The organism is Paenibacillus dendritiformis, assembly GCF_945605565.1.
Lineage (GTDB): Bacteria > Bacillota > Bacilli > Paenibacillales > Paenibacillaceae > Paenibacillus_B > Paenibacillus_B dendritiformis_A.
The window spans coordinates 2926873-3042215 of sequence record NZ_OX216966.1; the positions used below are offsets into that span (position 1 = coordinate 2926873).

Sequence of the window (115343 nt, forward strand, 5' to 3'; positions counted from 1 at the left end):
CAGAGGTGATTGCCCATGCGGTCTCCGATACGATCAAAGTACCCGGCAACGACCCGCTGCCATCAAAAGGCTGCGGAAGCGGAGGATGCAGTGGCGGCTGCAGCAGCTGCTCTTAGCCAGCCTTCATTCGGGGGAAAGCGAGGAGAATTATGTTTCCTGAACGAACGGGATATATTATATGGGTCACCGATGTGAAGGCGGCCCGGAATCTGGACAAATACGGTACGCTTCACTATATTTCACGGAAAATGCACTATGCCGTTCTGTATGTCAACTCGGATCGAGCCGAGGATACGGTGAAGAATATTCGCCGCTTGAATTACGTCAAAAAAATCGAACGCTCGTACCGGAACGAAATCAAGACGGAGTATAGCGGGGATACGCAAGACAAGACCCAATATTTCGGAATGTAAGAGCATGGATACAGACTACACCGACCTATTCCTACTATTGGAATAGGTCTTTTTGTTACGGACGTTCGCTCCACTCCGGACTCCCTTCGGGAGGGTGTCCGTCTGCGACCGAGCTGCTGCCGGCCTGTTGTCAGTCTGCTGCCGGTTGTTGCCGGTCCGTTGCGGCAGGCGTTTATGCGGCAAAGATTGCTCGCCACACTCGTTCGGGAAGTGCTGATTCGCAGAAAAAAAGTGAAAACGGCACAAGAAAAGATTGGAGAATGTGTCTTTTTTGGAACACTTTGTTAATCTTGTGCTAAAACAGGCCTGGAAAGAGCAGTGTGAACTTGAGAACGGGTTCCGCTTCATGTAATATATTGGGTAAATATACATAGACAAAAAGACCTAACGTGGTGGAGAGTGGTACCAGTGAGAGATAAAGTCATGGAACGATGGAGCACGTATGAACCTTTTTATGTCTTGTTAGGGGATAACAAGGTGGCTGATATCGTCATCACCCATCATGCCAGATCCCGCTGGGTAGATCGGATTGCCAAGACAGATGCCGATACCGAATCGATCGCCGCGTTTATGTGGGATTGTCTGAAGCAGGAACGGATCGCTCCTTACTACCGCAACGAGCAGGATGTGTTTCTGATTGACGGAGACTTGGTCGTGGTGGCGGAATTTACTCCTTCCGATCGGGATTTCGATCTGGCGGGAGAGCCGATGATGAAGATGATTGTCGTTACGTTTCTTGGCAAAATGTCGGAGACGATGGAACTGCGGGATTTGAAGACCTACTATTCCTGGCTCCGTCATTCCCGCCGCATGACGCTCGTGAAGAACAGCCGCAAGCGCAAGTAGCGGGGCGCTTCCCGAAGCGCGCCGTATAGGCAGCTCTGTACAACATACGCCAGTGCATAGGAGGCCGTTCCCTGCCGGGGACGGTCATTTTATTGCGGGGAAAAGGTGCGCCGGATCGGGCGGACAGCGCGAATCTGGAAAACGGCTCCCGCCGCGCTGCCGCCCGCCCCGGGGCGAGCATCCCGGACCGCTGCCGCCTGCCTCGGAGCGAGCTTCACGGCAGACTTTCTAATGTTCGCTCCCATTGGAGTATAATGGGGGAGAGAGTCCATGGGAGAGGATGAAGGACGCATGGGGTTGAGTTTCCATCAGCTTCATATTTTCTATACGGTTGCCACACGGGGGAGCTTCTCCGCGGCGGCACAGACGCTGCATATGACCCAGCCCGCAGTGACGATGCAAATTCAGGCGCTTGAGGAATATTTCGGCACAAAGCTGCTGCACCGCTCGACGAAGAAGCTCAATCTGTCCGAGGCAGGGCAGAAGCTGCTGCCCTATGCGAAGCGTTGTCTCGATCTCGTTCGCGAGACCGAAGAGATGATGTCCAACTATACGCTTGATCTGCAGGGCAGATTGAAGCTGGCCGCCAGCCTGACGATTGGCGAATACGCGCTGCCCCATCTGCTGGGGGCGTTCGCGAAGCAGCATCCGCAGCTGGATATCCAGCTTCAGATTATGAACACGTCCCAGATTGTGGCCGGCGTCCGTTCGCAGCATCTGCATCTTGGCCTCGTCGAGGCGCCGGTGACGGAGACGGATATCCATGTCGAAGCGGTGATGGAAGATGAGCTTATGCTCATTACCCCGCGCGATCATCCGCTCATGAATGCGGAGAAGGTTCGGCTGGAGGATGTGATGCAGTATCCGTTCGTGCTGCGCGAGACCGGCTCGGGAACGCGCATCGTGATGGAGGAGGCGCTGCGCGCGTGCGGGGCCGATCCCGCCAAGCTGCGGGTCGTCATGGAGCTGGGCAGCACCGGCGCGGTCAAATCGGCGGTAGAGGCGGGCATCGGCATCACGATGCTCTCGCCGTCCGTCGTCCGTCACGAACAGGCGCTGGGCCTGGTCCATGTGCTCCGCATCGAGTCGCTTCGCATCAAGCGGCAGTTCTATGCGGTGCACGCCCAAGCCGGTCTGCTGTCGCTGCCGGCAACGACCTTTATGACCTATTTGCGTACCCGACAAGAAAAGGAGTGGTTGCCATGACTGATTCACAACATGCTATTCCCGCTTCAGCGCAGGCGGAGGAGCCGCGGCTGGCGGCGATGGAAGGCGCCGGCGGTTCCCCCGTCCGGACCGGGGGAGCGGATCTGCACAGCCATACGGAGGCTTCCGACGGAATGACCCGGCCGGAAGAGAATGTCCGCTTGGCGAAGGAGGCCGGGCTGGAGGCGTTGGCGATTACCGATCACGACACGGTGGCCGGCATTGGCGAGGCGCTCGCCGCCGGCCGGCGCTGGGGCATCGAGATTGTGCCCGGCGTCGAGATCAGCACGGTCGAGGAAGGCATCGATATCCATGTGCTGGGCTATTTCGTGCGGGTGGAGGACGAGCGGTTCCTGCAGCGGTTAAGCGAGCTGCGCGCGGTCCGGGACCGCCGCAACGAGATGCTGATCGCCAAGCTGAACGAGCTGGGCATTCCGTTGACGATGGAGGAGGTCCTGTCTGGCCTACGTCGTCCGCTGTCGCCGGGAGAGACGGTGGGCCGCCCGCATATCGCGGACGCTCTCGTCCGGCGCGGCGCGGTTCGCGACATGCAGGAGGCGTTCGAGCGTTATATCGGCGTCGGCGGGGCGGCGTACGTCAATCCGCCCCGCATCCGGCCTAGCGAGGCGGTGCGCTGGATTAAGGAAGCGGGAGGCGCCGCCGTGCTTGCTCATCCGGGCATCTACGGCAATGACGAGCTGGTCGCACGGCTGCTGGATGAGTCGCCATGGGACGGAATCGAAGTATGGCATTCGGATCATTCGGCCGCAGACGCGGAGCGGTATTTGCAGTTGGCGGAGCGGCACGGCCTGATCGCGACCGCCGGCTCGGACTTCCATGGCGCGCGGCAGGGGAAGGTGTTCCATGGCGCGCTCGGCGGCCGGCGCGTCGGGCTGGAAACCGTCCGGCGCTTGCGGGAGCGAAGCGGGCGGGATTGACCCGCGGCAGATCTCCGTCCTCCCTCTGGAGAGGGGCGCGCGCAGGCTGTCGCGGGGGGCGGCGGCCGCTTCTGTGTGCGCGGGCTGTTCCTGACAGCCTCGTCAAGCCTTAGCCCCGCCTTGGCCCCTGCGCCAAGTATCCGTCACACGTCACGGTCGAAGCCGCTGCGCTCCCGTTTTACGTTTGGGTTTATCTTTGAGTTTACTTTAGAACTTACCTTTCAGCCTTGCGTTCGTGCTTGCGTTTGTTGTTACGCTCAGTGTTGAACCTTCTTCGTTTGTACGTTCTGAGTCGAATTTTCTGAGTTGAACAATCTGAGTTGAACATCTAAGTTGAACAATCTGAGGTGAACGTTCTGAGTTGAACGTTCTGCGGCATGCAATCCTGCAAAAGTGCAGTATTTTTCAAGGGGGACGGCCGATTCGGTGGAAAATCCTGCAAAAGCGGCTAGGCCCCTCATATCTGGGGTCATGCCCACCAAAAAATATGCGTTCTTAGAATTGCTTCCTATTTCGCGTGATTACATGGCCCGATGATATTTTGATCGGTCTTCCAGCGTCATGACCCACTTCGAGAATTGCGATGGTGACATGCTCTTTAGGCTACCATGCATTCTGCGGTTGTTGTAGAAATCCATATAACGATCAAGTGCTTCATAGGCCTCTTCAAATGTCATAAATTCCGTCAGGCTGAACAGATCACGTTCGAGTATGCTATGAAATGACTCAATGTACGCGTTCATATTCGGGCTACGCGGCGGGATCCGTTCATGGACGATCTCCAGACTCTCGCACGTATCACCAAACAGCTTGCTGACAAACTGAGGCCCGTTGTCGGTGCGGATGGTAGGTAAGTCATCGCCGGGATTCAGACGTTCTTGCAGCGCACGGCATAGTGTCTGCACGACGTGCTTGGCCTCACAGACGGAACCCCGGTATTGTCCGACGACGACGCGGTCAAATACGTCGATGATACTGAGCACGAAAAAGAATCGCTGACGCCCAACCACGTACCCATATTTAATGTCAATTTGCCATAGCTGATTCACCCCGGTTACCGTTCGGTTTCTCGGTACTCTGCGAGGATGTTTGCTTGTTTTCTTTCGTTGTTTCTGAAGAATTCCTAACTCCTTGCAAATGCGGTACGCCTTTTTCTTGTTTAGGATCAAGCCACGTTGTCTGCGGAGGCACAGCGCCAAATTCTTGTACCCATACACGTGCTCTTCTCCTTCCAGGAGTTCGAGCATCCATTCTTTAATCTGTTCATCTGCAACTTTCCGGCCCGTGTTCGTAGAGGAAAATCCAGGTACAGGACGCCCTTTTAGGCCGCATGAAGCACGTTCTTCGGTGTTGGATGCCTCTCGTTTCTTCCGGCCATAGTACGTCGATTCGTGAACTTTTAGGATACGCAGAACCTTAGCTGTTGCATGCCCCCGCTTAATAAACGATTCTGCTACTTCAAGTCTTTCAGATAAGCGGGGTTCTTCTTTTTTACGAGTTCTCGCAGGATTTCGATCTCAAGTTCTTTTTCACCCAGGAGCTTTTTTGCCTGTTCGAACTTGGCCTCCACCTCTTGAAGTCGACGGAGTTCTTGCAGATGCTCGTCTGCTGCAGGTATCTCCTCTTGACTAATTTCGTCACGGTGGTCTCTAACCCAAACACGTATAGTCTCCGGATGTACACCGTACATTCGGGCGAGAGTTCCCACCTTAATGCCGGCCAGTGCTTCCTTTACGATTTCCAAGCGTATTTCTTTGCTAAAGTGCTTTCCCATACTTATTACCCCCTCTGATAACAGCTTATAATATTGGGGCCAAGAGCTCCAGTTTAATTAGGGGGCCTAGGAGAAAGTGCAGGAATCTACGCCTTTTGAGCCCTAAATGTGTGGTTGAGCGGGAAAAAGATGCAGTTTTGCAGGAATCGTTCGCCGTGCTTCTGCGGTGTCTTGAAAAGATGTAATTTTGCAGGATTTCGGCCATCGCCGCCGCTTCTTTTCGCCTGACTGCTCCGGAGACGTATATTCCTTACCTGTACTGGAGACGTTCCGAAGATACATATTCCGTCCCTGTACCCGGCACACTCGGGAGACAGACATCCCGCACTTGTACTGGAGCGTTCCGAAGACACATATTCCGTCCCTGTACCCGACACACGCCGGGGACAGACATTCCCGAACTGTCCCGGACATGACCCAAGCATGCTACAGACATTCTCAAGACATGCTCAAGACACCGGACCGAGAAGGCCAGCGTCCGAAAGGGAGCATATTCTACCGAAACGGGAACAGATACGGCAGGAGGAACGGAGACAGGGGTTACGGGAACAGACACGGAAGCAGGAGCGGAGACATGTATGGGAACAAATAAGACGCCTGGAACGAAGGAACCTATCGGTTCCGTTGTCCAGGCGTCTTGCTGCGCTTGCTTGCTCAACCGTTAGTCTTGACGGTGACCGGAAGCAGTCCGACCCGGTCGGCGTCCGGCGTAATGAAGAGCGTCTTCTGCCGCTCGTAGATGACGAATCCCGGCTTCGCCCCGTTCGGCTTGCGGACATGGCGGATGAGCGTATAATCGACGGGGACGAGGCTGGAATGCTTGCCTTGGCTGAAATAGGCCGCCAACTGGGCCGCTTCCTCCAAGGTGGCGTCCCCGAATTGGTCGCTCCGGATGACGACATGGGATCCGGGAATGTCTTTCGTGTGGAGCCATGTGTCGTTCGGCTGGGCCAGCCGGTTGGTGACATACTCATTTTGCAAATTGTTCTTGCCGACGTAGATCGGAATGCCCTCGGAGGAGGTGTAGCAGTATATCGTCGGCCGCCCGTCCTTTTTCTTGCGCTTGCCCTTCCGTTCCCGATCGCGCAAATAGCCTTCCTGGACAAGCTCCTCCCGAATCTCCTGCGCATCCTGCAGATTGGCTCCCGCAAGCTGATGCAGCAGCATGTCGAAGTAGCGGTTCTCTTCCTCGGCCGCGCGCATCTGCTCCTGCACGACGGCGATGCTATTCTTCGCCTTGTTGTACTTCTTGAAATAGCGCTGTGCATTGTCGGATGGCGAGAGCAGCGGGTCGAGCGGGATCGTGATCATGCCTCCATCCTCATCATAGTAATTCGGAAGCTCGACCGAGGCGTCTCCCTTGCGAAGCATATGGAGCGAGGCGAACAGCAGCTCGCCCATCACCCGGTAGCGATCCGCATCCTTCGCTTCCTCCAACGTTGCCTGCAGCTTCTCCAGCTTTTTTGTGTTTTTGTCATGCTCCTGCTGGAGGAAGCGGGACAAGTCGCCCACGCGCTGCTTAATCATGTCCCGTTCGGCCTTATCGCCGTAGAAGGCCTCCATGCAGGCGCTCATCGTCGGATAGGCGGTCCGGGTCCCCTTGATATGCGTAAGCGGCAGCGCCGAGAAGTACGACTTGCCGGCTTCATCCTCTACGAGCGTGGGCTCGTAACGATGGCCTCGCACCTCTTCCATCATGCGGGAGAAGATTTCCCACAGTGCCTTCCCGTCGAGAAGCCTGTCCGCAGCCGCTTCCGCCTTGCCTGCACCGGCGCGGTAGACCATCTCCTCCGCGAGCCGGGGGCTGACCCCGGAGAAGCGGTTAACGAGCCACTTGGCCGCCTGCTTGGCCAGGAGACCCCGGCTCGCCCCGGCTTCGCCCAATGGCGCGGGGGCTTGATCCGCGGCGTGCTCTGCCTCGGCTTCCTCCCACCATCCCAGGAACTGCTCCGAGTCTGTGCCAAGCGGATCGGCCTTATGCTGCTCCGGGGGAGCCGTATAAGCGAAGCCCGGCATGACGATGCGGTAGCTGCTGATGGACGGGGTCACATGGTGGATGCCGTCCACGATGGCGCCGGTCGCCGCATCAAGCAAAATAATATTGCTGTGGCGTCCCGTCAGCTCCACGACGATCGTTTTGATCGCCTCATCCCCCAGCTCGTCCCGTTGGCGGACGCGGAAGTGCAGTATTCGCTCGCTCCCGATCTGCTCCACCCGCTCGATAATGCCGCTCTCGCAATATTTGCGCATCAGCATGCAGAACATGGGCGGCTCCGGCGGATTGGTGAAGCTTTCTTCAGTAAAATGCACCCGCGGGTAAGTTGGGTTGGCGGACAGCAGCAGCTTGCGATTCCGTCCCGCTGCCCGGATATGAAGCACGATGTCATGCTCGGTCGGCTGATAAATTTTATGAATGCGCGCGCCGATGGTCTGCTGCAATTCATGCGCAAGGGCGCGGGTAACGATTCCATCCAATGCCATATTGATTGCTCCTATCTTGCGGGGCCGGGGTCGGCTTCCCGCTCATTTGCCTTATCTCCCTATGATGCCATATTTTTGGACAAAACTTAAGAGTTCCGTGTTCATATTGGGATATTTTCCGACTCGTCCGAATAAATTTACCCTGAAGACCGTTTCTTTGGACGAGTTGGATTGTCCCGCCAAAGAGGGCCATCATACGGGAGGAAAGGGGAACGTACCAATGGATCAATTAAAGTGGCACCAGTCAACGACCGAAGACTTGCTGAAAACGTTGGGGGTCCACGCCGATCAAGGGTTGACTGAGGAAGAAGCGGCGGCGCGAAGGGAACGATACGGAGCCAACGAGCTGTCGGCAGGGCGGCGCGTTTCGCCGATAACGTTATTTTTGAATCAATTCAAAGATTTCATGGTGCTCATTTTGGCGGGGGCGACTCTCGTCTCGGGCATGCTCGGCGAATATTTGGATTCGATTACGATTATCGCGATTATTTTGCTGAACGGCGTGCTTGGATTCATTCAGGAGTTCCGGGCCGAGCGCTCCTTGTCCGCCTTGAAGCAGCTGTCCGCGCCGACGGCCAAAGTGATGCGCTCCGGTACCGTAACCCACATTCCCGCCAAGCAGCTCGTTCCCGGCGATATCGTTCTGCTGGAGAGCGGCGATCGCGTTCCGGCGGATATTCGCTGGGTGGAGACCAATAGCTGCTATGTCGAGGAATCGACTCTGACGGGCGAGTCGGTTCCGGTCAGCAAGCATCATCAACGGATTTCGGAAGCGGAGCTGCCCCTCGGAGACCAGAAAAATATCGGCTTCATGGGAACGATGGTGACGCGGGGGACCGGGAAGGGCGTCGTCATTCGCACGGGAATGGATACCGAGATGGGCAACATCGCTCATCTGATTGAAAATACAGAAACGATGGATACGCCGCTGCAGCATCGCCTGGAACAGCTGGGGAAGATGCTCATCATCGTGGCGCTCGTCCTCACCGTCATGGTCGTCGTCGCGGGCATCATGCACGGCCAGGACGCCCTCGCCATGTTCCTGGCCGGAGTCAGCCTGGCGGTCGCCGCCATACCGGAAGGGCTGCCGGCCATCGTGACGATTGCGCTGTCGCTTGGAGTCCAGCGCATGATCAAGCGCAAAGCGATCGTGCGCAAGCTGCCTTCGGTGGAGACGCTGGGCTGCGCCTCCGTCATTTGCTCCGACAAGACAGGAACGCTGACCCAGAATAAAATGACGGTGACCCGGATGTGGCTTGGCGGACGCCTGCTGGAGGTGAGCGGAGAAGGCTTCGAGCCGAACGGCCAGGTGTGCGAGAAGGGGAAGCCGATCGAGCTCAAGCATGATCAGGAGCTGCGCCGCTTCCTGCAGATTAGCGCGCTCTGTAATAATGCGAGCCTGACGGAAACCTATCCGGAGGAGCTGCGTGCGGCAAAAAAGGAACGCAAGGGAGACAAAGCGGCCGAGCCGGAAGACCTCAAGGCCGTCTGGAACGTTGCAGGCGATCCGACGGAAGGCGCGCTGCTCGTCCTCGCGGCCAAGTTGGGCATGACGCCGAGGGCGCTGCAAGGCATGTATGAACGGACGCAGGAGTACCCGTTCGATTCCGAGCGCAAGCGGATGTCGGTCGTCGTCACGCATCAGGGAGGACGCCATGTTTTGACCAAGGGCGCGCCGGATGTGCTGCTGGATCGCTGCAAATATATGCTGTGGGACGGCAAGGTGGTTCCGTTCACCGGCACGCTGAAGCAGAAGGTGCTGGCGGAGAACGAGGGGATGGCGAAGCAGGCTTTGCGCGTACTCGGCCTGGCGTACCGCGAGCTGAAGCCGCATGAGACGATTCATGATGAAGCGGAAGCCGAGTCGCAGCTCGTGTTCGTCGGGCTGGCCGGCATGATCGATCCGCCGCGCCGCGAAGTCCGCGAAGCGATCAGCCTGTGCCGCCGCGCCGGCATCAAGACCGTGATGATTACCGGAGATCATCAGACGACGGCGGAAGCGATCGCGAATCAGCTTGGCATCATCCCCCGGGGCGGCATGAGCGTGAACGGGGCCCAACTGGCCGGGATGGATGACGAAGCACTGGACAAAGTCGTCGACAACGTCTATGTCTATGCCCGCGTGTCGCCGGAGCATAAGCTGCGCATCGTCAAATCATTGCAGCGTCAAGGACATGTCGTCGCGATGACCGGCGATGGAGTGAACGACGCGCCAGCGATCAAAGCCGCGGATATCGGCATCGCGATGGGCATTGCCGGCACGGATGTGTCCAAGGAAGCTTCTTCGCTTATTCTGAGCGATGACAACTTCGCCACGATCGTCGCCGCCATCGAAGAAGGACGCGGGATCTATGAGAACATCCGCAAGTTCATCCGCTATTTGCTCGCTTCCAATGTAGGCGAGATTCTGGTCATGTTCCTGGCGATGATGATGGGGCTGCCGCTGCCGCTCGTGCCGATTCAGATTCTGTGGGTCAATCTTGTAACCGACGGATTGCCGGCGATGGCGCTCGGCGTCGATCAGCCGGAGAAGGATCTGATGGAGCATCGGCCGCGTTCCGCCAAGGAGAACATCTTCGCCCGACGTCTCGGCTGGAAAATCATCAGCCGCGGCATTCTTATCGGCGTCTGTACGCTGATCGCGTTCTGGCTGACGCTGTCGGTTGATCCCGGCAGCGCCGAGCAACTGACGAAGGCGCAGACGGTCGCCTTCTCCACCTTGGTGCTCGCCCAGCTCATCCACGTCTTCGATTGCCGGAGCTCGCGTTCGATTTTCCATCGCAATCTTTTCCAAAATAAGTATCTGGTGCTCGCGGTGATTTCTTCCTTGATTCTGCTGCTTGGGGTGCTGTATATCGAACCGCTTCAGCCGATATTCAAGACGGTTCCGCTCGGCTTCCGGGATTGGGCGATTACGTTCGTCATGGCCGGGATACCGACCTTCCTGCTCGGCATCGGCTCGGTGATGAGCGGCCAGAAGAAGAAGCCTTCCGGCGGCAGACCCGCTTATCCGAAGCGGCATGCGGCTTAAGCATAGTATTTTTATTCATTTTGCGGTATGATGGGAGGAAATTGACCGGAGGACGCTGCGGCGGCTACCGTGCCGGCATCTGTCCGGCGGCATAAGCTGTGAACTACACCGATGCACTGAAGACGCTCCCGTCGGAGCGTCTTTTATTTCAAGAAGCGCCGTTTCTTGATAAAATGGGGTAGATGACGCAGATATAGACAAATTGGGAGAAGGGTGGAGACGGGATGAAGGACTTGCGTCAAGTGCTGCAAGGGGAAATTATTGTCGGTGACGGGGCCATGGGCACCTATTTATATCAATTGGGTTACCCGGTAGGGATCTCCTATGAATCGCTCAATATCAGCGAGCCGGAACGGATCCGGGACATACACCGCGAATACGTGAGCGCAGGCGCCCGGCTCCTGGAGACGAATACATTTACGGCGAACCGCGAGAAGCTGTCGAAGCATGGGATGGAGAAGCAGGTGAAGGCGATTAACCGCGCCGCGGCCCGGCTGGCGCGCGAGGCGGCGGGAGGCCAAGCCTATGTAGTAGGGGCGTTGGGCTCGATCCGTGCCGGCAAGCGGGAAAATATCGAGACGGATCAGGTCAAACGCGACTATACCGAGCAGCTGTCGGCCTTGCTGGAAGAGGGCGTCGACGGGATCATGTTCGAGACGTTCTATGATATGGAGGAAATGAAGCTGGCGGTTCAGATCGTGCGCGCCTTGGACGACCGGATTCCGATCATCTGCCAATTCGCGGTCGAGGAGTCGCATCGGACGAAGGACGGTCTTCGTCTGCTGGATGCGTTCCGCCTGCTTCGCGAGGAAGGCGCAGATGTCGTCGGCTTGAACTGCCGCATGGGGCCGAACGGCCTGATGCGGGCGATGGAAGATCTCACCGGCCGGCTGGCGCTGCCGATGTCGGCCTTCCCGAACGCCGGTCTGCCGGATTATGTGGACGGAAGGTACAACTTCGTGGCTACGGCCGACTATATGGCAGAGAGCGCCGTTCGCTTTGCCGAATTGGGCGCGCGCATTATCGGAGGCTGCTGCGGCACGACGCCGGAGCATATTCAGGCGATAGCGCAGGCGCTGGCGAACGCTCCGGCTCCGGCTCTCCCGACGCTGGCCGAGGAGGAGGCTCAGGTCCAGGCCGTTCCGCCCCTTGAGATCGGAGAGCGCGGCACGGCGCCGGCGTCCGGGCAGGGGAAGGCGGCAAGCGGGCCGTCGCTTGTCGATACGGTCCGTCAACGCCACACCGTCATCGTGGAGCTGGATCCGCCGCGCGATCTGGATATCGCCAAATTCATGCTGGGCGCCCAGGCGCTGAAGGATGCGGGGGCCGACGCGCTGACGCTGGCGGACAACTCGCTTGCGGTCACTCGAATGAGCAACATGGCGCTCGGGTATTTGGCGCTTGACAAGATCGGCATCCGGCCGCTCATCCATATCGCCTGCCGGGATCGCAACCTTATCGGTACGCAGTCCCATATGATGGGGCTGGATGCGCTCGGGATCGATCATGTGCTCGCGGTCACCGGGGATCCGGCCCGCTTCGGCGATCTGCCCGACTCCAGCTCGGTCTATGATCTGACCTCATTCGAAATTATCCGCATGATCAAGCAGCTGAATGCGGGGCTCGCCTTCTCGGGCAAGGCGCTCAAGCAGCGTGCGAATTTCGTCGTCGGGGCGGCGTTCAATCCGAACGTGAAGCATTTGAACAAGGCGATCGAACGCTTGGAGCGCAAAATCGAGGCCGGCGCGGACTATATCATGACGCAGCCGGTATATGATGCTTCCCTGATCGAACGGATTGCGGAAGGAACGAAGCATTTGAATGTGCCGGTCTTCCTCGGCATCATGCCGCTGGCAAGCGGGCGGAACGCGGAATATCTTCATAATGAAGTGCCGGGCATCCATCTCTCGGACGAGGTGCGGGAACGAATGAAGGGGCTCGAGGGCGAGAGCGGGCGCCGGGAGGGCGTCGCCATCGCCAAGGAGCTGCTGGATGTGGCGATGAAGCATTTCAACGGAATCTACTTCATGACCCCGTTCATGTTCTACGAGATGACCGCCGAACTGACGGAGCATGTGTGGCAAAAAGCGGAACGCCTGACCGACCCCTTGTATCGGCATACGTAATGAATTAAAATAGGATAATGGATGTGGTACCCATGGTATACAGCATGACCGGTTACGGCCAGTCCGTCCGAAGCGTCGGCGGCTACAAGATTACGATTGAAGCGAAGTCCGTTAACCATCGTTATTGCGAGATCATGCTGCGCATGCCGCGTGAATGGACAAGTTGCGAGGAGCCTTTGCGCCGTCTCGTTCAGCAATCCATCAAGCGCGGGCGGGTAGACGTGTTTATTAACAGAGAGCGTGAAGGGGAAGCGAAGACGGCGGTAGCCATCAATGAGCAGACCGTGAAGGCCTATATGGAGGCCGGCCGGCTGCTTCGCGACCAATACGGCGTCTCCGGGGAGATGACCGTCAATGACTGGCTTCGCTTGCCTGATGTATTTACCATCCAGGAGGAGCAACCGCTGTCCGAGGAAGAGCTGCTTCGCGAGCTTGAATCCGGCCTGGCGGAGGCGATGGATGGTTTATGTCAGATGCGGGTCATGGAAGGCAACCACCTCGCCCAGGATATGAAGGAACGACTGAACCGCCTGGAGTCGCTGCATGCGGACATTTCCGCACGGGCTCCGCTCGTCGTTGCCGAGTATCGCGCCAAGCTGCAACAGCGGATAGAGCAACTGCTGGATGCTGAGTCTTCCTTGGACGAATATAAGTTCGGCATGGAGGTAGCTCTGTTTGCAGATCGCTCCAACATCGATGAAGAATTGACGCGGCTACAGAGTCATTTCAACCAGTTCAGACAGCTGCTGGACAGCACGGAACCGATCGGCAGGAAGCTCGATTTTCTCATCCAGGAGATGAACCGGGAAGTGAACACCATCGGTTCCAAGGCGAACCATCTGGAGATTATCAACCATGTCGTAGACATGAAGGCAGAGTTGGAAAAGATTCGCGAACAAGCCGCGAACATGGAATAAATATGGAGCGTTCGAAAGTAGAGGGAGGACCTGTAATGGCCATTAAACTGATTAACATCGGTTTTGGTAACATCGTATCTGCCAACCGTATCATCTCAATCGTGAGCCCGGAATCGGCTCCAATTAAGCGAATCATCCAGGAAGCGCGCGATCGTCACATGCTGATTGACGCGACTTACGGCCGGCGCACCCGCGCGGTCATCATTACGGACAGCGACCATGTCATTTTGTCCGCGGTCCAGCCGGAGACGGTAGCGCATCGCTTATCAACGAAGGATGACGACAACGACGAATAAAATGGAGATGAACATGAAGAAAGGTTTTTTGATTGTGCTATCCGGCCCTTCCGGCGTCGGCAAAGGCACGGTATGCAAATCTTTATTGAAGCGGCTGCCCGACCTGATCTATTCGGTGTCCGCCACAACGCGCCAGCCCCGCCTCGGGGAAGTCGACGGAGTGAACTACTTCTTCAAGTCGCGGGAAGAGTTTCTTGATATGATCGACAACGACAAGCTGCTGGAGCATGCCGAATATGTGGGCAACTACTACGGCACCCCGCGTGACTTCGTTGAGCAGACGCTGAACGAAGGGCAGGACATCATTCTGGAAATCGAAGTGCAGGGCGCGTTGAAGGTGAAGGAGAAGTTCCCGAACGGGATCTTCATCTTCCTGCTGCCTCCGTCGCTGGACGAGCTGGAGGATCGGATTCGCGGCCGCGGCACCGAGAACGATACGGTCATCGATCACCGCATGACGGCGGCGGTCGAGGAAATGGCCATGATGGCGAATTACGATTATGCCGTCGTGAACGATGAGATCGACTTGGCGTGCAAACGTATAGAGAGCATTATTATAGCCGAACATTGTAAAATCAGGCCTAATCGGTAAGACGGCAGTCAGCGGGGCGCACTTTCCATAGAGTACGTGTTCAAAAAGGTCGTTTTTCAGCACCGAGAAGGTTGCAAGAACTCGAAGTAGGAGCAACGGAGTGTAGGCGGGACTACATGAGTAGCGGACTACAAGAGTGAATGCAAGATTCGATGCCGAGTTACTTCCTGAATCACTTCGTGATCAAAAGCGGACTTTTTGAACAACCTCTATAAGTGTGCCTCGTCACGCGCTGCGCAGGATTCGAGGTTGAGTAAGAAGCGGTCCCGGCGGCAAGGGGCATCGGGACAAGCAGGAGAAGGAGTGCGGAACTATGCTATATCCATCCATTGACGAATTGATGAAAAAAGTCGACAGCAAATACTCGCTGGTCGTGGCGGCGGCCCGCCGGGCGCGGCAATTGCGCGACGGGGAGCGGACCGAATTGCAGAATCCCAAATCGTACAAGCAGGTAGGCGTGGCGCTGGAAGAGATCTACGGCGATCATGTTACGGTCGAACAGGGCAACGCGGTGTAACTCCGATCCGGCTGCGGAATCGGTTCATAGACGGTGAGCGGGACAGCCGAACCGGCTGAATGACCGCCGCCCATCAATTGAGCAGGGAAGCAAATAACAACCGTCAGGTTGTTATTTTTTTCAAATGACGAGAATGCTCCCTATCCGGGAGGGCAGGCAGCCGCCGGGATGGAGCGCTTGCGCGCTAGAGGAGCGGAAAGGCGGGGGCGTATGCTGCAAGGAAAATCGATACTGCTCGGCGTCACGGGCGGCATTGCGGCTTACAAGGCTGCAGCGCTGTGCAGCAAGTTGAAGCAGGAGGGGGCCGAGGTGCACGTCATCATGACGGCATCGGCGACTCAGTTTATTTCGGAGCTGACGTTCCAGACATTGTCGCGCCAGCCGGTGTATACAGACACGTTCGATGAGCGGGACGCTTCAGTCGTCTCACACATCGATCTGGCGGATCATGCGGATCTCGTGCTGGTGGCGCCAGCTACGGCGAACGTGATTGGCAAGATGGCACATGGCCTGGCGGATGATATGCTGACGACGACACTGCTCGCCACGACGGCGCCGGTCATGGTCGCTCCGGCCATGAATGTACATATGTACGCCCACCCGGCCGTCTTGCACAATATGGACATATTGCGGTCGCGGGGCGTCCGGTTCATCGAGCCGGAAGAAGGGCTCCTCGCTTGCGGCTATACCGGCAAGGGAAGGTTGGCCGAGCCGGAGCATATCGTTGAATATGTGAAGCGGTGGTTCGCAGAAAGCGGGAGCGGAGAATCCGCATTGCCGCCAGCCGGCGCAGCCGGCCAAGGAAGCGCACGGCCCGGACTGCTTCAAGGCAAGCGGGTGCTGGTCACGGCAGGCGGCACGGTCGAGCGCATCGATCCGGTCCGCTACATTACGAATGATTCATCCGGGAAGATGGGGTTCGCGGTCGCGGAAGCCGCCCGCGACATGGGGGCCTGCGTGACGCTCATCGCCGGGCAGACCCAGGCGGCTCCTCCGGAAGGCGTCGAACTGATCCGCGTCGAGTCGGCGCTGGATATGCGGGATGCCGTCATGGAACGGTACGAGGATACGGACATTGTCGTGAAGACGGCAGCGGTCGCTGACTACCGGCCGGTGCACCGGGCCGCCCAGAAGCTGAAGAAGACGGGCGAGCGGCTCGTTATCGAGCTGGAGCGTAATCCGGATATTTTGCAGGAGCTGGGGGAGAAGAAGAAGAATCAGCTGCTCATTGGGTTCGCCGCCGAGACCGAACAGCTGGAGCAGTATGCGTTGGACAAGCTGGCCCGCAAAAATCTCGATTATATTGTTGCGAACGATGTTTCCCGGACCGAAGCGGGCTTCGGTTCCGATCGCAATGAAGTGCATATATATAGTAAAAATGGACTCGTCGAGCGCATCCCGCTCACGGCCAAGCGCGAGGTAGCACGGCGTCTGCTGCAGATTGCCGCTCAGGCGTCTGCAGCGGGAGATGAACCGCCATCCATGCCTGACGAGGTGCATTCGCTTGAATCATAATGGAGCGGATCGGATGCGGGACGAATGGCAAGCGGGGGCAGTCGAAATTAATTCCGGCTTGGCGATCGCGCGCGTCATCGTCGATGTGTCGGTCAAAGATACGGACCGGCCGTTCGATTACGCCATTCCTCCATCCATGGCGGAATGGATCGAGACGGGCAGCCGGGTCGGGGTCCCGTTCGGCGGGCGGACAGTGCAAGGCTTCGTCATCGGATTATCCGACCGGACGGATGTGCCGCTGTCCCGGCTGAAGCCGATTCAGCAGCTGCTGGATGTCGTACCGCCGCTCCCGGCCGATCTCGTCGAGCTCGGAATGTGGATGAGCGACCGCTATGTATGCACGCTGACAGCCGCTCTGCAAGCGATGATTCCGGGAGCCATCAAGGGCAAGCGGGAAAAGGCGCTCTCGCTGGGCGACGATGCCCGCCTGTTCCTTCAAGGCGCCGACGGCGGGACGGATGAATTGGCGCTGCGCCCGGATCGTCTGCTGGACGACCCGCAGACACGCAGTCTGCTTGCTTATGTGCAGCGCAACGAGCCGCTGCCGGCGCCGAAGCTGCTGCAGGCCTTTCCCCAGGCAGCGCGCCTCATTAAGGAAGCGCTCCAGCAAGGCTGGCTGCAGGAGACGGAGCGGATTAAGGATCGCATCGGAGTCAAGCGGCTGAAGAGGGTGACGCTGACGGTCGATGATGTCGGCGAGGCGGTTACCCGGCTGGGCAGCCGGGCCGGAAGACAGCAGGAAACGCTGCGGCTCCTTGCGGAATATGGCGGCGAACTGCCGCTCAAAAGCTTGAACGCATCCGCGGTCAAGGCGCTTGAGGCAAAAGGCTATGTCGCCATCGACGAGGTCGAAGTGATGCGGGATCCATACGCTCAACGCCGTTTCCGGCCATCGAAGCCGCTGCCGCTGACAGAGGAGCAGCAGCGCGTCTTCGAAGCGATTGCGCACGCGGTGGACGAACAGGAGCATCAGACGTTTCTGCTGCACGGGGTCACCGGGAGCGGCAAGACAGAGGTCTATTTGCAGGCGATTGAACGCTGCCTCGATTCCGGACGCGAAGCGATCGTGCTTGTGCCGGAGATCTCGCTGACTCCGCAGATGGTCGAGCGCTTCAAGGGAAGATTCGGCTCCCGGGTAGCGGTGATGCATAGCCGACTCTCCCAGGGCGAACGTTACGACGAGTGGCGCAAAATTCGCGAAGGCCGCGTGCAGGTGGCGATCGGGGCCCGCTCAGCGGTGTTTGCCCCTTTTCCCCGGATTGGCCTTATTATTATGGATGAAGAGCATGAGTCATCCTACAAGCAGGAAGAGACGCCGAAATATCACGCCCGCGATGTGGCGATTGAACGGGCGCGCCGGCAAGGCGCCGTCGTCGTTCTCGGTTCGGCGACGCCTTCGATGGAGACGTATTACGCCACCCGTCTGAACGGCTATGAACAGCTGCCTGCGGGGCTGGAGGCGCCGCCTTGGAAGCTGGCCCCGCTGGCGATGCCTTCGCGCGTTGGCGGCAGGCCGCTTCCTCCGGTGACGGTCGTCGATATGAGGGAGCAGCTGAAGCTTGGCAACCGTTCCATGTTCAGCGCGCCGCTGGAGGCGGCACTGGAGCAGCGGCTGGAGCGTCAGGAGCAGACCGTGCTGCTGTTGAATCGCAGAGGCTACTCGACGTTCGTCATGTGCCGCAGCTGCGGCTATGTGGCGCAGTGTCCGGAATGCGATATTTCGCTGACGTACCATATGAAGACGGGGCATATGCGCTGCCACTACTGCGGTCACGCGGAGCGGGCGCCGGAAGTATGCCCGTCATGCGAGAGCGAGCATATCCGTTATTTCGGCACGGGCACCCAGCGGGTAGAGGAACAGCTCGCCCGCCGCTTTCCCGGCATTCGCGTCATTCGGATGGACGTGGACACGACCTCGGAGAAAGGTTCGCATGAACGGCTGCTGCAGCAGTTCCGCGAACGGAAGGCCGACGTACTGTTGGGCACGCAAATGGTGGCGAAGGGACTGGACTTCCCGTTTGTCACGCTGGTCGGGGTCATTGCCGCCGATTCGGCGCTGCATATGCCGGACTTCCGCGCGGCGGAGAAGACGTTCCACCTGCTGACGCAGGTTGCCGGCCGGGCCGGACGCCATGATCTGCCGGGCGAAGTCATCGTGCAGACCTATGCGCCGGAGCACTACTCGATCATCCATGCGTCGGGGCATGATTACCGCGGCTTCGCTTCCGAAGAGCTGCGGCACCGACGCAATCTGATGGTGCCGCCCTTCTGCCGCCTGGCGCTGCTATCAATGTCGCATGAACAGCTGCCGCTGCTCGTGCGCGTGGCCGAGAACGCGGCCCAGCGGCTCAAGGAGCTGGCGGAGCGCCAAGGCTGGCTGCTTCCGCTGCATGAGCATGCCGAGGCGATGGAGATTCTCGGACCGGTCGCCTCTCCGATTCCGCGCATCAAGAATCGCTACCGCTTCCAGTGCATTATCAAATGCCGGGGAGACGTGAATCTGTCGGGTCTGCTGGCGGAAGCGATGCGCGAGTTCGACTCGATCGCCAAAGAGCAGGACGTCCGGTTCAGCGTCGATATCGACCCGCAGATGATGATGTAAGCCGGGGGAATCGCATGGATCGGCCCGGAAGACCTGGGCGGCCAATGGTGACAAGGCACTCGGCGAATGGGCGGTTGTGGATGAAGCTGGCGGAGCGTTGGAGCTGCCGTCCGGATCCACCGGCGTGCATGCAGCCGGTCTGAGAGGGCGTTGAACGGTCTTGATAATTTGATAATAGAGGATGCAATCATATAACGCGGGCTGAAGGCTTCTGCTAGAATATACCCGCTGTATCACGACGTTGGATTCAGAACGTGAAGCATGGATTCCGACAGAACGATGTCGATTAAGACGAATAAAGGATGGTGTGCCCTATGGCATTGCGAATTATCGTACATGAACCGGATCCGGTTCTTCATCAGGTAGCTAAGGAGGTCACGAAGCTGACTCCGAATATCCACAAGCTGCTGAATGATATGGCGGACACAATGTACCACGCGGAGGGCGTCGGCCTGGCCGCCCCTCAGATCGGGATTCTGAAGCGAGTGATCGTTGTCGATGTCGGAGACGAGCACGGCTTGATCGAGATGATTAACCCTGTCATTCTCAAGGCGGAAGGGGAACAGCTCGGCCCGGAGGGATGCCTCAGCATTCCGGGACTGAACGGCGATGTGCGCCGTCATCAGCACATAACAGTGCAAGGGCTTGACCGCCACGGCAATACGTTTACGGTGGAAGCGTCGGATTTCCTGGCCCGCGCCTTCCAGCATGAGATCGACCATTTGAACGGGATTCTGTTCACTGAGATTGCGGAGAGCGTGTATGAAGTTCCGCGTGAAGGCAGGAAGGCGGAATGACGAAGATCGTATTTATGGGGACGCCGGATTTTGCTGTCGCTTCCCTCCGCATGCTGATCCAGGAAGGGTATGAGATCGCGGCTGTCGTGACGCAGCCGGATCGTCCCGTCGGCCGTAAGCGGGTGCTGACGCCGACGCCGGTGAAGGCGGAAGCGCTGCAGCATGGATTGACGGTGTGGCAGCCGGAGAAGCTTCGCACCTCGGACACGGTGGACGATATCCGCGCCCTGCAGCCCGATCTGATCGTGACGGCGGCGTACGGTCAGATCTTGCCGAAGGCGGTGCTCGATATTCCCCGGCTGGGCTGCATCAACTTGCATGGCTCGCTGCTGCCGAAGTACCGGGGCGGCGCGCCGATTCAGCGTTCGATTATGAACGGAGAGACGGTGACCGGCGTCACCATTATGTATATGGCGGAAGGTATGGATACCGGCGATATGATCAGCCGGGTCGAAGTACCGATTGGCGAAGACGACAATGCGGGCACGATGTTCGCGAAGCTGAGCGAGGCCGGAGCGGATCTGCTCCGGCGTACGCTGCCGGATATTATTGCCGGCCAGGTTGAAGCGGTGCCGCAGCCTCATGACGAGGCGACCTACGCGCCGAATCTGAAGCGCGAGGATGAGCGAATCGACTGGACGCGCCCCGCGGAGCAGATCGCCAATCAGGTGCGGGGCCTCGTACCGTTTTCCGGCGCCTTCACGACTTGGAACGGCGAAGTATTCAAGGTGTGGGCATGCCGGCCGGAGCCCGCGGCCGCAGGAGAAGCCGCGGCTGCCCCAGGCACCGTCCTGACGGCAGGAACGGACGGCCTTCGCATCCAGACCGGACAAGGCGTCCTCTCCCTGCTTGAAGTGCAGCCTGCAGGCAAGAAGGCCATGCCGGTCTCCGAGTTCCTTCGCGGCGGCAAAATGGAGCAAGGGACGGTGCTGTCGTGAACGGTGGAGAACGACGTCCGCCTCGCCGACGTTTGACAGCGCGTGACGTCGCGTTGGAGGTGCTCGTCCGGGTGGAGAAGGAAGGCTCCTACAGCAATCTGGAATTGAACCGGGCGCTAAAGGAAGCGCAGCTGGAACGGGCGGATGCCGCGCTGGCGACGGAGCTGGTGTATGGCACGATTCAGCGCCTCAATACGATCGACGGCGTGCTCGCGCGGAAGGTGCAGCGCGGCTTGGCGAAGCTGAAGCCCTGGGTCCGCAATCTGCTCCGGATGACCGCGTACCAGCTTCGCTATCTTGACCGCGTGCCCCCGCATGCGGCGGTGAACGAAGCGGTCGCGATCGCGAAGCGGCGCGGGCAGCAGGCGATGGGCGGCTTCGTGAACGGCGTTCTGCGCGCCATCATGCGCGAACCGGAGCTGTGGACCGCTCCGCCGGCCGATGGTCCCGTCAGCCGCATCGCTTGGGAGCACTCGCATCCGGAATGGCTCGTCGCCCGCTGGATCGCGGCCTACGGCGAAGCCGAGACGGCCGCCATGTGCGCGGCGAACAACCGGCCGCCCCATGGCAGCGCGCGGGTGAACCGGCTGCGCAGCACGCGCGAGGCGCTGCTGGCCGAGATGCGCGCGGACGGCTACCGGGCCGAATCGTCCGCGCTCTCCCCTGACGGCATCGTAGCCGCCGGCGCCGGCAACCTGGCGCACAGCGCCTGGTATCGTGACGGCCGCCTATCGGTGCAGGACGAGAGCTCAATGCTCGTCGTCGAGGCGCTGCGGCCGGAACCGGGCATGCGCGTCCTCGACTGCTGCGCCGCCCCAGGCGGCAAATCGACCCATATCGCCGAACGAATGGGCGATATGGGCGAAGTCACAGCGAACGACATCCACGCCCACAAGGTGGCGCTTATCGAGGAGCAAGCCGCCCGGCTCGGCTTGACGTCGATGCGCGTAATGAGCGTCGATGCGGCGGAGCTGGGACAAGCCCTGCCGCAGGCATCGTTCGACGTTGTGCTGCTGGACGCGCCGTGCACCGGCTTCGGCGTCATTCGCCGCAAGCCGGATATTAAGTGGGCGAAGCGCGAGGAGGATGTCGCTGCTATCGCTTCGCTTCAGGAGCGGCTGCTGACGGAAGCGGCGCGGATGGTGCGCCCCGGCGGCCGGCTCGTCTATTCGACCTGCACGGTCGAGCCGGAGGAGAACGGGGACGCCGTCCGCCGCTTCCTGGAAAGAACGCCGGGCTGGACGCTGGATGCATCGTGGACGAGCGCCCTGCCGCAGAACGCGCTGGACGCAGCGCTGCGGAGGAGTCCGGCCGGCATGCTACAGGTGCTGCCGCAGGATGCCGGGTCCGACGGCTTCTTCATTGCCTGTCTGCAGCGCGCGGACGGGCCGGGAGAAGCCGGGCGCTGAACGGAACTAAGGCAATAGAGCGAATATAGCCGCATCGACCATACGGTTGCCCCGTTTGGACGATGCGGCTATTGGCGTTACATTAGCTCATTTTCAGCAGGCAGTGAGCAGTCAGGAGAGATGATGTACATAAGTCCCTTTTGTTCGCTCTCCCATCCAGTCAGAAAAGAAGAAGTATGCAGGTTCCTTTTAAGCAATATCCCAAGCAGTCAGGAAAAAGGAAGTGTGCAGGCTCCTTTTAGGCAATATCCCAAGCAGTCAGGAAAAAGGAAGTGTGCAGGCTCCTTTTAGGCAATATCCCAAGCAGTCAGGAAAAAGGAAGTATGCAGGTTCCTTTTAAGCAATATCCCAAGCAGTCAGGAAAAAGGAAGTATGCAGGTTCCTTTTAGGCAATATCCCAAGCGGTCAGGAAAAAGGAAGTGTGCAGGCTCCTTTTAGGCAATATCCCATGCGGTCAGGAAAAAGGAAGTATGCAAGCTCCTTTTAGGCAGTATCCCAAGCAGTCAGGAAAAAGGAAGTGTGCAAGCTCCTTTTAGGCAATATCCCAAGCGGTCAGGAAAGAGGAAGTGTACAGGCTCCTTTTAGGCAATATCCCAAGCGGTCAGGAAAAAGGGCGCGGCAAGTTGGCAAGTTCCTTTTAGACAGTCTCTTCTAGTATCAAGGATGTACTTGTGTGACGACTTTTTAATCGTGAGGTAGAACCTGAGCAGTCGGGAGAACGAGCAAAAGGGTGATCGAATAGATACCTGAGCGGATGGGAGAATGAGCAAAAGAGCCGCTAAAGAGATACCTGAGAAGCCGGGAGAACGAGCAAAAGGGTGATCGAATAGATACCTGAGCGGATGGGAGAACGAGCAAAAGGGCCGCCGAAGAGATACCTGAGCAGTCGGGAGAACGAGCAAAAGGGTGATCGAATAGATACCTGAGCGGATGGGAGAATGAGCAAAAGAGCCGCCGAATAGATACCTGAGCAGTTCAGGGGTAAAATCTGGTCAGCAAGTTTTATCGACGTTTCAGGGGGGACATGCGCATATATGAGGGCGGGTTGGTTGTATACTCGGATAGGAGGGCTGTTGATGGTTTTGCTGGCTGCGGGATTTTCCGGTTCCCGGGGCTTTGGAAGCAGGGGGCATGCCGGAGGCCGGGCGGAAGGGGCGCTTGCGGAACCGGCAAGCCTAGGACGGAGGATGCGAATTTGGCTTGGCTTTTGGCAAGGGCGCCATTTGTGGTAAAATAGATCGACTGCATGACAAGTGATGAAGCGAAAGGTTGAACTATACATGAAAGCATTTATATACGACTATACGTTCGAGCAGCTTGAGCAATGGCTGAAGGAGCAAGGGGAGCCTGCTTTTCGGGCGGGGCAAATCTTCGATTGGCTCTATGTGAAGCGGGTAACCAGCTTCGAGGAGATGACGAATCTGTCCAAGGGGCTGCGCGGCAAGCTGGATGAGAGCTTCGATTTCGTGAACTTGAAGGTGATTACGCATATGAAGTCCCAGGACGGCACCGTCAAGTTTTTGTTCGGGCTGCATGACGACCATGCGATCGAGACGGTCATCATGAGGCATAGCTACGGGAACAGCATCTGCGTCACGACTCAGGTCGGCTGCCGGGTCGGCTGCACGTTCTGCGCCTCGACGCTGGGCGGGCTGAAGCGCAACCTGACGGCGGGTGAAATCGTCGCTCAGGTCGTCACGGCGCAGAAGATGCTCGACGAGACGAACGAGCGCATCAGCAGCATCGTCATTATGGGGACAGGCGAGCCGTTCGAGAATTATGACGCGACGATGGCGTTTCTGCGGACGATGATTCATGAGAGAGGGTTGAACATCGGGCAGCGCCATATTACCGTGTCGACGAGCGGCATTGTGCCGAGCATTTACCGGTTCACGGACGAGAACACGCAGATTAATCTCGCGATCTCGATCCATGCGCCGAACGACGCGCTGCGCTCGAAGCTGATGCCGGTCAACCGCCGCTATCCGTTCATTGAGGTGATGGAGGCGCTGAAGCATTATCAGGTGAAGACCGGGCGCAGAATTACGTTCGAGTACGCTCTGATCGGGGGCGTGAACGACAAGGTGGAGCATGCGGAGGAGTTGGCGGACGTGCTGAAGCGGATGGAGATGCTGGCCCACGTCAATCTGATTCCGGTTAACTATGTGCCGGAGCGCAACTATATCCGCACTCCGCGCAATGATATTTTCAAGTTCCATCGCACGCTGCTGGATCGGGGCATCAACTCGACCATCCGGCGGGAGCAGGGGCATGACATTGCCGCCGCTTGCGGCCAGCTGCGTGCCAAGCATTTGGAGTCCAATGCGAGGTGAGGAAGAATGAGAGCTGTGCATCGTTCCGATGTTGGACGCGTGCGCGCAGTCAATGAAGATCGGGCCTATGTATCCGAGCTGACGAACGGCTATGATATCGCCGTCGTCGCGGACGGCATGGGCGGACATCAGGCAGGCGATATCGCGAGCCGCCTAGCAGTAGAGACGGTAGTCTCCGAGCTGGCGGCCCTGCCGCGGCAGCTGGAGGAGCAGCAGTTGGCTGGAGCGTTGGAAGACGCGATTTTGCGCGCCAACCATACGATTTTCCATATTGCATCCCAGGATGAAAAGTACCACCACATGGGGACGACCATTGTGGCGGTGCTGTTTCCGTCTGGGCAGACGAGCGGATACATAGGCCATATCGGCGACAGCCGTGCCTATCGAATCGGGCGGCGCGGGATCGTTCAGCTGACGGAGGACCATACGCTGGTCAATGAGTTGGTCAAGAGCGGCCAGATCGGCCCGGAAGAGGCGGAGCGCCATCCGCGGCGCAACGTGCTGGTGCGGGCGCTCGGCACCGATGAGCAGGTAAAGGTGGATATTATCCCGGTGGAGTACGGCGAAGACGATACGCTGCTGCTGTGCAGCGACGGCTTGACCAGCATGGTGGATGAGGACCATATCTGGAGCACGGTCATTGATCCGTCGCTCCCGTTGTCTGCACGGGCAGACCGGCTGCTTAGCCAGGCGCTGGAGGCCGGCGGAGACGACAACGTTACGGTCGTCCTGCTGGAGCATCCTGACGCCGGGAAGGAGGAGTGAGTACGTGATAGGAACAACACTTGCCGGAAGGTATGAGATTACCGCCCGTATCGGCGGGGGCGGCATGGCTCTCGTCTATAAGGCATTGGATAATCTGTTGAACCGTTATGTCGCGGTCAAAGTGCTGCGCCAGCAGTTCGTGCATGACGAGGAGTTTATCCAGCGCTTTCGGCGAGAGGCTCAGTCCGCCGCTTCGCTGAGCCACCCGAACGTGGTCAGCATTTACGATGTTGGCCAAGAGGACGACACGCATTATATTGTGATGGAGTATGTGGAAGGGCATAATCTGAACGAGATTATACAGCAGCGTGCTCCGCTGCAGGTTGAGGAAGCGGTGCGGATCGCGTCCCAAATATGCGATGCGCTCGACCATGCTCATCAGAACCGGATTATTCATCGAGATATTAAGCCTCATAATATACTGATCGGCCGTAACGGCCGGGTAAAAGTAACGGACTTCGGGATCGCGCGGGCCGTCACGTCGTCGACCATTACTCAGACGGGATCGGTCGTCGGCTCGGTGCATTATTTCTCGCCGGAGCATGCGAAAGGAATATCGGCGGGAGAAAAGTCTGATCTGTATTCTCTCGGCATCGTGCTCTACCAGATGCTTACCGGCAGACTGCCGTTTTTGGGCGAAAGCCCGATCAGCGTCGCGCTCAAGCATTTGCAGGAACCGTTCGAGGAACCGCGCAAGGTGAATCCGCATATTCCGCAAAGCGTCGAAAATATTATTTTGAAGTCGATGCGTAAAAATCCGGCAGAGCGGTACCAATCTGCCGCGGAAATGCTGCGCGACCTGGAGACCAGCCTGACTCCCGAGCGGGCGCATGAAGCGAAGGTAATGTTCGCCCAGCGCAAAGTGTACGAGGACCCGGAAGAAACCCGTGTCATGCCCGCCATTCGGGCGCAGGAGCGGGATGACCGCCAGCCTTCGGACACGTATCCCGGATCGGCGCCCGCACCTGCAGCCGCCCCAGTGGCAGCCGGCAGGGAACCGGCCAAGCCGGCGCAGAAGGGATGGGTGAAGCCGACGGTCTGGATCGGGGCAACGCTGTTGTTCCTCGGCATCCTGATTGGCGTCGTCTTTTATGTGAAAAGTCTGCTTGTCGTCAATGATGTCGTCATGCCGAACGTCATCAAAATGACGGAGGCGGCGGCGAAGAGCGCGTTGGCCGAACGGAAAATCGTGGTGGAGGACCCGATTGTGTACGAGCCGAAGGAAGGCTTCGAGAAGGGCGTTGTCTTCGATCAGAGCAAGCCGGAAGGCACGAAAGTGAAGGAAGGGTCGAGCGTCCGGCTGTATGTGAGCGAGGGAAGTCCGTACATTAATTTGGAGGATTATGCCGGCAAGCCTTCGGAGCTGGTTATTCAGCAGTTGATCGAAATCGGCTTCGACAGCTCCCGCATCACGAAGGAGCCGGTATTCGACGATGAAGCCGAGCCGGGAACGGTCGTCGGCACGACGCCGGCTGCCGGGGAGAAGGTCGATCCGCGCAATGCTTCGGTGAAGCTGCTCGTCAGCAAAGGCAAAGAAACGTTCGGCATGCCGAACCTTGTCGGCGCGACGAAGGACGAGGCGATTGCCAAGATTGATGCGAGCGGGCTGAAGCTGGCCAAGGATGGCATTATTGAGGAGGCGAGTTACGAGCAGCCGGCTGGCCGCGTATTCAAGCAGCAGCCGTTCGAGCCGAACGATCCGGTAGCCAAGGGCTCGGAGGTCCGCATCTATGTCAGCTCGGGCTACCCGCCGGAGGCGCTGCGCTATACGTTCCCACTGCCGGTGGCTCCAAAGGAGAACGGCAAGACGAGCACGATCCGTATCGTCTATACGGACGCAACCGGAGAGAATAAAGAATGGGGAACACAGAAAATCACATCAAGCCAAATCTTCAACGTAGAGCTCGTGCTCGCTCCGAACAAAGACGGGGTCGTACTATTGTACCGGGATGGTGAATTCCTGGATACGTACACGGTGAGCTATACCGATGCCAAGCAGGGCACGGTGCAGATACCGCCGGCCATAGACGACCCCTTGGCCAGGCAAGGGCAAGAAGTTGAAGGAGAAATTCAAGGACAGAGCGAAGGAGAAGGGGAAGGACAAGAAGAAGGGGGAGGAATAGACCCGGGCGAGTAATTGTCTGGGAAGCCTTCTTCCGAGATGAGATTGGCCGCCCTTCCATCTGCGTCTGCGGAGACGATGTGACGATGGAGGGGCCCCTATAATTTCGAATTATATGGAGGGAATCAATATGTTCGTGGTAGATAAGCATGCCTAAAGGCCTTATCGTCAAGGCGTTGAGCGGATACTATTACGTGGAGGAAGAGGGAAAGCGCGGCGGAAAGACGGTGCAGTGCCGGGCGCGCGGCATTTTCAAGAAGAAGGGCGTGTCCCCGCTGGTCGGCGACCGCGTCGTCTACTCCTTCACCGAGAACGGAGAGGGCGTGGTGGACGAGATCGGGCCGCGGGAGAGCGAGCTGATCCGGCCGCCAATCGCCAATGTATCGCTGGCTGCGCTCGTGTTCTCGGTGACGGAGCCGGAGCTGAACATGCAGCTGCTAGACAAGTTCCTCGTCCATATCGAGCATGCGGAGGTGGAGGCGGTCATTCTGCTGACGAAGTGGGATCTGCTCGATCGGCTTCCGGAGGAGGAGTCGGCGCGTCTGCGCCGGCGGATGGAGGAGTTGATCGCCTTGTACCGGGGCATCGGATATGAGGTTATCGCCACGAGCGCCAAGGGCGGATTCGGATATCAGGGCGTGGCAGACCGGTTAGCCGATCAGATCAGCGTATTCGCCGGCCAGTCCGGCGTCGGCAAGTCCTCTCTCTTGAACGCGATGCTCCCTGGGGTGTCACTGGAGACGAACCAGATTAGCCAGCGGCTGGGCCGGGGCAAGCATACGACGCGCCACGTTGAGCTGCTGCCGCTCCCGCAGGGCGGATATATTGCCGACACGCCCGGATTCAGCCAGCTTGATTTCCTTGAGCTTGGGGTGGATCAGCTCGGCTGGTGCTTCCGTGAATTCCGAAGCTATGCGGGCGACTGCAAGTTCAGGGGCTGTACTCATATTCACGAACCGGGCTGCCGGGTGAAGGAGGGGGTTCAGGAAGGCTTGATCGCCGATTCACGCTATGAGCATTACCTGTTATTTTTCGACGAAATGAAAGACAAACGACGGAGGTACTGACATGACAGCACAGCAAACGATTCGTATCGCCCCTTCTATCTTATCGGCCGACTTCGCCAAGCTGGGCGAAGAGGTTCGAAATGTGGAGCAGGGAGGCGCCGACTGGATTCATGTAGACGCGATGGACGGCCGCTTCGTGCCGAACCTGACGCTCGGGCCGAACATTGTGCAAGCGCTCCGCCCGCATACGGCGCTGCCGCTGGACGTGCATTTGATGATTGTCGAGCCGGAGAAATATATCGACGCGTTCGCCGCCGCAGGCGCGGATGTCATTACGGTGCATGCGGAAGCCTGCCCTCATCTCCATCGGGTCGTCCATCAGATTAAGGAGGCAGGGGCCCGGGCGGGCGTGGCGCTCAATCCGGGAACGTCCCTGACGGCGATCGAAGAGGTGCTGGCGGATCTTGATCTGGTCCTCATCATGACGGTCAACCCGGGATTTGGCGGACAGAAGTTCATCGCTTCGATGACGGACAAAATTCGCCGGCTTCGCCAACGGCTGGACGAGCTGGGCCGGGCAGAGACTCATATCGAAGTCGATGGCGGGATTACGGCCGAGACGGCGCCATTGGTCGCTGCGGCAGGAGCGGACGTGCTCGTGGCCGGCAGCGCGGTCTACGGAGCGGCCAGCCGGGAAGCGGCTATTCAGTCCATCCGTGAATCCGCGGAGCGAGCGCGGCAATGACAGGAACGGAGGGGCCGGAGAAGGGGAGAGTGCCTATGTGGAGAACGGCGCTGACGCTGGCATCGTACAGCTTTGTTTGCGGCACGCTGGTCGGATTTTACGCTTTTTTGAATTTCCCGTTAAATATCATTTGCTCGCTCGGCGCGCTTCTGCTTGGAATTCGCTTTTTCAAGCGGAATCCGACAAAGGGGATGCGCATCGGCTTGATTCTGTTGTCGATTTTGTTCTATTTTATCTTTGTCTTCATGATGTCTGTATATTTATACATGCAGCAGATGCCGGCACCCGCCGCATAAATGGGCGCGAATGGGGCTTGTCGCCCGTGCATAGATGAATGGCCTGCGGCATATGATGGTTACATGAGCACAGATCTCTCATGTAACCTTTTTTATGTTGCAAGAGACTAGCGGGGTAGGATGAGAATGACGAGGAGGGTGGAAGATGAAGTTTTATACGTTTAAGCTGCCGAAGTTTTTGGGAGGTTTCGTCAAGGCGATTTTAAATACGTTTCAAAAAAGCTGACGTTCCAGGCGGCATTGAAGCTGAGTCGGTATCCATCCATCCGAACCGTGATCGCATGTGCGGGAGCGGGGCAACAGGCAGTAACGGTAATGAGCTCCGGACGGCTGTCCGGCAAGCATGGGGCAGCGGCCCAGCCGCACTTGGATGAGGATGCCCGTTCGGCGGAGGATTGCCGAGGTGCCATCCGCCGTACACCATGCCGGACAAGAACCATCCATAACCAGTCGCCGGCGGTGCCGCGCTGGAACGACAGCGCCGGGGCCGCGATTCCCCCGAGGCAAAGCCAAGCCGTTGAGATACAAGCCTGTCCGAGGTCTGTCGAGACGAAAGATCGCGAATGAATTGGCGATCAAAAAAAGCACCTGATTGCGCTTCAGGTGCTCTTTCTATATGGAGGCCGGGATTAGACGCGAGTCACTTTACCTGCCTTCAATGCACGCGTGCTCACGTATACGCGTTTCGGTTTGCCGTCGACCATAATGCGAACCTTTTGCACGTTTACGCCCCAAGAGCGGCGAGATTTGTTGTTCGCGTGCGATCTGTGATTACCCGAGCCTGGTTTTTTCCCCGTTACATAACATTTGCGAGCCATGCCTTACACCTCCTTATCCCAAAACACCCTTCTTACGTTAAATACCTAAATATGATATCATATTTTAAAATCTGTAGTCAACCGAATCAAAAACTTTGTTTATTTCTCTTTTCTATTATAGTACAATGTTGATTAGTCCATAATACTCAAAAAAAGGAGTGGAGTGAACCATGGCCATCCAACTCGATATGGAATTCGGCAAGGTGAACATTTCGGAAGAAGTCGTGGCGGTGATTGCCGGTTCTGCGGCTATGGAATGTTATGGACTCGTTGGAATGGCATCGCGCAAGCAACTGAAGGACGGTATTGCCGAATTGCTCGGACGAGGCAATTTGTCGCGTGGTGTCGAAGTGCGCCAACAATCCGATAGTCTACATATCGATTTATATATTATTGTGAGTTACGGAACCAAAATCTCCGAGGTGGCGCACAACATCCAAGCCAAGGTGAAGTATGTACTCGAACACGACATCGGTCTCGCAGTGGACCAAGTGAACATCTTTGTACAGGACGTACGCGTACTAAGCTAGGAAGGGGAATATTCGTTGAACAAGCGTTCTTTAAATGGAGCACAATTTGCCAGTATGGTGCTTGGCGGGGCCGATTCGCTCAATCGCCATGCCGAACACGTCAATACGTTGAACGTCTTTCCAGTCCCGGATGGAGATACGGGGACGAACATGAATTTGACGATGACTGCGGGCATTACCGAAATGAAAGCGAAGCCGTCCACGTCTATCGCCAAAACGGCGGAGGTGCTGTCCAAAGGGCTGCTTATGGGCGCCCGGGGGAACTCGGGAGTGATTCTGTCCCAATTGTTCCGGGGATTTAGCCGGGCCGTAGCCGGCCTTGACGAAGTGAACGCATTCCAATTCGCCCACGCGCTGCAAGGCGGCGTGGACACTGCTTATAAAGCTGTGGTCAAGCCCGTGGAAGGCACGATACTGACGGTCGCGAAAGAAGCGGCGAAGCATGCCGTCTATATTGCGCGCCGGACGCCGGACTTGGTCGAGTTCATGCGGGAAGTGACGAACAAGGCCAAGGAAGCGCTGGCCAAGACGCCGGACATGCTGCCTGTGCTGAAGCAAGTCGGGGTCGTCGACTCGGGCGGACAAGGCTTGGTCTATATTTATGAAGGATTTCTGGCTGTGCTGGAAGCAGGGGCGGAAGGAGCTGCCGAAGCGGTCATATCGGTTCCGGTCGAGAAGACGACTGCGGCGCCAATGCCGGCGCAAGCCAAGCTGCACACGGAAGACATCGAGTTTTTATATGATATGGAATTCTTTATCGATCGTACCCGCAATCGCGCTGCAGCTGTGCCATTTCATGAAGATATATTCAGGAAAGCGCTTGCAAAAAATGGGGATTCCATTATCGTTATCGCAGACGACGATATTATCAAAGTCCATGTTCATTCCCGCAAGCCGGGCGAAGTGCTTGATCTGGCGATGCAGTACGGGGAATTGATCCGGATTCATATTTTGAACATGCGCGAGCAGCATCGCGATATTTTGCAAGGGGAGCATGGAGAAGTGTCCGCGATGCCTGAGCTGTTCGCGGAGATGCCGATTGCGAATATCGCCACGGAGAGCGTTCCGGTGGAGCCGCCTGCGGACGAGATTGCTCCTTATGGCTTCATCGCCGTTGCGATGGGACAGGGCATCCACGACATCTTCACCAGTCTCGGGGTGGACATCGTCCTGTCCGGCGGCCAGACGATGAATCCGAGCACGCAGGATTTCATCGATGCTATCGGCAAGATTACGGCGCAGCACATCTTCATCCTGCCGAACAATTCGAATATCGTGATGGCGGCGAAGCAGGCTGCGGAATTCGTGGACCGTGAAGTGACGGTCATCGAGACGAAGACGATCCCGCAAGGCATTGCGGCGGCCTTCGCCTTCCAGGAGGACGAAGACCTGGAGGTGAACCGGACCGCGATGCAGGATGCGGTCAGCCATATTGTGTCTGGACAAGTTACCTACGCCGTGCGCGATACGACGCTGGACGGGCTGGATATTAAGGCGGGCCACTATATGGGCATCGCTAACGGCAAGATTGTCGTGACGACCGAATCGATGAGCGACACGCTGCAGCAATTGCTCGCGAAGATGCTGGAGGACGGCGGCGAGGTCATTACACTGCTTGCCGGCGAAGAGGCGAAGGCGGAAGATACGGAAGCGCTAATCGAATGGCTGAGCGAGCAGTATCCGGACGCGGAAGTGGAAGTCCATGAGGGCGGACAGCCTATTTATGCATATCTTATCTCTGTAGAGTAACGAAGGAGGGATGTGAATGGCATCTATCCGTATCGTCACGGATAGCACAGCGGATATTCCGCAGGAATTACGCGAACGCTACCGCATTGAGATGATTCCGCTCAAGGTGCATTTCGGGAACGATATGTACCAGGATGCGGTCACGATCAATGCAGAGCGGTTCTATCAATTGCTTGTTGAAGCGAAGCGGCTGCCTACAACGTCCCAGCCTTCTCCTATCGAGTTCCTGGAGGTGTTCAAGCGGTTGAATGCCGAGCCGGACACGCAGATCATTTCGATTCATCTGTCGGCCGCATTCAGCGGAACGTATCAATCCGCAGTGCTCGCGAAGAACATGATGGAAGAAGAGGCCGACATTACGATTGTCGATTCGAAGTCGGCATCCTACGGATTCGGGCTCATCGTGGTGGAAGCCGCCAAGATGGCGGAGGCAGGCCGTACGAAAGAAGAAATTTTGGCCATGATTGAACGTTATCAGCGGGAACGCAAGCTTTTTTTCTTGGTTGATACATTGGAATATTTGCAAAAGGGCGGCCGCATCGGCAAAGCAGCAGCTTTATTCGGCACACTGCTCAATATTAAACCGATTCTCTCGATCGATGATGGGGGAGAAGTGTATGCGGTCGAAAAGGTGCGGGGACATAAGAAAGCGGTGGCCCGCATCCTGGAAATGCTGAAGCAGGAATTCGAGGGAAGACCGGTGCATACGGTCATGGGATATACGAGCAATCCGTCGGCAGCGGATGAATTGGCGGCAGCGATTCAGAATACATTGGACGTTCGATCCATGGACTACACGATCGTAGGCTCCGTCATCGGTACCCATGTCGGGACCGGCGTCGCTGCCGTCTTCATGTGGCCTGCGGACGAAGCATCGTCCTGACAGGATACGGACGTTACCGGCCATGATTCCATTGAGTCAATGTCCCGTAACCATGGTCAAAGGCGTGAGCGCGTTGAAACAAACCGAGCTTCACGCCTTTGGCATTTTTACCGTTGCCGATTTGCTCGATTATTTCCCTTTCCGCTATGAAGATTTTCATCTCCGCCGCCTGAGCGAAGTGAAGGATGGCGATAAAGTTACGGTCGAAGGACGCATTATGAGCCAGCCCGTCCTGCAGCGGTACGGCCGCAAGTCCAGGCTGACCTGCCGCGTGCTGGTGGAGGAATGGCTGATTACGGCCACCTGGTTCAACCGCCCGTATCTGCGCGAGCAGTTGGAGCAGGGGCGGGATATTGTGCTGACCGGCAAGTGGGATCAGCGCCGGATGCAGCTGACGGTGTCGACGTCGGAATTCCCCGATAAAGGGACAAGCCGGATTGGCACGCTGCAGCCGGTCTACTCGGTCGGGGGCAAGATTACGCAGGCGTGGATGCGCAAGACGATTGCCCAGGCGCTGCAGCAGTTCGGCGAAGCGATGACAGAGCCGCTTCCGCCGGAGATGCTCCGGCGCTATCGGCTGATACCGCGCAAGCAAGCGGTGCGGGCGATGCATTTGCCGCAGGATGTCGAAGAAGGCAAGCAGGCGCGGCGGCGGCTCGTCTATGAAGAATTGCTGCTGTTCCAGTTGAAGCTGCATGCCTTCCGGGCGCTGACCCGCGAGCGCTCGGACGGTGTCGCATTCATGGTCGACAATGCGACGGTGCGCCAATTCACCCGCAGTCTGCCGTTCGAGCTGACGGACGGGCAGAAGCAGGCGATTACCGACATTTTGCATGATATGCGCCAGCCGTCCTGCATGAACCGGCTGCTGCAGGGCGATGTCGGATCAGGCAAGACGGTCGTTGCCGCGACCGCTTTGTATGCGGCTGTCCGGGCGGGGTACCAGGGGGCGTTGATGGTCCCGACGGAAATATTGGCGGAGCAGCATATGCGTTCGCTGTCGAAGCTGTTCGAGCCGCATGGCATTGAGGTCGGGCTGCTGACCGGCAGTCTGACCGAGCGGAAGCGCCGCGATGTGCTTGCGGCGCTGCAGATGGGCATGATCGACATCCTGGTCGGGACGCATGCGCTGATTCAGGAGGATGTCCAGTACCGGAAGCTCGGTCTCGTCATCACCGACGAGCAGCATCGCTTCGGGGTCAATCAGCGTAGCATTTTGCGCCGGAAGGGCTGGAATCCGGATGTGCTGACGATGACCGCAACCCCGATTCCGCGAACGCTGGCGATTACGGTCTTCGGCGACCTGGACGTGTCGTCGATTCGGGAACGTCCGGCGGGCCGCAAGCCGATCAAGACGTATTGGGTCAAGCACGACATGCTCGATCGGGTGCTGGGCTTCATTCGCCGGGAAGCGGAGGCCGGGCATCAGGCTTATGTCATCTGTCCGTTGATTGAGGAATCGGACAAGCTGGACGTGCAGAACGCCATCGACGTGCATGTGCAGATGCAGCAGGCCTTCCCTGATCTGCCTGTCGGGCTGCTGCACGGACGGATGACGCCGGCCGAGAAGGATGAGGCGATGCGTTCCTTCAGCGCCGGAGAGACGAAGGTGCTCGTCTCGACGACGGTCATCGAGGTCGGCGTGGACGTGCCGAATGCGACGCTCATGATCGTGATGGATGCGGAACGATTCGGGCTGTCGCAGCTTCATCAGCTGCGGGGCCGGGTTGGCCGGGGCGGGCATCAGTCGTATTGCGTGCTGATCGCCGATCCGAAGTCGGAGGTCGGCCAGGAGCGGATGCGCATCATGACCGAGACCGAGGACGGCTTCGAGCTGTCGCAGCGCGATCTGGAGCTGCGCGGTCCGGGGGATTTTTTCGGAACGAAGCAGAGCGGATTGCCGGAGTTCAAGCTGGCGGATATGGCGAATGACTACGCGGTGCTGGAGCAGGCGCGCGATGATGCGGCCGCGCTGATCCGGTCGGAGACGTTCTGGACGTCGCCGGATTATGGCGGTCTGCGGGAGGTGCTGCAGCGCGAGCAGCTGCTCCAGGGCGAGCGGATGGATTAGCCCCGAGTCGTTCGCGGGCGGCCGGCCGGATGGCTTTCCGGCCGGTTGGGCAATTCGGGCGGATAGCAGACAAGCGTTCGGACATATATTGGAACAGAGTGCCATTCGAGCTCGCTCCGATGAGCTCTGGCCAACTTGTGTTCCGGAGGTGTGCCGACGAAGATGAGCTATACGAAATACGGAATCAGCCCGCAGCTCGTTGAACGAATTAAACTGAAGATGAAGCAGCCCGCCATGAAGGAGCGGGTCAAGCAGATTGTGGACGGCGTGACGAAGGCGGATCTTCAGAACCGCCAGACGGTCCGCCGGCTGCTGCGCAAAGTAACGAGTGCGCTGAACGAGTCCATCAGCGCCCAGCAGGAGGAAGCGATCGTGCAGTTCGTGCTGGCGCAGAAGATTGACCCGAACAATACGTTCCATCTCCTGAAGCTGTGGGGGATGTTCCGCTAAGGGAAGAGGCTGTCGCGTCAAGGGGCTGTCCCATAAGTAGTTTGAGCTACTGTGAGACAGCCCCAACCTGCTTCTAACCGCTCGACTTGCCGAAAAAACTGCGAACATACAGTTTTTCATTCTGACGTCTACTCCGTTATCGACATTCCTGCAAAACGGCAGGAATTTCCGCCATGCCTGTGGGTTGAAAGCAAAAATCCGCGAAAAGGATGTACTTTTGCAGGAATATCATCAGATAGGGCTGATATAGCGTAAATTCCTGCACCAATGCAGGATTGGCTGCCTCAACCATCTTCGACCGCTCATCCCGCTGATCTTCCTGCCTCTACCTCCTCTGTTGTCCCGTCTTGCCTGCGTCAATTCAATGCCTATGGGGCAGTCCCTTCTGACATGTCACGCAATAGGAATAGGATGATATAAAACATTATTTCTATAAATCAGTTCTACAGAATATCTTTATTAAATATTACTTTAATAGCCATAGCTTCTCCAGATTAGAAAATGCCCGTGAAACTTGGGAACGCGTGAAAGGATGCAGCTCTATCTCAGCATGACACGCGGATGTAATGCAAGCTCTCCAGGAGAGTATATTTTGTTCTGCTTTACTCCTTCATTTTTAAGCACATCATGGAATTTACCTCAACCTGCTTCATTATGATTTTCTTCGCATACGATGCTTCTGCTCCATTCATCTTCATCAGTTTTCATCACTTCACACATTGTTGTCTACATGGAATAACGATGACATGTGAATACTGTATTTCCCGCCTGATGCTCAGACCATGTCGGCTCTGCTGACGCAAGGAAAAATCGTGAGGGTTCATGCATGCCGTGAGATTTAATAAGCAATTATGGAATACTAACGCTTGTTACGAAATAAACCTACAATACTGATGTGATTAATTCGTAATAAACCGTGTTAGGGGATGAATATGGACAATAAACATTGTTATTATTATGTCATTTCAGAGTTATGCCAATTGCGTAATGTCGCTTTGGAACAAGTGGATATCTTTCATTTGCTCGGTGGGCATACGTTTACGGTAAGCAAGGAAAGGAACGAACCTTTCCCGCTTCTGAATATAAAGGGCAGTGTTATCGATGATGAACATTTCCGCATATGTACCGGATTATCCATAGAAAAAAAGCTCTTTAGCAATCATGAGGAAGCGCTAAACGTTGTTATGAAAAGGATGGGCGAAAATGATCTGCAAACGGTATGCACCAATTGTTTTTTCTTGCCTTATGATGCTGTAAATTACAAAAAAAATATTGGTACCCATTTCATAATTTTAAGATCCTATGATTCAGCAAGTGACCAGTTTACGTTAAGCGACCACAAATATGAGCACGCTGCTTTGAGCAGGGAAGATTTGAAGCTCGCCATGGATAATGTAAAGGAGTATAAAAATTGTTTGCTTGATTTACATTTTGAAGCGGAGTACAGCTTTCAGCAGATTAAAGACTCAATTCGAGAGGTAATCAAGGCAAATGCGGATAGAATTTTATCAACGCTTCAGCATCAATTCAATGTTCTGAAAATGGAAATAGAGAATATAAATTCCTTAGATTCTTTTTACCGCTCTTTTTCATATTTTGAGTTGCTGAAGTCAATTAAAAATCCGAATGGACCGATTATCTCAAAGCATTACTTAGTAAGAAGTCTGCCTGGCAATAAGCCAAATCTGCAAAACATAATTTCCGACTGCATTCAATTATGGGAGAGATTTTCTGTTGATATCTATAAAAATTATACCAATGATTCGCCTCTTCCATTGGATGCTCAACTAGATAATCTGTTGAAACGAGAAATGGATATAAATAAACAACTAGTCGATTTTACATAGAGGATAGACTTTCCGTGCCGGTATTCATTGTTCTTTTTTGTGTGTGTACTAATGAGTTGACTGAAAAGGAGGTGCCGCACAATGAAACAACTTAAAGTGTATAAGCTTGGGGTTATTGATGAAGTAAAACAATAAGTACTTACGAGGGGCATAAATACACTCTTCTTGATAGGCTGAATCCCTAATTGAGGAGGTGCATAACAATGAAGAAGCTGGAAGTGGTAAGAATCGGGACCCTTGGCGCTTCAAAACGCCCTACTTAAGATTTGCTAGCTTAGTTTATAGTTAAAGCGTTAAAACCATTAGTACACACTCTAAACAGAATAATTTATAGATAGGTGGTATTTTGTTGTACACATTGAATCCAAAAATGGCCGTTGAAAATTTCAAAAGCGGAAAGCTATTTACGGATGTTGTGACTCGCGAATCCTTTTTTATGGAGGATGAAATCTATCATATCATCCAACCCGCATCGGAGAGGTATGTTACGATTCATGAGCTCTATAATGAGAGTTACCCGTTTGAAGAATTTGAAGCTTTTATTGAAGAGCTATTGCTTCATGGCATTTTAATTAACGATTCCGCACCTGTTGAGTAATGAGATAGAAAGCTTGCAGTTATTGACGGCTCGTATTTCAACTGATGGAGGATAAACTGTGAAAAAAATAGGCGTTATTGGCGCTGGCGTTATGGGTAAAGGCGTTGCCCAGGCCTTCGCCCAGTCAGGCTATCCGGTCGTACTCATCGATATATGCGAGAATCTATTGTTGACAGCAAGCGAGGAAATATACAACAACGTCAGGTTTCAGGGATTATTCCGAAGAGGTGAAGCCGTGGCAGATCCTGACGCCGTACTGTCGAGAATACGATTATCTACGGATTATGAGTTGCTTGCCGATGTGGATTATGTCGTCGAGAACGTAACGGAAAGATGGGAGACCAAGAAGGAAGTGTATCAAAAGCTGGACCGTATCTGTCCGGATGATGTTGTCATCCTGGTTAATACTTCATGTATCTCGATTACGAAAATCGCAGCATTAACGAAACGGCCATCCCGAATAGCGGGAGCTCATTTTATGAATCCAGTGCCTATGAAGCCGGCGGTTGAGGTCATCCGCGGATATCATACAGCGGACTCGACGATAGAGGAGATTAAGGACCTGCTCTTATCCATTGGTAAAGAAACGATCGTAGTGAATGATTACCCAGGCTTTGTATCCAACCGAATTTCTCATTTATTTATGAATGAAGCGGCCTTTGTCGTTCAGGACCAGGTGGCTTCCCCTCAGGAAGTGGACGAAATTTTCAAGAAATGTTACTCCCATACTATGGGCCCCTTGGAAACGGCTGATTTGATAGGCTTAGATACCGTGGTGCAATCATTGGATGTGCTATATGAAAGTTATCAAGATTCTAAATTTCGCTGCTGCCCCCTGCTGCGGAAAATGGTCGAGGCCGGCTTGTGCGGCAGAAAGTCGGGACAAGGATTTTATACATATGAATAAAGCTCGGTGCAGGCGAATGGCCAAATTGGATGGTAGATAAGAAAGGAGATAGTTATGGAAGCGGCAAAGGTAAAAATCAAGCAATTTCTGAGCAAGTTTTTCAGAAAGCATGAATTACAGGATGATGACGATATCTTTTCATTGGGATTTGTCAACTCTTTGTTTGCGATGCAATTGGTCATGTTCCTCGAAAAAGAATTTCATATCCGGGTTGATAATAAAGATCTGGACATCAACAATTTCAGGTCAATCAATAAAATAGTTGAACTGATTGAGAGAAAAGCCGGGGTTGTTAATAATCTGTAAAGTAGGTATGTATGATGAAAATGGAATTGACGAAGGAACAGCTCAACTGGCAAACGGACTTCAGGGAATTCGTAGATGATGTCGTGACACCCTATTCTGAAAAGAACGACAGAGAAGAGCGCCTTGATCCCGAATTAATCGAGCGATTGAAGGAGAAGGGTTACCTAGGCTCCATGCTGCCGCAGGAGTATGGCGGAATGGGACTGGACTGGGTTACCATTGGCATCCTGAATGAAGAAATTGGGCGCGGATGCTCTTCCTTGCGAAGCTTGCTGACCGTACATGGAATGGTGGCACTGGCTCTTCTTCGCTGGGGAAGTGATGAACAGAGAAGTCAATGGCTGCCGAAAATGGCCGCCGGTGAAATGATCGGCGCTTTTGCGCTCACCGAGCCAGGGGTGGGCAGTGATGCCAAGAATGTGCAGTCGGTGGCGGTTGCATCCGACCATAGTTATGTACTCAATGGACATAAAAAATGGATCACGATGGGACAGATAGCGGATATTTATTTGGTATTTGCGCAGTGCGAAGGCAAGCCAACGGCTTTTCTGGTCGAACGCAACACTCCTGGCTTTACCACAACTCCTATAACCGGCATGTTGGGCGCCAGAGCTTCGATGCTGGCGGAACTGCATCTGGCCGATTGTGTAATCCCGCAGGAAAACCTGGTTGGCAGCGTCGGGACGGGATTATCACATGTGGCCTTGCATTGTCTCGACTACGGCAGATATACGGTAGCCTGTGGATGTGTGGGCTTGGGGCAGGCTTGCTTGGAGCAGTCGGTTCACTATTCAAGAAAAAGAAGGCAATTCGGCAAGGCATTACGGGAGAACCAGCTGATCCAGAAGATGATAACGGAAATGACCGTAAATGTGAAGGCTGCAAGGCTGTTGTGTTATCATTCGGGGTATTTGAAGGATGTCATGGATCCCGATTCGATAATGGAGACATGGACGGCCAAATATTTTGCGTCCAAAATGGTTAATCAGGTCGCTAGCGATGCTGTGCAAATCCATGGAGCGAATGGATGCAGCCGTGATTATCCGGTGGAAAGGTATTTGCGGGATGCCCGAATTAATGAAATTATTGAAGGAACCTCACAGATGCATGAGATGCTGATCGCGCTTCACACGATTAGAAATATATAGCCGTTATTATAGCTGGGTTGGAGGAATTATGTATGAATAATCATATCTCCGCGCAGAAAGAAAAACAAAAAATGAAATGTATTGTATGGGATCTGGACCATACGCTATGGGATGGGATCCTTCTCGAAGACAGCAATGTCACGCTTCGGGATGGAGTTGTTGAGATTATCAAAACGATTGACAGCCGGGGAATATTGCAGTCTGTTGCGAGCAAAAACGAGCATCAATCGGCCATGGACAAACTGGAAGAGTTCGGGCTCCAGGAATATTTCATTCATCCTCAAATCAACTGGAACGCGAAGTCCTCTTCCATCGCGGCGATTGCCAAATCGATTAATATCGGGATAGACACGATCGCATTTATTGACGATCAACCCTTTGAAAGAGAAGAAGTCCAGTTTGTTCATCCTGACGTCCTCTGTATCGATGCCTCAGATTTACCAGTACTCCTGAGTATGCCGGAAATGAATCCGAATTTTATTACGCAAGACTCCCAAAATCGAAGAAAAATGTATTTATGCGATATCAACCGCAATCGTGCCGAGGAAAGCTTCACAGGTACGCATGAAGAGTTCTTGGCGTCGCTGAATATGAAATTCACGATATCCAGGGTAGGTGAAGGGGACTTACAGCGTGCCGAGGAATTAACGGTAAGAACCCACCAGTTGAATACAACCGGTTACACCTATTCCTATGAAGAAATCGATAAGTTAAGAAAATCGGATACCTCCCTGCTGTTAATTTCAGATTTGGAAGATAAATATGGAACCTACGGAAAGATCGGGCTTGCCATTGTCGACCTGGGGCAAGAGGTATGGACAATCAAGCTCCTTCTCATGTCTTGCCGCGTCATGTCGCGCGGCGTCGGGACCGTGATGATCAACCACATTATGAACCTGGCCAAAAAGGCCAATGTGACGCTGCGCGCCGATTTTGTATCCACGGATAAAAATCGGACAATGTATGTGACGTATAAATTTGCCGGCTTTCAGGAGGTTCATGAGGAAGGAGATTTCATCATCTTCGAAAATGATCTGTCCGCGATACAGCCGCTGCCGGATTATATCAAGCTAGTCGTAAATGATTAAGGACATTCCTTATAGTACAAGGAGGCATGAGTCGAAAATGGAGAAATTCGCTTTTCTTTTTCCGGGGCAAGGCACTCAGTTTTTGCAGATGGGAAAAGCATTTTATGATCATTATCCGATAGCCAGGCAGACCTTTGAGGAAGCAAGCGATGTCTCAGGCCTGGATTTGGCTAACCTCTGCTTCAGTGGGACCGTAAGCAGCCTTAATGAATTTTCAAATATGCAGCTTGCCATTCTGACTACGGAGATTGCGATATTCAGGGCGTATATGAACGACTATGGCGTGTACCCTCAATTTGCCGTTGGCCATAGTATTGGAGAATATGCCGCGTTGGTGAGTGCAGGCGCGATGACCTTCGCGGATGCGATCACCATCATGATGAAACGGGGAGAGCTGGTAAGCAGGATCATACAAAAGAATATGGGGCATATGGCAATCATTGAACAAGCCAGCTCGCAAATGATAGAAGATTGCATTAAGGCATCCCATGCACAGGATAGCGTTTATATTTCATGCTTTAATTCCGAGAGCCAATATGCAATCAGCGGATGGAACGACAAGCTTGAAGCGGTTGAGCAGCTGTTGCTGGATAAGGAGGCCATTGTGTCTCCGCTATTTCATAGTCCGCCCATTCACTCTCCTGCAATGAATGAGATTTGCATGGAATATTTGGATTTTATGAATGGGTTTGAATTTTATCCATTCCGTTTTCCTGTCATTTCGAATTATTCCGGAGCTCCTTTCTCCGATCCGGCTCAAATAGCAAAAACGCTAACTTACCATTTAATCAGTCCCGTGTTATTTACATCGGCTAGTAACCTGTTTCATAAATATGGCGTTACGGCGACGATTGAAATGAGTCCGAAGTTATTATTGTCTGAATTTATTAAGGAAGATCAACCGAATATCAAAACGTATTGCTATGGCTTGATAAATGACAAGCAAAAGCTGGATGAGTTGTTCCAATCCGATCCGAATTTTGTCAAGGATATGCCCAATTTTGCGGGAAGATGCCTGAGCATACTCGTGTCCACCGAGAACAAAAACCAGAACCAAAACGAATATAAAGAAGTTGTTAAAATCTATGAAAAAATTAAAGAAAAATATAATGAGCAACAAAAGAATCATGCGGGAACGGCAGCCGACCCGCATGCGGAAATGCTCGATATGCTGATTGCCGCACTTCGAATGAAAAGGCTTGAGCCGAAACAATTGAAAAACTGCGTAAAAACGTTATTGGATGAAACCAATTCTTTCTACCGGTTTGCAACCGTATATAACGCCTTATAAACAACGAAGATCATGAATGCGGCGTTAAGAAAGTACAGGTAAGCATGCGAGTTATGTTCACGATAACTTTGAGGAAAGTGGGGTAACGCGATGAATCCTATCGATCGTTCACCTTATAAAGACGATGACATAGCCGTTATCGGCATAGGGCTGCAAATCGCCGGTACGGACAACTTGGAGGAGTTTTGGGGAATATTCGAAAATAATATCGACTGCATCAGAGATCTGCCGCAATGCCGCCAAGACGACATGGAAGATCTTGCTCAACTCTATTCGCTTATGATGCCGAACCCGAATGGCCGCATTTCCTATAATAAAGCCGGATATTTGGATCGGATCGACGAATTCGATTACGAGTTTTTCAAAATCTCACCGATTGAGGCGCAGGTGATGGATCCGATCCAGCGGATCCTGCTGCAAACGATTTTTCATGCATTCGATGATGCGGGATACACTCCGGACATGCTTAATGGGACAAAAACCGGCATTTTCATTGGTTACACGCCAGGCTCGATGAAAGATAATTATTCTACGAATATTTTTCATAACAATCCCGAGTTAATTAAATACTCCAATGTTGGCAATATGCCTTGCATGGTGCCTTCGCGCGCTTCGTACATATTGAACTTGAAGGGGCCGACGATGATTATCGATTCGGCATGCTCTTCCTCGCTTGTGGCCATTCATGATGCCTGTGTGAGCATTCAAAATGGAACTTGTACGATGGCGATTGCCGGCGGCATTCGGCTGCATTCTTTTCCTATCGCGTATGATGATATGAATGTAGGCTTCGAAACGGATGATAATAAAACGAGGACCTTCGATAACGCAGCCAGCGGAGCGGCCATCGGAGAAGGATCCGCCGTTGTCTTGTTAAAACCGTTGAAAGCGGCAGAAAAAGATAAGGATCATATTTATGCGGTCATCAAGGGGACGGCCATTAATAATGATGGCGCATCCGCAAGTATTACGGCACCCAATCCTGCCGCACAAGCCAGTGTCATACTGGACGCCTTGGAATCATCCGGCGTATCCGTTGAAGAGATCGATTATATTGAGACCCATGGGACAGCGACCGCGCTCGGCGATCCGATTGAATTTAGAGGTCTAACCAGCGCATTTGAAAAATTTACCGATAAAAAGCAATTCTGCGGACTTAGCTCATCGAAAAGCAATATTGGACATCTATATGAAGCGGCTGGGGTGGCTTCCTTTATCAAAGCGCTTGCGGCGATCAAGCATAAAAAAATACCGGGAGCAAGTCACTTCAATATACCGAATTTAAAAATCGATTTTTGTGATTCTCCTTTCTATATCAGCAACACGACCCGGGAATGGAAAAAGGATGGATTGCGAGTTTGCGGCATAAGCGCTTTCGGTATCAGCGGGACGAACTGTCATGTCATTGTGCAAGAATACAATAATCAATATGAGCCTGTGCAAGCGCCGGAAATCAACCTGCTTGGCTTATCGGCCAAGTCATTAGAAAGCATGGTTTCATTAGTTCATCACTATAAAGACTATCTCGATAAAAATGAAGTGGACGTGAACCTCTTTGCCGGCAATGCCAATCTGTACCGAGCTCATTATGCCAAAAGAGCAGCCATTGTTTTTTCGAGCCGCGATCATTTACTTGCTATTTTCAACCGCTTAGCCACGACCGACCCAAGTGAATGGACGACTATCGATGGCGTTTACTATGTAGACCAGCCCAATGAGTCAAAAGAAATTGATTATACTGAAATTCGCTCCGCGTTACAACGCTGCAACACCAGCTTGATGAATAAGGCAACCGGCAATCTGCATGCCGATTTCGGCTATTTGGCAACCATGTACAGTTATGGCGCCAAAGTGGATTGGCGCGCCCTCTACAAAGGGATGAAACCGAAGCATATTCCAATCCCTTATTATCCCTTCAAACCAACTCGGTGTTGGCTGCCTAAAAAAGAGAAAAAAAGAAGCTGGACCGAGCTGGCAAGCCGTTTGAATCCTGCGAAAAAAGAGGAGGAATCTGTTCCCGTTTCGTCTGATTTGTTCTATAAAAGGGTATTTGTCGAAGCCGATTCCATCGTCAAAAACCATGACTTGGGAAGATGCTTGGTCATACACCGGCAAGAGGATCCGATTGAAGCTTTACGCGAAAGTTTAAACCAACGATTTTTTGCTGTTGAAACGATGGGCATCGATATAGACGAATCGAAAAGAACGGGTTTTGAAAAATATTTCAACCAGTTATTCGGCGAGATCCCGTACAAGGACATTTCCCATATTGTGATCGCCGATTTGCATGGACAAAAAGAGAGCTGGTCGGCTGAGCAATTGCTCGATAGCCAAAAAGTACAATTGCTGAGTGTGGCAAGCCTTTATCGTGAATTTGCGAATTACGAGAATCGCTTGAAAGTTACGCCTCTTCTGAACCATTGCTTCCAAGTGACCGGGGACGAAGCGGATGTAAACCCAAATAGCTCCTCTCTGTTTGGGCTATGCAAGTCCTTGAACCGCATGTTCAAAAATATGACTTCCTGCTGCATCGACATGGATAATAAAACCGATTGGGCCAAGATCGCCGATGAGATTTGTGGCATTTCCAATAAGGATAGTGTCGCTTACCGGGACAATAAACGCTATTATGAGGGTCTGTACGAAGCGGAAATGGAGACGGACAACCAACGGATCGTCATTCAAGATGGCGGGGTGTATTTCATAAGCGGCGGCTTAGGCGGGATAGGCTTTGAAACGGCGATGGAAATGGCGCAGCGCGCAAAAGATGTGTCCCTGATCCTTGTCGGGCGTACCCGCCTGCCTGAGCAATCGGAATGGGAAACGATACTGCGAGCGAACCCGGAAAGTGACGTGGCCGAAAAGATCGGGCGTCTCCGCATGCTCCAGGCGAAATCAAAACATGTTGAGTATCATTCGGTCGATATTGCCGATGCGAATGCTTTGCAATTCGTGCTTCAATACGTCAAGACGAAGTATGGGAGGATGAACGGTGTCATCCACGGCGCTGGAATCAGTGGAGGCATTACATTCGATCAGCTCAATGAAGACCATATCACGAACATACTGAAGCCCAAAGTGATCGGAACTTATATGCTGGATCATTTCACAAGGGATCAGAACCTGGATTTCTTTGTTATGTTCTCAAGTATTTCAACCATTTTTAGCAGTGCCGATCTGCCGGGTTATATTGCAGGCAATATCTATTTGGACAGCTATAGCCATTACCGCAGCAGAGCAACCGGAAGCAAAAGTATTACAGTCAACTGGGCCACATGGTCTGAAATTGGCATGGCGGTAAAATCGAAGTTTACCATTGACACCCTATTTCAGACGATCAAGACGAAGGAGGCAATCCAGGCCTTATTTTCCGTGCTGCAGCAGGATAGCAACTCTGTCGTCGTGGCGCGATTAAATCTCAAAGATAAAATTTCGATGCTGTTAAAGACGTATCCAATGCAGTTATCCCCTAGAATTGTGGAAGCTCTGAACGAAAATGCAGATGCCGGCCACGATCGCAAAAGCTCAAGTCATGCCAACAATCATGAACAGTATGGGAATGTGGAAGACACGCTCATCAAAGTATGCTGCAAAAATCTCGGCTATGATGAGATGAATGTCCATCATAATTTCTTTGAGCTGGGTGCCAATTCGATTTTATTGTCCATTATTTATAAGGATCTGAATGAGGTGTTTCCTGGGGTATTGCAGGTCACCGATCTTTTCTCCTACCCGACGATCAGTTTGTTGGCAGAGCATATAAGCAATCAAATGGCTTCACCCATCCATCCATCCTGTCCGGAGCCGGAAGCCCAAGCTGCTTCACTCCCAAGCCAGGACACGATTACTGTTGCACCGATAACGGTCGAAGCTGCCTCTTCTGAAGCGAATATATCCGAGTCCGCTGCACCGGGCGCTGACATTAAGCCGCTGGAAGCCGGAACGATGGAGCAGGATGACGACAGTGTCGCCATTATCGGTGTCGGACTGGATCTTCCGGCCGGTAACGATTTGCGCAGTTATTGGGAGGTTCTTATTAATGGCATCAACGTAGTAAGGGATATACCGCCGGAGAGATCGGTTGATATTACGAAGCATCTGCGGGCGCGCAGCTTCAGTGAAGAACAAATCAAGTTTCGAAAATGCGGATACCTCGATGAAGTGAACAAATTCGATCATGCTTTTTTCGGTATCTCTCCGCGCGATGCGGCCTTGCTTGATCCGGTCATGCGTCTCTTTTTACAATGCTGCTCCAATGCGATCGATGATGCCGGCTATGGCGCAGATGGCGTGAAGGGCACGAATACGGGCGTATTTCTTGGGTATACGGCCAATATTGGCAATGCGTATAATCGGCTTTTATATGAAATGGATCCGAAGCTGTTCAATGATGCTTTGCCGATCGGGCAAGTGAGCATGACCGCCAGCAGAGCCGCGTACGTGTTCGATCTTAAGGGACCTAGCATGGTCATCGACACGGCTTGTTCGTCCTCCCTGGTTGCCTTGCACATGGCGTGCGAGCAGATTCGATTCGGCAAATGTCAAATGGCGTTAGCTGGAGGAGCATCCATTATGGCCATTCCTCTAGCGGATGGAACCGGAATCGGTTTTGAATCCCCGGAAGAAAAAACAAGAGCCTTTGCTGATCATGCCAGCGGTTCGGCCATTGCCGAGGGAGTCGGGGTTGTTCTGCTCAAATCACTGAAGCAGGCGCAAAAGGATGGGGACTCCATCTATGCCGTGATTAAAGGAAGTGCGATTAATCAGGATGGAAGTTCGTTCGGCATTGCCGCTCCGAACTACTTGGCGCAATCGGAAGCCATCCAAAAAGCCTGGGACAATGCGGGCGTGACGGCTCACGATATTAGTTATATCGAAGCGCATGGCACGGGCACACAGCTAGGCGATCCGATAGAGATCAGGGGAATTCATAACGCATTCGAGGCATTTACCGACCACAAACAAATATGCGGCATCGGATCGGTGAAAACCAATCTAGGCCATGCGAACGAAGCGGCGGGGATGTGCGGCTTATTCAAATGCATACTCTCGCTGCAGCATAAGCTCATCCCGCCTACACTGCATTTTCAGGCGCCGAACCAAAATATCGACTTTATCCATTCTCCTTTATATATTGTAGACAAAGCTACCCCGCTTCAGGCAAAAGGAGAAAAGGCGATTATCGGGATAAGCGGATTTGGAATGAGCGGAACGAACGCGCACATTATTTTGGAAGAGGCGCCCAAGGCGGCGACTCTCGCGAAAACGAGCCGTAAGCATCCGTTCATCTTTACGGTATCGGCCAGAACGGAAAAAGCCGTATTTCAATTAGTCCGTCGCTATCGAGCTTATTTGCTTGAAAACACGAACGTCGATCTGATGGATCTCACCTGCACGCTCAATCGGGGAAGAAAGCATTATTCCCATCGATTAGCATTTATCTATCATCATCAACATGAGCTGCTAACCAAGCTAACGGAATTGGCCAAGTATGAATCCTTTACGCAAATTGCGAATGACTGGTGCCGCTGCGGCTATTACTCGATTGTTCCTGAGAGCAAGAAAGAGAAATACCCGCATGAGATCACTTCGAAGGAGCAGCAAAAGTTAAGCGATGACGCGAATGCGTATTGCGCCAAAGCGGATAAACAGAATGGCGCCGAACTGCAGTTCATTATCAACTGCTATATTAAAGGCGCAACCGTCAGATGGAGCGCCTTATATAACGAACCGTATCAGAAGCTCCATTTGCCGACTTACCCATATGCAAGAAACCATGCCTGGTATCCGATACCGGTCAAAGAAGCACCGATGCCTCAGGAGAAAACGGTATATGACCATTTCTTCCACCATAAACGCTGGGTAGTTCAGGATGAAGTTACGGTTACCTTGCCGCCAACAGAGGAGACCTGGGTACTGGTTCATTGCGATAGCCATGGCACCCCCCTTCTTGCCCGCCGACTGAGAGAAGAAGGCGTAAGAGTGATTGAAGTATTTGCGTTGCATGATGGATTTACACAAATCGATCAGGATACGTACCGCATCGGGAACAATGCTGACGATTTTAAGGAATTGTTCTTGCAGCTGTCGGATCTCCCAATCCGCAAGATCGTACATGTCGGCGCTTATCGGGATGATGATCCGGGCAGCGTCAATGACATGTATCAGGAATTCGAATACGGCTTCTTCAATGTGGTTCATTTGGTCAAAGGATTGGTAAAAGCGCGTCTGGATCAACCTGTTCAGCTCATTCTTGTCGCATGTAATGCGTATCGAATCTCGGGAGAAGAACAACGGCTGCTGCCACATCATGCAACGGTGTTAAGTCTCGGCAAAGTGATTGAACAAGAGAATCCGAATATCAGCTGCCGCGCCATTGATACGGATAGGGATACCGATGTGGGGCAAATCATTGGCCAACTGTTTGCGGATCATCAGATGTATTTGATTGGCTTGCGCCAAGGCACAAGTTATGTGGAGGAGTTCGATGAAGCGGAGATTCAACCGGAGACGGCAAACCGGATTGTACATGGAGGAACCTATATTATTACGGGCGGTACTTCCGGAATTGGCATTCAAAATGCAAAACTGTTCAGCGAACAGGCCAATTGCAATCTTATCCTGTTAAGCAGAAAAGGATTTCCTGATGAATCTTTATGGGAAGCTTATGAGACGAAGGAAGGTTATAAGGAACAGATTAAAGAGTTCAAACAGATGAAGAAGAACGGTGCTGCGCTGGAATTTATCGCTTGCGATGTTACCAATGCGGATGATGTGCAGACTATGCTTGAGGCCGTACGTACAAGGTATAAAAAAATTAACGGCATCGTCCATTGTGCCGGCGTCATTGAACCGAGCTTCATGTTGAGAAAGGAAAAGGAGAGCTACCTGTCTGTCTTTGCGCCAAAAATAACGGGAACCTGGAACTTGGCGAACTTGACGCGTAACGATGATTTGGATTTTATGCTCCTGCACTCCTCCAATGTGACCGATGCGGGCGAACCAGGGCAAAGCTGTTATATGGCGGCAAACGCATTTTTGGACGCGTACACCGATTACTTGAATGCGCAAGGAAGACATACGTATACCGTGAACTGGGTCGCCTGGAAAGAAACGGGCATGGCGCATAAACAGGGCACAAATGTAGATACGGTTACGAAAGCAATCACCAATCGCGATGCCGTAAATGCGCTGAACCAGCTGCTCCGAAGCAAGCCGCAGCGTGTCGTTATCGGCCAGTTCAATGAACAGGTTGACTTGGTTCCGCTGTTGAAGCATAGCCGCAATGCGGTGGCTCCAAGCTTCACGGCGAAAATCTATAAAGAGGCTTATAAAAGGCAAATCGGTGATGCCGCAGCGCCAATCCTTGTCGAGCCAGCACCTTTACCAATTGTTCAAGAGGCGAGCCAGGCAAGTCCTTCCGGCAAAGAAATCAAATTGACAGGAAAGATGGAAGGGATTTACACCCCTGTCGAAAAGCAAATCGGAAAAATTTATTGCGACATTCTGGGATATGAAGAAGCTGATATTTACGAAGGCTTTTTTGAAATGGGCGGCGACTCCATCTTGCTTACGGAGATGCACGACACGATTGATAAGCTCTATCCCAATATCGTCAAAATCGCGGATTTGTTTGAATTTGATTCCATACACAGTCTGTCCGAGTACATCACTCCGCGAATCCCGCATGATGAAGCTGAGGAAAGCGTTGAAAAGGCAGAGGTGCATAACATAAAACTGAAAGGCAATGTGGAGGGCATTTATACCCCTGTCGAGGGAAAAATCGGCCAGATTTACGGCGAGATTTTGGGATACGATGAAGTAGATATTTACGAAGGCTTTTTTGAAATGGGCGGCGACTCCATTCTGCTGACGGAAATGCACGACACGATCAACAAGCTGTATCCGAACATCGTCAAAATCGCGGATCTGTTTGAATTTGATTCGATTCAAAGCCTGTCCGAGTATATTACTTCGCGAATGGAAAGGATGGAAAGCGCGGAAAAGAACAACGCAAAAGAGGATGCAGATCGGAAGCAAAAAGAACAAACGGACATCGTTTATTATGATATGAGCTGCCCGCAGGAACGGATTTATTTTGATTACCGGCTCAGCAGTCATAAACATGTCTATAATATAGGCTTTGTCTCTGACAAATCAGGCGATGAATATGAAGATCTGGTCGTGAATGTGAACAAATTTGTGGCGCAGTTCGATATGCTAAGAACGACATTTGCAACGGTTAACAATAAATTGGTGCAATGCGTCAACCCAATGCAGCCCGTCGAGATTGAACGTGTTCAGGTTGCTTCCACAGACGATATCGACTTTACACCGTATTTACACACGTTCAAGCTTAGCCAATACCCGCTGTTTCATTTGACGCTATTTGAAGCCCCTGATAAAAAGCTGTTATTCTTTGATATCCACCATATCCTGCTCGATGGCTATTCGACAACGCTCCTGCAGGAACAGATGGAGGCCTTCGGGAAGCAGAGCGCCAGTGATAAATCTTTGTGCCCGTACTCCAAGTATGTTGAATTTGAGAAGAACTTTTACGCAACCAAAGAATATGCCGAAATGGGGGATTACTGGAAAAATCAACTTCATGGCTTTGATTTTACCCATCCTCTCGCACGCAAAGATGCAAATGATACTTCCTTTGGCCATGCTTCCGCACAAGTAAGTTCTGACTTGGCCGGTGCGTTGCTGGCGTTTGCCAAGTCAAGAAATACGACGATTTTTAATATCTTTCTCAGCGCCTATGCTCTTGCTCTTCGTATGGTTACAGATCGAAATGATATCTCGATTGTAACGCCTATGCTGAACCGATATGAGCCGGAATTCAAACATTGCATCGGTGTGTTTACGAATGTAATACCGATTCGAGTCGAGATGAAGCCGCAGCAAACCCTCGACGATCATATTAAAAATGTAACAAATAAAACAATAGGAGGAATTAAAAATCAATTTTATCAATATAACCATATCATCAGGGATTTCAAAGGATCCGATGTTCAATTCCATTTCTATATGGACTTTGAAGATAATTCATTGAAGAAGTTCAGAGAGACGGAAGATATCCCTTATGCTGTGAATATTCCGAAATTCACGTTAGATCTGGAGGTTAAAAACCTGAATCAGATCTACCATATTTCCGCCTCGTATAAAAAGAGCTATGTAAGTGATGAAGAAGTGACAGCAATTCTTCATTGGTTCATGAAGAATTTACAAGAGATTTTTACGAATGACAAGTTACATCATACGTTAGACAAATTCATCGAGCAATTCAAAGCTGGCGAGGTGCAGTCGGGAAGTGTCTAGGCCGCTCGGACGCACGGAGATCATGCAGGGATCTAAGTCTCTGCGTGATCTTCGGGGGCGGCCGCACTGAAGATGGGCTCTCGTTCTGTTGCGGCACATGCGACATAGGAGGCCAAAGGAGTGCAAATCAATATTTTAAAAAATCTGATGGATTTGTTTACAATCATTTTTCTAAACCATAAATTTTACATCCTGATCTCCTTATTTTACATCATCAGTCATGCGATAGCCCCATTTATCACCATTGTTTACTTTAAATATTTGTTCGATGCGATTCAATTCCATTATGGGCTGCCGTACATCGTCAACATTACGCTATTGATGCTGGCTTGCCAGTTGATCATCACGAATGCGCAAATCTATGCCAAAAGCGCAACGACACTGCATTCCAAATGGCTGCTCGTTCCCTTGACGGCGATGTTCTGCAAAAAATCTATCGAAATGGATTATAAATATACGGAGGATCAATCCATTATCCGGGAAATGAATCGAGCTTCTTTTGTGTTGGCTAACGGCGATAATTTAGAAAAATATTTGGCAGCGGTCAACGGCATTTTTGTCGCGCTCCTGCAATTGACTTTCATTACTTATTTAGCCACCTTGTCGAATCCATACCTCATTTTGATCGTACTGGCTGTATCGATGTTGAATACGGCGATCAGTTTACGCGTTCAGAACAAAAATTATCAAATTCATAGAGAGTCATTGCCCGTTGACCGAAAGTGGCGATATATTATCCAACTCGCTACCGAATTGAAATTCGCGAAAGAGGTTCGATTATTTAGCCTGACCAACTTCGTGACCCGAAAAGGGGATGAAAACAGAAAAGAATACTTCTCGCTATTCGACAAAATCAATAAAAATGAAAGAAAAGGGCTGCTGCTGAATATAGGCATTAATGTCGCCCAAGAAATCGCCATCTTGGTTACGCTCGTGTATTCCGTCATTTTCAGGGGACTCACCATAGGCAACTTTGTTGTGTTAATGAATGCGGTAAGACAATTCAGCGACAGCTTTCGCGCCTTATTTGACCATATTATCAATTTGTACACGATAAATAATTACATCAATGATTTCTTTGTTTTTCTCAGACGCAAAAGCGAACTGAGGGAACATTCAAAACAGATTGTGATAGAAGCGGGAGCGCCCCCGGGGAGATTTGAATTCGTCAACGTTTCTTTTCACTACCCCAACGATCCGAGGTATATTTTGAAAAATATAAATTTGACGATCGAACCAGGCGAATGTCTTGTTATCGTAGGCGAAAATGGAGCAGGCAAGACAACGCTCATCAAGCTGTTGATGCGGCTGTATGATGTAACGTCCGGAGCCATCCTGTATAACGGCGTGAATATCAAAGATTATGATTATGACAGCTACATGAATGTTTTAGCCACTGTATTTCAAGACTATAAAATATTTGCCGTCAGCGTGTACGAAAATATCACGTTTAAGGATGCAGAAGAAGATGATGTCGCGGTTCATTCCTTATTGGAGCAAAATAATCTGTCAGCAAAAATTCAATCGCTTCCTCATAAAGAAAAAACGGTCTTGTCCAAAAGGTTCGACCGGGACGGGATGGAGCTCTCGGGAGGACAAGCGCAGCGAATCGCCTTTTGCCGGGCCATGTATAAGCAGAGCCCTGTCATTATTTTGGATGAACCGAGCGCCAGCTTGTCTCCGATCGCAGAAAATGAGATGTATATTCATTTTTCAACCATGATTAAAAACAAGACAACCCTTTTTATATCCCATCGTTTGAGCAGTTCATCGATCAGCGATAAAATTTGCGTGTTGGATAACGGAGAAATCGCAGAATACGGAACCCACCATGAACTGATTAATCGAAACGGACTATATAAAGGGATGTATGAAATACAGTCTCAGTATTATAAGGAATCAGTGTAAAGAACGGAAGGTTGCCTGGAGGGAAGCGGATTGGGGACATTACGGGATAGAGCCAAAGAACTAATCATGTATTTCCATAACATTTTTCTTCTCTACAGCAAGATATGGAGATTCGATAAAATTTACATTGTGAATACGGTGTTCATCATCGCTGTGAAAGCGATACATCCCTTTAACAGCATCATTTTCTTAAAGCTCATTGTTGATGAGTTAACGGCCAGCGCAAGATGGACGCACGCGCTTCTCTATATCCTTCTGATGTGTCTCATCGAATTGACGCTGCGCGCCATAGATGGTGTGTTCTGGACATACGAGCAGAAGAAAATAATCCAATTTAAAACGATGTTCCTGCAAGAAATTAATCGAAAAACGATGTCTTTATCCTTCCACCAAATCGAAGATCCCCAAATCATGGACGACAGACAAAAAGCGATGGAAATTTTTTATCCGGGGCAAGCCCATTTTATGGATTTAAAAAACACGATTATCGATTCCAAACAGCTCATCTCCAACACCTTTCAGTTTCTTGGCGTCATCGGTATCCTTGTCACACTGGAGCCCTCTATTTTCGTCATCCTGCTGCTGACCTATGTGGTTAGTGTCATCTTAAATACGATTGCGGCAGATAAGGAATTCAATGTGTGGAGCCATTCCCTCGTCAATATAGGGCGCCGCATCGGCTACTTTCAAGAGCTCTCCACTGATTTTGCGTACGCCAAGGAGATGAGAATCAACCAGTTGGGGCAGTGGATCGTAGATAAGATGAATTACTATTTCAATCACATGAAAAAAGATGTAACGAAAGCAGTCAACTCCTTTACAATCATGGGCATTGTTTCCAATACATTGCAGGTTATCGTGAATGGATCGGTCTATTTGTTTATCGGCTGGCTCGCCTTTAGAGAAGTCATCTCGTTAGCGGAGGTTGTCGTCTACATAACCAGTTTAGGCGTCTTTGCATCCGCGTTGTTCGGCATCTCATCCTGCATCATTTCCCTGCAAAAAGCCGGCATGCATCTATCAACCTACTTTGATTATTTGCATACCGTTTCTTCTCATGAACCGGCACCGGCGGCAACGGATGTGCCAGAGATCGAATTCGATGCGGAACAGCTTGAAATCGAATTGATCAATGTATGGTTTAAATACCCGCAGCAAGAGCACTATACGATTAAAAATTTGAATCTCACCATATTGCCGCATGAAAAACTAGCCATCGTAGGTGAAAATGGCGCGGGCAAAACAACGCTTATCAAGCTGCTGCTGCGGCTGTATGAGCCGTCAAAAGGACAAATCTTGCTCAATGGCATAGACATCAACCGAATTCGCTTTGACTCTTATATGAAATTAGTGACGGCCGTGTTTCAAGACTTCAATATTTTACAATTTTCATTGCGCGAGAATATCGTGTTTGATCGCGAGGCTAAGGAAGGCGACATTTCAGAGATAGTCAGCGATCTGAGTCTTGGCCAAACCATCGATCAGCTGCCGCAGGGCATACATACCGAGCTCGGCCGTCTTTTCAGCCAGGAAGGAATCGAATTATCGGGCGGGCAGCAGCAAAAGCTTGCCATTGCCCGGGCGTTGTATAAAAATTCTCCTTTCATTATTTTGGATGAACCAACGGCCATGTTATCGCCAAAGGCCGAATATGAAATCTATTCTAATTTTGCCGGCTTAACCAAAGACAAAACAACGGTTTACATTTCACATCGCATGTCCAGCTGCCGGTTCTGCCATCGTATTGCGGTCATGAGAGCGGGAGAACTGGTCGAATTGGGGAACCACGAGCAATTAATGCGGGAGCAGGGCGAATATTATAAATTGTATACGACGCAAGCTGAATTTTACAGAAGGTTAGAAAGCCAGCCTTCATAAGAATAAGAGGTGGGAGAGAATGAAGACGGCATGTCTCTTTGGCGGGCAGGGGTCCCAATATATTGGGATGGGACAGGAGTTTTATGAAGCGGATGAAGATTGCCGCCGCTTATTTCACATCGCCAGCGAAGTGATGGGCTACGATATGGCGGAATTATGTTTTTACGGAGACGAAGAGACATTTCAGCATGAAATCTATTCGCTGCCCAGCATGCTCACGATTGATTTATGCGCATTCACGCTGGCGGTCAAGCAAGGATTTTCTTTTCAGGCCTTGGCCGGCTTCTCGCTCGGCGAATATGCCGCCTTGGCGGCGGCGCAAGTGGTCTCTGTACGCGATTCGTTCGAGTTGGTCAAGCAATTGGTCGCAGCCTCCCATTCCGTGCTGCAGGAGGGCTCTTATAGCATGGCGGCCGTGAATCTGCCGGCCGAGATGTGCGATATGATGTGCTCCCATATCCATAGCGGCTACGTAAGAGTGGCCAATTACAGTTCCAAAAAGCAAGTGACTGTAGCCGGCAACGGGAAAGGGATCGAGGCTTTCCGTCAGATTGCGAGCGAATTCGGAGCCAAGGTGATGCCTATTAACGTCAATCGGCCCTTTCATTGCAAGCTGATGGAGCCTGCCGCGGCCATTTATAAGGAAGAAATACAAAGCTTCTCCTTCAATGATCCGATCATTCCCATCTATATGAATGTGACCGGCGAAATGGAGACCAATGCGGATCAAATTAAATTAAACGTCGTACAACAGCTGTATTCGCCTGTCTTATGGGTGAATACATTGGAAAATATGCAGGTCGCGGGCATAGAACGATATGTGGAATGCGGGCTGCGAAGCGTGCTGTGCCGAATGGCTAGAGATACGCTGGGAATTGCGAGAGAGCAGACGGTGTTTTTACGCACGGGCTAATCCCGGTTGGGCCATGGCTGGGCAAAATGGAAGTGAGGTGGATTGCTTGTTATTCGAAAAAACAGAACCTACGCGAAATGGTGTGAAAAATAGAACCGTATACCGATTATTCGAAGAAATGGCCCGCAAAGTTCCTCACTATACGGCCATTACGTGCAAAGATGAAAGGATTACATACGCTGAATTAGGGAATAAAGTGAATTCGATTGCCGCTGGCTTACGAAGGGAAAAGGTGAAGAAGCAAGATACCGTTGCCCTCATGATGAGAAGATCGATTGACCTGATGGCATGCATGCTGGCCATTCTCAAAGTGGGCGCCGCCTATCTTCCCATTGATCCGGAATACCCGGAACGGCGGAAGAATTATATGCTGACCGATAGCCGTGCCTCCTTCTTATTAACCCATTCAGGGATGGAGTCCGGCGGGGAAGCTGCCGAGGATAAGGTAAAGGTACTCTATATCGATGAGCTGTGCACGGCCAACCCGGAAGACAATGAAAATGGATGCGAAGAACCGGCAGCGGATGATTTGGCTTATATCATCTATACATCGGGTTCGACCGGCCAGGCGAAGGGCGTCATGATTGAGCACAGGTCGGTTGTCAATTTTTTTGATGGGATGGCCGAATGCATTGATTTTGCGGAAGGCAAGAAGATCCTCGCCTTAACGACAATCTCATTTGATATTTTTGTGCTGGAAGCGCTGCTTCCTTTGACTAGAGGGTTGACCGTCGTTATGGCAGATGAGGATATGCAAAAAAATCCGAGATTGCTGGCTGATTTCATCCGGCATCACGACATTGATATGCTGCAAACCACCCCATCCATGATGCAATTACTGGCAAGCCACAATAAAGAGCCGTTCGACTGTCTTCGCGGCTTGAAGGAAATCATGATCGGCGGGGAAGCCTTCCCCCAATCCTTATTGGACCTTATGCGAAGTAAGACAAGCGCTACAATTTATAATCTGTATGGACCGACAGAAACGACAATATGGTCTACGGTGAGCGATGTCACCGCGAAAAACAAGATGGATATCGGCAAGCCTATCCTGAATACGCAAATCTATATTATGGATGACAGCAATCATATGGTGCCCGCCGGCGAAGAAGGAGAGCTGTGCATCGGAGGAAGCGGCCTGGCCAGAGGATATTTGCATCGGCCGGAGCTTACGGCGGAGCGGTTTGTTCCGAATCCAATGATTCCCGGCGAGCGAATGTACAAGACCGGAGATCGGATGAAGCTGCTGCCGGACGGAAACCTGCAATATCTCGGAAGAATCGATAATCAAGTGAAAATAAGAGGGCACCGGATCGAAGTAGAAGAAGTGGAATGCGCCTTGATGGAACATCCGTCCCTGCAACAGGCCGCTGTGGCCTCGTGGCAGGATAAAGAGAATCATAAATATTTATGTGCCTATTTTATCGCCGATCATGAACTATATCCGGGAGCTTTGCGGGAGTTTTTGAGTCACAGTCTGCCTGATTATATGATCCCTTCCTACTTCATTCGGCTTGAGCATATGCCATACACGCTTAACGGGAAAATAGACAGAAAGGCGCTGCCTTTGCCTGAAAAAATACAGCCCGCCAACCAGGGGCAGTTGCCGGATCAAGCGGGAGAGCATACGGATATCCTCTCCAAGATCAAGGCAATCATCATAGCGAATGTAGAGATTTCGATTTCCTTCGAAGAGATCGGTCTGCACCGTCATTTATCCGACCTGGGCATTCACTCCATCACCTTTATTAAAATGATTGTTGCGTTAGAGAGCGCATTTGATTTTGAGTTTGCAATCGAGGATATTGACGCGTCCAAGTATGTTACCGTACAAGATTTGGTTACGTATGTAGAAAGCAAAGCAACGATGAAGAACTGATCCGCAAGCTGGCGCCGATACGCCGGCTTGTTTCTTTTTCGGGAACACTTCCCTGGAGCAGGCGGGACAAGACAAAATTCCCCCTCTCGCCGAACAATCGAACGAAGCGCGCCGCGCGGCCGGACATCTCGCCCCCCAAGTCCGCACAGCCCGGCGCCGTCTTGCCCGGCCGTACCCGCTACAATAGAAGATAAGAGGGCAGCGGCATCGCTTCCTCTATTTGTGAAAGCGCTTGCTTTGGGGGCATGGCAAGACAGAAGGGGGAAATAGGAATGAAGCTTGCATTTGATATACGTACCGTGCCGTTCAGCCGTTACGGATCCTTTTTGGCGATCTCTTGGCTGCCGGCGCGCCCGGGACAGGAGGAGGGCGTCTATATCCGGACGGTGCGCGGCGGGGATACGTCCGCGGGAGCGGCGTTCCGCATCGAGCTTATCCGGGACGGAGAGAGCCTGGCCTTCACGTCCCGCGCGACGCCGGGATTGCTGGAGCTGGAGAGCGGGGACGGCGGCCGGGTGGAGCTGTGCATCGATGCGGCCGATCGGATTCGCCTGCGCGCGCGGCATGTCGGCCTGCGCCTGACCTTGGCGGGAGGAGACTACGACTATGCGATGGCGCGGCCGGAGGGACGTTGGGAAGTAAATGATTTCCGCAACGAAGTGCGCTTCATGCTGACGCCGCTGCAGGGGACGCTGTCGATGGACTCGCCCTGGCGCAGAACCCGCTGCGAGTATATCGCGGCTGCCATGCAGCCGGACGGTTCGGAGGCCGCCGAGCTGCTCATCCAGGAGTACCGGACGGTATGGGAGAAGCCGGCCGGGCTTCCGCCGTTCGCCGACAGCGTGGCGCGCACGGAGGCGGAGTTCGCCGCTTGGCTTGGCAAGACGCCGGCGGTCCCGTCCGCCTATGAGGACGGCCGTCTGCTGGCCGCTTATATTACCTGGTCCTGCGTCGTTCCGGCGGAAGGGTATTTGCCGCGGCCGGCCATGTATATGTCCAAGAACTGGATGACCAACATCTGGAGCTGGGATCATTGCTTCAACGCGATGGCGCTCATTCGCGAGCAGCCGGCCTTGGCGTGGGATCAGTTCATGATCTTCTTCGATCGCCAGGACAAGAGCGGGGCGCTGCCGGATTTCATGAACGACAAATACGCCCTCTGGAACTGCTGCAAGCCGCCGATCCACGGTTGGACGCTGTCCTGGATGATGGAGCGCAGCGAGTGGATCGGTCCCGGGCAGCTCCAGGAGGTGTACGGGCCGCTCTCCCGGTGGACCGAGTGGTGGTTCCGGTATGGCGACGATGACGGAGACGGCATGCCGCAATACAGCCACGGCAATGACAGCGGCTGGGACAACAGCACGATTTTCCACGAGCCGGGCGCGGTGGAGAGCCCCGATCTCGGGGCCTATCTCGTGCTGCAATGCGATGCGCTGGCCGAGATCGCCCGCCGGCTGGAGCGTCCGGAGGAGGCGGCGGCCTGGAGCCGGCGGGCGGATCGGACGCTGGAGCGGATGCTGGCGCATTGCTGGCGGGACGGCCGCATGACGGCCGTGCGCACCGGCACGCATGAGCCGGTCGGCGAGGACAGTCTGATCGCGTGCCTGCCGCTCGTGCTCGGAACTCGGCTGCCACAGGAGATCCGCGCGGCGCTCGTGCAGGCGCTGGCGGATGAGCGGCGCTTCTTCACGCCGCACGGCTTCGCGACGGAGAGCATCGGAAGCCCGGCCTATGAGCCGGACGGCTACTGGCGCGGCCCGATCTGGGCCCCGGTCATGATGCTGCTCGTCGACGGATTGGCTCGCTGCGGCGAGGCAGAGCTGGCCGCCGAGGCGGCGCGCCGCTTCTGCGATATGGCCGCCCGCAGCGGCATGGCGGAAAATTTCGATGCGCTGACGGGGGAAGGGCTGCGCGACCGGGCCTTTACATGGACATCGAGCGTCTTCCTCATGCTGGCCCATGAATATGCGCGGCCGCGCAGGGAATAGAGGGAGAGGCGGCCCCCTTAAGGCGAAGAGGGCCGCCAAGGCAGATCTGGAGCGGCAGGAGCCGGCTCTTTCGTCCCTGCGATACAGGATTCGATACGCTTGACTTGGAAGGAGACACGCCTTTTGCACCAGGAAAATCGTGTGTCTTTTTCTCTTGTCCTATCCTTGATATAGTTAGGACACACATTACAACATCGCCGCGACACCGCAGAAGGAGGATTGCTATGGCCCGTATCCCGTTCCTGTCCCGCATCCCTTGGCCGCGGCGCAATCTGCGCGTCAAGCTGGTCGGGCTGTTCCTTGGGGCGGCCGTCTTGCCGCTGTTCACGCTTGGCCTGCTGTCCTATTTCAAGTCGTCCGAGCTGCTGCAGGAGCAATTCGGACGCTACGGGTCGAATTCGGTGACCCAGCTTCAGCATCAATTGGACACCGAGCTGAATCATCTCCAGCTGATGGCCGGCTACATTCAATCTTATCTGCTGAACCCGGCCCGACGCGTGCTGTATACCGAGATCCCGTCGACTTACGGGGAGCTGAAGGATCAATATGAGCTGGAAGATATGCTGAATGCGCTGAAGACGGTGAAGGATCGGGGGATTTTCATCGTCACCGAATCCGGTTATTTTTATGGCGAGAACACTATCGATACGAAGCTGCTGTTCGCCGAACCTTGGTGGCAGGCGATGCCGCCCGATTACAATGGCGAATATTGGCCCGGGCTGTACACGTCCCGCCATTACAAGAAGGCGGACCCGGAGGAGCGGCTGCTTGGCCTGGTCGTTCCGATCCGCAACCAGAACGGGCCGCTGCGGAACGGGCGCATCCTGCTGGAAATGAAAGCGGATAACTTATTCGCGCTGTTCTCCTCCTTCGAGAAGGATACGCATGCCATGCTGACGATTACGAATGGCGCGGGGCGGACGATCTACCGAACGGCGGGGGCGGAGGCCGCCGAGCCGGATGATATGATATGGAAGACGAAGCTGGCTTCGAACGACTGGATGATCGAAGCCCGGATGCCGCATGGCCAGTTCTATCAGTCGACCGACGTCATCCGATCGTATACGGCGATCGGGTTCGTGCTGTCGGTGCTGCTGGCCCTGCTGCTCGGTTATTTGTTCTCTTCGACCGTGACGAAGCGAATCAAGCGGTTGAAGGAGTCGATGCTGCTGGCCGGCAGCGGCAGGTTCGGCACGCGCCTGCCCGTGCGCGGCGAGGACGAGCTGAGCGTGCTGGCCCACAGCTTCAATCGGATGGCCGGACAGCTCGAAGAGCTGGTCGAGCAGATTACGGTCAAGGAGAAGCTGAAAAAAGAAGCGGAGCTGCGGGCGTTTCACTATCAGATCCATCCGCATCTCTTGTTCAACACCTTGAATTCGATTCAATGGAAGGCCCGGCTGCATGGTAATGAGGAGATTCGCCGCATGCTGTATCATCTGACGATGGTGCTGGAGGGCGGGCTCGATCTCGCTCAGGAGCTGGTCGCGGTGCGGCGGGAGCTGACCGTGATCGGGCATTTCCTGGAGATCCAGCGTCTTCGCTATGAGCATGAGTTCCGTTATGAGACGGACATCGATGCGTCTCTGCTCGATTATGTGATGCCGCGCATGACGCTGCAGCCGCTGTTCGAAAATATTTTTTTCCACGCGTTCGAGGACGGGCGGGGAGTCATTCGTTTGGCGATTGCGGAGCAGGGGGACGATCTCGTGCTGACGCTGTCCGACGACGGCAAGGGCATGAGCGAGGAGCGCAGGCTGGCTCTGCTGGGCGAAGCGCCGGATCGGCGCAAGAAGCGGGGCATTGGCGTCTACAATGTCGATCGCAAGTTCAAGCTGCATTTTGGCCCGGAATACGGATTAACGGTGAGTTCGGAGCCTGGGCGCGGAACCGATATGGTCCTGCGCTGGCCGAAGCGACAGGAGGAGAATCTTCATGGAACAGAGGATGCCGATTAAAGTGCTGATTGCCGACGACGAAAGCATTGTCCGCAAAGGATTAATGGCTACCGTGGATTGGGCCCAGTACCATATGACGGTCGTCGCGGATGTGCCGAATGGGGTGCGGGGGTGGGAAGCCTTCCTGCAGCATCGGCCGGAGGTCATCATTACCGATATCGTCATGCCGGAAATGGACGGGATTGCGTTGGCCGAGCGGATTAAGGCAGAGTCGCCCCAGGCCAAAATCCTGCTGCTGAGCTGCCATCGCGATTTCGAATACGCCCAGCAGGGGATTCGGATTGGCGCTTCCGGCTATTTGCTGAAGACGGCATTCGAGGACAGCGAGCTCGACTACTATTTGCGCAAATTCCAGGCGGAGCTGGAAGCGGACCCGGAGGCGCAGCCCGAGAGCGACGCCGCTGGCTGGGAGGCCGCATTCTATGCGTGGCTGTCCGGCTTCGATGGCGGCTTCCGCGCCGAGCTGGAGCGGTGCTGGGCTTCCTGGCGGGTGAGCCTGCCCTGCACCGTCTATGCCGCGAAGGCGGAGGAAGCGGCGAATCCGTGGAGCGGGCTGGAGGCTCGTCTGCCGCAGCCATGCGCTGCGCTGCCGTGCGGAGCCGGCCGGCGCTACTACACGGTCTGCGCCGAGGCCGGGGAGCGGATGGAGCGGATATTGAACGACGAGAAGCAGCGGAACGTCTCGCTTCATTGGCATCGTCTCGGGCCGCTCCAGGGGGGGCTGGACGACTGGCTGCAGGCCCTCGTGAAGCTGCACCGTGAGGCGGAGCTGGAGCGGCGCTATGGCCTGCAGCCGCATACTTGGCCGGAGACGATCAGCGAGGCGGTGCGCCTCGTCGCCGGCGATCTGAGCGAGCCGTGGTCGGCCAGCGACGTCGCGCGACGCGTTGGCTTGAGCCGCAGCCATTTCAGCATGCTGTTCAAAAAGACCGTCGGCGAGAGCTTTCTGTCCTTTTTGTACCGGATGCGGCTCGATGCCGCGATGGATCTGCTGTCATCGACGGATCTGACCCTGCAGGACATCGCCGAGCGGATCGGCATGATCGATGGAAAATATGTCAGCAAGTGGTTCAAACGCTGCTGCGGAGTCACCCCTTCGCAATACCGGGCCGAACAGAAAGGCGAATCGCGCAAGTCATCTTGACCCATGAACGGGCGGAAAGGGCGCCATTCGAACAAAATGCCCCCTGGCGCCTGACAGCAAGCGGTTTTGAAAACGCTTTATTTTTTCTAAAGTGGAGATAGCTTTAAATACGTGTTCAAAAAGGCCGGTTTTCAATGAATGCAAGATTCGATGCCGAGTTACTTCATTGTATCCCTTCGTGATCAAAAGCGGACTTTTTGAACTACCTCTAGTTAGTAGAGGACATTATCGAATCAGGGGGAGAACACATGACGACAAAACGCTTGTTGACAGCGGTGCTGGCCGCGATGCTTGCCGTCGCGCTCGGGGGATGCGGCGCTTCGGGCTCCGGCGGAGGCGGGGAGGCCGGAGAACAGAAGGTGCTTCGCTTCGCGACCTGGGATACCGGAGACAGCCTGAAGGTGCAGGAGGATATCGCCAAGGCGTTCGAGAAGGCGCATCCCGGCGTGAAGGTGCAGGTGGAGCCGTACGCCGACGGCTTCGATCAGAAGCTGGCGGCCTCGTTCGGCGCGGGTAATCCGCCCGACGTGATGCTGATGTGGGATTTCCCGACATATCATGCCAATCTGGAGCCGCTGGACGAGTATATGAAGAAGGACGAGAATCTCGGTCTGGATGACATTTACGACAGCCTGTTCCATTATGTGAAGGTCGATGGCCAGACGTACGGGCTGCCGAGCGGCTTCACGACGAGAGCGATGTACTATAACAAGAAGCTGTTCGACGAGGCGGGCATTCCGTATCCGAAGGACGGATGGACCTGGGATGAGTTCAAGAACATCGCGAAGAAGCTGTCCCACCCGGAGAAGAAGCAGTATGGCTTCGGCCTGCGGGCGACGAATGACCCTTACGATCTGCAGGGCATCGTCTGGAGCAACGGCGGCAGCTTCGTCAGCGAGGACGGCAGCCAGATCGACGGGTTCATGAACGGGCCCGAGACGGCCGGCGCGATTCAGCTGTTCGGCGACCTGCTGAAGGATAAGGCGGCGACGCTGGTCGGCGGCAAAAATCAGATGAGCGGGGAAGATGTGTTCAAGGCCGGCAAAATCGCCATGTGGGAAAGCGGCGTCTGGCCGCTGGACGGCTTCAAGGAAGCGAAGGTCGATTTCGGCACGGTCGAGATGCCGGCATTTCCGGGCAAGCCGGTCAAGGGCATCGTCGCCTTGAGCGCCGTCTCGGTCGCGAAGCAGTCGAAGCAGAAGGAGCTCGCCTGGGAGTTCACGAAATACTTCATCTCGAACGAAGCGATTAATATGCGCAGCAATTCCGACCTGCCGATCCGGAAGAGCATCGTTCAGGAGAAGAAATTCGACCAGGATCCGCTGTATGCGCCGTTCTACCGGATGCTGGAACGGTCCGACATGACCCCGTCCTTCCTGCTCAACAAGAACTGGAAGCTGGTCAACCGCTATTTGTCGACGGCGATTGACTCGGTCATGCTCGGCCAGGATGCGAAGACGGTGCTCGACCGGGCGGTGGAGGATGCCTCGAAATATGTAAATCAATAAGACAGGCGGGGCCCCGGCAGATGACCGTTCTCCGGGGCCTCCCGCTTCTCTTCAGCGGAAAGGACGATGAACGATGCAACGATCGACCCGGCGGATGACCGCCCTTCCGCGGCAGGCAGCGATTCCTTATTTGTTCATAATGCCGTGGATTATCGGGTTTCTCGCTTTTACATTAGGACCGCTCGTGTTCTCGCTTGTCATCAGCTTCTATGAATGGCCGATTGTCGGCGAGAAGACCTTCGTAGGCATAGCCAACTACGTGGAGATGTTCCGGGGCGACCCTCTCTTCTGGACCTCGCTCGGGGTGACGCTCAAGTTCGCGGCGCTGTTCGTGCCGCTCAATATCGGGGTGGCGCTGCTGCTGGCGATTCTGCTGAACCAGCGGGTCCGGGGAAGCGGGTTTTTCCGTTCCGCCTTCTATTTGCCGTCGGTCATCTCCGGCGTGGCGCTGGCCATGATCTGGTCGTGGGTGTTCGATGGGGAATACGGCATTTTGAATTATTTGCTGTCCATCTTCGGGATCGAAGGGCCGAATTGGCTGAATGATCCGACGTGGGCTCCGGTGGCGATGGTCATCGCCAGCCTGTGGGGACAAGGCACGATGATGCTGATCTTCCTCGCCGGGCTCAAAAATATCCCGAAGGATCTGTACGAGGTGTCTGCCATCGACGGCGCGGGACGCTGGACGCAATTCGTGCGCATTACGCTGCCGATGCTCAGCCCCACGATCTTGTTCAATCTCATTACGACCATCATCGCGGCATTCCAGCAATTGACGCTGGCGCTGGTCATGACGGGCGGGGGACCGTTGAACTCCACTTATTTCTATGCCATGTACATGTATGAGAACGCCTTCAAATATTCGAAAATGGGGTACGCCTCCGCCAACGCATGGTTCATGTTCATCATCGTGCTGGTGCTGACGGCGCTTGTCTTCCGCTCTTCATCGGCCTGGGTCTACTACGAAGGGGAAATGAGGAAAGACAAATGAGAGAAACGCGCATGAAATCGGTTGTCGTCTATAGTCTGCTGTTGTTGTTCTCGCTGCTGTTCCTTGCGCCCTTCTATTGGATGATCACGACGGCGGTCAAGACGCCCGAAGAGCTATATCTGTTTCCGCCGAAATGGATTCCGTCCGTGTTCCAATGGGATAATTTCGCCAAGGCGTGGCAATCGCAGCCGTTCGGCACCTACCTGAACAATTCGCTTATCGTGACGGGGCTGTCGCTTATCGGGCAGCTGCTCTCTTCGTCGCTGGTCGCCTACGGCTTCGCGCGCTTTCACTTCCGCGGCAAAGATGCGCTGTTCCTGATTCTGCTCGCATCGATGATGATTCCGTGGGAGGTCACGATGATTCCGCTCTATATGGAATTCAATGCGCTCGGCTGGATCAACACGCTGAAGCCGCTCATCGTGCCGGCCTGGTTCGGGTCGCCGTTCTTTATTTTTCTGCTGCGGCAGTTCATTATGGGCATCCCGACCGAGCTGGAGGAGGCAGCCCGCATCGACGGCGCCAACCCGGTGCAGATTTTCCTGCGGCTGATCGTTCCGCTGCTGCGGCCGGCGCTTATTCTGGTCGGGGTGTTCCACATCTTGAGCAGCTGGAACGACTATCTTGGCCCGCTTATCTTCCTGAACGATCAGACCAAGTATACGCTGACGCTCGGGTTATCGCAATTCCGGGGCATGTTCGGCGTCGATATGGTCTCCATCATGGCCGTAACCTTCCTCATCTGCCTTCCGCCGCTCGCGGCCTTTTTCCTGGCGCAGCGCTACATCGTTGAAGGAATTGCGACGACCGGCATCAAAGGCTGAGTCATGGAAGGATATGAAAATAAAGGGGGAGATCCGGTGTGAATCGGGCGCGGCTATCCGAGTTATGCTTATTGATTACGGCTCTCATCTGGGGATCGACCTTCCTTATCGTGCAGAGAGCGCTTGATGATGTATCTTCCCTGGCGTTCAACGCGGCGCGCTTCGCCGGAGCGGCTCTGCTGTTCCTGCTGATGATGCTGGCGAGCGGCCGCCTCCGCAAAGCGCGGTGGAACCGCAGGCTGCTCCTTCACGGGACTGTGCTCGGCCTGTGGCTGTTCGGCGCTTTCTCGCTGCAGACGGCCGGCCTCCAGTATACGACCTCGACGAATACCGGCTTCATTACCGGCATGTCGGTCGTCTTCGTGCCGTTCGCTTCGCTGTTGATCGCGAAGCAGCGCCTGTCGGCCGCCACCTGGATGGCGGCGGGGGCGGCCTTCGCCGGACTGTATCTGCTCGCGGTGGACGGCGGCAGCCTGTCCTTGAACCGCGGGGATATCCTCGTCTTCTTCGGGGCGGTCTGCTTCGCTCTTCATATCGCGGTGACGGCTTTGTATGCGCCCCGGTATGAGACGATGCCGCTCGTCACCGTTCAGTTCGCTACGGTGGGCGTGCTCGCCGCGCTGCTCTCGGGCCTGACCGAGACGGCGGCCCCGCTCGGCGAACGGCTGGCCGGCTTCGCGAAGCCGGAGGTGCTGTTCGCCCTGCTCGTGTCCGTCCTGCTCTCGACGGGCTTCGCGTACTGGGCGCAGACCTGGTGCCAGCAGCATACTTCCGCGGCGCGGGTGGCGATTATCTTCGCCACCGAGCCGGTGTTCGCCGCCTTGACCGGCGTCATCTTCGCCGGCGAGCGGCTCGGCTGGTCCGCCGTGCTGGGCTGCGCGCTCATTCTCGGCGGCATGCTCTACGCCGAGCTGGCGGATCGCCGCCCGCCGGACGAGCAGCCGCAGCGGAAGCCGGACGCGCCGCCGCGCGGCGGGGACGGGTGCCCGCGCCAGGACAGCGGCCGGCGCAGTTCTTGACGGCGAGACGGTAGATCCGCCGCCGGACAGGCCGGGACAGGCCGGCCGAGCGGAGGCGTGGGAGGCAGGGCCTGGCCTGAACGCAAGAGGGGCTGTCCCATCAGCAGTGTTTCGCGCTGCAGTGATGAGACAACCCCCTCTTTCTCCAAGCTTGGCTTGCCGAAATAATGCAAAAATACAGCTTTCCATTATGAGGTTTCGCCCGTTACAGGGATTCCTGCAAAACTGCAGGAATTTCAGGCTGTACCATAAATAGAGCGCAGGAATCGAGCAAAATAATGCACTTTTGCAGGAATTTACTCAAATACGGGCACAAATAGCGTAAATTCCTGCATTCGCGCAGGATTTCATTTCATCAGCTCCGTCTTACAGCCTCGTCTCACAACAGCCTGGTCTCAACCCGTCCATATTCCACCGCTTTTCCCTCCGCCGTCTTCCTGCCTCTATATTATCTGTACATCCCGTCTTGCCCCGCATCCTTGTGCATTGCCTAGGGGACAGCCTTTTGTCGGATCGAGTATCGTGTTATGAGAGCGGCTCAATGCAAGCGGGATCGTCCGTCTTCGCATTGCCTACCCGCTTGTGCACCGGGTAAGCGCGAAGCTCATCGGCCGGATAGGGCCGCAGAAGCGGATCCAGCCGCAGCGTGTCGGTCGTGCCGCGGTCGAGCCACATCGTCATCTGCTCGGGCGGCACGATGACAGGCATCCGGTCATGTATCGGAGCCATCAGCTCGTTCGGTTCGGTGGTGATGATTGTGCAGGTGCTTACTTTGCGCCCTTCGGCATCGAACCAGGTGTCGTACAAGCCGGCGAACTGGAAGAGACCGCCGTCCCGCCTTACGATCCGGATCGGCTGCTTCGTGCCGTCCGGCTCCGTTCTCCATTCGTAGAAGCCGTCCGCCGGAATGAGGCAGCGCTTGCGCTCGAACGGAAGGCGGAAGGCCGGCTTGCTGCGCAGCGTCTCGGCGCGGGCGTTCATGGTCCGCCAGCCGATCTTCTCGTCCTTGGCCCAGGAGGGGATCAGCCCCCAGCGGAGCGGGCCGATTCTCAGCTTCGCCCCGTCATGGATGACGGCCGGGATGGGCTGTCCCGGAGCGATATTGAAGCGGGGCCCGTAAGAGATCAGGGCCGCAGCCGCATCCTCCTCCAGCGCATAATAGGCGAGCAGCTCCTCCAAGCTCACCGTCAATGAGTATCTCCCGCACATGCTTCTCCCCTCCCAAATTTTATTGGTAGATTTCATTATACTCGATTTTTCTAGGTTATCCAAAAGCCGACGTTTCGAGCGATCTAATATATTTTTCGTATCTTCTTCCGCTTCTCTGAACCCGAGCGAGTGAATAACTTGTCGTTCCTGCAAAATTTCAGACCTTTTTACAAATCGACATGGGGTGTCATGAAGACCTACCTCAGTGCACCAAAATATCTAGTTAATATTAATATGGTCACCATCACCAAACTAAGTCTTTTGGTGTATAATATTGGGTAAATTAACCTATACGATATAAGAAAGGGGTATCATTTTGCAAGAAGTAAAAAACAAGAAAAAGATGTATACGCAATGGTGGTTTTGGGTCATCATCATACTTTTAATTTTCGGCTACCTTATTTCTCTTAGTTATAAAAACGTTGAAACTCCGTCAGAGAAGCAAGTTACCGAAGTTGTCTCCAATAATGAGACCATAACAAGCGAGAAGGCTCCAGAAAGTAATACTGAACCTGTAGCTGCTGAACCTAAAAAGAAGATGGTTGAAATAACATTTGATAACAAAATTACCATTGACGACAAGAAGGTTGTTTTTTTAGGAGAAACGAACTTACAAGATGGAGCTGTCCTCCACTACGTTGTTTATAACGATTCAAACGACATTAATCAAGAAGAGGGTAAAATTCAGGTTAAGACGGGGAAATTTAAACACACAGTTGATATTTCCTCATATGCAAATGGAAATATAACTGCCAAACTTACATTTTACCCATCTCTACAATCAGAGAAAATCATAGAAATTTACGGTTCAGCTGGTGAATACATAACCGGGGAAAGAGTTACGGAAGCCTTTTCGGGCAAAATCATTTCTTTTCAAGAAAGTTATTTGAAATCTGTTCCTATTGCGCTTAAAGGATCGGGTGATACGGCCACAGATATGTTTAGTTTGAACCAAGGTTATGCTATTGTTAAGGCTTCACATACTGGAAGTTCAAATTTTATCCTGCATTTATTAGACCAGGCAGGAAAGAAAATTTCATTGGTTAATGAAATTGGAAATTACGATGGTTCTACGTTTTCCCTAATCAAGAATGAAGGTAAGCATCTCCTTAATGTAAAAGCTGATGGTCCTTGGAGCATTGAAGTTTCACAATCGCCCACTTCTGAGGCAAAAGACGCTCCTGCATCATTCACCGGCCAAGGTGATGATGTCGTTTTCGTTAATCTAAAAAGTGGCCTCACTAAATTTTCTTCTGAACACCTAGGTAAATCCAATTTTATTGTCAAGGTAAATGGTTCTTCGATAGTAAATGAAATAGGTCATTATTCCGGTTCATCAGCTAATAGTGTTCAGGATGATGGGTTATATATTATAAGCATACGGGCAGATGGTAAGTGGAGTATTACTGTAGAACAATAATCCTCACAGCTAAAATTTGAAATGCCCCCTACTTCATCCCGATAATTCGATAGATATGAGGGGGCATTTTTTGGTGCATAGAGAACAAACGTTTAATATGGTTACTAGACTTTCCTTTCAATGATAAGTGTGGAAATCCATTTAGAATAGACGTCTCCAATGGCCGCGCCCGGCTCGGCCAGACCTGGACCTGGCCGGTGCCCGCCGCTTACGCCTGGATGGAGGACTTGCGGAGAGCCGCCACCAGATGATCGGTATATCTCCCCAGCCTCTTGCTCATATCGGCCCGCATATATTCCCGCGTAATGAGGAAGCTGCCCTCATGGCCGCGGCAGGTATAAGGGTACGTAATCGCCTGGCCGTCATGCTCCCCGGCGAAGAGATGGATGTTCTTCTCCAGCATGGCGCGTCCCGCCTTGGATAAATCCCGGTCAATATGCTGCGCAAGAACCTGGGCGGCCTGGGCATACAGCGGCTTCAGCGTTTCGGAGGAGCGCTCGATGTCCCGGATTTTCCGGGTCACCATCGTCTGCAAATGGGAGAGCATGACATAGTTTTTCATCAGCTCCAGCTCTTCCTGCTTCGGAGGGGAGGGCGGAACAGGGGGAGCAGGCTGATCGAGGTCCACGCGGCGGTTCAACAGCGCTTCCTTATGCTGGGGAAGCATCATTCTGCTCGATTCCCACAGACCGTTTTTTTGGAGTTTTTTGCTCATTTATAATGCCCCCCGATTTTGGCTGCTCTGTCTGCTGCCTGACCGGCGGCGGTCAGGGAGGAGGCGCGGACGATCGCCGCATTGCCGTACCGTTCCTTGATGCCGTCCGTCGCTCTCTCCAATGCTCTCGCTTTTTCCTGATCCTCGAACAGGGTAAGCTGATACAGCTGATCGTCCACCAGCTTGCTTAGCATGATGCCGGCGCGGCGGACCGGCCTGCGGTTCCAAAACGTATAGAAAAGCTGCTTGGCCGCGGCAAATACTTTGTTCGTATTATTCGTCGGATCCGGCATCGTCATTTGGCGGGAGAACCCGGTCGGCGCTTCGTACGGGCTGCACATGCAGCTGACGGTAACCACCGAGCCCATATATCCTTTGCGCCGGCAATCCCGGCAGACTTCCTCCGTAAGCTCGAGAAGAATCGTATCCACTTCCGATTCCGTGGCGTAGTCCCGGGGCAAGGTCATCATATGGCCGACCGATTGCGGCGGGGTGCGGAACGTGTCCGGGGAGACGGGGCTGTCATCGAGGCCGTTGGCGGTGCGCCACATCACTTCCGCATGAATATCCGACTGCTTGCCGAAGCGGGCGCGGAATTTATCTTTGAGCTGCGGCAGCGGGGTTCTGGCGATATCTCCGATAGTCGTCATGCCCAGGCGGGCAAAATGGGCCGTCATGCGGGAGCCGACACCGAACATTTTGTTGACCGGCTGAGGCCACAGCAGCCTCTCGATGTCGGAGGGAGCGAGGGCGAAGATGCCCTCTTTGTTTTTCTTGGCCCATATATCCGTTGCCATCTTGGCCAACATTTTATTGGAGCTGATCCCGATCCGGACCCATACTCCGGTCTGCTCGAGCACGCTGCGCTGAATCTCTCTGGCCATGGTTACAGGGTCACCGAACAGCGTCCGGCTCCCGGTCACATCGAGAAATTGCTCATCGACGCTGAACGTCTCGACGAGATCGGTGAATTGTTCATAAATTTGCGTAATGAGCAGCGAGACGTCAATATAATGCTGCATGCGGGGGCGCATCACGATCAGGCGAGGGCACTTGTTCAGGGCTTCCCCAAGCCGTTCCGCCGTAGTGACTCCATAGCTTTTGGCTATCGGGCAAGCGGCCAGAATGATTCCCGATCGGCGCGCGGGATCCCCGGACACAACGAGCGGCATCTGTTTATATTCCGGGTGATCCGCTTTTTCCACGCTGGCATAGAAGCTTTGGCAGTCCGCCAAAAAGATAATCCGTTCCTTGCTTCCGCTCAATGTAACCACCTCAACCAATCGAGTCTAAAAAATAAGAACATGCATTCGTGTTTATTATATACCGAACATATATTCTCTATGCAAATGAAGTTTATGGAATCGGATGGCGGTCCGCGCCGATACACAATAATACCGCCGGTTTGCCGGAGCTTCGTTCCGATAAGCGGCGGTATGGGGCGTGCGGGCGGAGCGGATGCCGTTCCGCCGCCTGTGATGCGGCTCAGCTGTCTGCTGTCCCCTCCGGATCATCCGGGTCGGCAGAGATATGCAAATAGCGCTGCAGCAGGCTCTTCACCTCGGCCCGGATCAGGCCGCCAAGCATGTAGAAGGAGCGGTGGTACCCCCGGCACACGTACTGCACGCGCACGCCGTGCTCCAGCCGTTCCTCGGATACGATCTTAATCCCGCGGCTTCGGAACTGCTTGCGGATGCGGAACAGATCGGAGGCGGCGTCGTCCTGCGCCTGGCGCAACCCCTGGATATAAATTTCTCCCATCTTCAGCCCCGACACGGCAATGCGGCCGATATCGCGCTCGAGCACGTCGAGGACGAGGGTCTGAAGGATATACTGCTTCACCAGCAGGGCGTCTTCCCCGTCATGAGGCGGAGGCCCGCTTGTCGCGGACAATAAAGTCATACCGGGTTCCTCCTTGCGTAACGTTCATCTATGCAGCGCCCCCGATTGGAAATCGCGGGGGCCGCGGAAAGATTGATAACCTCATTATACGAACTTATGTTCTATTTTATAACCAATATAGCGAACAAACATTCTGGTTTCAATGGGTAAATGATGGTGGAAGGGAGCAAAATGGTTTACAATAAGAACAGAAGAAAGGAAAGAGCCGGGATGGAAGAAGGAGGGACAGGAATGAAGATTACGCTGCATCGCGGGGAGATATTATTCCGCCAAGGCGATCCGGGGACGTACCTGTACCGGATCATGAGCGGCGTGTTCAAAGTAACCCGGCTGCATGAGAACGGGAACATCGTGCTGTTCAATATATTGTATCCGGGCGAGATGGTGCCGCATCATTCCCTTATCTCCCCGAAGGATTGCCATGGGACGGCGACGGCCATGGTAACCAGCACGGTAGAGCGGATGGAAGCGGAGGCGTGGTACGAGGAGCTGCGGAACAATTCCGGCAAGGCGCTCGAAGTGGCCAAGCTGCTCCAGGAGAAGCTCCGCTTCATGCAGCAGCGGCTCGATCATCTGACGATCGGATCGCCTGCCGAGCGGCTGGCGCTGCTGACCCGGTGGCTGGACACCATGACGAACAAGACCCCGCTTACGGACATGCTGACGCAGGAGGAGATCGGGCAGCTCATCGGAGTCCGGCGCGAGACGGTCAATCGTCTGCTCCGGCAGGGCGCCAATTCCATGACGAAGCGATGAACGGCTTTTTCATGTCATGGGACATTCCGGGAAGCTCATATGAGTAGGAAGTGAAGCGTTATTTATTCACTTGATAAAGGAGGTACCGAGCATTATGGACAACGAGCAAGCGCTTGGCTGGGCCGAACCGGCAGCGAGGCCGTCCGCATGCGGGCCGGGACCGTATTCCCAGGAGCGGGTCTATATTCCGTACCGCGGTCCGTTCGATCCTTGCCCGCCGCTGCCCTACAAGACCTATGTCCTGCCGCCGAATCTGTTCATTACGTTTCAGCCCCCGAATTTGCCGCAATTCCCGCCGCCGCAGGCGCTGCGGTGCGGAACGCTGTGGCCGGCATTATTCAGCCCTTATCGGCCGAAGGGCAGACGGGAGGAGGGAACGGCTTGAGCACACATGGCACGCACCCGTTCTGCACTCGGGAGTATTATGACAGCCTGCTGCAGCTGCAGGAAATCGATTTTGTGCTGGTCGAGCTGAATCTGTATCTGGATACGCATCCCGAAGACAATCAGGCCATCCAGCAGTTCAATCACTATGTTCATGAACGGATGAAGGTAGCGAGGCAGTTCCAGGAGAAGTTCGGCCCTCTTCAGGTGGGCGGCTTCTATTCGAAATGCCCTTGGTCCTGGACAGACACGCCGTGGCCGTGGCAGGTGTAACGGAAGCCCCGGGGAAGAAGGGGAACCAACGTTAGGAGGGAAGCGGCATTGTGGGTATATGAGAAAAAGCTTCAATATCCGGTTCGCGTCAGCAAATGCGATCCGCGCATGGCTAAGCTGCTGCTGGAGCAGTACGGCGGAGCCGATGGGGAACTGGCGGCGGCGCTTCGCTACTTGAATCAGCGCTATTCGATTCCGGATAAGGTTATCGGCTTGCTTACCGATATCGGGACGGAAGAATTCGCCCACCTGGAAATGATTGCCACCATGGTATACAAGCTGACCAAGGACGCGACGCCGGAGCAATTGGAAGCGGCCGGGCTCGCGGCCCATTATGTCAACCATGACAGCGCGCTGTACTATCAAAATGCGGCCGGGGTCCCGTGGACGGCGACCTATATTCAGGCGAAGGGCGATCCAATCGCCGATTTGTACGAGGATATCGCCGCCGAGGAGAAGGCCCGCGCGACGTATCAATGGCTGATCGATATGACGGATGATGTGGATTTGCAGGACGGACTGAAATTTTTGCGGGAACGGGAAGTCGTCCATTCGCTCCGGTTCAGGGAAGCAGTGGAGATTTTGAAGGAACAGCGGGATGCGAAGAAGATATTTTAACACGATAAGGTGAAGCCGGTGCCGCCAAGGACGCCGGCTTTTGTTTCACGCAAATGGACACAATAACGACAAGAGATGATGTGAAAAAAATGTTAAAATATTCAGTCCATATTGACAAGAATAAACATCTATGGGAATATTGTTTCTGCGTATGACAAAAAGTAGAAAACAGACGATATTGAAGAAAATTATATTATGTTTCATGTTTTTACATAATATTCAATTTAATCAGAGAGGTGGCTTGCCGGTTTGGGTGTCAAGGAACTGGAACTCGTCATTCCGCCCATTGTTGGGTATCAGTATGTGGCCTACCCCCTATGCACGGCGCTCGCCCGCGAAGAGGCGCTGCCGTGGTTCTACAGCAATTTCATTCACCTTTATTGCCATCAGGATCTGGAAGGAGAACGCGCTTCCCAATCCGTGCCGCTCACATTTTACGGCGAGGATTTCATGCGGTGTCCGTGGCTGATTACACAAAAACTGGAACGGGAATTCGTGCTTGATTCACAGCCGGGAATTGTCGAATTTTTGGTAAATAGTATCAATTCGGGTTATACGATTTCTCTCTATGTCGACGAGTTCTATATCCCCCGCAGACGCGTGTACCGCCAGATGCACTACGCCCACGATATTCTGGTCTACGGGTACGATGACGGCAAGAGGGCCTTCTTCGTGCTCGGCTATGACGAGGAGATGCAGTTCCGCAAGACGCTCGTCCCGTTTCATGAAATGGAGCAAGGTTTCCAGCATCTCGAATGGACGGACCGCTACGAAGAGCAAATCTATTTGTACAAATTCAATAGAGCGGGAAGCTACAGCCTCGATCCCGCATTCATCCAAGAATCGCTGGAACAATATCTTTCCGGCTGCGATGTCTCCCGGCCCCGCCGGGGAACGGCCGATCCGTTGGATCTGGCCTTCGGCGTCAACGTATATCCCGCATTAATCCGCAATATGCCGGCCCTGGTGCGCAAACGCGATATCAGGCCCATCCACATTTTGTGGGAGCATAAAAAAACGATGGGAATGCGCATCGATTATTTATGCGGGCGCCAGCTTCTTGCACCGGCATTTATGGGGTGCTTCCGGCCGATAGAAGAGCGAGCCTTGACTCTGCGGCATGTGCTGATGAAGTACGCCTTGACCGGGGATGATGCCGTTCTGAACAAAGGAATCGACGAGATGACTTCTCTTATGGACAGCGAAAAGCAGATCCTGGAGTCCGTCGCGGAAGCGCTGGGACACCGTATTGCTCCTCAACCATCCGTAACTTAACCGATTGGAGGTCATTTCTCTGGAAGCGTCCAAGCTGTATCCGTTGACACATCCGCAAAAGCGAATTTGGTATGTGGAAAACATATACCCGGGCACGAGCATTCACAACATCGGAGGACTCATCAAAATTTACGGCCCTGTTGATTTTCAATTGCTGGAGGAATCCATCAATCTGTTCGTCAAGCACAACGACGCCATCCGCATTCGGCTCGTCGAACGGGACGAGGCGGTGTGGCAGACCGTGACCGCGTATCGAAGAAGAACGTTTCCGTTCATCGACTTTACGGCCCGTTCCTCGGATGCCGGTGTCGATGCCTGGGTCAGCGCGGAGTTTGCCAAGCCGCTGCCGCTGGACGGGGAATTTCTGCACGAGTTTGCGCTCGTAAAAATTAGCGAGACGGAAAGCGCATATCTGACGAAAGTCCATCATATGATTTCCGACGGATGGTCTTTTCAATTGATGACCACGCATATCAACCAAATTTATACGCAGTTAATGCAGGAACAGACGGTTGGGCTGAAAGACCGGCCCAGTTACTTAGACTACATCGAACAAGAGCAGGCCTATTTATCGTCTTCCCGCTTCGCGAAAAATAAACACTACTGGCTGAAAAAATTCGAGAACGTCCACGACGTTGCCTTGCAAGCGACGGCAAGCTGCACGGCAGGCAAACGTCAACAATTCCGAATCGGCCCGAAAACTTCAGAAGCCATTCGCTCCTTCGTACAGACGCATCGAATATCGCTGAACACCTTTTTTATCGCAACGATGCTCATTTACCTCCACAAAGCAACTCATCAAAACCGCATCATGATAGGCACGCCTGTATTGAATCGCACCGGAGTCAAGGAAAAAAACACATTCGGCATGTTTACCAGCACGATGCCGTTCCTGGCTGACATCGAGGACGATGCGTCATTCTCCACGCTCATACATAACATCAATCACGAACTCATCCAATGTTATTTCCATCAGAAATATCCTTACAACTTGCTCGTGCAGGACCTTCAGCTTCACAAACGGGGACTGGATCAATTATTTCAGGTATGCGTGAACTACTACAATACCGCATTCGATCAGAGCTTCGGCCCCGGATGGAAAATGCAGCAAATCGAAGCCCATAACGGCAACCAATTGTATCCCTTGCAGCTCATTATCACCGAATGGTCGCCGAATGAAGGGCTGGAGCTGTATTTCGATTATAAAACTGGCGATTATACGGATTCGCACATCGAGGAGATGTACCGCCGCCTGCATTATATAGCGGATCAAGCCGTAAGCCGTCCGGAGGCCGCCATCCGCGATATGCAGCTGCTGCTGCCGGGGGAGCGCGTGGAGCTGCTGTACGCCTGCAACCGGACGGACCGTGAATTTCCCGCGACCGCAACGATATTGCAGCTCTTCGAAGAACAAGTCGAACGGACGCCGGACCGCGTCGCCGTCGCCTGCGGCGGACAGTCGCTGACGTATGGCGAACTGAACGAACGGGCGAACCGGCTGGCCCGAACGCTGCTGAAGAGCGGAATCGGCCCGCATACGCCTGTGGCCGTCATGGGGCGGCACTCGCTCGCGCTCGTGGTCGGGATATGGGCGGTCATCAAGGCGGGAGCCGCGTATCTTCCGATTGACCCCGATTACCCGCAGGAACGGATCGAATATATATTGCGGGACAGCGGGGCTTCTCATCTGCTGACGCACGGCAGCGAATGGGATCGCTTGTCGTATGAAGGAGCCGTTATCGACCTCGATGACGAACGGATGTACGAAGCCGAGGGGAGCAATCTCCCGGCCCAGGGATCGGCAGACGATTTGGTCTATATCATATATACCTCGGGTTCCACGGGGAATCCGAAAGGAACGATGATCGAGCACCGCGGCTTGGTGAACTATATTTGGTGGGCCAGCAAGACGTATCTTCGCGCCTCCGACGAAGTTTTTGCCCTCTATTCTTCGATTGCATTCGATTTGACGGTGACTTCCATCTTTACGCCGTTAATCAGCGGCCATCGGATCGAGATCTATGAGGATGACGGGAACGAGTTCATTATTCATCGCATATTGCGCGACAACAAGGCGACGGTCATCAAGCTGACCCCGGCGCATCTGGCGCTGATCAAAGACGTCGATTTGAGCGCATCCGCCGTCCGGACATTTATCGTGGGCGGCGAGGATTTGAAATGCGCGCTCGCCCGCCACATTCACGAACAGGCCTGCGGCGGAATCGACATCTACAACGAATACGGACCGACCGAGACGGTGGTCGGGTGCATGATTTACAAGTTCGATCCGGAACGGGACAAAGGATCATCGGTGCCGATCGGGCAGCCGATTGACAATGTGCAAATTTATTTGCTCGATCAGAGGCTGGAGCCGGTCCCGAATGGGACGGTTGGCGAACTCTATATTTCCGGGGACGGCGTCGCCCGCGGCTACTTGCATAGACCGGAACTGACGCGGGAGCGTTTCGTGGACAACCCGTTCCTGTCCGGCAAGAAAATGTACCGGAGCGGCGACTTGGCCATGCGCCATCATCATGGCGATATCGGGTATCTGGGACGAATCGATCACCAGGTGAAAATAAAAGGGTACCGGATTGAAATGGGGGAAATCGAGCATCGACTGCTTGCTCTGGCCCCGATTGAAGATGCGGTCGTCGTGGATTGGACCGGGGAGGACGGGCAGCAGCAGCTTGTCGCTTATTTTGTTGCGGAGGGGCGAATCTCCGTTCTGGAACTGCGGATGAAGCTGGCGGAGGTGCTGCCGTCCTACATGATTCCGGCCTATTTTGTCCGGCTCGATCAACTGCCGCTTACGCCGAACGGCAAAGTCGATCGCCGGCTTTTGCCCGCTCCGGAACAGGCCCCTGAACAGAACGATGGGGAAGCATCCGGTCATATTGCGGCCTTATTGACGGATATTTTCAAGGACGTGCTGCAGGCGGAGAACATCGGAGCCCGCGACAATTTTTATCACATGGGCGGCGATTCGATCAAAGCGATCCAGATTGCGTCGCGGGTGACCGCCGCTGGGTACAGGCTAAAGGTTCAACAGATTTTGAGCTACCCGGTTATCCACGAGCTGGCGGCGCTAATCGAAATGAATCATTTTGAACCGATTGCGCAAGGCCCGTGCACAGGGGCGGTCAAGCCGCTGCCGATCACGACCTGGTTTTTCCGCCAACAATGGAGCAATCCGCACTACTATGCCCAATCTGTTCTCGTTCGCTTGAAGCAGGCGGTCACGGAGGCGCAGCTCCAAGAAGCGTTATACAGGCTAATCCAGCATCATGACGCCTTGAGGCTGCAGGTTAACGAAGCGGCCGGAAGCCTGGAATACCGGCCTGTGGAGCGGGATGACGTGGAGATTGCCTGCTGCGATCTCACCTGCCACTCGGAGGAGGAACGGTCCGCGGAGTTGAAGAAGCGCGCCGAGTCGTTCAAAGCGAGTATGCGGCTTGGACAAGGTTTGCTGTTTAAATCGCTTTTATTTGAGGAAGGCGTTCAGGGACAGCGTCTTTTGCTGACGGCGCATCATTTGGTCATCGATGGGGTATCTTGGCGTATTTTGCTGGAAGACCTCGACCGGGTGCTGCAATCGATGTTGGGCGGCCCAAGCTTGCCATTGCCGGGCAAAACGCATTCCGTCCAGGCTTGGGCGGATGCGATCGAAGCGTACAGCCGCGAGCGGGCGCTCGAACATTTGGCCTACTGGCAGTCGGTCACAACCGAGGCGGAAGACAGCTTGCAACCCGACTTCCCCGCAGCCGACGATCGGCATCCCGCATGCGGCACGCTGGTCAGGGAACTGTCCAAGGAAGAGACGCGCAGGCTCCTGCGGGAGGCGAATGCCCCGTTCCGCACGCAAACAAGCGATCTGCTGGTCGCTTCCCTGGCTATGGCGCTTGGCGGCTTCACCGGCAAGGAGAACATCACGATCGAGTTGGAAGGGCATGGGCGCGAGGAGTTGTTCGACAACATGGACGTGTCCAGAACGGTGGGCTGGTTCACTTCGATGTATCCGGTCAACCTCCGCCTGCCTGGCACAGAGCCTGCCGGCATCATCAAGAGCGTCAAGGAACAGCTTCGCTCCATTCCGAACAAGGGGATGGACTATGGCATCTTGTCATACTTCGCCGGCCGCATCCCGGAGACGGGCCGGAGCTTGCTTCGCTTCAATTATATGGGGGAGATCGACAATCATCTGCTGAGCCCCGTGCTGGAAATGGCCGATGAGGATACGGGAAGCGACAGCTGCGCGAGCAACCGGCTGTCCTGCTTGGTCGATGTCGTGGCCATCGTCATGGACAGGAAGCTCCAGGTCCGGATGTCCTACAGCACGGCCAAGTTCAAGCGGGAGTCGATGGAGGCGTTCATGGATGCTTTCATGCAGCGGCTGAGCGAAGTGATTCACCTGTGCGCGGAGACGGGGCAGTCCGACTTTACGCCATCTGACTTCGAGACGGTGAAGCTTACCCAAGACGAGCTGGACATTCTCTTCAAATGATGAGGGGGAGAAGGAACGTGATGAAGAGGCTTGCCGTTTATCTGTTTATCGCTGCGCTGCTTGTCCGTCCGGCAGCGCTCGCCGCCGAAGAGGGAGCCCCTGCCCGGCAAGGGCAGCCGGATATAGACGAAGCCGCTATCGAGCGGTTCGTGCAGGCCGAGCTGGAGAAGGCGCAAAGTCCCGGCGCCGCGGTTGTCGTCGTGAGCGGAGATCGGGTGGTCTATGCGAACGGCTTCGGGCTCGCCGACCGGGAGGCCGGGATTCCGGCAACCAGCTCTACCTTGTTTCAATTGGGCTCGACCTCCAAAGCGTTTACCGGCTTGGCCTTGCTGGAACTGGAGCAGCAGGGAGCACTTCGTCTCGACGACCCGGTCGCCCGCTACCTGCCGTGGCTCCAACTGAATTATGAAGGGCAGGCGGTCAAGGTGACGCTCGGCCAACTGCTGCATCATACAAGCGGGGTGCCGTTTGCCTCGATCGCGTCGATTCCGGAGGATTCGGGAGAGCAGGCATTGGAACGCACGGTGCGGGCTTTGTCGGGAAGCGAGCTCGATACCGTTCCGGGAAGCAAGTATCAATACGCCACCATTAATTATGACGTTCTAGGCCTGGTTATCCAGGAAGTATCGGGTATGTCCTACGAGGCTTATATGTCCGGAATGCTGCAGCGGCTGGGACTGCATGACACCATGCCGATGGCGCAGTTGAACGATCGGCAGCGGCTGGCCGCGGGCTACAAGATCGGGTTCGGTTCGCCGCGGCTGTATCAGGCTCCCGATTACAGGGGGAACACGCCTGCCGGCTACCTGGTCGCCAATGCGGACGATATCGGGCGGTGGCTGCTGCTTCAGTTGGGAGCAGCCGGCATATCCCCAAGCGACCGGGCGATAATCGAACGTTCGCACCGGCCCGATACGAACGCGGGGCCCGACGAGAATGGCGCTTCCTATGCCGCGGGGTGGTTTGTGTCAGCCGACGGGAAGGAAATATCGCACCAAGGCTCCAACCCCAACTTCTCGTCCTTTATCATCTTCCGGCCGCAGGAGCGGCTCGGCGTAGGCGTGCTCGCCAATCTCAATTCCGCGTACACGTTTCACATCGGCTCCGGCCTGATGAGTCTGCTGCGGGAACGGGAGCCGCCGCCTGCCCAGGCCGACTTCTACCCGCAGCTCGACCGGATCGCGATGGCGGGGCTGGCGATCATTGCTGTCAGCCTGATCGTGCCGGCGGCGGCCGCGATTCGCATCCCGCTCCAACTGCGCCGCAAGCGGCGAGCCTTCGTCCCGCCGCGGGGAAGGCGGCTCTTCGTCCTCGGCGCCGCAATTCTGACGGCGGGCGCATGCTTCTGGGGAATCGGGAAGCTGCTTGACAAGATCTTTGCGGGCCTGCCGCTCGATGTGGCCGCGGTATGGTGTCCCGTCAGCGTCATCTGGTTGATCTATGCGTTCTGCTTTGCCGCAGGAATCGCGTTCCTGTTCTTTGTCGCGGTTTGGCTGTTGCCTAAGGTAAGGCGTCCGCCCCTGCCCATCCCCGCTGAGGAGGTGAAGTAAATGAAATGCAAGCTGTTTTGCCTGCCCCATGCCGGCGGCTCCGCTACCGTCTACATGCGGTGGAAACGTTACCTCCGCGACGGCATTGAGTTGCATCCCCTGGAGCCGGCCGGCCGGGGCAAAAGGCTTGTTGAGCCCCATTACGAGAGTCTGGATGAAATGATCGGCGATTTATGCGGATGCCTGGAGCGGCAGTTGGACGGTTCCGACTTTGCTTTGTTCGGCCACAGCATGGGAGCGCTTGTCGCCTACGAGCTGACGCATGCCATCAAGCGGAGAATGGGGCGGGAACCCGTTCATCTTTTCGTATCGGGAACCTATCCTCCCCATGCCAAAAAGATCAACATCCTTCATTCGCTGTCCGACGACAGGCTGCGCGAGGAAATCAAGCGGTTGGGAGGAACCGAGGGAGAGCTTCTCGAGCGCGAGGATCTGCTGCGGCTATTTTTGCCGGTGCTGCGCAGAGATTTGCAGTTGGTCGAGACGCACCGCTTTGAGGATAAGCCGGACCGGATTCACTGCGATTTGTCCGTGCTGAGCGGAAAAGAAGACAGGGCCACCGCCGGCTACGACCTGTCGGAGTGGTCGAGATACGGCAGCCGGGCTTGCCGTTTTCATGAATTCGAGGGAGGCCACTTTTTTATTAATGAACATGTCGTTCAGGTGGTGTCGCTCATCAATGATGCATTATGCAGTCCCCTATTTAAGATGTCCGCAAAAAAGGAGCCGTGAACTATGATACAAACCGTTGGAGTCGTCGGAGCAGGTGTAATGGGAAGCGATGTCGCCCTGGATCTCGCTTGCTACGGATACGAGGTGGTATTGAAAGATATCAGCGAGGATGCCGTGCGGCGGGCGAAGGAGAAGATTCGAACCGATTTTCGGCTGTTGAAAATGGTCAAGCCGCAGGCGAAGCAGCTTGCCCTGGAAGACGTGCTCGACCGGATTGCGTTCACGACGAGCTATGACGGCTTCGGGCGCGTCCAGTTCGTCATCGAGAACATTACGGAAGATTGGGAACGGAAGAAGGCGGTGTACACCGAGCTGTCGGAGGCATGCGGCATTGATGCGTATTTCGCCGTCAATACGAGCTGCATTTCCATTACGAAGGTAGGCGCGCTGATGCCCAGACCGGACAAGGTCATCGGTATGCATTTCATGAACCCGGTCCCGATGAAGGAGCTCGTGGAAGTCATTCGGGGAGAGCATACCTCGGATGAGACCGTGGCTTGCGGGGAACAGTTTTTGCGATCGTTCGATAAAGTCCCCGTCGTCGTCAACGATTTTCCCGGCTTCGTGACCAACCGCGTCCTGATGCTGACGATTAACGAATGCGTATGGGCCGTCCAGGACGGGGTAGCCGAGCCGCAGGACGTCGATAAAATTTTCCGCCTCGGCTTCGGCCACAAAATGGGACCGCTTGCCACCTGCGATCTGATTGGCTTGGATACGATTCTGAACTCGCTGCTCGTGCTGTATGACAGCTACAAGGATCCGAAGTTCCGGCCTTGCCCGCTGCTCGTGAAGATGGTGGATGCCGGATATTTGGGCAAAAAATCGGGAAAAGGATTTTTCGATTACGACAAGTAGGGAGGAAAAGGCGATGGACAAGGCCACGGAAAAGGTCAAGGAAGTGAAATGCATCGTATGGGATCTCGACCATACGATGTGGGACGGCATTTTGCTGGAGTCGGGGGAGGTCGCGCTGAAGCCCGGCATCCGGGAGATTCTGGCGGAGCTGGACTCGCGGGGCATCCTGCATTCGATTGCGAGCAGGAACGATGAGGAACACGCCATGAGCAAGCTTCGGGAGTTCGGCATTGAATCGTATTTCCTCTATCCCGAAATCAACTGGAATGCCAAGTCGGCATCGATAGAGAAAATATGCGGTAACCTGAACATCGGCAAGGACACGCTTCTGTTCATTGACGATCAGCCCTTCGAACACGACGAGGTGCAAAGCGTCCATCCGGAGGTGGCCTGCATGGATGCGGCCGACTACGGCACGCTGCTTGCGCATCCGCGTCTCAACCCCCGCTTCATCACGGAAGATTCGAAGCGCCGCCGCGCCATGTATATCGAGGATATGCAGCGGAAGCGGGAGGAAGAGGCGTTTGCCGGGCCCCAGGAAGCGTTCCTGAAATCGCTCGGCATGCGCTTCGTCATCAGCGAGGCCAGGGAGGAGGACTTGAAGCGGGCCGAGGAACTGACCGTCCGCACCAATCAGTTGAATGCGACGGGCTATACCTACAGCTACGAGGAGCTGGACCGGATCAGACAGTCTCCGGACTATATGCTGCTGGTTTGCGAGCTGACGGATAAATACGGCTCCTACGGCAAGATCGGTCTCGCTCTCATCGAGCTAAAAGAGGACTGCTGGCATTTGAAGCTGCTGCTTATGTCTTGCAGGGTGATGTCGCGCGGCGTGGGCACCGTCATGCTGACCTATATTATGCAGCAGGCCAAAATGGAAGGGAAAACGCTGCTGGCTGACTTCAAACAGACGGATCGCAACAAGATGATGTATGTCACGTACCGGTTCGCGAATTTTGTCGAAGTTTCCAACGACGGCCAGGGGAATATTTTGTTCAAAAACGACTTGAATCAAATTCAACCGTTCCCGCCTTATATTGAGGTGAAGGTGACGGTTGCAGGGAGAAAGGGGTAAACGCGATGGAAATCAAGCAAAAAATTCGCGATTTCATTGAGAGCAATCTGGTTGTATTCGAGGATGAAGCCGTGTTCTCCGACGACGATCATATTTTTCAAATGGGCTTTGTCAATTCCTTGTTCGCGATGAAGCTGCTTGGCTATATCGAGCAGGAGTTCGGGATTACGGTCGGGAACGAGGATTTGGATATCGCCAATTTCAGCACGCTCAACAATATCGTCCGGCTCATCGAAAAGCATATGCAGGAGGTGTAAAGGATGAATGCTCACACATGCTCTTCTGCCGCTCAAATCGTGGAAGAGGCCAGACAGTTCGCAGCCCGGGAGATTCGGGCGCTGGCCGGGGAGATCGACGCCAGCGGGGAGCTTCCCCGCAGCCTGATCGCCAAGCTGGGCGAGCGCGGGTATTTGGCGGCCAGTTGGCCGGAGGAGTACGGCGGCCTCGGGCTGGATCCGGTAGCCTATGGATTGCTTACGGAGCAGATCGGCAAAGCGTGCAGCAACACGAGGGCGCTGCTGACTGTGCAAACCTCATTGCTGGGAGAGACGATGCTGAGATTCGGAACCGAGGCGCAAAAGCGGTTCTGGCTGCCGCGAATGGCGCGGGCGGAGAAGCTGGGTGCGTTTGCCCTGTCCGAGCCGCACGTGGGCTCGGATGCCAAAAGCGTGCAAACGACTTACCGGAAGGAGGGCGCGCGGTACATATTGAACGGCAGCAAGAAATGGATATCGTTTGCGGCAATCGCCGATTTTTTTGTCGTCGTCGCCGCAGATTCGGCCGGACAAATCACATCATTCCTCGTTGAACGCGAGCGCGAAGGCGTGCGCACTATCCCGATGGGCGGCATGCTTGGCAACCGCGGGGTCCATATCGCCGCGATTCGCTTCGATGAAGTGGAGGTTCCTGCCGAAAACGTGCTCGGCAGCGTCGGAGGAGGCTTTACCTATGTCGTCTCCACAGCGCTGGATCATGGCCGTTACAGCATTGCATGGGCGGGGGCGGCCATTGCGGCGGAAGCGCTGGAGGCGATGGTGACGTATGCGCGGTCGCGGTCGCAATTCGGCGAGAAGCTGCATCATTTCCAACTGGTCAAGGGGATGATCGGGGATGCGGTCGCCAAGGTTCACGCCGCGCGATCGCTCTGTCTCAGCGCAGGGGAGATGCGCCGCGATGGGGCGGAGGACGCCATCCACCAAACGGCGATCGCCAAGTATTTTACCTCGAAAGTCGCGGTGGAAGTGACGAACGATACCGTGCAAATTCATGGCGGCAACGGCTGCCGCAGCGACTACCCGGCGGAACGGTTGTTCCGGGAAGCCAAGGTGCTGGAGATTATCGAGGGTACGAGCCAGATTCAACAACAGGTCATTGCCCAATACGGCCTGCGGAAGTATGCGGTCAAGAAGCAGGGGGCAGTTCTAGCGGGAAGGGAGGCGTGACGGCGTGAAGGAGCCGCAAAAACTGGACAAAAGCAATGTGGAAGATATTTTGGCCTTAACCCCGATGCAGTCGGGCATGCTTCTCCAATATTTGAAGAACCCGGATACGACGCAGTATGTAGAGCTGATACAATTGGACATCAGCGGCGAGATCGACTTCTTGTTGTTCGAACAATCGTGGGCATGCGTCGTGCAGGCGAATGAGGCGCTGCGCACCTTGTTCCGGTGGGAAGAGGTGAATCAGCCCGTACAAATTGTGCTGAAGCAGCACCGGCCTGTCATTCGTTACGTGAATGACTCCGAACTGGACGAGGAGGCCCGGGCGCGCCGGATCGTGGCGCGGGCTGCCGCCGACAAGCAGGAGAAGTTCAGACTGGATCAGGTGCCGTTCCGGCTGACGCTATGCAAGCAGACCGAACGGAAGCATACGCTGCTCATCAGCTTCCATCATATTTTGTTGGACGGATGGAGCACCGGCATTCTGTTGAAGGAATGGCTGAACGCCTACCGCATGCTGGCACAAGGGATGAAGCCGGAGCTGCGGCGCAAGCCGCCGTTCAAGCAGTTCGTCGCGTCGCTGCAGCAGCAGGACAAGAAGAAGCAAGAGAGCTACTGGAGCCGGTATTTGCATGAGCTGCAGACCAAGCCGATTCCGTTATCCCGAAGCGGGGCAAGCGCGGAAAAGGCGTCTATCGCCGTGCATACGGAAAAGCGAAGCGGGACCTATGTAGCGGACCTGCACCGGTTTGTGCGGACAGCGCAAGTGACGCAAGCGGCCCTTTTCTATACCGCCTGGGGCATTTTGCTCCAGCATTATACGAATAGCGACGACGTGTTGTTCGGTATTACCGTATCCGGGCGCAACACAAGCATTCCCGGCATGGAGGACATGGTCGGCTTGTTCATCAACACGCTGCCGCTTCGCATGAAGGCGGGTCCCGAACACGGCCTGCCCGATCTCCTGGCCGATGTGAACCGTTCCATCCAGGCGCATGAGGACCATGCGGGGACTTCTTTGACGAACATTAAGGGATACGGCGGGATGCGGGCGGAAGGCGTCCCGTTCGATTCGCTGCTGGTGGTGGAGAACTATCCATTGGATAAGGCGGTCACCAGCGCCGAGGGGCCGCTTGCGATCACTTCCCATTATATCGAGGAAGAAACCGAGTTCGATCTGACGGTCCGCATCACGGCAGCCGATGAACTGGAGATGACCTTCGCTTATAACGAGCGGGCGCATCGTTCCGACACGGTGGCCAAGCTGGCTTCTCATTACCTCTACATCATCGAGCAAATCATCCAAACCTCTACCCAAGTTACGGCCTACCACGAAACGAGACTGCAGGATATCGGCATCCTTACCGCGGAGGAGCGGGAACAAATTCGGCATTTCAATCTGACCACCGCCAGCTATCCCCGTGAGAAGACCATTCACGAATTGTTCGAGGAACAGGTCCGGCTAGCGCCTGAAGGCACGGCCGTCACGGATGAACGGAGATCCATCACCTACCGGGAGCTGAATGAACAATCCAACCGGATTGCCCGCGCGCTGCGGGCGGATGGATTGGAACGCGGCCAGGTTGTCGGATTGCTGGCGAATCGCTCCACTGAAATGATCGCTGGCATGTTCGGGATTCTCAAAGCGGGAGGCGTCTATTTGCCGCTGGATTCTGCTCATCCTGCCGAACGGATCGCCTATATGCTGCAAGATGGGAAGGTAGACATCGTACTGGCTTCTTCCGGTCTTGAGTCGCTAGTGCCGGAACAGATGAAGGTAATGCTGTTGAACGAAGCGCTGCTTGGTTGCGGCGAAGCAACCGACATGCCGTTGGTGAACGGGCCGGAGCATCCGGCCTACGTGATGTACACTTCAGGATCGACCGGCGCCCCCAAAGGCGTGGTGGTCGGTCACCGCAATGTCGTGCGGCTGGTTCGCAATACGAACTACGTGCAGGTGCAGCCGGGAGATGGCGTGCTTCAAGCAGGGGCCATCGGCTTCGACGCCCTCACGTTCGAGGTGTTCGGGGCGCTGTTGAATGGGGCGAGCCTGCACATTCCGGATAAGCATACACTGCTGGACAACACCAGGCTGGATGCCTTTTTGCGCTCGCGGAACATTTCGGTCGCAATTCTGACGCCGGCACTATTCAACCAGTTGGCGCAGCAGCGGCCGCAGATGTTTGCCGGCTTGCTGCACCTCATTGTCGCCGGTGATGTATTGTCGCCGAAGCACATCGAAGCCGTCCGCCAGGCATGCCCAGGGTTGACGATGTGGAACGGATACGGTCCTACAGAGAACACGGTCTTTTCGACCTGTTTTCGAATCGAACGCGAATTTGCCGATCATATTCCGATTGGTCCGCCGATCAGCAATTCCACGGCTTATATTGTCGACCGCCACGATAACCTGCTGCCGATAGGCGTTCCCGGTGAACTGGTCGTAGGCGGGGACGGGGTGGCGCTCGGCTACTTGAACCAGCCCGAGCTGACAGCGGAAAAATTCGTGCCGGATCCGTTCCGTCCTGAGGGCGTCATGTACCGGACAGGGGATATGGCCCGTTGGCAGGAGGACGGAAGCCTTGAATTTATGGGGCGGATCGATCAGCAGGTCAAGATTCGCGGCCACCGCATCGAGCTTGGTGAAATCGAGACGTTGCTCCTCCAGCATCAATCGATTGAACAAGCGGCGGTAACGGCGCTGCGGCGGGGCGGTCACACGGAATTGTGCGCGTATGTGGTTCCTTCCGGGAAGGCGCCGGCGTCCGAACTGCGGGCCTATCTAGCCGCGAAAGTGCCGGATTATATGATCCCGTCGCATTTTGTGCAACTGGATCGCATTCCGCTGACGCCGAATGGGAAGCTTGACCGCAGGGCGCTGCCTGCTCCTGCGGAGCGCGCTCCTTCTGTTCAGGATGCGGCATTGCCGCGGACAGAGCTGGAGCGGCTCATCGCCGAAGCGTGGCAGGCCGTGCTCGAACTGGAGAGCGTAGGCATCCACGATAAATACTTTGAAGTCGGGGGGAACTCCATCAATCTGATTCAGCTCCAGAGCAACCTGCAAAGGCAGCTAAAGCGTGAAGTGCCTATCGTCACGCTGTTCCAGTACCCGACCGTCCATGAATTGGCGGCCTATTTGGCGGGGGAAGCGGACGGGACTCGGGGCCAGGCCGGCGATCAGGCAGCGGCCAGCCGCGCGGGCGGGCCGCATTCCGAAGATGCCGTATCTTCGGCAAGAGCAGGGAGTGAAGGCGGCCGCGACATCGCGATCGTCGGAATGGCCGGCAGATTTCCCGGCGCGCGCAATATCGCCGAATTCTGGAGCAACCTGGAGCAGGGACAGGAGTCGATCTCGTTCTTTACGGATGACGAGCTGGCTGAATACGGCTTTGACCGCGATTTATTGAAGCGGCCGGAATTCGTCAAGGCGAAGGGCGTGCTGGATGAGATGGAACACTTCGATCCGGCCTTCTTCGGCTACACGCCCGATCAGGCCGCCATTATGGACCCGCAGATCCGGCTGCTGCATCAATGCGCTTGGCATGCCCTGGAGGACGCGGGCTGCGATCCGGAACGCCACGATGGGTCCATCGGGCTGTTTGCCGGCATGATGAACAACTTCCATTGGTTGTCGCAGCTATCCGAGCGGCTGCACGGGAACTTGTCGGACATGTTTGAGGTGAATTCGCTCAATGATACCTATAGCGTCAGCACCCGCATTGCGCACAAGCTGAATTTGACCGGGCCCGCGATCAGTTTGCAAACAGCTTGCTCCACCTCGCTGGTGGCCGTCCATTTGGCGTGCCAGTCGATCCTCAGCGGCGATTGCGATCTGGCTCTGGCCGGCGGCGCATCGATCGTGCTTCCTCAGAAATCGGGATACCTGTATCAGGAAGGCATGATCAAGTCACCGGATGGACACTGCCGCACCTTCGACGCCAAGGCGAAAGGCACGATAGGCGGAGACGGCGTCGGCTTCGTCGCGCTCAAGCCGCTGGAGGCCGCGAAGAAGGACGGAGACCGGATCTATGCGGTCATCAAGGGAACAGCCATCAACAATGACGGCAGCCGCAAGGTCGGTTATACGGCCCCGAGCGTGGAGGGCCAGATGGACGTCATTCAGAGGGCGCTGGCCGCGGCGCAAGTTCCGGCGGACAGCATCACGTACGTGGAGGCGCACGGATCGGGAACGCCGCTGGGCGATCCGATCGAGATCGAAGCGCTGACGAAGGCGTTCCGGTCGGATAGAACCGGCTTTTGCCGCATCGGCTCCGTCAAGACGAACATCGGCCATCTAGATGCTGCGGCAGGCGTGGCTGGCTTGATGAAGACGGCATTGGCGCTTCATCACAAACAGATTCCGCCGAGCCTTCACTTTGAGATGCCGAATCCGAACATCGACTTCGCCAACAGCCCGTTCGTCGTGAATACGGCGCTCGCCGAATGGCGGAACGAGGCGGGGCCGCTGCGGGCCGGAGTGAGCTCCTTCGGCATCGGCGGGACGAACGCCCACGTCATTTTGGAGGAGGCTCCCGTGCGCGAAGCGTCAGGGGCGGGGCGGCGGCCAAGCCAACTGCTGGCGCTGTCGGCCAAGACGCCGGCTGCGCTGGATGCGATGACGGCCCATCTCGGCGCCTATCTTCAGGAGCATCCCGAGCTCAGCCTCGCGGATGTCGCGTACACGCTGCAGCGCGGCCGCCGGCATTTCAAGTACCGGCGCATCCTGTCCTGCGGCACGATCGAGGAAGCGATTGAGGCGTTGACGCCGGCTGAAGGCAGGAACGGCTTCGATGAACGGAAGGTGGTGACCTGCGCCGCGGATGACGGGGGCAGCTCCGTCGTGTTCATGTTCTCCGGGCAAGGCTCGCAATACGTCAATATGGGAGCGGACTTGTACCGGCATGAGCCGGTGTTCCGCGCGGAGATGGATCGTTGCTTCCGCCTGTACCGCGACATTGCCGGACGCGAGATGAAGGACATCTTGTACCCGGCCGCGGATGCGGATGCGGAAGCGGCCGCCCTGCATATAAATCAGACGAAGCATATCCAACCGGTCATGTTCATGTTCGAATATGCGCTGGCGCGGCTCGTCATGGCGTGGGGAGTGAAGCCGGAAGCGATGATCGGCTACAGCTTCGGCGAATATACGGCCGCCTGCCTCGCGGATGTCCTGTCTCTCGAAGATGCGATGCGGCTCATCATCTTGCGCGGAGAGCTGATGCAGCAGGCCCCGGCGGGGGCGATGCTCAGCGTGCCGCTGCCCGAGCAGGAGTTGAGGCTCCGTCTGACCGGCACCTTGTCGCTGGCCGTCGTGAACGGGCCGTCATGCATTGTGTCGGGCTCGGAGGAAGATGTCGCCGCGTTCGAGCACAGCATGAAGGCGGAGAAAATCATGTGCATGCGATTGCCGGTGGCGACGGCAGGGCATTCATCGCTGCTGCACGCGATGAAGGAACCGTTCGCCGCCGCCGTGCGCCAAGTGCGCTTGCAGCCTCCTTCCATACCGTATGTCTCGACGACGACGGGGACATGGATCACCGCGGAGGAAGCGGCTGACCCGGATTATTGGATTCGGCACCTGACGGATACGGTCCGCTTTGCCGACGGCATGGCGCTGCTCGCCCAAGAACCGCGCAGGTTATTCATCGAGATCGGTCCCGGCCAGGATCTGACCCTGCTCGCGCGCCGTCACCTCGGCAGCGGCCGCGACCAGCGGGCTCTCAACCTGGTTCGCCCGGCGCAGCGCGGCGGATCGGACAGCGCCTTGCTGGTCAACCGGATCGGCAGGCTGTGGCTGCACGGCCAGTCCATCGATTGGCAAGCGTTCCATGGGGAAGCCCGCGCCATTGTCTCCTTGCCGTCCTATCCGTTCGCCCGGGAGCGCTATTGGCCTCAAGCTTCCGAAGGCGGGCTGGCGGCGCCGGGAACGGGCCAGGGCAAGGGCCGCCCATCCAGCGGCAAAATGGGCAAACAGGCCGACATGTCCGACTGGTTCTATGTGCCGACATGGAAAAAGACGCCTGCCGCTCCCGCAAGCTTGAAGGGAGAGGCTGCCGGCAATTGGCTTGTCTTCGCCGACGGCGCGGGATTGGCTGCGGACATCGCCAAGCATCTCTCCGAACGGGGAGCCTATGTCGTTACGGTACGGGCAGGAGAGCGGTTTGAGCAAGAAGGAGCGATGCAGTATACGCTCCACCCGCGGAACGAGGGGCATTACGCGAGGCTGTTCTCCGAGCTTCAAGCACACGGGCGGCTGCCGAACCGGATACTGCATGCCTGGGGCGTGTCCGGCCCATCCGGTTCGGACCTGACAACGATACGGGCTGCGCAGGATCTCGGGTTCTACAGCGTGTTGTATACGGCCAAAGCGTTGAAGCGGCAGCAGGTCCGGGAAGAAATGCGCATGTGGGTGTTCACCGACAGCGTGCATGCCATCGCGGGCGAGCCTGTCCTGCATCCGGAGAAGGCGACGGTGCTCGGCCCGTGCCGGGTCATTCCGCAGGAGCTTCCGCACATGCAGTGCCGCAGCATCGACATCGTCTTGCCGGAAGCGGGGAGCTGGCAGCGGGAAAGGCTGATCGGCCGCCTGCTGGACGAATTCGGCGCTGCCGGAACCGAATTGGCGATAGCCTATCGCGACAATGCGCGGTGGGTGCTCGACTATGAGCCGTTCAAAATAAGCGAGCCCGAAGCACAGACGCCGGGGCTGCGTCCAGGCGGCGTCTATTTGATTACGGGCGGGCTAGGATACATGGGCCATACGCTTGGCGGTTATCTCGCCAGAAGCGTCCAGGCGAAGCTGGCGCTCACCAGCCGCTCCCCGTTCCCGCCTCGCGAGGAGTGGGATGCATGGGTGTCTGCCCATGGGAAAGAAGAAGCCGTCAGCGTCCAGATTGGCAAGCTGCGTCAGCTCGAAGCCCAGGGGGCGGAAGTGCTCGTGCTGTCCGCGGATGCCGCCGATCAGGAACAAATGGAGACGGCCATCCGGCAAGCGGAGGCGGCGTTCGGCCCCTTGAACGGGGTGATTCACGCGGCCGGGATGACGGGAGATGCTGCCTTCCGGATGCTGGAGGAGACGGTCGAGCCGTTATGCGAGCAGCATTTCCGGGCGAAAATGTATGGCCTGCTCGTTCTGGAGCGGGTGCTGGCGGGCAAAGATCTGGATTTCTGCCTGCTCGCGTCGTCATTGTCTCCGATGCTTGGCGGCTTGGGCTTTTCCGCCTACGCGGCGGCGAACCATTTCATGGATGCCTTTGTGCATGATCGCAACCGCCGCCAGCCGGTGCCGTGGACGAGCGTCAACTGGGACGGCTGGCAGTTGGAGGCGGATCAGACGATTCGCGGGCAAGCGGGCACTTCGATATCCGAGCTGCTCATTGCCCCCGCCGAGGGAGTCGAGCTGCTCCGGCGCTTGCTGCCGGTGCGGGACATGAGCCAGATCGTCATATCGACCGGCGATCTGGGCGCCCGGATCGACAAGTGGGTGAGACGGGAGGGGCAGCATGAGGAGCCGGAAGCATTCCGGCAAGGAGACGGCTCCTACTACTCCCGGCCGGCGCTGTCCGGCGAATATGCGGCTCCTGCCACGGAGACGGAACGGAAGCTGTGCGCGATGTGGGAGCAGTTTTTCCGCATCGACCGGATCGGCGTGCAGGACGACTTTTTCGAGCTGGGCGGCGACTCGCTCAAAGCGATAACGGTCGTCTCCGCGATTCACAAAGAGCTGAGCGTCGAGATTGGCCTGCCCGTTTTTTTCAATATGCCGACGATTCAGCAGTTGTCCGCTTATATCGACGGGGCGGAACGGAGCGCTTATCACGATATCGAGCCGGCCGAGGCGAAGGACTATTACGAGCTGTCCTCGGCGCAGAAGCGTCTCTATTTGATTCAGCAGATGGAACAGGGGCATACGGGGTACAACGAAATCGTCGCGGGCGTCCTGGAGGGGCGGCTCGACCGGGCGCGCCTGGAAGCGGCGCTGCGGCAGATGGTGGAGCGGCATGAAAGCTTGCGCACATCGTTCGAGCTCGTGAACGGCAAGCCGATGCAGAAAATCAACGAAGCCGTCCCGATCGAGCTGGAATACGAGGACTACAGCGCCGCCGTCACGCCGCTTGACGGCGAGGAGGACGCGGATGAGCGGATTCGCGCCGCGGTGGCGGCATTCGTTCGCCCCTTTGACTTGACCCGGGCGCCGCTGATGCGGGCCGGACTGATCAAGCTCGGGGAGGACCGGTATGTGTTGATGGTGGATATGCACCACATCGTCTCCGATGGCTTGTCGCAGGACATTTTCGTCAACGACTTTCTGGCTCTGTACGCCGGGCGCGAATTGCCCGAACTTCCGCTGCAATACAAAGATTTTTCCGAATGGCAAAACCGGATGATGGACACGGACGAGATGAAACGGCAGGGGGCGTTCTGGCTGGAGCGGCTGAAGGACGCTCCGCGGCTGTCCTTGCGCACGGACTATCCTCGTCCGGACACGAGAAGCTTCGCCGGCAGCCTCGTTCCGTTCGAGCTGGATGCAGAGCGGACCCAAGCCTTGAAGTCGCTCTGCCTGAGGGAAGACGTGACGTTGTTCATGGCCCTGCTCGCCATTTTCAACCTGCTGCTGGCCAAAGTGTGCGGACAGGATGACATCGTGGTCGGGACCCCGGTTGTCGGCCGCAAGCAGCAAGCGCTGCAGCTTATTATCGGCAAGTTCGTCAACATGCTTCCGCTGCGGAACCGGCTTCAGGAAGAGATGAGCTTCACCGATTTGCTTCAAGCCGTGCGCTCGACGACGCTGGACGCCTTCGCTCATCAGGATTTCCAATTCGAGGAAATGGTGCGGCAGGCGGGAAGGGAACGCGAACTGGGCCGCAATCCGATTTTCGATGTCGTGTTCGCCTTGCAGAACATGCAGAATCCGGAGATGAGCGTTCCCGGCTTGATGTTGAAGCCATTCCCGTTCGTTCACGACGCTTCCCATTTCGACCTGTCGCTCATCGCGGAAGAGGACGGAGACCGGTTGGCGTTCAAATTCGAATACAGCACCCGCTTGTTTCAGCGCGACACGATCGAGTGCTTTGCTGCATATCTGCAGGATATCGTGTCTGACGTGCTGGCCCATCCGGACAAGAGGGTCAGGGAGATTGAGATTGCGCACCATCTGGCCGAGCCGGAAGCGGTATTTCTCGCCGGCGCCCAGGGGGAATTCGGCCTATGAGCGGTTTTCGCGGAAATAAGGGAGGTATGGCAATGGGGTTGGCAAGCAGATTGGACAGATTGGCGGTGGCCGCTTCCCAAAAAAGCAAGGAGCGGGACTATTGGCTGGCCGCCTTATCCGGAGAATACGACAAGAGCGGCTTTCCTTGCGACGATGCGCGCGGAACCGGAATGCAGGCGGAAGAAGCCCCGTTGTGCCTGCCGCCGGAGCTGACGGCCCGCTTGCTGCAAGTAAGCAACGGATCGGATTCGAAGCTGCATGTGGTGTTATGCGCCGCGCTCGCGGCCTTGCTGGCCAAGCTGGCGAACCGGAGCGATGTCGTCATCGGGACTCCGATTTACAGGCAGCGGGAGGAAGCCGAATTCATCAATGCCGTGCTTCCGCTGCGGGCCAAGCTGGATGGCTCCCTCTCATTCAGGCAATGTCTGCTTCAAATGCAGGAGACGATAGTGGGAGCCGTCGAGCACCAGAGTTATCCGATGGAGCTCGCAGCCCGGCAACTGGGCCTTCCGGCTGACGATCCGCTCGCCCATCCGCTGTTCGAGACGGCATTGCTCCTGGACAATATTCACGATGAGCGGTATTTCCGGGACGTGAAATGGAAGACATTGTTCCGCTTCCGCAGGACGGAGGACGGGATTGAAGGGGCAATCCAATATAATGCGCGGCTATATCGCAGCGGCACCATGGCAAGCCTCGCTTCCCGTTACACGCTCCTGCTGCGGGAGGCGCTGGCGAATCCCGATCAGCCGCTGCGGAGCATCCCTGTCCTCCTGCCGGGGGAGAAGGAGCGGCTTCTCGGCCCATTGGCCGGAGGCTCGTCCGAGTATCCGCGGGAACAGGCCGTGCACCGCTTGTTCGAGGAACAGGCGGCGCGCACGCCGGACGCTCCGGCCGTCGTCAGCCAGGAAGGACGGCTGACGTATGGCGAGCTGAACGCAAAGGCCAAACAATTGGCCCGGAGGCTGCGGGCGGCCGGATTGGAGGCGGGCGAGATCGTCGGCTTGCTGCTCGCCCCCTCCGCCGACATGCTGGTCGGCATGCTGGCCGCATTGAAGGCCGGAGGCGCATTTTTGCCGATAGATCCGGATTATCCCGACGAGCGCATCGCCTTCATGCTGGAGGACAGCGGCGCGCGCGTGGTGCTGACGCAGCGGCATTTGGCCGGGAGAACGGCCGGCCGCGAAGCGCTGTGCCTCGATGAGGCGGGGCTGTTCGGCGGGGACGCGGAGAACGGGACGGCGGCCGATCCCGAAGCGCTGGCTTATGTCATCTACACGTCGGGCTCTACCGGACTGCCGAAGGGCGTCATGATTGAGCATCGCTCGCTCGTCAATCTGGCGTGCTGGCATAACCGCGCCTTCGGCGTGACGCCATCCGACCGCAGCATCAAGTACGCCGGATTCGGCTTCGACGCTTCGGTATGGGAGGTGTTCCCGTATCTGCTGGCAGGGGCAGCCATTCATATCGTGCCTGCGGACATCCGGCTGGATGCGCGCAAGCTGAACGGCTTTTTTGCGGAGCAGGGCATTACGATCGCCTTCCTGCCGACCATGATGTGCGAGCAGTTCATGGATCTGCCGGATCGGAGAGCGGAGACCCTCCGGATACTGTTAACGGGCGGAGACCGCTTGAAGCGCTACGCGCCGGGGAGCTTCCGGCTCTTCAACAATTACGGGCCGACCGAGAATACGGTGGTGACCACATTCGCCGAAATCGGGACGGATGAAGGCGTCATCCCGATCGGACGGCCGATCGACAATACGCGAGTGTATGTGCTCGATCGCGACCTTCAACTGCTTCCGCCGGGCGTGCCGGGCGAAATATGCGTCGCGGGCGCAGGCTTGGCCCGCGGCTATCTCGGCCGGCCGGAGCTGACGGCGGAGAGGTTCGTGCCCCACCCGCTCGTTCCGGGGGAGCGTCTGTACCGGACGGGCGATCTGGGGCGCTGGCTCCCTGACGGCATGCTGGAGTACTGCGGCCGTCAGGATGATCAGGTGAAGGTGCGGGGGTACCGCATCGAGCCCGGAGAGATCGAAATGCTGCTTCGCGCGCATGAGGAAGTCCGCGAGGCGGTGATCCGGGTCCGGGAGGACGAGAACGGCCAAAACATGCTTTGCGCTTACTATACCGGCCCGGCCGGCTTGTCCGCGGCCGAGCTGCGGGACTATCTGGCCCCGCAACTGCCGGCTTATATGATTCCGTCCTATTTCGTCCGCCTGGAGCGGCTCCCCGTGACGGCGAACGGGAAATTGGACACCAAGGCTTTGCCCAATCCGAAGGAGATCGTTCATACCGGCAAGGAATATGTCGCGCCGCGCGGCGACATCGAGAGCGCGCTGGTCCGGATCTGGGCCGAAGTATTGTCCATTCGCGAGGATAAAGTCGGGGTGCAGGATACCTTTTTCGATCTGGGCGGGAACTCGTTCCAGCTCGTGCAGGTAGTCAACAAGCTGACAGAAGCGTTCGGCCGGGAAATTCCCGTGCCCGTGATGTTCCAGTACACGACGATTGCGGCGCTCGGCGGTTATCTGCAGCGGTTGGACAGCGGCGAAGCGCAAAGACCGGAAGATATGGCGGACAACGAGGAAATAGATGCGGGATTCGCAACGATGGAGCAGACGCTGCTCATATTGGAGGGGGCGCACGATGACTAAGAGCCAACAGACCCAAGCGGCGACCGGACTCGAAATTGCCGTGATCGGCATGGCGGGGCGATTTCCCGGCGCGCGGAATATAGAGGAATATTGGGACAATCTGAAAAACGGGAAAGAGTCGGTCCGCTTCTTTTCCGATGAAGAGCTGGAGGCGGCCGGTGTCGATTCCGAGCTGATCCGCAACCCGCGCTATGTGAAAGCGAAGGCGGTTGTGCCTGATGCGGAATGGTTTGATTCCGACTTTTTCGATTACTCGCCGCGCGAGGCGGAGGTCATCGATCCGCAGCTTCGCATCTTTCATGAATGCGCTTGGGAGGCGCTGGAGCATGCTGGCTGCGATCCTGAGCAGACGAACGGCGCCATCGGGCTGTTCGCCGGCGCTTCGGCAAGCATTTACTGGCAGTTGGTGGCCATGCTGTCGCGCAGCGAGAGCACGGCCGAGCAATTCGCGGCGCTGGCTTTATCGGACAAAGATTTTTTGAGCACGCGAATTTCTCACAAGCTGAATTTGAAAGGGCCGAGCGTGAACGTCGATTCCGCCTGCTCCACTTCGCTGCTGGCGATCCATATGGCCTGCCGGGCGCTGCTGACGGGCGAGTGCAGGATCGCATTGGCCGGCGGAGTGACCGTGACGGTTCCCCGCACGGAAGGCTATCTGTATGAAGAAGGGATGGTCAGTTCGCCGGATGGGCATTGCCGGGCGTTTGACGCCAAAGCGAAGGGGACCGTCGGAGGAGAAGGGGCGGGAATCGTCGTGCTCAAGCCGTTGAAGCAGGCCATCGCCGACGGCGACTGCATCTATGCGGTCATCAAGGGTTCGGCGTCCAACAATGACGGCACGCGCAAGGTGGGATTCTCCGCTCCCAGCATCGAGGGCCAGGCGGAGGTCATTCGGGCGGCGCAGCGCATGGGCCGGATCGTCCCGGAGAGCATCAGCTATGTGGAAGCTCACGGCACAGGCACCGCGCTCGGCGATCCGGTCGAGATCGAAGCATTGAAGCTGGCTTTTCAGACGGAAAAAACAGGGTTTTGCCGCATCGGATCCGTCAAGACGAACATCGGCCATTTGAACAGCGCCGCCGGTGTCGCGGCGTTTATCAAGACCGTGCTGTCCCTGCATCACAAGCAGCTTCCGCCGAGCCTGCATTTCGAGACGCCCAATCCCAAAATCGATTTTGCGAACAGCCCGTTCATCGTCAATACGGAGCTAATCCCGTGGACGAACGAGCGCTATCCGCTGCGGGCCGGCGTCAGCTCATTCGGCATCGGCGGAACCAATATCCATGTCGTGCTTGAGGAAGCCCCGCCGCAGCCGGACGGAGACGAGGGGAGAGCGGCGCAGCTCGTGCTGTTGTCCGCCAAGACGGAATCCGGACTGGAGCAAGCCACGGCCCGTCTGGGGGCTCATTTGCGGGAGCATCCGGGCCTCCCGCTGTCCGATGTGGCCTACACGCTGCAGATCGGCCGCCGGGCGTTCCGGCATCGGCGCATGTTCGTCTGCTCCTCCGCGGAGGAAGCGCGGGAATTGCTGGAGACCTTGCCCCCGGATCGGGTTCACAGCCGGAGCTGCGACAACGACCAGGCCCGGCTGGTGTTCATGTTCCCCGGTCAAGGCGCGCAGTACGTCAACATGGGACTTGATCTATATAAGCGGGAGCCGGACTTCAGGGAGGCGGTGGACCGGTGCTGCGACATCGTCCGTCCGCTGCTGGACGCGGATCTGAAGGAATTGCTGTATCCGGCCGGGAATGACGCCGCTGCCGATTGCGCGGAGCGCATCAAGCAGACCGACGTGACCCAGCCGCTCATGTTTATTTTCTCCTATGCGTTGGCGCAGCTCCTGATGAAATGGGGCTTGAAACCGAGCGCCTTGATCGGCCATAGCGCCGGCGAATACGTGGCCGCGTGCCTGGCGGGAGTGATGACGCTGGAAGAAGCGCTGGAGCTGGTCGCGCTGCGGGGGAGACTGATGCACGGCATGCCGCCGGGAGCGATGCTCAGCGTGCCGCTGCCGGAGCAGGAGCTGAAGCCGCTTCTCGCTGACGGCGTCTCGATCGCGGCGGTGAACGGAGCGGCGCTGTGCGTCGCATCGGGGCCGCATGACGCGATTGACCGGCTGGAACGGCAGCTTGCCGAAGCGGGGCATGCCTGTTCGAGGCTCCATACCTCCCATGCCTTTCATTCGGCGATGATGGAGCCGATCATGGAGCCGTTCCGCCGGAAGGTCAGCGAAATGACGCTCCGTGCGCCGGCCATTCCTTATATTTCAAATGTAAGCGGAACCTGGATCACGGCGGAGGAAGCCGTCGAGCCGGAGTATTGGGTCCGGCATTTGCGCGGCACCGTCCGTTTTGCGGACGGTCTCCGCGAACTGCTGCGGGACGGCAAAGCCGTGTTCGTGGAAGCGGGTCCGGGCAACGCGCTAAGCGCATTCGTGCGCCGGCATCCCGACAAGACGGCGCGCCACGCGGCCGTCAATCTCGTCCGGCATCCGAAGGAGCAAGCCCGCGACGACGAATATTTGCTGCAGCAGGTCGGACGGCTGTGGCTGGAAGGAGCCCGGCCGGATTGGAGAGCGTTCCATGCGGGCGAGCGGCGCAAGCGGACGGCTCTGCCGACCTATCCGTTTGAACGCCGCCGTTATTGGGTCGATCCGCCGTTCGAGGTCGATGTTCTGAAGCAGGGGCTCGCGCGCAAGCGGAACCCGGATTCACGCCCGCAAGACAGCGCCGGGTTCGCCAAACGGAACACGGTCCGCGAGTGGCTGTACGCTCCGGTGTGGGAACGATCGTTTTTGCAGGAAGAGACGGGCTCCGAGCGTTCAGGAAGCTTCTGGGTCGTCTTCTCGCCGGAGGACGGGATCATCCCGCGGTTGGTTGACCGCATGCGGGAAGCTGGCCGCAATGTCGTCGCCGTGCATCCTTCGGATTCATTCTCGCCATTGAATGACTGGACATACCGGATTAATCCCGGGGAACCGGAGCATTATGAGCGTCTGCTGCGGACGCTGACGGAAGCCGGAAGAGCGCCGCACCGAATCATTCACGCGTGGCTGACGGCGGAAGCCGCAGACACCGGGAATGCGGAAGCACGCATCCCTTCCGATGAAGACCGGGCGTTGGATAGAGGCTATTACAGTCTCCTCGCGCTCGCGCGGGCCATCGGATCTTGCGGAATTCAAGAGGAGCTGCACCTTGCGGTCGTGACCTCCCATATGCAGGAAGTGACAGGCGACGAGCGGCTGCAGCCGGAACAAGCGGCGGCGATTGGCGCTTGTCTGGTCATTCCGCAAGAGTACGGCCATGTGCGCTGCCGCAGCATCGATATCGCGGATTCGCTCCGGCAGAGCGAGCCGGAACGGCAGCAAGCCCTGGTCGAGCGCTTGCACGCGGAGATAGCCGCCCCTTCCGACGACCTGTTCGTCGCTTACCGCGGGGCGCACCGCTGGGTGCAAAAATACGCTCGGCTGCCGGCGCCCGCAGCCGGTACCGGCCTGCGGAAGCACGGGGTGTACTTGATCACGGGAGGGCTTGGCGGCATCGGCTTGACGCTGGCGGAACATTTGGCCAAGACGGTGCAGGCGAAGCTGATTCTGGTGGGACGTTCGGGACTGGACGGCGAAGGAGCGGCCAAGCGCGGCGCACTGGATGAACTCGAGAGGTACGGCTCCGAGGTGCTTGTCTGCAAGGCGGATGTGTGCGACGAGGCGCGAATGAAGCAGGTCGCCGCCGAGGCCGTGGCCCGCTTCGGGGCGATTCATGGCGTCATCCACGCGGCGGGGATATCCGACGGAGCGCTCATTCAGCGGCGCACGCGGGAGACGGATGAACGCGCCCTGGCGGCCAAGGTGAACGGGACGCGGGTGCTCGACCGGGTGCTGGCCGGCATGCGGCTTGATTTCCTGGTGTTGTGCTCTTCTCTGACCACCGCGCTGGGCGGCGTCGGCCAAGCCGGCTATTGCGCGGCCAATGCGTATCTCGAAGCTTACGCTTGCCGCAAGCGGGCGGAGGGCGGCACGCCTGTCATCGCCATTGCGTGGGACGGCTGGCAGGCTGTCGGCATGGCCGCGGCAGCCGAGCAAGAGATCGCGGCGATTGCGGCGCAGGCGGGCGTCCGGGCTCAGGGTCCGGACAAGCTGACGCGGCTGCTGCCGGAAGAAGGAGTGGCGGTCTTCCGGCAAGCGTTGGCATGCCGCCGGCCGCAAGTGCTGGTCTCGACGACGGATTTGCCGCTGCGGGTACATGCCGCGCGCGCATCGACGCTGCACTCGCTGATGGACAAGGAACGGGACGGAACCGGCCCGCAAGCGGCCCGTTCCGATGTCGGCACGGCATATGCTCCGCCGGAGGACGAGCTGGAACAGACGATGGCGGACCTGTGGCGGGATTATCTTGGCCTCGATCAGGTCGGCCTGCACGACAACTTTTTTGAGCTTGGCGCTACTTCCCTCGATATCATTCAAATGAATGCGAAGCTGCAGCGCGCGCTGGGGCGGGAAGTGGCGGTCGTCGACATGTTCACCCATCCGACCATACATTCGCTGGCCGAATCGCTTCGGCGGGCGGCGGACAAGGAGACGGTGCCGCCGGAAGAAACGGCGGATCGTTCCGAACGGATACATGACGGCAAAAATCGGTTGAAGCAGCGGCTTCAAAAGCGGGAGAGAACGTGAAAGGGGCGGTAAGATGAGTGCTGCGAACGGAATGTACGAAGGAACCGGCCTGGAAATCGCCGTGATCGGCATGGCAGGACGATTCCCCGGAGCCAAGAACCTGGCCGAATTTTGGGCCAACTTGCGCGACGGCGTGGAATCGGTCACTTTCTTTACGGATGAAGAGTTAAGGGAGGCGGGGATCGGGCCCGAACTGCTCGAGCATCCTCAATACGTAAAGGCAAAGGCGATGCTGGAGGATGTGGAATCCTTCGATGCGCCGTTTTTTAACTATTCGCCGCGGGAGGCGGAGCTGGTCGACCCTCAGTTCCGGCTCTTCCATGAATGCTCGTGGGAGGCGCTGGAGGACGCGGGGTACACTCCCGACACTGACGGAAAATTAATCGGCGTGTATGCGGGGGCTTCGCCCAACACCTATTGGGTCGCCAACCAGATTATGAGCGCCGCCCATGCCAGCGATCATTTTCAAATCTTGCAATTGAACAATCCGTCGTTCACGACGCGGATTTCCTATAAGTTGAATTTGAAAGGCCCCAGCGTGAGCGTGCAAACGGCCTGCTCCACCTCGCTCGTGTCTATTCACCTCGCCTGTCAGGGCTTGCTGGGGGGCGAATGCGATCTTGCTCTGGCCGGAGGCGTGTCGATTAATTTGCCGCGCATCACCGGATATCTGTATCAGGAAGGCATGATCCAGTCGCCGGACGGCCATTGCCGGCCCTTTGACGAAGGAGCCAACGGCACCCTGTTCGGAGACGGCATCGGGATCGTCGTGCTGAAGCGGCTGGCTGACGCCCTCGCGGACGGCGACACGATCCATGCCATTATCAAAGGGTCGGCGATCAACAATGACGGCAGCCGGAAGGTCGGCTATACGGCGCCAAGCACGAACGGCCAAGTCGAGGTCGTTCGGGCCGCCCATCACATGGCCGAGGTGGATCCGGAAAGCATCGGCTATATCGAAGCGCACGGCACGGGGACGGCGCTCGGCGATCCGATCGAGGTGGAGGCGCTGCAGCTTGCCTTTGCCACGGAGAGAACCGGTTTTTGCAAAATCGGATCGCTCAAATCCAACATCGGCCATCTCGACGCCGCCGCCGGAGTCGCCGGCTTCATCAAAGCCGTGCTGGCGCTCAAGCATAAGCAGATCCCGCCGAGCCTTCACGTTCAGCGTCCGAACCCGAAAATCGATTTTGCCCGTTCTCCCTTCGCCGTCAACACGGAGCTGACCCGCTGGGACAGAGCGGGCAGCCCGCGGCGGGCCGGGGTGAGCTCCTTCGGCATCGGGGGAACGAACGCGCACGTCGTCCTGGAGGAAGCGCCGCCAACGCCTGCGGGTTCATCGGGACGGGACATGAAGCTGCTCGTGCTCTCCGCCGAGACGGAGGACGGATTGGAGCGCGCGGCCCGCAACCTGGGGGACTTCCTGCGCACCCGTCCCGAGACCGGGTTGGCGGATGCGGCATACACGCTTCAGACCGGGCGCAAGCGGTTCAGATTCCGCCGCGCGCTGGTCTGCTCCGACGTCCGGGAAGCGGTCTCCTCTCTGGACGATCCCGCCAACGGCAAGGTGCACACGGGCGAATCGGAGATCGATCGGGCCAAGGTCATCTTTCTCTTCCCCGGCCAAGGCTCGCAGTATGTGAACATGGGGCTGGATTTGTATCGGAAGGAGTCGTTGTTCCGCGCGGAAATGAACCGCTGCTGCGAGATCATCGCCGCGGCGGGCGGTCCCGACCTAAGAGAGCTGCTGTATCCGGAGGAAGACCGTGCGGCAAGCCCGTTCGCGGCGGAGCGCATCAACCGGACGGAATCGGCGCAGCCGGCCTTGTTCGCCTTCGAATATGCGCTGGCCAAGCTGCTGATGTCGTGGGGTATCCAGCCGCACGCAATGATTGGCCACAGCATCGGCGAATATACGGCGGCATGCCTGTCCGGGGTGCTCTCGCTTCAGGACGCGCTGGAGCTGGTCACGCTGCGCGGCAAGCTGATGCAGAGCCTGCCGCCCGGAGAGATGCTGAGCGTCTCGCTGTCCGAGGAGAGCTTGAGCGCGCTGCTTCCGCCGGAATTGGCGCTGGCGGCCGTCAACGGGCCGGAGCAGTGCGTCGTGTCGGGTCCGCCCGCGGCGATCGCTTCGTTCGCGGCGGCGCTGGCCGAACGGCAAGTGGCGCACCGGAAGCTTCATACTTCGCATGCGTTCCATTCGGCGATGATGGAGCCGATATTGGCGCCGTATGCGGACAAGGTGAAGCAGATCGCGCTGTCCGCGCCGGCCATCCCGTATATGTCCAATGTGACGGGAACCTGGATGACGGCGGAGGACGCCGCCGATCCGGCATACTGGACGCGGCACGCGCGGGGGACGGTGCGGTTCGCCGACGGCGCGGCCAAGCTGCTCCAGGAGAAGCAGGCCGTATTTATCGAAGTCGGCCCCGGCAATGCGCTCAGCGGCTTCATCCGCAAGATGCAGGCGCAGGCCGAAGCGGGCGGCGGGCACGGGGCGTATCATCTCGTCCGCCATCCCCAGGAGCAAGCCGCGGATGATGCCTATCTGCTGGAGAAAATAGGAAAATTGTGGATTGCGGGCGTGCGGATCGATTGGAAGGGGTACTATGGGTCGGAACACCGCCGCCGGATTCCTTTGCCGACCTATCCGTTCGAGCGCCGGCGCTATTCCGTGGACGGGATTCGCCTGGCGGCTGCGGGCGGCTTGCGTCGGGCAGCCGCCGTGCGGGAAGGAGCGCTGCCGGAAGCGGGGAGCGGGCGCGAAGCCGCCGCGCGGGGCGGCGCAGCGGTCCGCCCGGTCTCGGCATCGTCCATCGAGCGCCTGATTGCGGATACGGTGCAGCGCCATTTCGGCTTTGCGGACCTCGGCATGAACGATAACTTTTTTGATATCGGAGCGAGCTCGCTCGATATTTCCCAGTTGGCCGACAAGCTGGCAGGGGAGTTGGGAAGGGACATTCCCGTGGTCGCGCTCTATTCGTACCCGACCGTCCGCACGCTGGCGGCGTTCCTGCGGGAAGACGGGCTTCAAGCGCCGGCGGAGGAGGCGCAGAATGAAGAGCGCCGCCGCGCCATGGAAGAGGGACGGACGCGGACGGAGCGGATGAGGTCAACGTCGCTTCAGGAACGAATGCCTGCGGAGCGTGGCGAACGCCGGGAAAGCGGCTCCTCCGCCTCCGGGGAGAACGGGCTCGACATTGCCGTGATCGGCATGGCCGCCCGCTTCCCGGGCGCGGATAATCTCGACCAGTTCTGGCGCAATCTGCGCGACGGGGTCGAGTCGATTACGTTCTTCACCGACGAGGAGCTGCTGCAGGAGGGCGTCGATCCGGCGCTTGTCTCCAATCCGTCTTACGTGAAAGCCAAGGGCATCCTGAATGGAATCGACCAGTTCGATGCCGCCTTTTTCGGTTATTCGCCGCGGGAAGCCCAGCTTATGGACCCGCAGCTCCGGCTGTTCCATGAATGCGCGTGGGAAGCGCTGGAATCGGCCGGGTACAACCCGGACGCCTACCCCGGACTTATCGGCGTTTATGCGGGCGCGACCCCGAATTTGGAATGGGTCTCCCGCTTTGCCGGAGGCCTGGGCGGAACGGAGCGGTTCAGCGCCATGCTGCTGAACGATCGGGAATTTTTCAGCACGCAGTTATCCTATAAGCTCAATCTGCGCGGACCGAGCATTTCCATGCAGACCGCCTGCTCGACTTCGCTGGTCAACATCGCGCTCGCCGCCCAGGGGCTATTGGCGGGGGCATGCGATATCGCCTTGGCAGGCGGGGCCACCGTCAGCGTGCCCCACAAGCAAGGCTATCTCTACGAAGACGGCATGATTCTGTCGCCTGACGGGCACTGCCGCGCCTTCGACGAGCAGGCGGCGGGAACCGTCTTCGGAGACGGCGTCGGCGTCGTCATCCTGAAAAGGCTGCGCGACGCCATCGCGGACGGAGACATCATCCACGCCGTCATCAAAGGCTTCGGCCTGAACAATGACGGCATGCGCAAGGTCGGCTTCACCGCCCCGAGCACGAAGGGACAGGCCGAGGTGATCCGCGCGGCCCATTTGATGGCCGGCGTGGAGCCGGAGAGCATCACTTACGTCGAGGCGCACGGAACGGGCACCAATATGGGGGACCCGATCGAGATCGAGGCGTTGAAGGAGGCGTTCCGCACCGGGGAGACGGGCTTTTGCCGCATCGGGTCGGTCAAGACCAACGTCGGGCATCTCAACAGCGCGGCCGGCGCGGCCGGGTTCATCAAGACGGTGCTGGCGATGAAGGCGAGGCAAATTCCGCCGAGCCTGCATTTTGAGCGGGAAAATCCAAAGATCGATTTCGCCAACAGCCCGTTTGTCGTCAACACCGATCTGACGCCTTGGGAGAGCGGCCGCTATCCGCTGCGCTCCGGGGTCAGCTCGTTCGGCATCGGGGGGACCAACGCGCATGTCGTCCTGGAGGAGGCCCCTGTCCTGGAGCCATCGGGCGAAGGCCGAACCGATAAATTGCTGCTCTTGTCGGCGAGAACGGCGACGGCTCTGACCGAGGCGAAAGCGCGCTTGGCCAAGTTCCTGACGGAACGGCCGGACATCAATCTGTCGGATGCGGCGTACACGCTGCAAGCAGGCCGCAAGGCCTTCGAATGGAGAGCCGCGGTCGTCTGCAGGACGGCGGAGGAAGCGGCCGCCATTCTGGCATCGCCCGAGCCTGACCGGATCGCGGCGGCCGAGACGGGAACGCAAGCCCGTTCCGTCGTGCTCCTGTTCCCGGGGCAAGGCTCCCAATATGTCAACATGGGCCGCGGACTGTACCGCGATGAGCCTGACTTCCGGGAGGAGGTGGACCGGTGTCTCGCACTCATTCAACCGCATATGGCGCTTGACTTGAAGGCCGTGCTTTATCCGGACGAGGCCGGCCGCGAAGCCCGTGAGGACGAGCTTATGCTGCGGACGGATATCGCGCAGCCCCTGCTCTTCATCGTCGAATATGCGCTGGCCAAGCTGCTCATGCGGTGGGGCGTTCGTCCGGAGGCGATGATGGGGCACAGCATCGGCGAGTATGTCGCCGCGTGCCTGGCGGGGGTATTTACGCTGGACGAAGCGCTGCAGCTCGTCGCGCTTCGCGGACGGCTCATGCAGGGCATGCCTGCCGGAGCGATGCTCAGCGTAGCGCTGCCCGAGCCTGAATTGCGCGGCATGCTGCCGGATCGGCTTGCGCTGGCTGCCGTCAACAGCACGTCCTTATGCGTCGTCGCAGGGGAGTCGGCCGACATTGACGAATTTGCCCGGCGGCTTGAAGCCGCGGGCTGCGCGTGCCGCCGTCTGCATACCTCCCATGCGTTCCATTCGCACATGATGGATCCGATCTTGCCGGAATTTGCGGAGCGGGTGCGCTCGATCCGGCTGAAGGAGCCGGCGATGCCTTTTATATCCAATGTGTCCGGCACGTGGATTACGCCGGAAGAAGCCACGGATCCCGAATATTGGGTCGGGCATTTGCGGTCGGCCGTGCGCTTCGCGGACGGGCTGGACGAACTGTTGAGCAACCCGCGGGCCGTGTTCATCGAGGCGGGCCCGGGCAATGCGCTCAGCACGTTCGTGCGCAAGCATCTCGCGGCTTCGCGGGACCGGGTCGCCGTCAATCTGATGAGGCACCCTCAGGAAGCCGACTCGGATTCCGCTTACTTGCTTCACAAAATCGGGCGCCTCTGGCTGGCCGGCATCGATATCGATTGGGGGGGCTTCTATGCGCATGAGCGCCGGAGACGCGTGGAACTGCCAACCTATCCGATGGAGCGGCAGCGCTATTGGCTGGATGAGGCGCAGCAGCCGCTGTCGCCGGAACGTCCAGCCGGGCCGCGGGGCCGGGGCAAAAACCCGAACATAGCCGACTGGTTCTATTACCCTTCGTGGGAACGGACGGTACTGCAGGAGGTCCCGGACAAGCCGGACGGGGACGGGCGGCATGACTGGCTTATCTTCGCGGACGGCTGCGGCCTCGCGGACGAACTGGCCGCCCTCGCGCGCCAGGAGGGGCATCGGGCCGTCATGGTGGAGGCCGGTACCGCGTTCGCCAAGCGCGATCCCGATACGTTCACGCTGGCCCCTGCTGTGGCCGAGCAGTACGCGCTGCTGTTGGAGGAGCTGCGCGCCCGGGAGTTTACGCCGGACCGGGTCGTCCATTTATGGAATGTCTCTCCCGCCGACGAGGAATTGCCGGATGGGGATTGTTCCGGCGCGGAGGCGGGGGCGCAGGCGGAGTCCGAGCGGCGCCAGCAAGAACTCGGGTATTACAGCTTGATCTTCCTCGCTCAAGCGCTTCGCAGACAGAAGGAGACCGCGGACGTCCGCATTGCCGTCGTGTCGACCGATATGCAGGAGGTAACGGGTCTGGAACGGCTGTCTCCGGGCAAAATGACGCTGCTGGGGCCAAGCCTCGTCATTCAGCAGGAATACAGCGGAATGACCTGCGTAAGCATCGATATCGACGCGCCGGAAGGGAACGGACATCATCGGCGAACCGCCGAACGCATCGCAGCGGAGCTGTCGGTCCCGGCATCGGATCGCCTGATCGCTTATCGCGGCCCATACCGCTGGGTGCAGCAGTACAAGCCGCTTGCCCTGCGACAGGCGGATCCTCCGGCGGCGCCATTCCGGGAACGCGGGGTCTACCTGGTCACCGGCGGGCTCGGTGGAATCGGCATGCTGACGGCGGAGTATTTGGCCCGGCATTACCGGGCGCGGCTCATACTTACCGGGCGTTCTTCCTTCCCCGCGCGGGAGGAATACGGCCATTGGCTGGCCGAACACGGCGAAGCGCATCCGATCTCCCGCAAAATCAAGCGGGTGCAGCAGTTGGAGGCATTGGGGGCCGAGGTGACTTACATCCAGGCCGATCTGTCCGACGAAGCGCATATGAGCCGCGTATTCGAATCTATTGACGCCGCGTACGGCGGCGTGAACGGGGTCGTGCAGGCAGCCGGGCTTCCCGGCGCGGAATCGTTCCGCGCGATCGAGAATATCGGCCGGGGCCAGACCGACGAACAGTTCCGCGCCAAAGTCCAAGGGCTGCAGACGCTGTCGAAGCTGCTTGCCGGGAGAGAAGCGGATGTGTGCATTCTGTTCTCCTCGATCGCCAGCGTGCTGGGCGGACTGGGCTTCAGCTCCTATTCGGCCGCGAACCTGTACATGGATGCCTTCGCCCGCAGACAGAACCGGGCAGGGGGGACGAAGTGGCTGTGCGTCAATTGGGACGCATGGGAGTTCTGGGAGGAGCACCGCTCGACCATTGGGGAATCACTCGTCGAGCTGGCGATATTGCCTGCCGAAGCGCCGGATCTGTTCCGGTACGTCTACAACCGTTGCGGCAGCAACCAGATTATCGTGTCCACCGGAGATCTGGATATGCGCATCGATCAATGGATTCGGCACGCAGGCAAGAAGAAGGAAGAACCGGCGGGAAGCGGGACCACATTCGGCAGGCCGAATCTGACCAACCCGTACGTCGCGCCGCGCAACCGGATCGAGAAGACGATCGCCGACGTGTGGAAGCAATTTTTCCGTATGGATGAAGTGGGCATACATGATAATTTCTTTGACCTTGGGGCGAGTTCCCTTGACATGATCCAATTGACCGGCAAATTAAACGAAGCGTTGGGCGAAAGCATCGCCGTCGTCGATTTGTTCACCTATCCCAGCATCCATGCGCTCGCTCAGCGCTTAACCCGGAACGGACAGGACGAGGCGGAGGAAGCGGAGATGGAGCAGCAGTTCATCGGTTCGGTGGCCAAAGGAAAGAAACGGCAGCAGCAGCAAAAAGAAAAAAGACGCAAAGGAGAGGTCTTGCAATGAGCGTATCGAGCGGAAGAGAGTACACCGGATCCGAAATCGCCGTCATCGGCATGTCGGGAAGGTTCCCGGGCGCCAAAAACTTGCGGGAATATTGGGACAACCTCTGCAACGCCAAAGAGAGCATTTCCTTTTTCAGCGAAGAGGAACTGCTGGAGGCCGGGATCGATCCGGATACGTTGCGCCATCCGAATTTTGTGAAGGCCAAAGGGATGCTGGATGACATCGAATACTTCGATCCCGAGTTTTTTGATTATACCCCGCGCGAAGCGGAGGTGATGGATCCGCAATTCCGCCTTCTGCACGAATGCTCTTGGGAGGCCCTCGAGCAAGCGGGCTACGATCCGAAGACGTATCGAGGGGCCATCGGGCTCTATACCGGGGCGGCCTTCAATTCCCACTGGTTCATGCGGGCGTTCAAAGGGCTGGGGACGGCGGAGGAATCCGCGACGCTGGAGACGGCGATGCTGAACCTTCGCGATTATATGGCGACGCTCGTCTCGTACAAGCTGAATTTGAAGGGGCCGAGCTTCACGGTGCAGACGGCCTGCTCCACATCGCTCGTGGCCGTGCATCTCGCCTGCCAGGGCTTGCTCAGCGGCGAGTGCGGCATGGCGCTTGCCGGCGGGGTGTCGATTCAACTGCCGAAGAAAAACGGATATTTCTATCAAGAAGGCATGATCAATTCGCCTGACGGGCACTGCCGCGCTTTTGACGAACAGGCGGCCGGCACCGTCTTCGGGGACGGCGCGGGCATCGTCCTCCTCAAGCCGCTGGAGGATGCGCTCGCGGACGGCGACCACATCTTCGCCGTCATTAAAGGCTCGGCCATCAATAATGACGGGAACCGGAAAGTGGGATATACCGCGCCCAGCACGCAGGGACAAGTGTCCGTCATCCGAGCCGCCCACCACGTGGCGGAAGTGGAGCCGGAAAGCATCAGCTACATTGAGGCGCACGGCACGGGGACGACGCTGGGCGATCCGATCGAGATCGAAGCGTTGAAAACCGCATTTCAAACGGAAAAGAAAGGGTATTGCGGCATCGGCTCAGCCAAATCCAACATCGGACATTTGAACAACGCCGCGGGGGTGGCCGGCTTCATCAAGACCGTGCTCGCGCTGGCGAACAAACAACTGCCGCCGACGCTTCATTATGAACGTCCGAACCCGAAGATCGACTTCGAGAACAGCCCGTTCTATGTCAACGATCGCTTGAGAGCGTGGACGAGCGGCGGCGTGCCGCTGCGTGCCGGAGTCAGCTCGTTCGGCATCGGCGGAACGAACGCGCATGTCGTGCTGGAGGAGGCGCCGCCCGCAGCCGCGTCCTCCCCGGGCAGAACGGCGCAGCTCATCGCCTTGTCCGCCAAGACGGAGGCCTCGCTTGAACGGCTGGCCAAGCGGATGGCCCGGCATTTGCAAGAGCATCCGGACGTATGCTTGGCCGATATGGCGTATACGCTGCACGTGGGGCGGGCGGCGTTCCCGCATCGGCGCACGCTCGTCTGCTCCAGCGCGGAAGAAGCGGCCGCCCGGCTGGCTCAGCCGGACTCCGCCGATGTCCAGAGCGGGATGGCCGGGGCGGATGACAAGCCCGTCGTATTCATGTTCTCCGGCCAAGGCTCGCAATACGCCGGCATGGGCAGAGAACTGTACGAGCGGGAACCGGTGTTCCGCGCCGAGGCGGACCGCTGCTTCGAACTGATGCCGGATTCAATCGGCAAGCAGGTGAAGCAGGTTCTATACCCGTCCGGCGATGAGGCTGACGCGGCCGCTTCCGGTCTCATTAACCGGACGGATATCGCGCAGCCCGCCATCTTCACGGTCGAGTACGCGCTTGCCAAGCTGTTGATGGACTGGGGCGTGCGTCCGCAGGCGATGATCGGGCACAGCATTGGCGAATATGCCGCCGCATGCATCGCCGGCGTCTTCCCGCTCGAGGACGCCATCCGGCTCGTCACGCTGCGCGGGCAATTGATGCAGAGTCTGCCCGGCGGCGTCATGCTGAGCGTGCCTCTGGGCGAGCAAGAGCTGCTGCCGCTGCTGTCCGGTGGATTGTCGCTGGCTGCGGTGAACGCGCCTTCCATGTGCGTCGTGTCGGGAACGCAGGAAGCGGTCGAGTCGCTGGCTGCCCTGTTGGAGGAGAGAGGGCATGCCTGCCGGCGGCTGCATACGTCCCATGCGTTCCATTCCGCCATGATGGACCCTATCCTTGAGCGTTATGAGCAGGAGGTGGGCAGCCTGACGCTGCATCCGCCGCGCATCCCGTTCATTTCGAACGTGACGGGGACATGGATTCGGGACGAGGAAGCGGTAAGCCCGGCATACTGGGCGCGCCATCTGCGCGGTACGGTACGGTTCGCCGACGGACTCGCGACACTGTTCGCCGAGATCGATGCCGCGTTTGCGGAGGTTGGCGGAGGCAACGCGCTGACCGTATTCGCAAAGCGGCAGACGGAGGCAACGGGGGATCGCGTCGTGGTGAACCTGATGCGGCATCCGCAGCAGACCGCGTCGGATGTGGCGCATCTTCTCCTTCAAGCCGGACGGCTGTGGAACGCCGGCGTGAGATTCGATTGGGCCCGCTTCTACAGAGAGGAGCAAAGAAACCGCATTCCGCTGCCCACCTATCCGTTCGACCGCCGGCGATTCTGGATTGAGGAGGAAGGAATCCGCATCGTCCACGCCGGCTCCGCTGCCGAGAGCGCGGGGCAATCCGGCGAAGCGGCGCCGGCGTCCCGGCGGGAGACAACGCCTGGAACAGCCGCGCCCCGGAATCCGCTGGAAGAGACGTTGGCCGGCATCTGGCGGAATCTGTTCGGCATCGAGGAAATCGGGATTCATGATGATTTCTTCGAATTGGGCGGCCATTCCTTGAAGGCGACCAGCCTCATCGCCAAGATCCATAAGGAGCTCGACGCGGAACTGGCCTTATCGGATATTTTCAACATGCCGACGATCAGCGCACTTGCCCGGCACATCGAACAGGTGGAGAAAAATCAATATTTCGCCATCTCGCCGGCGGAACCGAAACCGTATTATCGGGTGTCTTCCGCCCAGAAACGGACGTTCCTCATTCATCAGCAAATCGGCGACGTAACGACCTACAACATGCCGATGGCCTTATTGGTTCACGGCAAAGCCGATGCGGATCGGTTCGAGCAAACGTTCATTAAATTGATTCAGCGTCATGAAAATATGCGGACCTCATTCCATCTGGTGGACGGAGAGCCGATGCAGAAAATCCATGAAACCTTCTCGTTTGCGGTCGAACGCCTCGAAGCGGACGAGCAGGAGATGAACAAAATCGTGCGCAAGTTCATCAAACCGTTCGATCTGGGCCAAGCCCCGCTGATTCGCGCCTCTTTCGTCAATCTTGGGCCGGAGAAGCATGTGCTGCTCATGGATATGCACAATATCGTGTCGGACGGCGCATCCATGAACGTGTTCATCAAGGAGTTCAGCGATCTGTATGCGGGCAAGGATCTCCCGCCGCTGCGGATTCAGTATAAGGATTATGCGGAATGGCAGCACCGCCTGCTGGAAGGAGACATGATTCGGAAGC

General features: G+C 56.2%; 76 protein-coding genes (2 of these 76 only partly in view). 66 read left to right on the plus strand and 10 right to left on the minus strand.

What is annotated here, in order from left to right; all coding sequences use genetic code 11:
• From NNL35_RS12850 to NNL35_RS12860, 3 genes are all read left to right on the plus strand, one after another.
• Window positions 1-116 carry the final stretch of a YlbF/YmcA family competence regulator gene (locus NNL35_RS12850; protein WP_006680026.1) on the plus strand. The gene continues 337 nt to the left of window position 1, outside the view, so only the last 116 of its 453 coding nucleotides appear in the window; its start codon lies beyond the left edge, outside the window; it ends in the stop codon at window positions 114-116.
• A gap of 33 nt (window positions 117-149) precedes the next feature.
• Entirely contained in the window at window positions 150-413 is a 264-nt protein-coding gene (locus NNL35_RS12855; RefSeq protein WP_006680027.1) for a YlbG family protein, read from the plus strand.
• A 408-nt stretch (window positions 414-821) separates the two neighbouring features.
• Complete coding sequence (locus NNL35_RS12860) at window positions 822-1259, plus strand: hypothetical protein (RefSeq protein ID WP_040734542.1); 438 nt, start codon at window positions 822-824, stop codon at window positions 1257-1259.
• An 89-nt stretch (window positions 1260-1348) separates the two neighbouring features.
• Here the strand turns inward: NNL35_RS12860 and NNL35_RS12865 are convergent, their stop codons facing one another.
• On the minus strand, window positions 1349-1504 hold the full coding sequence (locus NNL35_RS12865; protein WP_254553390.1) for a hypothetical protein: 156 nt from the start codon (window positions 1502-1504) through the stop codon (window positions 1349-1351).
• A 46-nt stretch (window positions 1505-1550) separates the two neighbouring features.
• On the opposite strand from NNL35_RS12865, the gene NNL35_RS12870 reads away from it, so the two are divergent.
• Entirely contained in the window at window positions 1551-2465 is a 915-nt protein-coding gene (locus NNL35_RS12870; RefSeq protein ID WP_050979511.1) for a selenium metabolism-associated LysR family transcriptional regulator, read from the plus strand.
• The gene (locus NNL35_RS12875; protein WP_006680030.1) at window positions 2462-3403 is read left to right on the plus strand and encodes a PHP domain-containing protein; all 942 of its coding nucleotides are present in this window, start codon (window positions 2462-2464) and stop codon (window positions 3401-3403) included. The genes NNL35_RS12870 and NNL35_RS12875 overlap by 4 nt, the downstream gene beginning before the upstream one ends.
• 521 nt (window positions 3404-3924) lie before the next feature.
• Here the strand turns inward: NNL35_RS12875 and NNL35_RS12880 are convergent.
• The 3 genes from NNL35_RS12880 to NNL35_RS12890 all read right to left on the minus strand — a co-directional run bounded on the left by NNL35_RS12880 (window position 3925) and on the right by NNL35_RS12890 (window position 7658).
• On the minus strand, window positions 3925-4845 hold the full coding sequence (locus NNL35_RS12880; RefSeq protein WP_276540147.1) for an IS3 family transposase: 921 nt from the start codon (window positions 4843-4845) through the stop codon (window positions 3925-3927).
• A gap of 11 nt (window positions 4846-4856) precedes the next feature.
• Complete coding sequence (locus tag NNL35_RS12885) at window positions 4857-5177, minus strand: transposase (RefSeq protein ID WP_254552909.1); 321 nt, start codon at window positions 5175-5177, stop codon at window positions 4857-4859.
• Between the two features lie 654 nt (window positions 5178-5831).
• A complete protein-coding gene (locus NNL35_RS12890) occupies window positions 5832-7658 on the minus strand; it encodes an Rqc2 family fibronectin-binding protein (protein ID WP_006680123.1) in 1827 nt (608 codons plus the stop codon).
• A 220-nt stretch (window positions 7659-7878) separates the two neighbouring features.
• On the opposite strand from NNL35_RS12890, the gene NNL35_RS12895 reads away from it, so the two are divergent.
• The 19 genes from NNL35_RS12895 to NNL35_RS12985 all read left to right on the plus strand — a co-directional run bounded on the left by NNL35_RS12895 (window position 7879) and on the right by NNL35_RS12985 (window position 30233).
• Window positions 7879-10689, plus strand: a complete 2811-nt coding sequence (locus tag NNL35_RS12895) for a calcium-translocating P-type ATPase, SERCA-type (protein WP_006680124.1) — start codon at window positions 7879-7881, stop codon at window positions 10687-10689.
• A 224-nt stretch (window positions 10690-10913) separates the two neighbouring features.
• Window positions 10914-12815, plus strand: a complete 1902-nt coding sequence (locus NNL35_RS12900) for a bifunctional homocysteine S-methyltransferase/methylenetetrahydrofolate reductase (protein ID WP_006680125.1) — start codon at window positions 10914-10916, stop codon at window positions 12813-12815.
• Window positions 12816-12847: 32 nt separating this feature from the next.
• Entirely contained in the window at window positions 12848-13732 is an 885-nt protein-coding gene (locus NNL35_RS12905; protein ID WP_006680126.1) for a YicC/YloC family endoribonuclease, read from the plus strand.
• A 35-nt stretch (window positions 13733-13767) separates the two neighbouring features.
• Window positions 13768-14028 carry an extracellular matrix/biofilm regulator RemA gene (gene remA / locus NNL35_RS12910; protein ID WP_005548256.1) on the plus strand — a complete coding sequence of 87 codons (261 nt, stop codon included), beginning with the start codon at window positions 13768-13770 and terminating at the stop codon, window positions 14026-14028.
• 13 nt (window positions 14029-14041) lie between these two features.
• A complete protein-coding gene (gene gmk / locus NNL35_RS12915) occupies window positions 14042-14620 on the plus strand; it encodes a guanylate kinase (protein WP_040734607.1) in 579 nt (192 codons plus the stop codon).
• Window positions 14621-14933: 313 nt separating this feature from the next.
• Window positions 14934-15137: a DNA-directed RNA polymerase subunit omega gene (gene rpoZ / locus NNL35_RS12920; protein WP_006680128.1), complete on the plus strand. Its 204-nt coding sequence runs from the start codon at window positions 14934-14936 to the stop codon at window positions 15135-15137.
• 210 nt (window positions 15138-15347) lie between these two features.
• Entirely contained in the window at window positions 15348-16652 is a 1305-nt protein-coding gene (gene coaBC, locus NNL35_RS12925; protein ID WP_006680129.1) for a bifunctional phosphopantothenoylcysteine decarboxylase/phosphopantothenate--cysteine ligase CoaBC, read from the plus strand.
• Window positions 16653-16665: 13 nt separating this feature from the next.
• Window positions 16666-19254, plus strand: coding sequence for a primosomal protein N' (gene priA / locus NNL35_RS12930; RefSeq protein WP_193372706.1), 2589 nt, complete (start codon window positions 16666-16668; stop codon window positions 19252-19254).
• 314 nt (window positions 19255-19568) lie between these two features.
• Window positions 19569-20051 carry a peptide deformylase gene (gene def, locus NNL35_RS12935; RefSeq protein ID WP_006680131.1) on the plus strand — a complete coding sequence of 161 codons (483 nt, stop codon included), beginning with the start codon at window positions 19569-19571 and terminating at the stop codon, window positions 20049-20051.
• Window positions 20048-20989 (plus strand): methionyl-tRNA formyltransferase, encoded by a 942-nt coding sequence (gene fmt, locus NNL35_RS12940; RefSeq protein ID WP_006680132.1) that lies wholly within the window; start codon window positions 20048-20050, stop codon window positions 20987-20989. Before def ends, fmt begins: the two co-directional genes overlap by 4 nt.
• 32 nt (window positions 20990-21021) lie before the next feature.
• Window positions 21022-22398: a 16S rRNA (cytosine(967)-C(5))-methyltransferase RsmB gene (rsmB, locus tag NNL35_RS12945; protein WP_083835653.1), complete on the plus strand. Its 1377-nt coding sequence runs from the start codon at window positions 21022-21024 to the stop codon at window positions 22396-22398.
• Window positions 22399-23678: 1280 nt separating this feature from the next.
• On the plus strand, window positions 23679-24731 hold the full coding sequence (rlmN, locus tag NNL35_RS12950; RefSeq protein ID WP_006675255.1) for a dual-specificity RNA methyltransferase RlmN: 1053 nt from the start codon (window positions 23679-23681) through the stop codon (window positions 24729-24731).
• 6 nt (window positions 24732-24737) lie between these two features.
• Window positions 24738-25496: a Stp1/IreP family PP2C-type Ser/Thr phosphatase gene (locus NNL35_RS12955; RefSeq protein ID WP_040730041.1), complete on the plus strand. Its 759-nt coding sequence runs from the start codon at window positions 24738-24740 to the stop codon at window positions 25494-25496.
• Between the two features lie 4 nt (window positions 25497-25500).
• Complete coding sequence (gene pknB / locus NNL35_RS12960; RefSeq protein WP_006675257.1) at window positions 25501-27633, plus strand: Stk1 family PASTA domain-containing Ser/Thr kinase; 2133 nt, start codon at window positions 25501-25503, stop codon at window positions 27631-27633.
• Window positions 27634-27767: 134 nt separating this feature from the next.
• Complete coding sequence (rsgA, locus tag NNL35_RS12965; protein WP_006675258.1) at window positions 27768-28685, plus strand: ribosome small subunit-dependent GTPase A; 918 nt, start codon at window positions 27768-27770, stop codon at window positions 28683-28685.
• A gap of 1 nt (window position 28686) precedes the next feature.
• Window positions 28687-29370: a ribulose-phosphate 3-epimerase gene (rpe, locus tag NNL35_RS12970; protein WP_006675259.1), complete on the plus strand. Its 684-nt coding sequence runs from the start codon at window positions 28687-28689 to the stop codon at window positions 29368-29370.
• Window positions 29367-29666 carry a hypothetical protein gene (locus tag NNL35_RS12975; protein ID WP_238535270.1) on the plus strand — a complete coding sequence of 100 codons (300 nt, stop codon included), beginning with the start codon at window positions 29367-29369 and terminating at the stop codon, window positions 29664-29666. The genes rpe and NNL35_RS12975 overlap by 4 nt, the downstream gene beginning before the upstream one ends.
• A gap of 145 nt (window positions 29667-29811) precedes the next feature.
• Window positions 29812-29892 carry a stage V sporulation protein SpoVM gene (spoVM, locus tag NNL35_RS12980; protein WP_006675261.1) on the plus strand — a complete coding sequence of 27 codons (81 nt, stop codon included), beginning with the start codon at window positions 29812-29814 and terminating at the stop codon, window positions 29890-29892.
• A gap of 89 nt (window positions 29893-29981) precedes the next feature.
• Window positions 29982-30233 carry a hypothetical protein gene (locus tag NNL35_RS12985; protein WP_006675262.1) on the plus strand — a complete coding sequence of 84 codons (252 nt, stop codon included), beginning with the start codon at window positions 29982-29984 and terminating at the stop codon, window positions 30231-30233.
• Window positions 30234-30295: 62 nt separating this feature from the next.
• Here NNL35_RS12985 and rpmB read toward each other — a convergent pair whose 3' ends face one another.
• Window positions 30296-30484 (minus strand): 50S ribosomal protein L28, encoded by a 189-nt coding sequence (gene rpmB, locus NNL35_RS12990; RefSeq protein WP_006675263.1) that lies wholly within the window; start codon window positions 30482-30484, stop codon window positions 30296-30298.
• Between the two features lie 170 nt (window positions 30485-30654).
• Here rpmB and NNL35_RS12995 point away from each other — a divergent pair, with 170 nt between their 5' ends.
• From NNL35_RS12995 to NNL35_RS13015, 5 genes are all read left to right on the plus strand, one after another.
• Complete coding sequence (locus tag NNL35_RS12995) at window positions 30655-31014, plus strand: Asp23/Gls24 family envelope stress response protein (protein ID WP_006675264.1); 360 nt, start codon at window positions 30655-30657, stop codon at window positions 31012-31014.
• Between the two features lie 54 nt (window positions 31015-31068).
• The gene (locus NNL35_RS13000) at window positions 31069-32763 is read left to right on the plus strand and encodes a DAK2 domain-containing protein (RefSeq protein ID WP_006675265.1); all 1695 of its coding nucleotides are present in this window, start codon (window positions 31069-31071) and stop codon (window positions 32761-32763) included.
• A gap of 16 nt (window positions 32764-32779) precedes the next feature.
• On the plus strand, window positions 32780-33646 hold the full coding sequence (locus NNL35_RS13005) for a DegV family protein (protein WP_006675266.1): 867 nt from the start codon (window positions 32780-32782) through the stop codon (window positions 33644-33646).
• A gap of 22 nt (window positions 33647-33668) precedes the next feature.
• On the plus strand, window positions 33669-35717 hold the full coding sequence (recG, locus tag NNL35_RS13010; RefSeq protein ID WP_083835488.1) for an ATP-dependent DNA helicase RecG: 2049 nt from the start codon (window positions 33669-33671) through the stop codon (window positions 35715-35717).
• 162 nt (window positions 35718-35879) lie between these two features.
• Complete coding sequence (locus NNL35_RS13015) at window positions 35880-36167, plus strand: stage VI sporulation protein F (RefSeq protein WP_006675268.1); 288 nt, start codon at window positions 35880-35882, stop codon at window positions 36165-36167.
• A gap of 136 nt (window positions 36168-36303) precedes the next feature.
• Here the strand turns inward: NNL35_RS13015 and NNL35_RS13020 are convergent, their stop codons facing one another.
• Window positions 36304-36459 (minus strand): hypothetical protein, encoded by a 156-nt coding sequence (locus NNL35_RS13020; protein ID WP_158000425.1) that lies wholly within the window; start codon window positions 36457-36459, stop codon window positions 36304-36306.
• Between the two features lie 640 nt (window positions 36460-37099).
• Here NNL35_RS13020 and NNL35_RS13025 point away from each other — a divergent pair.
• From NNL35_RS13025 to NNL35_RS13115, 19 genes are all read left to right on the plus strand, one after another.
• Window positions 37100-38014 carry a BtrH N-terminal domain-containing protein gene (locus tag NNL35_RS13025; RefSeq protein ID WP_006675269.1) on the plus strand — a complete coding sequence of 305 codons (915 nt, stop codon included), beginning with the start codon at window positions 37100-37102 and terminating at the stop codon, window positions 38012-38014.
• 349 nt (window positions 38015-38363) lie between these two features.
• Entirely contained in the window at window positions 38364-38612 is a 249-nt protein-coding gene (locus NNL35_RS13030) for a hypothetical protein (RefSeq protein WP_006675270.1), read from the plus strand.
• A 58-nt stretch (window positions 38613-38670) separates the two neighbouring features.
• Window positions 38671-39519 (plus strand): 3-hydroxyacyl-CoA dehydrogenase family protein, encoded by an 849-nt coding sequence (locus NNL35_RS13035; RefSeq protein WP_006675271.1) that lies wholly within the window; start codon window positions 38671-38673, stop codon window positions 39517-39519.
• 54 nt (window positions 39520-39573) lie between these two features.
• On the plus strand, window positions 39574-39825 hold the full coding sequence (locus tag NNL35_RS13040; RefSeq protein ID WP_006675272.1) for an acyl carrier protein: 252 nt from the start codon (window positions 39574-39576) through the stop codon (window positions 39823-39825).
• 11 nt (window positions 39826-39836) lie between these two features.
• A complete protein-coding gene (locus NNL35_RS13045) occupies window positions 39837-40973 on the plus strand; it encodes an acyl-CoA dehydrogenase family protein (RefSeq protein ID WP_238535271.1) in 1137 nt (378 codons plus the stop codon).
• Between the two features lie 32 nt (window positions 40974-41005).
• On the plus strand, window positions 41006-42061 hold the full coding sequence (locus tag NNL35_RS13050; RefSeq protein ID WP_006675274.1) for an HAD-IIIC family phosphatase: 1056 nt from the start codon (window positions 41006-41008) through the stop codon (window positions 42059-42061).
• Window positions 42062-42098: 37 nt separating this feature from the next.
• Entirely contained in the window at window positions 42099-43352 is a 1254-nt protein-coding gene (locus tag NNL35_RS13055; RefSeq protein WP_006675275.1) for an ACP S-malonyltransferase, read from the plus strand.
• A 90-nt stretch (window positions 43353-43442) separates the two neighbouring features.
• Window positions 43443-52676 (plus strand): SDR family NAD(P)-dependent oxidoreductase, encoded by a 9234-nt coding sequence (locus NNL35_RS13060; RefSeq protein WP_254553391.1) that lies wholly within the window; start codon window positions 43443-43445, stop codon window positions 52674-52676.
• A 120-nt stretch (window positions 52677-52796) separates the two neighbouring features.
• Complete coding sequence (locus tag NNL35_RS13065; protein ID WP_006675277.1) at window positions 52797-54584, plus strand: ABC transporter ATP-binding protein; 1788 nt, start codon at window positions 52797-52799, stop codon at window positions 54582-54584.
• A gap of 129 nt (window positions 54585-54713) precedes the next feature.
• A complete protein-coding gene (locus NNL35_RS13070; protein ID WP_254553392.1) occupies window positions 54714-56462 on the plus strand; it encodes an ABC transporter ATP-binding protein in 1749 nt (582 codons plus the stop codon).
• Between the two features lie 19 nt (window positions 56463-56481).
• A complete protein-coding gene (locus NNL35_RS13075; protein ID WP_006675279.1) occupies window positions 56482-57375 on the plus strand; it encodes an ACP S-malonyltransferase in 894 nt (297 codons plus the stop codon).
• Between the two features lie 118 nt (window positions 57376-57493).
• A complete protein-coding gene (locus NNL35_RS13080; protein WP_254553983.1) occupies window positions 57494-59254 on the plus strand; it encodes a non-ribosomal peptide synthetase in 1761 nt (586 codons plus the stop codon).
• Window positions 59255-59526: 272 nt separating this feature from the next.
• The gene (locus NNL35_RS13085; RefSeq protein WP_254553393.1) at window positions 59527-61242 is read left to right on the plus strand and encodes an amylo-alpha-1,6-glucosidase; all 1716 of its coding nucleotides are present in this window, start codon (window positions 59527-59529) and stop codon (window positions 61240-61242) included.
• Between the two features lie 224 nt (window positions 61243-61466).
• The gene (locus tag NNL35_RS13090) at window positions 61467-63197 is read left to right on the plus strand and encodes a sensor histidine kinase (RefSeq protein WP_006675282.1); all 1731 of its coding nucleotides are present in this window, start codon (window positions 61467-61469) and stop codon (window positions 63195-63197) included.
• Window positions 63175-64341: a response regulator gene (locus tag NNL35_RS13095; RefSeq protein ID WP_006675283.1), complete on the plus strand. Its 1167-nt coding sequence runs from the start codon at window positions 63175-63177 to the stop codon at window positions 64339-64341. The genes NNL35_RS13090 and NNL35_RS13095 overlap by 23 nt, the downstream gene beginning before the upstream one ends.
• A gap of 248 nt (window positions 64342-64589) precedes the next feature.
• The gene (locus tag NNL35_RS13100) at window positions 64590-65849 is read left to right on the plus strand and encodes an ABC transporter substrate-binding protein (RefSeq protein ID WP_006675284.1); all 1260 of its coding nucleotides are present in this window, start codon (window positions 64590-64592) and stop codon (window positions 65847-65849) included.
• 73 nt (window positions 65850-65922) lie between these two features.
• Window positions 65923-66840, plus strand: coding sequence for a carbohydrate ABC transporter permease (locus NNL35_RS13105; RefSeq protein WP_006675285.1), 918 nt, complete (start codon window positions 65923-65925; stop codon window positions 66838-66840).
• Window positions 66837-67664: a carbohydrate ABC transporter permease gene (locus NNL35_RS13110; RefSeq protein ID WP_006675286.1), complete on the plus strand. Its 828-nt coding sequence runs from the start codon at window positions 66837-66839 to the stop codon at window positions 67662-67664. Before NNL35_RS13105 ends, NNL35_RS13110 begins: the two co-directional genes overlap by 4 nt.
• A gap of 38 nt (window positions 67665-67702) precedes the next feature.
• Window positions 67703-68683: a DMT family transporter gene (locus NNL35_RS13115; protein ID WP_006675287.1), complete on the plus strand. Its 981-nt coding sequence runs from the start codon at window positions 67703-67705 to the stop codon at window positions 68681-68683.
• A 525-nt stretch (window positions 68684-69208) separates the two neighbouring features.
• On the opposite strand, the gene NNL35_RS13120 is transcribed toward NNL35_RS13115, so the two are convergent.
• Window positions 69209-69892, minus strand: coding sequence for an SOS response-associated peptidase (locus tag NNL35_RS13120; RefSeq protein ID WP_006675288.1), 684 nt, complete (start codon window positions 69890-69892; stop codon window positions 69209-69211).
• 316 nt (window positions 69893-70208) lie between these two features.
• Between NNL35_RS13120 and NNL35_RS13125 the strand changes: the two genes are divergently transcribed.
• Window positions 70209-71312 carry a hypothetical protein gene (locus NNL35_RS13125; protein WP_006675289.1) on the plus strand — a complete coding sequence of 368 codons (1104 nt, stop codon included), beginning with the start codon at window positions 70209-70211 and terminating at the stop codon, window positions 71310-71312.
• A 208-nt stretch (window positions 71313-71520) separates the two neighbouring features.
• Here the strand turns inward: NNL35_RS13125 and NNL35_RS13130 are convergent, their stop codons facing one another.
• The 3 genes from NNL35_RS13130 to NNL35_RS13140 form a co-directional block, all read right to left on the minus strand.
• Window positions 71521-72027, minus strand: coding sequence for a YhjD family protein (locus NNL35_RS13130; protein WP_006675290.1), 507 nt, complete (start codon window positions 72025-72027; stop codon window positions 71521-71523).
• Window positions 72024-73292 (minus strand): DNA polymerase IV, encoded by a 1269-nt coding sequence (locus tag NNL35_RS13135; RefSeq protein WP_006675291.1) that lies wholly within the window; start codon window positions 73290-73292, stop codon window positions 72024-72026. Before NNL35_RS13135 ends, NNL35_RS13130 begins: the two co-directional genes overlap by 4 nt.
• Window positions 73293-73512: 220 nt before the next feature.
• Window positions 73513-73929, minus strand: coding sequence for a YhjD family protein (locus NNL35_RS13140; protein ID WP_006675292.1), 417 nt, complete (start codon window positions 73927-73929; stop codon window positions 73513-73515).
• Window positions 73930-74160: 231 nt separating this feature from the next.
• Between NNL35_RS13140 and NNL35_RS13145 the strand changes: the two genes are divergently transcribed.
• The 17 genes from NNL35_RS13145 to NNL35_RS13225 all read left to right on the plus strand — a co-directional run.
• Window positions 74161-74685: a Crp/Fnr family transcriptional regulator gene (locus NNL35_RS13145; protein ID WP_006675293.1), complete on the plus strand. Its 525-nt coding sequence runs from the start codon at window positions 74161-74163 to the stop codon at window positions 74683-74685.
• Between the two features lie 94 nt (window positions 74686-74779).
• Window positions 74780-75070 carry a spore coat associated protein CotJA gene (locus tag NNL35_RS13150; RefSeq protein WP_006675294.1) on the plus strand — a complete coding sequence of 97 codons (291 nt, stop codon included), beginning with the start codon at window positions 74780-74782 and terminating at the stop codon, window positions 75068-75070.
• Entirely contained in the window at window positions 75067-75342 is a 276-nt protein-coding gene (locus NNL35_RS13155; protein ID WP_111155336.1) for a spore coat protein CotJB, read from the plus strand. Before NNL35_RS13150 ends, NNL35_RS13155 begins: the two co-directional genes overlap by 4 nt.
• Window positions 75343-75390: 48 nt before the next feature.
• Window positions 75391-75960, plus strand: coding sequence for a manganese catalase family protein (locus NNL35_RS13160; protein ID WP_006675296.1), 570 nt, complete (start codon window positions 75391-75393; stop codon window positions 75958-75960).
• A gap of 249 nt (window positions 75961-76209) precedes the next feature.
• Window positions 76210-77235: a cysteine peptidase family C39 domain-containing protein gene (locus NNL35_RS13165; protein WP_254553394.1), complete on the plus strand. Its 1026-nt coding sequence runs from the start codon at window positions 76210-76212 to the stop codon at window positions 77233-77235.
• Window positions 77236-77239: 4 nt separating this feature from the next.
• A complete protein-coding gene (locus NNL35_RS13170; protein WP_254553395.1) occupies window positions 77240-81739 on the plus strand; it encodes an amino acid adenylation domain-containing protein in 4500 nt (1499 codons plus the stop codon).
• A gap of 20 nt (window positions 81740-81759) precedes the next feature.
• Window positions 81760-83289 carry a serine hydrolase domain-containing protein gene (locus NNL35_RS13175; RefSeq protein WP_254553984.1) on the plus strand — a complete coding sequence of 510 codons (1530 nt, stop codon included), beginning with the start codon at window positions 81760-81762 and terminating at the stop codon, window positions 83287-83289.
• Window positions 83290-84021, plus strand: a complete 732-nt coding sequence (locus NNL35_RS13180) for a thioesterase II family protein (RefSeq protein ID WP_111156216.1) — start codon at window positions 83290-83292, stop codon at window positions 84019-84021.
• A 3-nt stretch (window positions 84022-84024) separates the two neighbouring features.
• Window positions 84025-84879, plus strand: coding sequence for a 3-hydroxyacyl-CoA dehydrogenase family protein (locus NNL35_RS13185; protein WP_006675301.1), 855 nt, complete (start codon window positions 84025-84027; stop codon window positions 84877-84879).
• 13 nt (window positions 84880-84892) lie between these two features.
• Window positions 84893-85957, plus strand: coding sequence for an HAD-IIIC family phosphatase (locus NNL35_RS13190; protein WP_254553396.1), 1065 nt, complete (start codon window positions 84893-84895; stop codon window positions 85955-85957).
• Between the two features lie 5 nt (window positions 85958-85962).
• Window positions 85963-86214: an acyl carrier protein gene (locus tag NNL35_RS13195; RefSeq protein ID WP_006675303.1), complete on the plus strand. Its 252-nt coding sequence runs from the start codon at window positions 85963-85965 to the stop codon at window positions 86212-86214.
• 3 nt (window positions 86215-86217) lie between these two features.
• Window positions 86218-87399 carry an acyl-CoA dehydrogenase family protein gene (locus tag NNL35_RS13200; RefSeq protein ID WP_254553397.1) on the plus strand — a complete coding sequence of 394 codons (1182 nt, stop codon included), beginning with the start codon at window positions 86218-86220 and terminating at the stop codon, window positions 87397-87399.
• 4 nt (window positions 87400-87403) lie between these two features.
• The gene (locus NNL35_RS13205; RefSeq protein WP_254553398.1) at window positions 87404-96607 is read left to right on the plus strand and encodes a non-ribosomal peptide synthetase/type I polyketide synthase; all 9204 of its coding nucleotides are present in this window, start codon (window positions 87404-87406) and stop codon (window positions 96605-96607) included.
• Between the two features lie 32 nt (window positions 96608-96639).
• Window positions 96640-99264, plus strand: coding sequence for a non-ribosomal peptide synthetase (locus NNL35_RS13210; protein ID WP_254553399.1), 2625 nt, complete (start codon window positions 96640-96642; stop codon window positions 99262-99264).
• A complete protein-coding gene (locus tag NNL35_RS13215) occupies window positions 99257-103936 on the plus strand; it encodes a type I polyketide synthase (protein WP_254553400.1) in 4680 nt (1559 codons plus the stop codon). Before NNL35_RS13210 ends, NNL35_RS13215 begins: the two co-directional genes overlap by 8 nt.
• Window positions 103937-103949: 13 nt before the next feature.
• On the plus strand, window positions 103950-111782 hold the full coding sequence (locus NNL35_RS13220; protein ID WP_254553401.1) for a type I polyketide synthase: 7833 nt from the start codon (window positions 103950-103952) through the stop codon (window positions 111780-111782).
• Window positions 111779-115343 carry the 5' portion of a type I polyketide synthase gene (locus NNL35_RS13225; protein WP_254553402.1) on the plus strand. It continues 2912 nt past the right edge of the window, so only the first 3565 of its 6477 coding nucleotides appear in the window; its start codon is at window positions 111779-111781; its stop codon lies off the right edge, out of view. Before NNL35_RS13220 ends, NNL35_RS13225 begins: the two co-directional genes overlap by 4 nt.

Coding starts and splice junctions, on each gene's coding strand:
- NNL35_RS12855 (WP_006680027.1), top strand. CDS start 150: ATGTTTCCTGAACGAACGGGATATATTATATGGGTCACCGATGTGAAG.
- NNL35_RS12865 (WP_254553390.1), bottom strand. CDS start 1,504: ATGGGAGCGAACATTAGAAAGTCTGCCGTGAAGCTCGCTCCGAGGCAG.
- NNL35_RS12870 (WP_050979511.1), top strand. CDS start 1,551: ATGGGGTTGAGTTTCCATCAGCTTCATATTTTCTATACGGTTGCCACA.
- NNL35_RS12875 (WP_006680030.1), top strand. CDS start 2,462: ATGACTGATTCACAACATGCTATTCCCGCTTCAGCGCAGGCGGAGGAG.
- NNL35_RS12885 (WP_254552909.1), bottom strand. CDS start 5,177: ATGGGAAAGCACTTTAGCAAAGAAATACGCTTGGAAATCGTAAAGGAA.
- NNL35_RS12890 (WP_006680123.1), bottom strand. CDS start 7,658: ATGGCATTGGATGGAATCGTTACCCGCGCCCTTGCGCATGAATTGCAG.
- NNL35_RS12895 (WP_006680124.1), top strand. CDS start 7,879: ATGGATCAATTAAAGTGGCACCAGTCAACGACCGAAGACTTGCTGAAA.
- NNL35_RS12900 (WP_006680125.1), top strand. CDS start 10,914: ATGAAGGACTTGCGTCAAGTGCTGCAAGGGGAAATTATTGTCGGTGAC.
- NNL35_RS12905 (WP_006680126.1), top strand. CDS start 12,848: ATGGTATACAGCATGACCGGTTACGGCCAGTCCGTCCGAAGCGTCGGC.
- remA (WP_005548256.1), top strand. CDS start 13,768: ATGGCCATTAAACTGATTAACATCGGTTTTGGTAACATCGTATCTGCC.
- gmk (WP_040734607.1), top strand. CDS start 14,042: ATGAAGAAAGGTTTTTTGATTGTGCTATCCGGCCCTTCCGGCGTCGGC.
- rpoZ (WP_006680128.1), top strand. CDS start 14,934: ATGCTATATCCATCCATTGACGAATTGATGAAAAAAGTCGACAGCAAA.
- coaBC (WP_006680129.1), top strand. CDS start 15,348: ATGCTGCAAGGAAAATCGATACTGCTCGGCGTCACGGGCGGCATTGCG.
- priA (WP_193372706.1), top strand. CDS start 16,666: ATGCGGGACGAATGGCAAGCGGGGGCAGTCGAAATTAATTCCGGCTTG.
- def (WP_006680131.1), top strand. CDS start 19,569: ATGGCATTGCGAATTATCGTACATGAACCGGATCCGGTTCTTCATCAG.
- fmt (WP_006680132.1), top strand. CDS start 20,048: ATGACGAAGATCGTATTTATGGGGACGCCGGATTTTGCTGTCGCTTCC.
- rlmN (WP_006675255.1), top strand. CDS start 23,679: ATGAAAGCATTTATATACGACTATACGTTCGAGCAGCTTGAGCAATGG.
- NNL35_RS12955 (WP_040730041.1), top strand. CDS start 24,738: ATGAGAGCTGTGCATCGTTCCGATGTTGGACGCGTGCGCGCAGTCAAT.
- rsgA (WP_006675258.1), top strand. CDS start 27,768: ATGCCTAAAGGCCTTATCGTCAAGGCGTTGAGCGGATACTATTACGTG.
- rpe (WP_006675259.1), top strand. CDS start 28,687: ATGACAGCACAGCAAACGATTCGTATCGCCCCTTCTATCTTATCGGCC.
- NNL35_RS12975 (WP_238535270.1), top strand. CDS start 29,367: ATGACAGGAACGGAGGGGCCGGAGAAGGGGAGAGTGCCTATGTGGAGA.
- spoVM (WP_006675261.1), top strand. CDS start 29,812: ATGAAGTTTTATACGTTTAAGCTGCCGAAGTTTTTGGGAGGTTTCGTC.
- NNL35_RS12985 (WP_006675262.1), top strand. CDS start 29,982: ATGAGCTCCGGACGGCTGTCCGGCAAGCATGGGGCAGCGGCCCAGCCG.
- rpmB (WP_006675263.1), bottom strand. CDS start 30,484: ATGGCTCGCAAATGTTATGTAACGGGGAAAAAACCAGGCTCGGGTAAT.
- NNL35_RS12995 (WP_006675264.1), top strand. CDS start 30,655: ATGGCCATCCAACTCGATATGGAATTCGGCAAGGTGAACATTTCGGAA.
- NNL35_RS13000 (WP_006675265.1), top strand. CDS start 31,069: ATGGTGCTTGGCGGGGCCGATTCGCTCAATCGCCATGCCGAACACGTC.
- NNL35_RS13005 (WP_006675266.1), top strand. CDS start 32,780: ATGGCATCTATCCGTATCGTCACGGATAGCACAGCGGATATTCCGCAG.
- recG (WP_083835488.1), top strand. CDS start 33,669: ATGATTCCATTGAGTCAATGTCCCGTAACCATGGTCAAAGGCGTGAGC.
- NNL35_RS13015 (WP_006675268.1), top strand. CDS start 35,880: ATGAGCTATACGAAATACGGAATCAGCCCGCAGCTCGTTGAACGAATT.
- NNL35_RS13020 (WP_158000425.1), bottom strand. CDS start 36,459: ATGGTTGAGGCAGCCAATCCTGCATTGGTGCAGGAATTTACGCTATAT.
- NNL35_RS13025 (WP_006675269.1), top strand. CDS start 37,100: ATGGACAATAAACATTGTTATTATTATGTCATTTCAGAGTTATGCCAA.
- NNL35_RS13040 (WP_006675272.1), top strand. CDS start 39,574: ATGGAAGCGGCAAAGGTAAAAATCAAGCAATTTCTGAGCAAGTTTTTC.
- NNL35_RS13045 (WP_238535271.1), top strand. CDS start 39,837: ATGATGAAAATGGAATTGACGAAGGAACAGCTCAACTGGCAAACGGAC.
- NNL35_RS13050 (WP_006675274.1), top strand. CDS start 41,006: ATGAATAATCATATCTCCGCGCAGAAAGAAAAACAAAAAATGAAATGT.
- NNL35_RS13055 (WP_006675275.1), top strand. CDS start 42,099: ATGGAGAAATTCGCTTTTCTTTTTCCGGGGCAAGGCACTCAGTTTTTG.
- NNL35_RS13060 (WP_254553391.1), top strand. CDS start 43,443: ATGAATCCTATCGATCGTTCACCTTATAAAGACGATGACATAGCCGTT.
- NNL35_RS13075 (WP_006675279.1), top strand. CDS start 56,482: ATGAAGACGGCATGTCTCTTTGGCGGGCAGGGGTCCCAATATATTGGG.
- NNL35_RS13080 (WP_254553983.1), top strand. CDS start 57,494: ATGGCCCGCAAAGTTCCTCACTATACGGCCATTACGTGCAAAGATGAA.
- NNL35_RS13085 (WP_254553393.1), top strand. CDS start 59,527: ATGAAGCTTGCATTTGATATACGTACCGTGCCGTTCAGCCGTTACGGA.
- NNL35_RS13090 (WP_006675282.1), top strand. CDS start 61,467: ATGGCCCGTATCCCGTTCCTGTCCCGCATCCCTTGGCCGCGGCGCAAT.
- NNL35_RS13095 (WP_006675283.1), top strand. CDS start 63,175: ATGGAACAGAGGATGCCGATTAAAGTGCTGATTGCCGACGACGAAAGC.
- NNL35_RS13100 (WP_006675284.1), top strand. CDS start 64,590: ATGACGACAAAACGCTTGTTGACAGCGGTGCTGGCCGCGATGCTTGCC.
- NNL35_RS13105 (WP_006675285.1), top strand. CDS start 65,923: ATGCAACGATCGACCCGGCGGATGACCGCCCTTCCGCGGCAGGCAGCG.
- NNL35_RS13110 (WP_006675286.1), top strand. CDS start 66,837: ATGAGAGAAACGCGCATGAAATCGGTTGTCGTCTATAGTCTGCTGTTG.
- NNL35_RS13120 (WP_006675288.1), bottom strand. CDS start 69,892: ATGTGCGGGAGATACTCATTGACGGTGAGCTTGGAGGAGCTGCTCGCC.
- NNL35_RS13130 (WP_006675290.1), bottom strand. CDS start 72,027: ATGAGCAAAAAACTCCAAAAAAACGGTCTGTGGGAATCGAGCAGAATG.
- NNL35_RS13140 (WP_006675292.1), bottom strand. CDS start 73,929: ATGACTTTATTGTCCGCGACAAGCGGGCCTCCGCCTCATGACGGGGAA.
- NNL35_RS13145 (WP_006675293.1), top strand. CDS start 74,161: ATGAAGATTACGCTGCATCGCGGGGAGATATTATTCCGCCAAGGCGAT.
- NNL35_RS13150 (WP_006675294.1), top strand. CDS start 74,780: ATGGACAACGAGCAAGCGCTTGGCTGGGCCGAACCGGCAGCGAGGCCG.
- NNL35_RS13175 (WP_254553984.1), top strand. CDS start 81,760: ATGAAGAGGCTTGCCGTTTATCTGTTTATCGCTGCGCTGCTTGTCCGT.
- NNL35_RS13180 (WP_111156216.1), top strand. CDS start 83,290: ATGAAATGCAAGCTGTTTTGCCTGCCCCATGCCGGCGGCTCCGCTACC.
- NNL35_RS13185 (WP_006675301.1), top strand. CDS start 84,025: ATGATACAAACCGTTGGAGTCGTCGGAGCAGGTGTAATGGGAAGCGAT.
- NNL35_RS13190 (WP_254553396.1), top strand. CDS start 84,893: ATGGACAAGGCCACGGAAAAGGTCAAGGAAGTGAAATGCATCGTATGG.
- NNL35_RS13195 (WP_006675303.1), top strand. CDS start 85,963: ATGGAAATCAAGCAAAAAATTCGCGATTTCATTGAGAGCAATCTGGTT.
- NNL35_RS13200 (WP_254553397.1), top strand. CDS start 86,218: ATGAATGCTCACACATGCTCTTCTGCCGCTCAAATCGTGGAAGAGGCC.
- NNL35_RS13210 (WP_254553399.1), top strand. CDS start 96,640: ATGGGGTTGGCAAGCAGATTGGACAGATTGGCGGTGGCCGCTTCCCAA.
- NNL35_RS13215 (WP_254553400.1), top strand. CDS start 99,257: ATGACTAAGAGCCAACAGACCCAAGCGGCGACCGGACTCGAAATTGCC.
- NNL35_RS13220 (WP_254553401.1), top strand. CDS start 103,950: ATGAGTGCTGCGAACGGAATGTACGAAGGAACCGGCCTGGAAATCGCC.